This is a genomic window from Oligosphaera ethanolica, from assembly GCF_030814695.1.
Lineage (GTDB): Bacteria > Verrucomicrobiota > Lentisphaeria > Oligosphaerales > Oligosphaeraceae > Oligosphaera > Oligosphaera ethanolica.
Window position 1 is genome coordinate 2,882,674 of sequence record NZ_JAUSVL010000001.1, and the last position, 115,343, is coordinate 2,998,016.

The following is a 115,343-nucleotide window of genomic DNA, read 5'->3' on the forward strand; positions in this document are numbered from 1 at the left end:
CGTAACAAGGTAGCCGTTGGGGAACCAGCGGCTGGATCACCTCCTTTCTAAGGAAACGCAAGGATCGCAAGATCTGCGCGTGCCGGCGTGGCAATGTCAGTCATTATATTTCGCTGCTCAGCAGCCAAAGGATCAGCTCTTTGGTGCAACAAGAAAAAAATGGGCGGCTCGAGGCCGTTTTACTGGGGCCGTAGCTCAGTTGGTAGAGCGCCTGCTTTGCAAGCAGGATGCCGCGGGTTCGAGTCCCACCGGCTCCACCAGCTTTACTGGCGGTGTACCCGGAGACGCGTTCTCCAGGCCAGCCGGACCGGAACAATGTGGGCGCGTAGCTCAGTTGGTTAGAGCGCGTCTCTGATAAGGACGAAGTCCCTGGTTCGAGTCCAGGCGCGCCCACCATATTTTCCGCTGAAGCAACACGGTAAAGATCCGCGAGGGTCCAAGCCTGTTGCCTTGGTGTTGCTCTTTGAAAATCTGCAGTAGTGAAGAATCAGAAGAAGAAGAATGTTGAACCGCGCGTTCCACCCTGTCCATGTCGGGCCGGGGGATCAAGGAACGCGCAATGGAACCGGACAGTATCCGACCGCCAGTACCAATTTGGCGGCCAAGCTGTTCGGGCGCATGATGAATGCCTTGGCGACGGCAGGCGATGAAGGACGCGGCAAGCCGCGATAGTCCACGCAGAGGCGCAGGCAGCCTGTGAAGCGTGGGTTTCCGAATGGAGCAATCCGGTATCCGTCATGGGATATCATCTGTACATGAATACATAGTGTGCAGAGGCGACACCCGGGGAAGTGAAACATCTCAGTACCCGGAGGAAAAGAAATCAAATGAGATTCCGCAAGTAGTGGCGAGCGAACGCGGACGAGCCCAAACCACGGAGCGTGCTCTGTGGGGTTGCGGGACCCGGTCATGATGACCAGCCGATTAGCACAAGCCTTTGGAAAGAGGCGCCGCAGAGGGTGACAGCCCCGTGTGCGAAAATCCGCTGGAAGTCTACGGGTATCCCAAGTAGGACGGGACACGTGAAACCCTGTCTGAATCTGGGGGGCCCACCCTCCAAGGCTCAATACTAGCCGTCGACCGATAGTGAACCAGTACCGTGAGGGAAAGGTGAAAAGAACCCCGTCTAGGGGAGTGAAATAGACCCTGCAATCATGCGCCTCCAAACTGCGGGAGCCCTTTCGGGGGTGACCGCATGCCTTTTGCATAATGAGCCTGCGAGTTGTCGCGTCACGGCGAGGTTAAGCCGTTGGCGGAGCCGAAGCGAAAGCGAGTATGAACAGTGCGTTCAGTCGTGCGCGGCAGACCCGAAGCTAGGTGATCTATCCATGGCCAGGCTGAACCTCCGGTAACACGGAGTGGAGGGCCGAACTAGTTGGTGTTGAAAAACCTTTGGATGAGCTGTGGATAGGGGTGAAAGGCCAATCAAACCTAGTGATAGCTGGTTCTCTCCGAAATAGCTTTAGGGCTAGCCCCGTTCCATTACCATGCGGGGGTAGAGCGACCGAATGGCAGATGACCCCTACCGGGGTACTGACGCCAATCGAACTCCGAATACCGCATGGCGTACAACGGGAGTCAGACTGCGGGGGCTAAGCTCCGTAGTCGAAAGGGAAACAGCCCAGACCGCCGACTAAGGCCCCTAATCGCGCGCTGAGTGGATTGAAGGATGTGGGGTCGCACAGACAGCCAGGATGTTGGCTTAGAGGCAGCCATCATTTGAAGACCGCGTAATAGCCCACTGGCCGAGTGACCTTGCGCCGAAAATGATCGGGACTGAAGTGCGCAGCCGACGTCGCGGAGACGTTTCTTGTAAACGATCTGGTAGGAGAGCGCCGTATGGGGAGTGAAGGGTGTCCGTAAGGAAGCCTGGACCGCATACGGGAGACCATGCAGGCATGAGTAACGACAAGGCGGGTGTGAATCCCGCCCACCGTAAATCCAAGGTTTCCTGGGCCAGGTTCGTCCTCCCAGGGTCAGTCGGTTCCTAAGGCGAGGCCGAAAGGCGTAGCCGATGGGTGTCAGGCGAATATTCCTGAACCCGCGTGCCCGGTCAATGGGGTGACGCGGAAGGCAGAGCGGGCTTCCGATTGGAAGTGGAAGTCCAAGCGAGCAGGGTCGCGGTTGTTAAATGCACCGCATAGACCTGAGACGTGATGGGGAGCCAGCCAGCAATGGCCGGCGAAGCCGCTTGCGCCATGCCGCCAAGAAAAGCCTCTAGACGCTAACGGCACGCGGACCGTACCGCAAACCGACACAGGTGGATGGGTCGAATAGACCAAGGTGCGCGAGAGAAACCACGTTAAGGAACTCGGCAAAATAGTCCCGTAACTTCGGGAAAAGGGACGCTCCCGACGGTGAGGAAAGCAATTTGCTTGCTGTTGGGAGCCGCAGTTAAAAGGCCCAGGCGACTGTTTAGCAAAAACACAGCACTCTGCCAACTCGCAAGAGGATGTATAGGGTGTGACACGTGACCAATGCCGAAAGGTCAAACGGATGGGTCAGCCGCAAGGCGAAGCTCTGAAGTGAAGCCCCGGTGAATGTCGGCCGTAACTATAACGGTCCTAAGGTAGCGAAATTCCTTGTCGGGCAAGTTCCGACCTGCACGAATCGTGTAACGATCTGGGCGCTGTCTCAACGTGGATCTCGGTGAAGTTGTAGTTCCGGTGAAAATGCCGGATACCTGCGGAAGGACGGAAAGACCCCATGAACCTTCACTGTTGCCTGACATTGGCAATCGGTCACTCATGTGCAGCATAGGTGGGAGGCTGTGAGACGGCGGCGTCAGCCGCCGTGGAGCCATCGGTGAGATACCACCCTTGTGTGTCTGGTTGTCTAACCACGAACCCGTGAATCCGGGCGTGGGACCGTGTCAGGCGGTCAGTTTGACTGGGGCGGTTTCCTCCCAAAATGTAACGGAGGAGCTCGAAGGCCGGCTCAGCGCGGTTGGCAACCGTGCGTTGAGTGTAAGGGCATAAGCCGGCTTGACTGCGAGACCGACGGGTCGAGCAGCTGCGAAAGCAGGACCTAGTGATCCAGCGGTGGAATGTGGCATCGCCGTTGCTCATCGGACAAAAGGTACTCTGGGGATAACAGGCTGATCGCGCCCAAGCGTCCACAGCGACGGCGCGGTTTGGCACCTCGATGTCGGCTCATCACATCCTGGGGCTGAAGCAGGTCCCAAGGGTTCGGCTGTTCGCCGATTAAAGTGTTACGCGAGCTGGGTTCAGAACGTCGTGAGACAGTTCGGTCCTTATCCTCCGCAGGCGTAGGATGATTGACGGGAGCGCTCCTTAGTACGAGAGGACCGGGAGCGGGTGGCCTCTGGTGTTCCGGTTGTCCGGCCAACGGGCATTGCCGGGTAGCCACGCCACGAAGGGATAAGCGCTGAAAGCATCTAAGCGCCAAGCCCCCCCGAAGACGAGTCATCCCAGTGCGCAAGCACTCTCAAGGCCCCCGGAAGACGACCGGGTTGACAGGCTGGAGGCGCAAGACCCGCGAGGGTTTTACCTGACCAGTTCTGATAGGCCGTGAGGCTTGGCCGCCTTTCCCGCCGGCACCCCGCCCCTCAAACGGGCGGAGTCCCGGCGGGAAAAACAAAGGCGAATCGGATACCACCGCTCGAACGGCGGACGGTTCCAGACAACATGAGGCTTCTTCAAGCTCCACAACTACTGCAGGTTTTCTTCCATCTTGGACTGGTGGCTTTGGCGGGGATGTCACACCCGTTCCCATCTCGAACACGGCCGTTAAGCTCCCCAGTGGCGATGATACTACGCTCAAGAGCGTGGGAAAGTAGCGCGCTGCCAGTCCTTTTTTTAAGCCCGGGGCCCGTTGGTATACTACACCGACGGGCCCCGGGGCTTTTTTTTGCCTCACGGCAGTGCCGCGCCTCACGGCAATGCCGTGAGGCTACTGAGGCCGTCGCGCTTCCTTTTTTTCCTCACGCGAAGGCGCGAAGGCGCGAAGAAGACAAAGAAAAATGGCGGCCTGTCTTGCCGCTGCGCGGCAATTCACGCCGCCGATAAAAAGGCGCGAAGGCTGGCGGGGGGGCAGGGCGTTCAGTGCCTCACGGCATTGCCGTGAGGCTACCGAGGCCGTCGCGCTTCCTTTTTTTCCTCACGCGAAGGCGCGAAGGCGCGAAGAAGACAAAGAAAAATGGCGGCCTGTCTTGCCGCTGCGCGGCAATTCACGCCGCCGATAAAAAGGCGCGAAGGCTGGCGGGGTGGCAGGGCGTTCAGTGCCTCACGGCAATGCCGCGAGGCTGGCGGGTATGGGCAGGGCGTTCAGTGCCTCACGGCAATGCCGCGCGAGGCTAGCGGGTCTGGGGCGATGCGGGCGTTTTACCCGGCTTCGTTTTGGGCGGTGGTGTAGTGGCTGGTGTATTCGGCGAAGGCGAGTTGGTATCGCCGTGCTTCGTCGGGGGAGAAAATTGCCTGGCTTTTTTCGGAGCTGCCTTTGATGAGTGCCTGGCCGACGGCGAGGGTGCGCATGAAGGCCTGAAGGACGATTTGTTCGTTGCTTTCGAAGTCGTGGCAGGTCGAGGAGAGCATGGCGTAAGTATCTTGGTCGAGATGGTCGGCGAGGACTTCGGCTTCCTCCTTGACGACGGATGCGTGGCTGGCGAGGGCGACGAGGGTCTGAATAAGTTTCAGGAGCAGCCTCAGGAAATGGAGGACGGGTTTATTCCACAGGCCGAGTTTACTTTCCCGGCACATGTGGGATGCTTTTTCGGTGGTAGTGAGCGCATCTTGGATGAGCATGAGACAGAACTCATAGGCATGGGCGCGTTTCTGGCTGGATTGTTGCCACAGGCCCTTGAGGGCAAAACTGACCAGGCATTGGTATGCGGCGTCCCGCCGGGCGATGCCGACGCAGTGGTTCATTTCCACCAAGGTTTGAACGTGTATGCGCTGCGTTTTCAATGGCATAAAGTCGACCTCCCCGGAGAGCAAATGGTCTGGACGGTATCAGCGCTGGTCGCGAATGGCCATTATGGACTTCCATGCTGCAGAGATGCGGTTGGCGGCGGCCATTCGGCGGGCTCATAGCCGTGAATTACTCAAGAAGCAGTTTGTCGGCGTTGATGACCCACGGTGTTTGCACGGCTAGTACGGAAATGGTGAAGGTGCCGGCGCCGTGTATCCAGGCGCTGTGTTCGCCGCCGAGGCTGGTACTGGTTGAAACGACCTGCGTACCGGCCTGGTTGGTGACGGTGACGGCAAGTGCACCCGCCTGGAACTGTTCAAAGCGAAGTCGCCAGTGGCCGTCCGGGACGGTGACACTGATGTCAGCCTGGCCGCTATCACCGGACCAGGTGCCGAGTTTGCTGACTTTGATGGGCTTTTTTTGATCTTGGCGGAAGCGCCATTCGTCAATGGGGTCCAGGCGTTGTTCGATGGAAACAGTCCAGCTGTTACGGGGGGCCCGGATGATAAAATAGCCGGCATTGGTGCTGCCGTTGATGTTGACCCGGCCATTGATGACGAAGCCCTCGGCCTGATCAGCGACGGTTTGTTGGGTGCCATGCTGGGTGTCAATAAAAAGAATGGTGAAGGGACCGGGACCGGTGGGGGTGAATGCCACGCGGGATTTGTTGCCGTAAAGACTGAAGAATTCGGTTTCCATATTGCCACTGCCGCTCCATTGGTGGGTTTGCAGCCAGCGGTACTTGTTCACTTGGGCAAAAGCGCTGCTGATGCTCAGGGAGAGGACGGCAAGGAATATGAGTGTCGATGGGATCTTGGCGCTGTGCATGAGTTCGTTCCTTTATTTGCTGTTAAGATGAATAGCCAAAGTGATTCGCGCCTCGCCGGTGGTTGGGTGGTGCCTGGCGATGCTTGAAGATTTGCTGTTGAACGACTTCCTCGGGCAGTTCGGCCAGGAATCGGCTGGGTTCGCGCTGGTCGGAGCCGGTCCAGGTGAAGCGTCCGCGGGCAAAGAGAACCGTAACTTCTGCTTTGGCGCGTGTCAACCCGACGTAGAAGAGACGGCGTTCCTCCTCGATGCCATTGGCGGTGTTGACGCTGTGCTGGTGGGGGAGGTAGCCCTCTTCGACGCCGGTGATGAAGACGAAGGGGAACTCGAGCCCCTTAGCGCAGTGGAGAGTCATGAGCGAGACGTAGTCGGCTTCGCTGTCATAGGTATCGAGGTCAGAGATGAGCGAGACTTCCTGAAGGTAGTCAATGAGGGTGCAGTCGCCGTGGTTGGTGACGAAGCTCTTGACCTGGGCCAGGAGCTCGTGGATGTTTTCGACGCGGTCGTCGGCGTTGTCGTCCTTAGCGATGATATTTTGCATGAGTCCCGAGTGCTCGAGGACGGCAGCGATGACCTCGTCGACGGGCTGGTCGGGGAGGGCGCGCAGCGCGCGGCACCACTGGCAGAAGTGCTGCGCCCAAGCAGGATTTTTGCCGAAGAGCGCGGCGAAGTCGTCACGGCAGAGCAAATCGAATACGGGCATAGCATGTTGTTCGGCGGTGGCGACGAGGGCGGCGAGGTTTTTGGGGCCGACGCCGCAATTCAGGCAGGTGACGACGCGCTGGAGTGACACCAGATCTGCCGGGTTGCATTTGAGGCGGAGGAAGGCCAGGAGATCTTTGATTTCCTTGCGGTCGTAGAAGCGAAGATTGCCGACGACCTGGTAGGGAATGCCCATGCGCATAAAGCCATCTTCGAGACTGCGCGACTGGCCGTTGGTGCGATAGAATACGGCCATGTCGCGCAGGGAATGGCCTTCCGTACACAGCTCGCTGATGCGGCGGCAGAGCCACAGCGCCTCGCTGGCTTCGTCAGGAACGGAGATGACGCGGATCGGGCTGCCAATTTCGTTTTCGGTGAAGAGATCTTTATCGAGCCGGAAGGCATTCTGGTGGATGAGTTCATTGGCGGCGTGGATGATGCATTGGGTCGAGCGGTAATTTTGTTCGAGGCGGACGATTCTGGCATCAGGGAAATCGGAGGTGAAGTTCATGATATTCGTGTAATCAGCTCCTCGCCAGGAGTATATGCTTTGGTCTGGGTCGCCGGTGGCGTGGACGTTTTGTTCTTCGCCGCAGAGGAGTTTCATGAGGTCGTATTGCAGGTGGTTGGTGTCTTGATATTCGTCAATGAGTAGGTATTTGAAGCGCGTCTGGTACATTTCGCGGACGATGGGGTACTCGCTGAGGATTTTGGCGGTGAGGAGTAGCAGGTCGTCGAAGTCGACCGCATTTTGCTGGCGGAGGCGGGTTTCGTAGGCGATGGCGACTTTTTCGTAGGTATCGGCGTCATAGCGGCACTGGTTGTGGATGTACTCCACGATATCCTGTCGCTGGGTTTTGGCGCGGCTGATGACTTGGGCGACATCGTTGGGGCTGCAGTCGCTGCTGCGCAGATTAAGGTCTTTGAGACAGTGTTTGAGGAGGGTGTTTTGGTCGCTGCTGTCGTAGATGGTGTATTGGCGGTTGCGGCCGTCCTTGAGGCGTTCGATGTCCTGCCTGAGGAAGCGCGCGCAGCAGCTGTGGAAAGTGCCGACGTTGCGGGGGGCGATGCCGACCAGAGTGGCGACGCGTTCCTTCATTTCGTTGGCGGCCTTGTTGGTAAAGGTCATGGCCAGGATTTGATCGGGGCGAGTGCCTTGGGCGATGAGATAAGCGATGCGGCGGGTGACCACGCGGGTTTTACCCGAGCCGGCTCCGGCGACGACCAGCATGGGGCCCTGGCGGTGGGTTACGGCTTCAAGCTGAGCGTCGGTCAAGTCGCGGAGAATATCGGCAGAGATGGTCATGATGGCGTGGGTATCTCCCAAAGCGGGCTGCGTAGACAAGCATCGTAACAATAATGGCGCGGGGGGCTAAAAACAACGGCGACGGTGAAAAAGTCAAGGCTGAATCGGCGTGTCGTCCAAGCTGCGGCTTGGTGGTTATTTGCGGCTGCAGAAGCGCGCGTGGATGACTTGCCAGCGCAGGGATGTTTCGCGGCGTTTGGCAAGCCAGTTGCGGGCGTCGTCGTCGTTGCTGATGGCGGCGAGCGCGGTGATATCCTGATCGCTGCTGCGGAAGAGGACGGGCATGGCGTTGTCGCCGGCCAGTCGCGCACAGGTCTTCAGGGCCTTGTTGAAGAGTCGGCAGTAATAGCCGTGGCGGGCAGCGAGCCAGGCAACGACGGCAGCGAGCAGGGACCAAAAGGGCCAGATGGGCAGGCCTGGCATGAATTGCGTCCGGAGAATTTGCGCCGCCAGGAGGAGAAAGGTCACGCCGAGGAAGAGGAAGGAGTCCTGCTGGCGATGGAAGAGACCGCCAAGGAGGCGCCGGAATGGGCTTTGCGCTGTTTGGTAGGCGAAGCTTTCCTCGTAGGTCGTTGAGCCCAGGCCGATACGGGCGACGTGGCAGAGCTCGTGTGCGAGCAGCTCCTGCCGGCGGTAGATCAGCCAGCGGTCCTTCTGCTTGAAGCTGCGACGGATTATGAAGACGGCGAAGAAATCCGGATAGAAATAGAACGCACAGCCACCGAAGAGGAGACTGAAGGACGGATCGATGAAGAAGCCGGGCACCCAGTCGATACTGAATGCGTAGAGGCGTTCACAGGTCGCTTTGACCTCGTGGAAGAAGCGCGGCGCGATCATGTCGGCCTGGTTGAGCTTGAGGCCTTCAATGTCGTAGAAGCCGTTGTGCGCCAGCGCGTCGGACATTGTCGCTATATTTTTTTGCAGGGTGCGGAGGCGGTTGACGTAGGCGGTGCGGTCTTCGTCCTTGCCGCAGAGGAAGCCGCGGGCGTCCAGTTCGGCGAGGGCGTTTGGATCGTTATTTGTGGCGGCGTTGAGGAGCTCTTCGCTGAATATGGGCATGGTGAGGTCCGGGGCGAGGTGGGGGATGAACGCAAAAGAACAATGTAGCATCAAGGAGGGAGGACTCAAAGGAGAAGGCGAAAGGTAGGCACGGGCGGTGTGGACGGTGTGGACGGTGTGGACGGTGTGGACGGTGTGGACGGTGTGGACGGTGTGGACGGTGTGGACGGTGTGGACGGTGTGGACGGTGGCCCCCCTTGGAGATCGTGTCCATTGAGTCCATCAAGTCCATAGTGTCCATAGCAATGCCGTTTGCCCAACCGCGCTTGCGATTTGTGTGGGTGGCTGTGTCTTTGGCTCGGGGGCGAAGGTGGAAACGGGTGGTTTTCGGTGAAACCGGTTAGTGGGTTTATATTATCAACTTACCTGCGGTGGCGTTGCGGGTTATTTTGTGCTTGTGGCGACTAATAGGAGAAGACATGTTATCGGATCGGGATTACATGCGGCCGGGCGGGCCGCGTTATATGTCAGATGAAGGGTCCATATTGAAGCCGCTATTGTGGCTGAATGTGATTGTTTTTGTGGTTTGTCAGTTTGGCGACTTTGGGTCGCGTTTTCAGGACTTGCTGGTCTTGCATCCGTGGTACATTCGCCATGGCGAGATATGGCGTCTGGGCTCTTACATGTTTGCGCACGGCGGGCTATTTCACATCCTGTTCAACATGTGGGGGCTGTATTTATTTGGTCAGTTGGTGGAGCGGGCGCTGGGGCCGCGGCGGTTTTTGAATCTGTATTTATGCAGCGGGTTGCTTGGGGGGCTGGCGTGGATGGCCGCGAACTGGTCCGGCGAATTTTACGCCAAATGCCTGTTGAACAATGGCTACATCACCCGCATGCTGGGGCCGGTGACCGCCAACGAGCTGGGGGCGATTCTCCGTGAGGCTGATTTGACGGTGTATTCCGTCACCGGCGGTGTGGTCGGCGCCAGTGGGGCGGTGTTTGGGGTGATGGTGGCGGCGGCGATGACTTTTCCCAATGTGCAGATGGCGCTCTTGTTTCCGCCGGTGGTGATGAAGCTGCGGACCATGGTGATCTGCTATGCGGTGATTGAGGTCTGGCAGTCTTTCGATCAGAGCAGTTCCGTTGCGCATCTGGCCCATCTTGGCGGTGCTTTGGGCGGCTTTCTTTACATGCGTCGCCTGAGTCAGGGTGGTAGCAGGGGGCTGTGGCCGTCGCTGACGGCATGGCTGGGTAGGCTGCGCCGGCGCTGGCGCGCCAGGGGCTTCAAGGTGATTCCCGGCGGTGCCAGTGGTGTCGGCGATAGCAGCGTTCCCTATAGCGCGGCTGCGGTTGATCGCGTACTGGATAAGCTGTCGCGGGAAGGCTATGGCGCCTTGAATGACGAGGAGCAAGAAATCCTGCGTGCTGCTAGCGAACAGCTGAAAAACCGTCGTAGTCGCTAGGGCTTGGCGGGTGCCCGGTCGCGAGCGGTTCGGCCAGGGTCCGGAAAGTCTCTGGAGCCGTCGCGATTTTGATAGGTTATATTAGTGTAGCGTTACATTGACTGCGCAGCGTGGCTGCACGTGGCGTCGGCAATGGCGCGAAGACGATACGAAAGCAAGCAAAAGGCCTTGATGACATGAAGACAGCCTGGCGCATATTAGTCTTGAATGGTCCAAATCTGCAATTGCTGGGCCGGCGCGAGCCTGGTGTGTATGGCAGTGCGGGTTTGGCCGATGTCGAGGCACGTCTGGCGGCAGTGGCGGTCGAGATGGGTCTTGAGTTGACGTGTCGCCAAAGCAACCACGAGGGCATGTTGCTGGACTGGATTGGGGGGGTGCCGGGGCATTTTGACGGCCTGGTGATCAACGCGGGCGCCTATACCCACAGCAGCATAGCGCTACGTGATGCCATAGCGGGAGTGAAGGTGCCGGCATGCGAGGTCCACATCAGCAATGTTTTTGCGCGGGAATCTTTTCGGCATGTCTCGTATTTGTCGGCAGTCTGCGTCGGTCAGATGTGTGGATTTGGCACCGACACCTATGAGTGGGGGCTGCGGGCATTGGTCCGTTGGCTGGACACCCACGTAACGAAGTAAGGAGAAAAGAAGAACATGGATGTTAAAACGATATCGCGTTTGGCCGAAGTCATGACCCAGCACCAGCTGAGCGAGCTTGAAGTCGATGACGGCCAAGTGAAGCTGCGTCTGGCTCGGCAGTGCGCGTCGGCGATGGCGGTGACGGCAGAGGCTGCTGCGGCGCACGCCAGCAAGGAAAGCGCGGCAGCGAAGGCCAGTGCGGCCGCTGCTGAGACGGCGGCGGCGGATGCGGCGGCGGCCAAGCCGGTGGTGATCAGTTCGCCGCTGGTGGGTACGTTTTATTCGGCGCCGACGCCGGAAGCCGCGCATTTTGTGAGCGTGGGCAGCGTGGTTGGCCCTGATACCGTGGTGTGCATTGTCGAGGCCATGAAAGTCATGAATGAAATCAAGGCGGAGAAGAGCGGCACGATCACGAAAGTGCTGGTGAGCAATGGCGCGGCGGTTGAGTATGGCCAGCCGCTGTTTGAAATTAGTGTTGGCTGACAGGAGTGAGGCACATGGCCCCAAAGATATTGATAGCAAATCGGGGGGAGATTGCCTTACGGGTAGTTCGCGCCTGCCGCGAACTGGGGATAGCGAGTGTGGTAGTGTATTCCGAAGCCGACCGCGATTCGTTGGCGGTGCAGCTGGCCGACGAGGCGGTGTGCATTGGTCCGGCGCCGGCGGTGGAGAGTTATTTGAAGATCGACCGGATCATCGCTGCTGCCGAGTTGGTTGGAGCGACGGCGATACATCCTGGATATGGTTTCATGTCCGAGAACGCGCATTTTGCCGAGATTTGCGAGAAGTGCAATTTGACCTTCATTGGTCCATCACCGGCGGCGATTCGGGCGATGGGCAACAAGACGGCGGCGCGTGAGCGGATGAAAGCGGCGGGAGTGCCGGTGACGCCTGGCAGTGACGGTCCGGTGCGCGAGATCAGCGAGGCGATCCGCTGGGCGTCCGAAGTGGGCTACCCGGTGCTGTTGAAGGCATCGGCCGGCGGCGGTGGCAAGGGCATGCGGCTCGTGCTGAAAGAGTCGGACATGATCAACAATTTCTACGCGGCGCAGCATGAAGCGGAGCAGGCCTTTTCGTCGGGTGAATTGTATTTGGAGAAGTACTTGGCGAATCCGCGGCACGTGGAAGTGCAGATCATCGCGGACCGGCACGGGAATGTCGTGCAGCTGGGTGAGCGCGACTGCAGTTTGCAGCGTCGGCATCAGAAGCTGATAGAAGAGTCGCCCTGTCCGGTGCTGGATGATGAAACCCGTCGAGCGATGGGCGCGGCGGCAGTTGCGGCAGCGCGGTCCGTGCAGTATTCGAGTGTTGGGACGATTGAATTTCTGCTGGATGAGGACGGCAGTTTTTATTTCATGGAGATGAACACCCGCATTCAGGTGGAACATCCGGTGACCGAGTTGGTCACAGGCATAGATTTGGTTCAGGAGCAGATACGCGTCGGGCTTGGTGAGCGGTTGAGTTTCACCCAGGAGGACGTGACGATGCGTGGGCATGCCATTGAAGTGCGGATCAACGCCGAGGATGCGAAACGGAATTTTGCGCCCTGCCCGGGGAAGGTTGAGTTCTTTCTGGCCCCTGGTGGTCCTGGGGTTCGTTTGGACAGTCATCTGTATTCGGGCTATCGGGTGCCGTCGCACTACGACAGTTTGCTCGGCAAGTTGATTGTGTGGGCGCCGGACCGCCAGCAGGCGATCACCCGTTGCCGGCGGGCCTTGCAGGAGTTGATGGTGGTTGGGGTACCGACGACGGCGGCTTTCGCCGACGAGCTGTTGGCCACGGAGGCATTCCGCGATGGCCGTTATGCGACGAAGTTTGTGGAAAACTACATCGCCCAGGGCGGTGAATCCCTGCCTCTCTAGGGCGAATGGGCGTGCCGGCTGTTGACAATGGCGATGGACGGGTTACATGTAAAGAGTGGTGTCAGCCTGAAATAAACGACAATGCACTAGTCGCCGTGACGTTTCGGACCGCAGTTGAGGGAGGGTTCGGAGCGGGCCGGCGGCCATCATCAGAAGGAGAAAGGCCATGAGTCCAGAAAAAACCAAGCCCGAGCACAGCAGCCTGCAAGTTATCGACATCAGCCCGAACGATCAGAGTCAGGGCGGGCATATTCACATCACGAACAACGTTCTGGGAGCGATTGTCCGTCGCTACGCATTGAGTATCGACGGAGTGGTGCGTTTTCCGAGTCAGGGCATTATGGACAGCCTGGCTGACATACTGAGCAAGCGGAACTACGAGCGGAACATTCTGATTGAGCCGACTGGTGAGAATGATGGCGGGACGACCATTACCCTGTCGTTGATTCTGCGTTTTGGCGTTTCCGTGCCGGATGTGGCCTCGGCAGTGCAGAAGATCGTTGCCGAGAAGATTGAGGAGTTGACGAGTTGCACTGTTAGCAGTGTCAATGTGAACATTGTGGATTTGGAAGAAGTCGAGGACGGCGAAGCGGTTTCCGAGGCGGCTAGCGCCAAGACGTTCAGCGCTCTGCAGTCCTAAGCGAAGCTTGGTATGTACTGATTGGCGCCGTTGGCGCCCCGGAGGTCTATATGGACGGCTATTGGTTCGACGGGTTGTGTACGGCTGCGAGCAGCGAAGGCTTCTGGTACGGCGCGGCAGTCGGGTTTATCCTTGCCTTTTTGTTGTGGTGCCTGGCGAAGTTGATGTTCTGTCGTCGTAGTGGCTGCCAGTCGGTGCGGGTGGCGGATACGGAGGGCGGCAGTTTTGTGATTACCGCGCAAGCGGTGAAGTCTTTTGTGCAGTGGGTCGCGGCGGATTATCCCGAGCTGGATTTGCGTCTGACCAAGATCAAGACGCTGCGCGAAGGCATGGCGTTGGAGATCGTGTTCAACGTCGTCCCCGGTGCCGAGTTGGCGGAGATTCGGCAGCAGTTTCGCGAACGGCTGTTCAAGGAGATTGAGAAGCGCCTGGGCATAGTTGACCAAGTCAAGCAGATCAACATTGAAGTCGATGGTTACGATGCCCGGGTCGACCGGATAGCGAAGCATAATCGCGGCGTTAAGGGTACGGATTCCCGGCGTGATGATGACAGTCTGATCGACGCCTGACGACGCGGTCATTGGTCACTGCACGGGCGGCGCGTTGGGCTGACTAAGCGCAGCCACGGGAATAGCAGTCCAGGAATTACCCATTGCGAACACAAGAGCCGGCCCGGTTGCTGTACCGGGCCGGCTCTTATCATATCGGTTTTATGCTCAGCTGTTGTTGCTCGCTGGCTTCTCAGGCTTCGAAGTCTTCTTCGGCGTGTTTTTTGTTGAGGAAGTCAGCCCGTTCGAATTCCATGACGGCTTTGACGACGTCGGTTTTTTCTTTCGCCTTGAGGCATTCCTGAATAAAGTCGTGGTTGCCAAGCATACGAGCCATGCAGCCCATCATATGCAGATGCAGCTCGATGTTTTGGCTGCAGACGAGGAAGAAGAGTTTGACGGGTTTGCCATCGGCGGCCTTGAAGTCGACGCCTTTGCTGGAGCGGCCGACGATGACGCAGCCGGGGGCGCGCAGGGTGGGGATGGGGTCACGCGGGTGGGGGACGGCGATGCCGTTGCCGACGCCGGTGCTGAGGAGGGTCTCGCGGGCGAGGCACTTCTCCTTGAGGTCGTTGATATCAAGGACGAGGGTGCTGAAAACTTTTGGCATGACCAGCTCATTGATAACGTCGTCAACGCTGTTGCCTTGCAGGTCGAGATTGACCCGATCTTCGTTGAGCATACGGCTGACGGGGATGTCAATTTGCGATTGGGTGAGGGCGTTGAGGGGGACGTCTTCCTCGCCGAGGGGGGAGTTGGGGAAGAAGACCTTGTCGATCTGTCCACCATTGAAGCGCCATTGGCCGCCAATTTTTGCGCCTTGGATCTGGCCTGTTTTGAGCATGCGTAAAATCGTGCGTTCATTGACCCGCAGATACTCGGCCAACTCTTTCAGTGTCAGAATCATGATATATGTCCTTTCATGTGACAAATGGTGACAACGGTTACAGAAAATGTCATATTCATGATAATAATAGCAATTTCCCCCGTGTCAAATAAAAAGCCGTTTTTTTTGTGGATGAATGGAAATCGGTTAGTCATTGATACTGTATGCCAGTAATTCCTCTTTCTGGCGCGGTGGGACGCGACGTACCTGGCCAATGTGGCGCCCTCCGGGCGCAATTCTAGATTGCTGTCCTACCCCGGTTGCGGCGCCCTCCGGGCGCCTCACCCGGAGTTATGCATGGTGCGGCCCTCCGGGCCGAACTTGGCCGTTCAGACGACGTGATTTGTTCGATCCGGGCTGAATGCCGCCGGGACTGCGGCGCTCCCAGGAGTCCCTGTAGTCCGCCAAGCAGTCCCCGGCGTCCAATGCGTCATTCCCCACGGTCCAGAAAGTCCCCGGCGTCCAATCCATGGGGCCATGCCTCATGAGTCCGTGAGTCCTCGCCGCAGTGCGCGCCGCCGCCAAGGCGTCCCCACGGTCCAGAAAGTCCCCGGCGTCCAATCCATGGGGCCATGCCTCATGAGTCCGTGAGTCCTCGCCGCAGTGCGCGCCGCCGCCAAGGCGTCCCCATGGTCCCAAGGCGTCCCCATGGTCCCAATCGTCCCCATGGTCCCAAGCGTCCCCATGGTCCCAAGCGTCCCCATGGTCCCAAGCGTCCCCACGGTCTCTGGCGTCCTCGTGGTCCCGGCCAATATCCATCACTCCTATGAAACACGCTGCCGCAAAGGTCGGCGGAAATCAAGGTCGAATGGCTGGGCGGCGGCGGGCCGTGGGTTTCCTGCAAATTGTCCCAGCGAAGCGCCGGGGTGTACACTGGCCGATTACCGCCGGCCTTGGTGGTGGTTTTGGCAGTATTTTGCAAAGGGTGTATAAAAGAATATACTAATGCGCTTTTTTGGCCGTGCGGCCTGCCTGAGCGGGTGGACGTCGCAAAACGGTTGTTGATGAGGCAGGATGAGTTTTGTAACAGAAGGTCGAACATGATAGCACAGTCGGGTAATTGGCAGATTGAGTACAATGCACAGACCAGCCGCCTCAGTATGCAGCATGCGGCGAGTGGCGCGAGCATTTCGGGCTGCCTGGCGATGACGGTGTCCGGCGCGGACTGGCCGGTACAGGACTCCCGCGATGGCGTCGCCGATCGGCTGGCGATCGTGGACGGCAACAAGAATGTCCAGGGCTACATCGTGTTTGTGGGCGAAGGTTCGCATTTGGAGATGCGGGTTTTGCATCGTACGGCGCAATCTTTTGCGGGCAGTCTGCATTTCATGGGCGAGGCGAGCCTGGCGGGGGCGTATCCCTGTCGGACGCGGGTGCCGGCGGAGATCAAGATGGTGCAGCTGTCCACGGGGCCGGTGGACAGCCCGTTGAACGACTCGTTGTATGCCCCGGCCACAGATCGTTGCCTGCGCCTGCTGACGGCGGGGCCGCTGGCGCTGGCGCGGCGGGGCGACGGCGTCTGCGCCGTTGATTTCAGCCTGCGCATTGAGCAGGCCGGGCTGGCGGCCATTGAGTTTGCGGCTGAAAATGACTACTATCGCCGGCGCTACGTGCCTTATTTTGCGCCGATTGACCGCAAGCGTTGCCCGTCGCCGCCGACGGGATGGATGTCTTGGAACGTGTATTTTGACCAGGCTGGCGCCAAGGAGAATTTGGAAGAAGCGCGCGTTGGTGCCGAGAAGCTCAAGCCCTTTGGTCTGGAGTTCTGGTCGATTGAGTCCTGGCAGGCCGATTCGGACAAGCTGCCGGTGGCGAGTTTTGACAATCTCAGTCTGAAGGCGCACGCGACGCAGTTCCCGGAGGGCATGAAGCGTTTGGCGGCTGACATTCGCGAACTGGGCTTCCGTCCTGGTATTTGGACGGCGCCGTTTGCGACGGGCAGCAAGGCTTTTTACGAGGAACACCAGAGCTGGTTCCTGCACAATGAGGCGGGCGAGCCGATTCCGTGCTGGAATGGCAAGTACACGCTGGATCCGACGCAACCCGAGGTGATTGAATACCTGCGCGAGATACACCGGATCATGGCTGAAGAGTGGGGCTATGAATTCTTCAAGATTGACGGCATGTCCGGCCGTGGGCGCGGCTATTGCGCACATATGTTCGAGCATGACGACGTTCGCAAGGCCTTCAAGGACCCGGCGTGTCCGAATCCCTTCGAGCGTTGTGCGCAGGCGTTCCGGGACGGCATCGGGCCGGACCGGGTTTTCTTGGCCTGCCAGGGCCATTCCACGGGTCCGGAGGCGGCGTATGCGGATGCGTCGCGCATTGGTGGCGACATCGTTCATCCGAACAAGGCGTCGAACTGGCAGAACATCCTGAGCCAGGCGTCGGCAACGATGAATCAGTTGTTTACGCACGGCATTGTGTTTTTCATGGATCCCGACACTCTGCTGGTTGGCGACTACCGCACTTTGCATGAAGCGCAGGTAACCGCGACGATTGTGGCGCTGCCCGGCCAGATGATGTTCGCGGGCGACAAGCTGGCGACGTTGACGCCGGAGCGGATGCGGATGTTGCAGCAGGCCTTGCCGGTGTGTGACGTCATGCCCCTGGACCTCTATCCGATCTTTGATTTGCTGCCGGTTTGGGATCTGAAAGTGAATCGTCCTTATGGGCAGTGGGACGTGGTGGCGCTCTTCAACTGGTCTGACGACGAGGCTGAGATCTGCTGCAATTTCGCGGAGCTGGGGCTGTCTGCGGAGAAGTCCTACGCGGTGTATGAATTCTGGACACAGAGTTTTTGCGACATCTACGAGAATGAATGCAGCCTGATGGTACCGGCGCACGGAGTGCGGCTGTTGGCGATTCATGAAGAGAAGAACCGCCCGCAGTTCCTGTCGTCGAACCGCCACATCACGCAAGGGGCGGTGGATGTGCTGGATTTGCACTGGGACAGCGAAGAAGGCGAGCTCAAGGGCGTGGTGCGTCTGGTTGGCGGTTATCCGACCACGTTACGTTTTCTCATTCCCGAGCCGTACAGCGTCACGGACGTCACGGCTGAGGACGGCGTCACGACCTCGCAGCATGTTGACAGTGATGGCGTGCTGAGCGTGGTCTTCCGCACGCCGCAGAGTTGCGACGCGCCCTTCCGGGTTCACTGCAACTGGTAGTCGCGGCGCGGCGAAGCGCGAAAGGGTGCTGGCGGTTATATGAAGCAGGAACGTCCGAATGTCTTGATGATTGTGGCCGATCAGCACCGCTGGGACTGCCTTGGCGCCAGCGGTCATCCTTTTTTGCAGACGCCGCACTTGGATGGGCTGGCGGCGTCGGGGGTGATGTTCACGCATGCGTTCACGTCGTCGCCGATTTGTGGGCCGGCGCGGAACAGCCTGCTGCACGGCGTGTGGCCCTGTCGGCATCTGAGCATCGCCAATGGCGACACGGAGGCCTGTCGACCGGCGTTGCCACTGCCGTCTTTTCCGGAGCAGCTGTGCGCGGCGGGCTACCGCCTGAGTTTCCTCGGCAAATGGCTGGGCAAGAACGCGCGGACGCCGGAGGACTATGGTTTTGCGGACGTCGTGCCGGAGTCGGCCTACGGCGTTTGGCGGCGCGAGCAGGGCCTGCCACCGCGTCCGGGCGGGATGCCGTTTTTCGGTTATGATGAAGGCATCACGCCAGAGCAGAGTCGCCTGCACTGGGGTGCGGACCGGGTCATTGAGCGTTTGGCGCGCTATGGTGCTGGCGAGGAGCCTTTTTTGCTGCGCTGGGACCCCAGTGAGCCGCATTTGCCGAACGTGGTGCCGCAGCCTTACGCTGATATGTATCCGCCGGCGACAATTGCTCCCTGGCCGAGTTTTGGTGATACCTTTGCCGGCAAGCCGTATATTCAGGCGCAGCAGCTGCGGTCGTGGGGATTGGACGGCTGGGGCTGGGACCGCTGGGCGCCGCTGGTAGGGCGTTATCTGGGCGAGCTCAGCCTGCTGGATCACGAGATCGGTCGGGTTCTCGCGGCCCTGTCGGCTCATGGCCTGGCGGACAACACGGTGGTGATTTATACTTGCGATCACGGCGACATGTGCGGCGCACATGGCATGATCGACAAGCATTATGTGATGTATGAAGACGTGGTCCGGGTGCCCTTGCTGGTTCGCTGGCCGGGCGTGACGCCGGCTGGCCGCCGCTGTGACGACTTCGTGGTGCAGACGCTCGATCTGGCGCGGACACTGTGCGAGATCGCCGGCGCGCCGGTGCCGGCGGAATTCCAGGGCGAGAGCCTGCTGCCGGCGTTGTCGGGCCAGGGCGGCAATGGTCGCGAGGACGTGCTGAGCATGTACCACGGCAATCAGTTCGGGCTGTACAGCCAGCGCATGGTCCGTGACCGGGAATGGAAGTACGTCTGGAATGGCACGGCCGAAGACGAGCTCTATCACTTGCCTAGTGATCCCGGTGAGTTGCAGAACTTGGCGCGGCGACCAGAACAGCACGAGACCTTGGCGCGCCTGCGGCGGCGCCTGCATGAATGGATGGTCGCCGTCGGTGACCCACTCAATAACCAGTGGGTGCGGCGACAGCTGCTGGATAATTGCAAATGGTGAACACGGCCGGCAGCCGCAGCGGCGCTTGCCAGAGGAGAAGACAGCGATGAGCGAAGCAGCGCAACTCGGCACGGCGTTGATTTTTTCCGGCCCTAGTGGTGTCGGCAAATCGACGGTGTGCCGGTGTGTATTTGAGCAGTATCCGGGTTTGCGTTTTTCGGTGTCGTGCACGACGCGGTCGCCGCGGCCGGGCGAGGTCGATGGCGTCCACTATCATTTTTTGACGCGCGAGGCCTTCCTGGCGCATCTGGCGGCGGGCGATTTTCTTGAGCATGCCGAGGTGCATGGCAACTACTACGGGACATTGCAGTCGGAGCTGCTGCCGCACCTTCGCGGTGGTGTGGACGTGCTGCTGGACATTGACGTGCAGGGAATGCGGCAGGCCAGCGGGATATTGCGTGGCATGGCGGACATTGCCCCCAGTGTCGTGACGGTGTTTTTGGCGCCGCCGTCGCTGGCGGTGCTTGAGCAGCGCCTGCGCGGTCGTGGCACCGAGAGCGAAGAGACCATCCAGCGGCGCCTGGGCAATGCGCGGGCAGAGCTTTCATCCTGGCGCGAGTACGACTACATTGTGATCAGTGACATTGTCGAGCGTTCAGCGGCGGACATGCTGGCGATTATCCGCGCGGCGCGTTGTCGGACCGCCTCACAGCATAAGGAGCCGTGGCTATGAGCGAGGGTAGATGGCTGGAACCGCAGGGCAAGCCGGTGTTGGCGCTGGGTGTGACGGGGTCCATCGCGGCTTACAAGGCGGCGGATTTAACGAGCCGGCTGGTGAAGGCCGGGGTGGACGTGCGGGTGCTGATGACGGCTTCGGCGCTGCATCTGGTTGGCGAGCAGACTTTCATGACCCTGTCGCAGAACCCAGTGGTGTCTGATTTATGGGCGGTGCCGGATTGGCGGCCTGGGCATATTGAGCTGGCCTTGTGCGCGCGGGTGCTGGTGATTGCGCCGGCGACGGCGAACATCCTGGCGAAGATGGCCCACGGCATCGCAGATGACGCGCTGTCGACCTACTATCTGTCGCATACGGGCGCAGTGCTGGTGGCGCCGGCGATGAATCCGCGGATGTGGGCGCATGCGGCCGTGCAGGCGAATTGCCGGGTGCTGCGCGAGCGCGGCGTGATCTTTGTGGGGCCGGGGAGCGGTCCGGTGGCCTGCGGCGAAGGCGGCACGGGCCGGATGGCCGAGGTGCCGGAGATATTCGCTGCCGTGCAGGTGGCGATGGTGGCGCGCTGAGGCGGGCCGGGAGCGCGGTCACTCGCCAGGAGATCATCGGATTCCGCGCACCTCGTTGGCGTAGAGCACCTGAGCCGTGGTTCGGGGGACTGCCGCCGAACTCCGCATTGCCTTGTATGAACGGCAGGCCTCCCCATTTTCCGTTCATGCCGCCGGGGGCGGAGACTGCCCCATGAGCACGGTTGCGATGTCCGCAACTCAGTGTGTGGCGCTGTCCCTCATCCCTCCACCTCCTGGCGTTGTTGTTTGAGGAAGCTGGTGAGTTCTTCGGGGCTGGGAAGTGTGAGCTGGTAATTGGAGACAAAGAGGCGGCTGTCGAGCCCGGCGAGGGCGTACTCGACGAGGACTTGGTCCTTGGCGGTGCAGAGCAGGAGGCCGACGGGCGGGTTGTCGCCTTGGCTCATCATGTTGGCGCGGTACCAGCTCACGTAGGTATTGAGCTGACCGAGGTGTTCGTGGCTGAACGCGTCCGCCTTCAGCTCGATCAGAACGTGGCACTTGAGGATGCGGTGGTAGAAGACTAGGTCCACGAAACCGTAGGTGTCGCCGATGAGGATGCGTTTCTGGCGGGCTTCGAAACAGAATCCGTGCCCGAGTTCGAGAAGGAACGCCTGCAGTCGGTCGAGCAGTGCTTCCTCAAGGTCGGACTCGCGCAACACCTCCTGCGGCTTGAGCCCGAGGAACTCGAAGACATATGGGTCGCGAATGGTCAGGCGCGGTTCGGCCTTCTCCGCAGCGGCCTGGGCTAGTTCGGCCAGCTTGGCCTTGTCGCGGGAGAGGGCCGAGCGCTCGAAGTAGAGCGTGGCGATCTGGCGCTTGAGCTCACGCGTGGACCAGCCGCCGCGGACACACTCGATCTCATAGAAAGCCCGCTTCAGATCGTCGTCGAGATCCACAAGCATCTCGATATGGGTATAGGAAAGGCTCTCAAGTAGCTTTTTCGGCGATAGATGCAATTGTGGGGGCGCTGCACCCACAATCTGGCCATCCGTCGTCGACGTGGAAATCAAGCGGGTGAATTGTGCGGGCAGTGCACCCACAATCCAAGGGTAGGCCTGGTAGAAGCGCGTGTAGCGGTAGAGCTGGCGCCGGTTGCAATTGCTGACACCGCGTTGCGTCAGACTCTCGGCCAAGGCCGTGTAGATGCGCTCGCCGTAGTCGGCACGATCGCTTCCCTGTAACTCGAACTCGGCGATGTGCATGCCGATCAGCCAGTTGCGGGCCGTCAGGGCCAGGTTCACGGCCCGTCCCGCCTGCGAAGCCATCTCGTGGTGGACTTGCGTTACCGCTTCGACCAATTGCTGGAAGGTCATCTCATCACGGATTTTCATATTCCGAGATTCCCCCTAATTGATTGTCGAGAGGTCATCCGCATAATGTTTCTCACGCGCGAGCATAATGCGCGCGCAAGCACATAAATGCCGAATGATGCGGAACGCGAGCGAATTGAGCAAAGAAAGGTTGTCCGAACATAACAGCGCACGTTTGGGAAGGTACTTATCACTATACGAATTGCCAGTTGGGAACGACCATTGCCAAAGCGGTCAGAAGCTCAATTGCTGCTTTGCAGCGGCTCGAAGCGAATGGGGCGCTGGTCGCTGTAGCGGAGGTCGCTGCGATTGAGCATGGCGCTGAGCGCTGCGTTGCTCATGGCGGGTATTTCCATTTTGACCAGCACCGTGACGGCGATGTGGTCCTGCTCTTCGCGTATCCATCCCTGGCTCTGGATAACCGCCTGCTGGAAGGCAAGGCGGTCGGCCAGGGACATGGTCGGTGAGTTTCGCGTGACGGCCAGGGCGGCACGGAGGATATGCAGTTCGGGATCGCCGGGATACCAGAGCAGTGCCTGTGCCAGGGCGTCGTCCGCCTCATCAAGGCGATTCAGCAATAGCAGGACTTTTGCCAGGCGCTGGTGGGACGACGAACGGTGTGGCGCGCGGCGGACCAGCTCCTCGGCGCCATACAGGGCGACGTCGGGCATGCCGTATTGCATGCCGATGTCCATGAGGTAGCGTGCCGGCGCGGGGGCGTGGGAGAGATTGTCGGCGACGAGGCGAAAGCGCTTGGCGGCCAGGCGGGGATCTTTGCCGATGTCGTTGTGCGCCAGTTGCAGCAGCTTTTCACTGGAGATGCGCATGGCCGGGCCAGCGCCGGCGATGACGGCGACGGTGGCGGCGCTGATGCGCAGGGCGAGGCGCCAACGGCGGTCAGAAGGCGGGAGTGCGGACGTATCGGGCGTAATGCCGGTAGTGGCGCCAGCGCCCGTCGCGGTCACGGCGCCGTCGTCGTGTCGGGGCAATGCGAGCAGACCGAGGAGGGCCGCAGAGAAGATCGATGCGGGCACGAGGTCATTGAACTGGAAGAGCGCGTGGGTACCCCAGGCGGCGGCGGCGGCGATGGCGGCGATGCACTGCGCCTGCGGGGCTTTTTCCCAGTGTTGGCGGAGCCAGCCCATGGCGAGGGCGAAGGGCAGGCCGATGCAGGCGAGAGCGGCCAGGCCGCCGACGAAGCCGCATTGGCTGAGCATGGAGAGAAAGAAGTTGTGAGGATCGCGGGTTTCTTCCATGCCGATGGGCTTCAGGCGCATGTACCAGGGGAAGAACTCGCCGAGGCCGGCGCCGGTGAGGGGGAACTGCTTGAACATTTGCAGGGCGACGCGGTAGTACTCGACGCGGGTTGATGCCGAAGCGGCGCCGCGGCCGTGGTCGGTGAAGAAGAGCAGGGCGAGGAAGAGCGCCAAGACGGCGACGCCGGCAAGGACCATCGCCCAGCGCCAGCGCCGCAAGGCCGGCAGCAGCCAAGTCATCACGGCGAGGCCAACGATGGCGCCGATTGCCGCGCCGCGGCTGCCCGACCAGTAGAGCGCGCAGCTGAAGAGGAGTACGCCACCGCCGGTGAAGAGGACGCGACTGAGCCAGCGCGGTTCAAAGCGGCCTGCCCAGCGCAGGAGTGCTATCACCGCGATCGGCGCGGTGATGAGCATGTACGAGGCATAGACATTGGGGTCGATGAAGCTGCCGTAGATACGCGTTTGTTCCATTTTGGCGGCGAGGACGCCCTGGAGGTCGATGCCCTGTTCGACGGCGTGTTCTTGGGCGTAGAGTCGGGCGGCTTCCAGGCCGCCGAAGTGCTGACGCCAGCCATGGATGGCACAGAGAATGCCGGCGCTGGCGAGGGTGTTGCCAATGGCGGGCATGAGCTTCGCATCGCTGGCCCGCGCCCACCAGATGGCACTCACCAGGGAGGACACGCCCCAAAAATGCCAGGTCCACTGCAGAGCGTAATCCCATTCGCTGCAGCGAATCATGCCGACCAGGCCCGCCGCGAGTGGCAGGAGCCAGATGGCCGGCAGGACGGCATCGGCCCTGCGCGCGGGCGCCGGCCGGCTGCAGAACGCCCACAGGAGCGCCACAGCGCTGAGTATCGGCGCAAGAAAGCTGGGATAGCAGACAAAAAACAGCCATTCCCAGATGTTCAGTGGGTAGTTCGCCTGCTCGCCGCCGGCCACCAGACTGCCGAATTTGATGGGCAGCAGCAGCACCATGGCGCACAGATAGGCTCTGAGGATATCGCGATTGCGGCTGCCATTGCCAGCACTGCTGCTTTGTTCCATGTGGCGACCTTACTCGACTGTGGCCATGAGCCAGGGATGACGCGACGAAATCAGGACTGGTTGTCGGTCGGCGTCGGGTTCTGTGGTTCCGGCTGGGCAGGCTGCCTGGGTGCCGGGGCCCCGCCAGCGTCTTCGGCTGTCACTGGTGGCAAGGGCATCTTGTTGGGATTGCGGGGCGGCAGAGGCCGATTCGGGCGTTGCCGCCGCTGGTTTGGCGGGCGGTTGCTGCGATTGCCGTCGTTGCTGCGATTGCCGTCGTTGCTGCGATTGCCGTCGTTGCTGCGATTGCTGTCGTTGCTGCGATTGCCGTCGTTGCTGCGATTGCCGTCGTTGCTGCGATTGCCGTCGTTGCTGCGATTGCCGTCGTTGCTGCGATTGCCGTCGTTGCTGCGATTGCCGTCGTTGCGGCGGTTATTTCTGTTTGCCTGGGGTTGGCGCTGGTTATTGTTTTGGGCGGTGGGTTGGCGGCTGCTATTGTCGTTGTCACCGTCTGATTCACTCGGGTCGCCGTCGGTGTCGGGGGTCGTGCTGGCGGCACCCTGTTGTTGTGCTTTGAGTTCGGCGGCGGCTTGGCGGTAGCATTCGGCCTCGTACTGCAGGCAGCATTTGAGGCGGCCGCAGGCGCCGGAGATATTTTGCGGGTTGAGTGATAGGCCCTGTTGCTTGGCCATTTTCACATTGATGCTGTTGAAGCTGGGGAGAAAACTGGCGCAGCAGAAGGGCCTGCCGCAGGTGCCGATGCCGCCCAGAATGGCCGCTTCATCGCGGACGCCGACCTGCCGGAGTTCGACGCGAATGCGGAAGAGGCCGGAGAGATCCCGCAGGAGCTCGCGAAAATCCACCCGGCCCTCGGCGGAGAATTGGAAGAGGAGGAGCTTGCGGTCGAAGGCGTAATGGGTATGAATGAGCTTCATGTCCAGCTTGTGGGCCCGAATGCGTTCTTGGGTGCTGTTGTGGGCTTCCAGTGCTTTGGCGTTGTTTTCGACAGCCTGGGTTTTGTCTTCCGCCGTGGCCCTGCGGATAATCAGGGGAATTTTCTGTCCCTCGATGTGCCGGCCTTTGTTGAGCTGGGCGCGTTTTTTCTCAAAACTGGCTTCGTCCTCGATCGGCTCGCCGCTGACGGTGCAGATCGTACCGAAATCCAGGTAGCGTTCGCAGCGGACAATGACTTCATCGCCTATGGCGAAGGGAATTTCGGTGTCGCCGATGCATTCGTAGCAGATACCGGTGGCGACGTTAACTTTATAGAGTTGCTTCATGACGGAGCGGCCTTTGTGATCAATAGGTACGTGCTGAGCACGACGTTATCGGAGTAGATGCCGCGGCCTCAATGAGACCGGTTGGTAAAATGAGAAAGATAACGCCCAAGAGGCGATCGGTCAATATGCTGAGAACGCGAAGACAGGCGATTCGTAGCCGCTGATTCCGCAGACAACGCAGACAACGTAATTGGTTAGTAACCACCCCGGTGGGGAAAACACCGGGGACAATTTGCAGGAAACCCACGGCCAGTCGCCGCCCAGCCATTACACATGGGTGGCTAACCAGGCAGCGGATTTTATAGGAGCAATGCTCTTCACATAGCATGCGGCAATCGCCGGCGATGAGTCGATTGGTAACCATGCACAAGATCATTCGCCGAGGTTTTGAGCACCGAAGGTGCGCCCTAAGATAGCCCAGGGCAAGCGGCGCCGAAGGCGCGCGCCGCCCTGGGCTATCTTAGGCCGCGCTTTCAGCGCTTCTGCCGCTTCGCGGCGGAAATGCACGACGAGAAAAGGCTGCTTGGTTGAAACAACAAGTGCCATGGATACCGTTAAATGCAGAGCATCGGTTTCATAGGAGCGATTGATAACCAAAACTGTGGTGCCTCTACGAGGCACTGTCAGTTGGCAGGCTGCGTCCCCAGGCTAAAGCCTGGGGTTAAGCATGGTTAAGCGCCTACGGCGCAGAAACATGGACGTTGAATGATGGTGGTTTTCGGCCCGAACCGGACAAAGCAAGTCGTCAGATCGGCCAAGTTCGGCCCGGAGGGCCGTACCATGCATAACCCCGGGTGAGGCGCCCGGAGGGCGCCGCAACCCGGGGTAGGACAGCAAGTTAGAATTGCGCCCGGAGGGCGCCACATTGGCGAGGCACGCCGCGTCCCACGCGTCAGCGAGAGGCATGCCGTGCATCCGTTATCAATGCCTGACCGATTACGCAGATTAGAGCTGATTTCGTTTTTGGGAGTTGACAATTTGCGTGTCGCCATTAGCTTGAGAGTTTGCGTTGCTGTAAGGATAGGGGGATGGCCGTAGCGTAGCGTCGAGCACCATGAAGCACAAGCATTTATTGCCCATCACATTTTGTTCATTGCTGCTCAAGTTTCACCAGAGCGCGTTGCGGCATGCCGAGAATCTACGTTTCAAGATAGGTTTTTGGCTGGTGGCGATCAACTGTCCGTTTGGGTATATCGGCCTATTGGTTTCGAGCCTGATTGCGGGTGCGCGCAAGGATGTCCGCTGGTTGTATGGCGGCACCCTTTGTTACGGCTTTTCGTGGGCAATGCTTGGTGCGGGGACGGTGTTGCTTGGTCGGCAGGCCAAGCGAATGCTCGTGCACGATTTCCGGCGCAAGTATCTGGCCTGGTCGCGGCTGCGGCAGCGGCGCACGGCGTTGCGCGTGTCTGCGTGAGAGCCGTGCGCTTTTTGGGGGAGCACAGAAGCACGCCTTGCAGCTTTGGCGCGTTGGTCTTTTGTCATCCCCGCTCAGCCTGAAATAGCGCCATTGGTGGCGCTGCGACGGCAGCTATTTTTTCTCTTCGAGTGCGGCCAGTTTGGCTTTGAGCTCGCCGAGTTCGCGAGTCAGTTCCTTGATGCTGGCGGCGGTCTTGTCGAGTCGGCCGATGTACATATTTTGCTTGGCGAATTCGCGGCGGTCCATGGCTGGAGTGCCGAAGACCACAGCGCCTGGGGCGAGGTCTTTGGAGACGCCGGCCTGGGCCATGACGATGGCGCCATCGCCAAGCGTGAGGTGACCGGCCATGCCGGCCTGTCCGGCGAGGATAACGCCGCGGCCGAGGGTGCTGCTGCCGGAGATGCCGACCTGGGCGACGATGAGGCAGCCCGCGCCGACCTGGACATTGTGGCCGATCTGGACGAGATTGTCGATCTTCGTGCCCTGTTGGATCCAGGTGCGGCCGAAGCGCGCCCGGTCGATGCAGCTGTTGGCGCCGATTTCGACATCGTCGTCGATTTGCACGATGCCGACCTGGGGAACCTTCTCGTGGCCCTGCTGGGTCGAGTTGTAGCCAAAGCCGTCGGCACCGATGACTACGCCGGGGTGTAGGATAACGCGTTTGCCGATGCTGCAGCGTTCGCGGATGACCACGTTGGCATAGAGGAAGGTCTGTTCACCGATGCAGGTTTCCTGGCCGATGACGCAGCCGGCGCCAATGACGCAGTGCTCACCGATCTGCGCTTTGGCGCCGATGACGGCGCAGGGGCCGACATGGGCGCTGGCCGCGACGACGGCGTCGGCCGCGACGACGGCGCTGGGGTGGATGCCTGGCGCATAGCTGACTGGTGGCGGTGTAAAGAGGGTGACCAGCGTGCTGAAGGCCTGCGATGGGTCCGCACAGGTGATCCAGGCCCGGCCGGCCGGCGGTGGCACGTCGTAATTTTCCGGCACCAGCACGACACCGGCCCGTGAGGGCAGGACCTGCTCGCGGTATTTGTCATTGCCGAGGAAGGCAACGTCGCTGGGCATGGCCTCCTTGAGGGAGGCGACACCGCTGAGGCCCTGCGGGCAGCTGCCGCAGAGGCGGCCGTGGACCAGGGCGGCGATCTCCTCGCATGTTTTCTCAACGTACATGGCTTGACTCCTGAGTGGCCGCCGGCGCTTGCCGGCGGGCAACGCAAAGAACGCAACGCAACGCACTGCGCTGCGCTGGTGGCGCTTGCTTATTCGGCTTTCGGGGCGGCGTCGGCTGCCGGCGGCGCGGTGTCGCCGGCGCTTTCGGCGGGCTTATTGCGGTTGCGCAGGGCTTCGTAGCGGGCCTTGGCGTCAGCGAGTTCTTCTTCGTGGCCGGCGTTGGCGATATTGACGACGACGTCGGTTACGTCCTGGTCTTTGGGGTAGACCAACAGCACTGGCACGCGGTTGAGGGTGCGGCCGGACACTTCGTAGACGTGGCTGTAACCGCGTACTTCGGCGAATTTGCGGACCATAGTGAGGAGTTCTTCGACGAGTTCTTCCTCCTTGGTGCCGCGGATGCGCTGGAGCTTCTGCATGTTTTCCTGGCGGAAGCGTTCGAATTCCTCGTTTTTGCCGCGGAAGCGTTCGAGGCGCAGCTGGAATTTGCGGCGGGAGTCTTCGCGGACGGCCATGCTGAGTAGTTCGTTCTGGCTGTCTTCCTCGAATTTCTGGGTTTCCTTGGCGAGTGCTTCGAGTTCGCCGCGGAGCATCGTGACGCGTTCTTCGAAGTCTTGTTTCTGTTGTTCGAAGGCGATATTGGCGTTGACGGTTTTGTAGTACTCCTCGAAGATTTTTTCCATGTTGACGTAGGCCGTTTTATCCTGGGCGGTGGCGGTGATGGCCATGAAGAGGGCCGCGGCACAAAGGGCCAAGGACAGACTGAAAGCATTGCGCTTGTGCATGATCAATTACTCCGTGATGATGGGTTGCTGTTGGTCTCGTTTGCGATCATATCGACCACATTTTGGAATTTTGGTATATTAGCGGGATCGATGGCCATGAGTGCTTGATGGGCTTCGAGGATGATCTGGCTTTTGGCGGCCATGTTCTTGACTGCGCCAGCGGTGGCGGCGGCGAGAGTGGCCCAGGAAGGATTGGGTACTGGCGCGTCGACATATTTCCACACGCGGGAGACGCCGACGCCGTCGAGGAGTTCGTGGTGGCTGTCATCGGCGTTGACCACGAGCAGTGCCAGGCGGCCTTTGGCGCGGATGCCGATTTTGACCATGATGCCCATGAAGGTGCTGTCCATGCTGGTGCAGTTGGCCAAGTCAAGCATGACGCTCTTGATGTCGTCCCTGGCCAGCATGTCGTCGCAGTAGAGCGAAAATTCCTGACAGAGCTTGAGGGTGCCGCGGCCGTGGAGTTGGAAGAGGATCAGCGGGCCCTGTTCAGCCACCAGCAGTTGTGCGTTATCCATGTGCTTCACCTGATTGTTTTGAGCTGTGAACAGCTGACGGGCACGAATGGCGTTGGTGGGCAGGGTGAGTTTGTCCTCATGTTGCCCGCCAGTGGCGGGGGCATCCCCAGTGAAAACGAATAATATAGGCTGGCTATCGTATTTTTCACGGTCTGGAGGGGGGCGAAAACGCTCTGCCGTAATCGGTCAGCCATGGATAATGGCCTTTCCTGTAGTCTTTTGTTTTCAGCGCCGAAGGCGCGGCCTAAGATAGCCTAGGGCAAGCGCCCGCAGGGCGCGTCGCCCCGGGTAAAGGCCCCACCTGAAATGAGCCCTGTAAGGGCGACCTAAATGACCTGCGACGATGGGTCGCAGCGCAAAATTGCCGCAGCAATCAATGAGTTCCATTGCCTCTTTGATCCCAGTCAGCTTCGCCGACTGGGGTCAAAGAGGCCGAGGAACACGAGCAAAAATGGCGCTCTACCCAGGGCGGCGCTCCGCCTTCGGCGTCGCTTGCCCTGGGCTGGTATGCTTCGCGCTTTCAGCGCTCAAATGCCGCCGGGACGGCGGCGCTCCCAGGAGTCGAATCAGTCCCCAATCAGTCCAAGGCGTCGGGAGTCAATCCCCACGGTCCAATTCGTCCCCACAGTCCAATCCATGGGATCATGCCTCATGAGTCCGTGAGTCCTCGCCCCAGCGCACAGTCGCCAATTAGTCCCACCGGTCCCAAGCGTCACCATGGTCCTGGCTATTATCAATGACTGACCGATTACGCGCGCCCCTGGCTGTGCTGGGCAATTCGGGGCGATCGCGCGGCTGCCGGCGTGAAGATTTCAGTTGAGGATTTAAATTAAACTCTTTTTTGAGATAAGTCTGGTGCTTGGCAAAGAGAAGGTGACAGCGCAGATGAAAGAATTGATAGCGAAAGCCGACGTATTGTTGGAGGCCCTGCCGTATATTCAAGACTTTCATGGCAGTGTCGTGCTGGTGAAGTTCGGCGGTAGTGCCATGGAGGACCCCGAGGTTACGCGCGGGGTATTGCGCGATGTCGCCTTCATGGCTTCGGCGGGGATGCGGCCGGTGATTGTCCATGGCGGCGGCAAGGCCATCAGTGCCGAGTTGAAGGCTCAGGGCGTGCCGACGCAGTTTATCAACGGCCTGCGTTACACCTGCGAGAAGACCATCAAGGTCGTGGATCAGGTGTTGCACCAGGTGGTCAATGCCGATCTGCTGCGCATGCTCCGCGAGAGTGGCGCGGTGGCGGCGGCGGTGTCCGGCAAGAACGTCCTGCGTTGTGAGCGGACGACGACGGTGGACAAGGCGACTGGCGCGGCGATCGACCTGGGCTTTGTCGGCCGGGTCGTGAATGTGGACACGCCGCAGTTGAACTGGATCATGTCTCGGGGCGAAGTGCCGGTGATAACGCCGCTGGCCTGCGATATGAATGGCCAGGTGTATAATATCAATGCGGACATGGCCGCCTGTGTGATTGCGGCGATGCTGAAGGTGCGCAAGCTGGTATTTCTGAGCGACGTGCCGGGGGTGTTGCGTGACCCGGCTGACGAGGATAGCCTGATATCGACGATTCGCATGGGCGAGATTGACCAGCTGTCGCGGGACGGCGTCATTTCCGGCGGGATGCTGCCGAAGCTGCAGAGCGCCGCCGATGCCCTGCAGGCGGGCGTGGGCAAAGTCCACATGATTGACGGTCGGGTGCGACATTCGCTGTTGCTGGAGCTGTTCACCGACCAGGGCATTGGCACGCAGATCATACCATGAGACGACAGAACGATTGCGATAGGAGTGAGAATTATGAACATAGTACCGGCGTTAGGTTTACGGAACAAGTCGCTGCTGCGGCTGGCCGATATCAGTGACGAGCAGATGCTCGGTCTGGTGGATTTCGCCATTGCGCTAAAAGCGCGGAAACGGGCCGGCGAACACCTGCAGAATCCCCTGCTCAAAGGGCGCAATATCTGCCTGGTCTTTCAGAAATCATCGACCCGGACGCGTTGTGCGACGGTGGTCGCCGTGCGGGACGAGGGCGGCAATGCCGAGTATCTGGGTCAGAGCGACATTCATTTTGGCAAGAAGGAGTCGGTGAAGGATAGCGCCCGGGTGCTGGGCCGGCTCTTTGACGGCATTTTGTTCCGAGGCTTTGCTCACAGTATCGTCGAAGAGCTGGCGGAGAATGCTGGCGTGCCGGTGTGGAATGGCCTGACGGACGAGTGGCACCCCACCCAGATCCTGGCGGATTTGCAGACGATCAAGGAGCATTTCGGGATCCTCAAGGGCCTGAAACTGGCCTTTGTGGGCGACGGGCGGAACAACGTCTGCAACTCGTTGATGATCGGCTGTGCCAAGGCCGGCATTGACGTGGTGGACGTTTGCCCGCCGGAGTTGTCGCCTGACCCGGCAGTGCTGGCGATGGCCGAGGCGGCGGCGGCGCGGCATGGCTCGACGGTGAGCGTCAGCCACGATCCGGCGGCGGGCGTGCGGGGTGCGAACATTCTGTACACCGACGTGTGGGTGTCCATGGGCGAGGAAGCCGTATTCCAGGAAAGGCTGCAGCTGTTGCGGCCCTTCCAGGTGAACATGGATCTCGTGCGTGCGACGGGCAACCTCGACTCCGGCCGGGTGATGTTCCTGCACTGTCTGCCGGCCTTCCACGACAACAGCACAGATGTGAGCAAGACGACGGGCGCGCTGGAAGTGACCGACGATGTGTTCGAGGCGCCGTTTTCGAAGGTCTTTGACGAAGCGGAAAATCGTATGCATACCATCAAGGCGATGATCCTGTCCTCGCTTGCCTGAGTGCGGGTGGGTTTTGCGGACTGATGGGGTGCGTTGACCATGATAAGCCATGACCCAAATTTGGAGAGACAGCGATGCTAAAACGCAAGCGGCTTGATGAGATCAGCTGGGAACTGTTCAGCGCCCTCAGTCCGGACGAACGTGCGCCCTACTTGGTACAGTCCAGCGGTCGGCCCTATCACGCGCTGATTGCCCAGCAATTCGAGCGCGACAGCCTTGATCTGCTTTGCGACCTGGCCACGCGCATACGGCGCATCGCCAAGAGCCGCGACGGCATGAAATTTCTTTCGGATCTGCTTTGTCACAAGCGCGCGATGTTGTATTTCAGCCAGCCGAGCAGCCGGACTTTTCTGTCCTTCTATGCCGCCTGCCAGATTCTCGGCATGCGGGTGGCGGAAGTGCGCGACACGTCTATCTCCAGTGAGATGAAGGGCGAGACGCCGACGGATTCGGTGCGGACTTTCGGGTCCTATTTTGACATGATCATCATGCGGACGCCTTGGCAGGGCTTTGTTGAAGAGATGGCGTGGATGTTGTCCAACACCGAACGGCCCTTGCCGATCATCAATGCCGGCTCGGGGAAGGACCAGCATCCGACGCAGGCCTTGTTGGACATCTACACTTTGCAGCGCAGCTTTGAGAAGAATGGCGGTCTTGAGAACAAGCACGTGGTTTTCTGCGGCGATCTCAAGCGCGGGCGGACGGTGCGCTCGCTGTCGCGGCTATTGACCTACTATCCGAACATCCGCCAGACCTTTGCGGCGCCGGAGGCGCTGCAGATTGGTCAGGACATCCTCGACCAGCTTGATGCCGCCGGTGTGAACTACGATGTCACCACCGACTTCAAAGCGACCATCCCGGATGCGGATGCGATCTACATGACGCGGGTGCAGAGCGAGTGGGACAATCCGGATGGCGAGAAGCCCAAATACAACTGGGCGGACTACTCGTTTACGGCGGCGGACCTGCTGGTGCTCAAGCGCACGGGCGTGATCCTGCACCCGCTGCCGCGGCGGCAGGAACTGGACCCGGCCTGCGATAATGACCCCCGGGCGGTCTATTGGCGGCAGATGCGCAACGGCATGTGGATCCGCTGCGCGCTGATCGCAAATATCTTTGGCCGTGAGCAAGAAATCACCCATTACTACATGATGAACTTGAAGTGATTGCGCCGGGCTGCGGCCTGGTTCTGGAAAGACAGTGACGATGATATATGCAGAGGAACGGGAACAGGTCGCCTATTTCATGCGGCGGCTCTATCGACAGGGCCTGACGACCACGTCCGGCGGGAACATATCCTGTCGGGTGGGCGATGGCTGCGTGGCGATCACGGCGTCGAAGCTGGACAAGGCCGAGCTGGCGGCTTCCGGCGTGGGCGTGGTCGCGCTGGGTGGCGGCGGCAACCTCACACCCGAGCTCGGGCTGAGCATTGAAACCGGCATGCACCTGGCGCTATACCGGCGGCGGCCGGACGTGCAAGCGATCGTCCACGCCCATCCGGTGACGGCCAGCGCCTTCTGCGCTGTCCGCGGCGTGGAGCTGGACACGACGCTGACAGCGGAGGCCTACGCGCTGCTGGGGCGACCGGCATTCATACCTTACGCGCTGATGGGCACGGACGACCTGGCCACGCGGGCGGCCGCAGGCATGGGCGATAGCGTCTGTCTGCTGCTGGAAAACCATGGCGTGCTGGCCGTCGGCGACACGCTGCTGGCGGCCTTTGATCGCCTGGAGCTGCTGGAAGTCGCCGCGCGACATACGCTGATCGTGCGGCAGCTGGGCGGCGTGAGCCCGCTGGATGCGACGAAGATTCGGGAATTGGATCATTTTGTCGGTCGCGCACAGTCGTGAGTCTCCGGCAGGGCACGAACAACAAGAAAGCTGGACACGACATGGCGGACGACAAGACTACGGAAGCGCTGATACGGCAGCTGCTGCTCAACGTTGGCGAGGATCCCGATCGCGAAGGGTTGGTAAAGACGCCTGAGCGGGTCGCCAAGAGCTATGAGTTTTTGCTGCGCGGCTACCGGCAGCGGCCCGAAGACGCGATGGGCGACGCGATTTTTCATGAAGACTGCAATCACATGGTGATTGTGCGGGACATAGAGGTGTACAGTCTGTGCGAGCATCACCTGCTGCCGTTTTTCGGCCGCTGTCATATCGGCTACATCCCGCAGGGGCAGGTGTTTGGCGTGAGCAAGCTGGCGCGGCTGGTGGACTGTTACGCGAGCCGCCTGCAGCTGCAGGAACGCCTGACGCAGCAGATCGCCCGTTTCATCAAGGGCCACATCAATGCCGAAGGTGTCGGCGTGGTGATGGAATGCCACCATTTGTGCATGATGATGCGCGGGGTCGAAAAGCAGAATTCCTGCATGGTGACATCGGCGATGCTCGGCAGTTTTCACAATTCAGAAGCCACGCGCAACGAGTTTCTGCAGCTGATCCAGCGGCAGAACTGACGGCGCCGCCACGGCGGCGCCGACGGATGACGCGCGGCAAAGGGGACGCATGCTGCAAGAGAAAAAAACGACGACGGTGCCTGGTCGCTGGTCGTGGCTGGTGATCGTGCTGGCGGTCTATCTCGTCCGGGTGATGTCCTGGGCCATGGGCGAGTTGTGGTATGACGAAGTGCTGACGCTGACGCATTTTGTGCTTGGCGACGATGACGCGTCGTTCTGGCGGGTTTTCCGCGTGTATCCGATGGCGAACAACCACATGCTGTGTTCGGGGTTGTACTGGTGGTGGCTGCGCTTCCTGCACTTCAATTTGTCGGCAGAGCACCTGTTGCGGATGCCGTCGATCGCCTGCGGCGCTTTGAGCATTGCGCTGGTGGTCTGTCATTGGCGGCGCTGGCTGGGCGGCGCGCTGGCCAATGCAGGCGGGCTGATGCTGGCAATCAGCGTGGTTTTCACGGGCTTCGCCTATCAGCTGCGGGGGTACTCGCTGAGCATGCTTTTGGCGACGGCGGCCGTATCGGCGGCGATGGAGCTGACGCGGGACAAGCCCGCGCGCTGGTCACAGTGGCTGCTCTGCGCCTGCGGGCTGCTGTTGCCGCTGGCCATCCCGAGCAACGTGTTGGTGCTGGGCGCGCTGGCGTTGTTTTTGCTGGGGGCTCTGCATTGGCGTGGCGCCAGCTGGCGTCGCAGCGCCTGGCGGGTCGTGCCTTTTGCCCTGAGTGTGTGCCTGGGCGGCGGTTATTATTTTACGCTGTGGCCGGCCTTTGTGGCGGCGTCGCGGGAAGCCGGCGGCTGGGAGTCCAGCTGGTTGGTTGCGGGCCAGTTGTTGCTGGCCTTGCTGGCGCACGGCGGCGTCCTGGCGCTGGCGATCTTGCCGGTGGCCTGGACGCGAGTCAGACGCTGGTGGCTGGCGAAGAATGCGGAAAAAGAGCCACCGGAAGAGCTGCCGGCGGATGATGGCGACGACGACGCGTCCTTTATCAGCAGCTGGTTGTTCTTTTGCTGCGTCGTGCCAGTGCTGGTGCTGCTGATTGTGACGGGGCCGGGGCGGGCGCCATTTCCGCGGGTCTTCCTGGGCTTTGTGCCCTTGTGGACCTTCGCGGTCTTGCTGGCGGCGCGGGTGTGGCCGTGGTGTCGGCGTCTGGATTTTGCGGTGTTGGCCCTGCTGGTGCTGGGCAACGGCTTTCTGTGGGAGCGCGGTGCCGAGGCGCTGACCAGCAGCCAGCGGCAACGCGGCGAGTACCCGCAGAATCTCCTGCAGCAGTACTACCGCGGCGCCAATCAGCTGCGCGGGCTGGTGCAGATCATGCAGGACGAAGAGTGGCAGGGTGGTAGCATGGTGCTCGTCAATGAGTATGACGGGCCGACCTTTCGTTTCTATTGGGCGATTCTCGGCAATGACGGTCGGCAGGTGCAGTCATGGAACCACATTACGCCCGAGTTGTGGCGACAGGCCATCGCCGGCCAGCCCGGCCGACGGTTGTGGGCCGTGGCCCATAACCAGCAAGCCGCCGCTGATCTCTTCCGACGCGCCGGCGCCGACCCGGCGCTGCCTATGGAGCTCGTCGCCCGCCATGGCGACCGAGCGCTCTATGTGCTCCTGCAGCCGTCAATGCCCAAGCCCGTTCGCCGCAAGGCGCCACAACGCAATATGGTCTAGCCCGGTGGGGGGAGGGGCGTTGCGATAGGCTGGTGGACGGATCGTCCGAACAACATTTCCCTGGCCGCGAAGCGGCCGAAGCGCTGAAAGCGCGACGCATACCAGCCCAGGGCAAGCACGCTGAAAGCGTGCGCCGCCCTGGGTTAGGCGCCTTCTATGTTCGTGTTCCTCGGCCCCATTGGCCCCAGTCGGCGAAGCTGACTGGGGCCAATGGGGCAATGGAACTCACTTTTTTTGCTTGCTATGTCGCACCCCTTCAGGTGCATGGATACTGTTCCATGCTTTCAGTGGGCCTGGATATAGTTGTAAATGTAGGTAATGTGCGAAATCTTGTGATAGAAAGAGATACTTGACATGCGCCGTAGGCGCTTAACTATGCTTAACCCCAGGCTTTAGCCTGGGGAAAATGCTCTCCAGTCAATCGTGCCCCGTAGGGGCACAACTGGATGCCTGACAAACACATTCTGAACACGATTACAGACCATTTTCAACCAAGACTTCGGTGCTGTAGTGCCTCTACGAGGCACTGTTCGATAGGACACCTTACCCCAGGCTGAAGCCTGGGGTTAAGCATGGTCGTGCCCCTACGGGGCAAATTCATGCATAACTACCTAACAAGGAGTCTATTGTAAAAAATTCTTTCGCAAAAGAAGAGATTAGGTCGCATTGGCGCAAATACATGTGTTCATCACAAGATTTCGCACATTAACTAAATGTAATTGTCGCACAGCCTTTTAGCAGAAAGACATGTTTTTCATGAACAGCAGAATGATACTGTTTGATCTCGACGGCACGCTGGTGGACTCACGGGCGGATTTGACGACGGCGGTGAACCTGGTCCGCGCCGACTACGGCTTGCCGGCGCTGCCGCTGGCGACGATGACCAGCTTTGTCGGTGATGGGGTGCACAAGTTGCTGGAGCGGGCTTTGCAGGACGCCGCGGCCGGCTGGTCGATGGACGTGGCCGTGCAGCGTATGGCGCGCCACTACCACGACCATCTGCTTGACGAGACGTGCCTGTATCCCGGCGTGGCCGAAACGCTGCCATTGCTGGCGCGGGACTGGCGCCTGGGTGTCGTGACTAACAAGCCGCAGGCAGCTGCCTGCGCGGTTTGCGAAAAGCTGGGCATCGCCGCTGTGCTCGCCGTCGTGGTTGGCGGCGGTCGCTGCGCACAGCTCAAGCCGCGGCCGGAGCCGCTGCTGATGGCGCTGGAACTGGCCGGGGCGGGCGTTGAAGGCTCGTGGATGGTCGGCGACCACCGTACAGACCTCGGCGCCGCCAGCGCCGCCGGCCTCCGCGCCTGCTTTTGCGCCTACGGCTTCGGTCAGCAGGACGACCAGCGCGCGGACGCAGTCATCCAGCATTTTGCTCAGTTGCCCATGGTCCTGCGCGAGGCCGACCGGCGCGACTGACTAGGCGCGTCAAAGCGCGCCGTGGCGCACCGGCTCAGAACCGCAGCTGAGCGATGGCATCAGCACCGGCGATGTCGCCGAACTGGTTTTTGAGCCAGCGGTCGTCGAAATCGCGGATGCGGTCGCGGTCGGTCGGGGCGGCGAGGGTCTGTTGTGGCGCCTTGCTGGCGATATTGCCGATGAATGAATCCAGCGCGGTGATTTTTCCGGCGATGATGTCGTCTTCGCAAATGCGGCAAGTGACGATTTCCTTGCGGGCATTGCGGCCACCGCGATCATAGATGATATGGATGCCGCCATCGGGCGCCTGCACGGCGTCGGGATAGGACGATCCAGTGCTGTTTTCCAGGGTGAGCTGGTAGGGCCAGCTGCGGCCGTCGTCTTCCGAGAGCATCGCCGTCATGGCGACGCGCTGTTTGGCATCGAGATTGTTGATCAAGAGGACGCGGCCGGACTGTAGCCGTCTGAGGAAGAAGCGGGTGGACGGGTTGGGGATGTCGGTGGGCGCGCCGTCGGTCCAGGTGGCGCCGCCGTCGGTCGAGAGCGACTGGGCGATGCAGCCGGTTTTGCAGGTGCGGGCGAACATGAGCAGCGAGCCGTCGCGGCGTTCCAGTATCTGCGTTTCGTCGAAGAAGGCGTCGAGCTTTTTGCCACCTTGGCGACGGAGCCAAGTCCGGCCCTGGTCGCTGGATTCGGAGTAGCAATAGCGGTCGCAGGTCCAGTCGTAGGCGCAGGCGAGCCAGCGGCCGTCGTTGAGTACGGTTGGCTGGCAACGCAGGAAGCCGGTGAAGGCCAGGAAGGGCGCTGACCAGTGCAGGTCGGCGGCGTCGGGATCGTCGCAACGAATGGCCCAGGTGCTGACGTGGGCGGCGTCCTTGATGCCGCCGCACGAATAATCGCGCTGCACCCAGAAACACCACAGGCGCTGCAGGGGATCAAGCCAGAGCTCGATGTCCAGCAGCTGTTTGCGGGTCGCCGGTACGGTGGCGATGACCAGCACGGGATCCTGCCAGTTGATGCCGCCGTCGTCGCTGCGGGCGAGGATGTTGTAGTTCCAGTACGATGGCTCACGCGAACCACCCGAATACCAACCGCCAAAGAACCGGCCCTTGGGCGTGCGGCAGATGCTGGGGCAGCCCTGCCATTGGCGATATGCCGCCGAATACTGCGGGCCGGGCTGCGTGATAATGACGCCGGGAAATGCTGCTGCTGCGGTCATGCTGCGTGAGTCCTTCTGTTGCGGAGGGGTGAATGGAATGAGTGACTGCTGACCGCACTCTCCGCGGGGACGCGGTCAGCGACGGCATAAATGTAGCGCAAGTTTCTCCTGGGAGCGCCGCCGTCCCGGCGGCAATCATCCTGGGAGCGCCGCCGTCCCGGCGGCATTTGCGTGTTGTCTTTTTTCGCGGACGGATCGGACCGATCCGACGGATCCGACGGATCAGGTCATCCGATCAGTCCGATCAGTCCGATCAGTCCGATCAGTCCGATGATCCGTCGGAAGATCTGTCCTGGCAAAAATCCCTCCTCCATGGCGTTGTGCGCCACCGTTTTCCTGTAATCGGTCACCCATTGAGAATTGAACCATAGAGCTTCTGGCTGAGTCAAACGTGCCTGTTTCCCTGGCCGCGAAGCGGCAGAAGCGCTGAAAGCGCGAAACATACCAGCCCAGGGCAAGCACGCTGAAAGCGTGCGCCGCCCTGGGTACAACGGCGACCATGTTCGTGTTCCTCGGCCCCTTTTGCCCCAGTCGGCGAAGCTGACTGGGGCAAAAGGGGCAATGGAACTCACTTGCTTATCTGGGATTGACATCGGCGGCATGTTTGGCCGCCATTATCAATGGGTGACCGCTTACGTTTTCCCCGTGCGCATGCGCCGCATTGGCTTGCCGATTGGGTTCCGGCGGTTATCTTCATAAATCGCAACGTACCGGGAGGACGTGTTTTTTTCATAGGAGCAAGCGGACATGAGCAAGATCAAGATCGGGCAGATTGGCATATGTCATGAGCACGCATCGGGCAAGATTGACTCCGTACGGAAGTTGCCGGACATTTTTGAGGTCGTTGGCGTGGTCGATGACCGTTCGACGACGGCGGCGAAATACGCCGGTTCCAATCTGAAGCCCTATGAGGGCCTGCGCTGGCTGAGCGAGGACGAGCTGCTGAATTATCCGGGCTTGCAGGCCGTACTGGTGGAGGTACCGAACACGGATTTGGTGCCGGTGGCCATGCGCTGCATGGAACGCGGTCTGGCCATGCATATGGACAAGCCCGGCGGTGAGGACCTCGCGCTGTTCGGCAAGCTGGTTGCGGGCTGCAAAGCGAAGCAGTTGCCTTTCCAAATGGGCTACATGTTCCGTGGCAACCCGGCGATGCAGTGGTGCATCAAGGCCGCGCGCAATGGCTGGTTGGGTGACATCTATGAAATCCAGACCAGCATGAGCCACAATTACGGGGGCGATGACTACCAGGAGTACCTGGGCAATTACCGCGGTGGCATCATGTTTAATCTCTGCTGCCATTTCATTGATTTCGTGGTGGACATCCTTGGTCGGCCGACGGGCGTGACGTCGTTTCTCAAGAATGCGCCTGGGACTCGCCCGGGCATTGTCAACAACGCCCTGTCGATTCTGGACTACCCCGAGGCGACGGTGACGTTGCGGGCCTGCAGCAAGGAAGTCAACGGCTTGAATTGCCGGCGTTTGAAAATCTGCGGCACGAAGGGCACGGCGGACCTCTGCCCGGTGGAGCGTTTTGATGGCAAGCCGCTGACGATGGAATTGCACCTGAAGGAAGCCAATGCGGACTATCCCGCCGGCGAGCAGATTGTTGACTTCGGCATCAAGACCGACCGCTACATTGATCAGCTTACGGAGCTGGCGAAGATCATCAAGGGCGAATTGCCCAATCCCGACATTTACGATCACGACTGCCTGGTCCAGGAGATTCTCCTGGCTGCCTCCGGCTACACCCAATGGGAGAAATGACATGCGCGCAATACTGGTTAAAGAAGACAAGAGCCTCGTGTGGAGCGAAGTGCCCGAGCCGACGCCACGCGACGGCGAGATCATCATCGATATCCACGCCGCGGCTCTGAACCGCGCTGACCTGATGCAGCGCGCGGGCAATTACCCGCCGCCTCCCGGCTGGCCGGATTGGATGGGGCTGGAAGTATCAGGCGTGGTCTCGTGGGTGCCGGCGGGCTGCAAGTGGCGCGTTGGCGACCGGGTCTGCGCACTCTTGGGCGGCGGCGGCTACGCCGAACGCGTGGCGGTGCCGGCGGACATGGCCCTGCCCATTCCGGAAGGCATCAGCATGGTCGAGGCCGCGGCAATCCCGGAGGCCTTTGCGACGTCGTTCCTCAATCTGATCCTTGAGGGTCGCATGAAGAAGGGCGATACCGTCTTCATCCAAGGCGGCGCTAGCGGCCTGGGCATGGCCGCCGTGCAGCTGGCCAAGTACATGGGCGGCAAGGTCGTCACGACTGTCGGCAGCGACGATAAGGCGGCTTTCGTGCGCACGCTCGGCGCGGATGTCGTCATCAATCGCAAGAAAGAGGACATCGCTGCCGTGCTGGCACAGCATCCGGTGGACGTGGCGATGGACAGCGTGGCAGGCCCGCACCTGGGCGCCTGTCTGGCCACCATGGCCCGCGGCGGTCGTTGGATCATCATCTCCACCCTCGGCGGCGCGATGTGCGAGATTGACATCCGCGATTTCTTCCGCCGCGGCGTGTATCTGATCGGCAGCACCCTGCGCAGCCGTAGCTCCGAAATGAAGGCGCAGATATTGGACAGCCTGCGCGATCAGGTGTGGTCGGGCTTTACCTCGGGAAAGATCAAGGTCGTCATCCACCAGACCCTGCCCATCACCCAGGCTGAAAAAGCTCACGCTATCCTAGAGAAGCAGGAGAACCTCGGCAAGGTCGTGCTCGTCGTCAAAGAATGACGCGATCATTGGTTCTGGATCCGTTGTTGCGCCGTAGGCGCTAAACCATGCTTAACCCCAGGCTTTAGCCTGGGGAAAAGTACCCTCCTGCCAATCGTGCCCTGTAGGGGCACTACTGGATACCTGATAAACACAATCTGAAGACGATGCTCCGCAGAAACAAAAAAACCGCCTAACTCACTAGGAGTTAGGCGGTTGTATGTGGAGCGGGTGATGGGAATCGAACCCACATAGTCGGCTTGGAAGGCCGAAGCATTACCACTATGCTACACCCGCAGGTGCGACGAGCTATTTACTATAAGGGGAGTTCATTTCAATGCAAGATGCCGTGCCGGGAAATGCGCCGTGACGCTTAATCAGTCAGCCATTGATTTTGGATGCACGACATGCCTCCCTCTGGCGCGGTGGGTTGCGATCTCCCGGGCAAATGTGGCGCCCTCCGGGCGCAATCATTCATGTTCTTGTTCCCCCGGGTTGCGTCGCCCTCCGGGCGCCTCACCCGGGGTTATGCATGGTGCGGCCCTCCGGGCCGAACTTGGCCAATTTGCCATTTTATTGCCGCAAAGCGGCCGAAGCGCTTACAGCGCTCAAATGCCAACTGGACAAGGGTTTGCACTAGGGCGAACATAAAGGCCGCTGGGACAATAAATATCAATGACTGATCAATTATCATCAGACGCGCTCGGGGCTGTGTCCTTAACGCCGGTTGTGGGCGGCGCGTTCCCGGATGGGCTGTTGCAGCTGGACTACCGCAGTCCGGTGGACGGCCTGGCCGACTGGGCGATGCTGCTGCCGCCGCAGGCCGGGTCAACCTGGCTGGTGTGCATCCATGGCCACGGCGCGCGCGGCAACCAGCTTTACGTGCGTAATGACATCCGCAAGGCGTGGCTGCCGAGCTTTTTGCAGCGCGGCTACGGACTGCTGACGCCGACGCTGCGCGGCAACGCCTGGATGTGCCCGCCAGCCGTGGCCGACATGGACGCACTCATCGGCTACCTGCGCCGCGAATGGGGCGCCACCCGCTTTATTTTCGCCTCGGGGTCCATGGGCGGCAGTAGTAATTTGATGTACGCGAGTCTGCGGCCGGCAAACGTCCAGGCCGTGGCGGCGATGGGCGCGATCGCGGATTTGGCGGCCTACCACGGTTTTTGCCGGCAGGGCGCGTCGCGGCTGCCAATACTGGGCGAGATCGCGGATAGCCTGGAGGAGCATTACGGCGGCACGCCGGCGGCGCAGCCGGAGTTGTATCGCCGGCATTCGCCACTGTATCACTGCGAAGCCTTATTGGGCATGCCGCTGTTTTTGGCGCATGGCACGGCCGACGTGCTGATGCCGGTGGCGCAGTCGCGGCGACTGGCGGGCGCGCTGGCGGAACACGGGCACTTCTGGTATCACGAGATTGCCGGCGGCGGTCATGACGCGCCCCTGCACCTGGACCCCTGCGAATTTATCGCAGATAAGATGATGAATGCCTGAAAACAGGCGGAACTTGCCGCCGGCGCCAATGGCGCCGGCTAAGACTTAAGACTGGGACGGACGGTTACGTGGATAGTGAATTAATGAGCGATATTATTCGTCGACGCACGGCGGATTTGCGGCGAGAGTGGTGGCAGGTGATGCTGGCGTATTTCCGCGAGCACGAATGGCGGCGGGTACGCGAGCCAGTGATCAGCATCAACACGGACATGCGCGAGTGGGGGCGCTGGACCGGCGGCTATGTCCGCCAGATCGAGCTGAGCTGGCGCTTGTTGTGGGAACACCCGTGGTACGCGGTGACGGAGGTCTTCCGACACGAAATAGCCCACCAGCTGGCAGACGAATTCTACGGCATCGGCATGGAAGCGCCGCACGGGCCGATCTTCCGGCTGATCTGCGAGCGCATTGCGGCCAATCCGGCGGCGTCGGGCACCTATCCGTTGTTAGATCAGCGCTTGCAGGGCGATGACGAGGACAGCGAGGAGAACCGTATTCTGCAGAAGGTCCGCAAGCTGACGGCATTGGCCGACGGCACTAGCTTGCATGAAGCCGAGGCGGCCTTGCTCAAGGCCCGTGAGCTGATGCAGCGGCACGATGTCGATCCCGGACGAGTCGCCGCGACGTCGGAGATGATCGCGGTGTCGGTGGGGCCGGTCTTCCGGCGGCGCTTGAACCACCATCACATGCTGGCGCTGGTCCTGCAGGATTTTTACGCAGTAAACGTGATTTGGGTGCCATCGCCCCTGCCGGTCGAGGCCGCCGGTGGCAGTGAGGCTGCCGGGGGCAGTGGGTCTGCCGGGGGCGAGCCGGAGTGGGGGATGACCTTGGAGTTGTGCGGACGTGTCCGCGATGTGCGCCTGGCCGGCTATGCGCATGACTACATCACGCGTTACATCGAGCAGTCGTGGCAGGCCTTGCCGGCGGCCATGCGTCGCGGCCAGAATGGCCGACGGGATTTCGCCATGGGCGTGCTCGGGGGCTTTCGCGAGGCACTGGAGGGACAGAATCAACGGCCGGAATGCCGCGCGCTCGTCCGCCAGCAAGACCCCGAACTCAATGCCTTCTACGAACGACGCCATCCGCGCGTGAGTTCGCGCAGCGGCGGCCGCCTGCAACTCAATCACGATCTCGTCAACGCCGGCAAAGATGCCGGCCGGCAACTGCGCATCCGCCCCGGCGTCGACGGCAGCGGCGCCGCCGGCACCGGTGGCCGCCTGCTGCATGAGTGAGGCAAGGACGGGTCAACGGTCCTTTTTTCGCGGTCGGATCGGTCGGATCGGTCGGATCGGATAGGATAGGTGCGTCTGCCATCGGGCCGAACTTGGCCGACCAGACGGCGTGATGCGTCCAAACCAGCTGTGAACCGCAGGAACGCGGTAGTCCTTCAGATGATGGAAAAATAGTTAATGTGCGAAATCTTGTGATGAACACTTGTAATTGCTAACCAATGCTTCCAGGTGTAAATAAGAACTATTCTCTTCTTGTGGAGAAAACTTTTTACACTAACCTGCTCCCATGAAACCGATGCTCTTCACTTTACGGTATCCATGGCACTTGTTCAGCCAGGCAGCCTTTTCTCGTCGCGCATTTCCGCCGCGAAGCGGCCGAAGCGCTGAAAGCGCGACGCATACCAGCCCAGGGCAAGCGGCGCCGAAGGCGCGCGCCGCCCTGGGTGGCGCGCCATATTGGTCCGTGTTCCTCGGCCTCTTTGGCCCCAGTCGGCGCAGCTGACTGGGGCCAAAGAGGCAATGGAATTCATTGATTGCTGCTGCGGGCACGTTTGCGTGTGGCTGTTTGGAGGTCGGGTAAGGTCATGATCCCAGGCGACGGTGCGGGCGGGACGCCCGCACCACGGCCGGGAGACGGGCGCGCGACGCGTACCAGCCCAGGGATAGGGCCCATCCGAAAAGCATAGTTGGGTTTTGCGAGGGGGAGGAAAATACCCTTAAAACCAAACTATGCTTTTCGGACAGGCTCTAGTTAAGCGCCCACGGCGCAGACAAAGGGTTCGGAACTACTGTGTCAAGTCTCTCTTTCTATCACAAGATTTCGCACATTACCGATTGTGTTTGTCAGGCATCCAGTAGTGCCCCTGCGGGGCACGAGTGGCAGGAGAGCATTTTTCCCCAGGCTAAAGCCTGGGGTTAAGCATGGTTAAGCGCCTACGGCGCAGACAAGGGATTCAGAACCACTGCGCCACGTTTCTCTTTCTATCACAAGATTATGCACATTACCAATTTTGGGGTTCACTATACCCGCTACACGTGCTTTGGTGCAGAGTGCCATTACCGGTCGGGCCAGTTTACGAAAGCTGGAAGCCTGATCGGAGGTCGGCAAGGATCTGGTTGATTTCGGCGATGGTTGCTTCGTTGGGGGCGTTATCGGCGTCACCGACCTCAAGATGCACCTTGAAGGTGATGGGGCAGCCTGACTTGCTCTTGATGGCGAGCAGCTGCGGGATCACGTCCCCGAGGTCTTGGATTTCGGATGGTTCCAACATCGCTTCGGCCCACTTGACATTTACCTCGTGGACCTCGCCGCCGCCGCTGAAGCTGCCACGGCCGTAGCCAGCACCCTTGCCGTCGCTTGTTGCGACCTTCAGTTTGACGTTTTGGGCAGATGGATACTCGCATGGCCAGGCGCCTGAAGCCGGGTCCAGCTCCGTGAAACGGGCGTTCAGGGAGGCGGAAATAACGTCAAGGACGGTTTTCCACGGCAGTGTCTGCCCCGATTTCTGCGAAAGAGCCGTAGTCAAGGCCAGTGCAGTCGTTTCGCCGTCGGTCCAGGCGTGCGGCAGATTCTCCGGCAATATTTCCGCAGCGGCAATCATAGCTGGAGGGCGCTGCAACACAGCTTGTGCGGTTAGCACTCCAGTCGGAATCGCCTCGGCCAGGAGGCTAGCCGGGCCATTGGTCAGCCACAGTCGGCCTGCGGCCACGGCCTTGGTCACGGCGTCGTTGACGACTGCCGGTTCGGCCCTTGGAATTGCCAGCGGTTCCATATACCCGTTGTGCTGGTTCTGCACGACACGCCCGCCCTTGAAGTAATCCAGCACATTCTGCACTGTGATCTTGTCGCCAGCCCACAATTCGGGTAGGCGTGTAGGTTCGAGAATATCATGTGGGATCTCTTTGAGTTCGGCCGCCTCTGGCAGAACCAGCTCAAGCGCGGAGTCGGCCATGGCGGCCTCGTCGGGCCGCGCATGCCACCAGGTGCGCACAGAACCATCTGGCCGGGTGAGCTTTAACACAAAGGCGCCGGCCTCACAACCATCGACCAGCGTGTCTGCGATGGCCTGGGCCTTCAACATCTTGGGCAAGTGTGGCATCTGCGCAAAAGCGCCCGAGAGGTCCTTCACTCGTCGACAGGTCTCACCCTCACGCCAGAGATTGTAGGGGCCGTCCGGAAGCAAGGCTTCGGCGGCAATGGAACTGTCCTGTATCCTTGAACGCTTGTCGTTCTTGATGATCGTAAAATGCGGGTCATCGCTGACATTGATCTTGAATGCCTGGACGTCGTTCTTTTCGGAAACCGTGACCACTGTACAGAAGGCCTGCTTCACGGCCTCGGGGATGCGGCCACGCGCCTTGTCAATATTCATGGCGAGGGTTTGCATGCGGGCGATATCGACATTTCCTTCTTTGCCCTGATCCTTCAGGTCCTCGCGCACGACTTCCCATGCCAAATAGTCCCGCACACGGGCGAAAGCGATCTCCAGGCCATCACGCGAGGGCGCAAGGAGAATGACGGCATTGCGATAGACCCGCGGCTTGTCCTTAGTGGTCGTTTCGTCCAAGTAGCGTTGGGCCTCCGCGCTGGGCTTTCCGGAGTCGCTGGCGGCGCCGGGGCCAAGGACGCCGTAGTGGAACTGCCCGTCGTCCTCAATGTCACGGGGCCGCGTCGGCAGCAGATGAACTCGGACGCCGGCAGCGGATGCACCCGCTGTCAGTGCTTTACATTTACCGATCTCGTCCAGGAGTCGGGCGCGGACGCTCTCGTCGCTGATACGGCTTGCGGCCACGGCGTGCATCTGGATCAGGTTCGGCCGATTGCCCAATCGCCACGTATCAGGCAAGTGATTTTCTTCGACAGTCGCGTAACGGTCGTCGAGCCAGAAGCTCGTCTGTGCCCAGCGCGTCAAGCCCTTTTCCATCTCAATTCGGTCGGGGCGATTGGCGGCGATCAGCACCATCAGGTCTCGCGTCCGGGCGCTTTGCCCAATCGGCTGGGAGTGCAGAAAAGTCGCCACGACGGCCTGTTCGATCTCACGGCAATGGAGGCCAACGGAGTCCCGCTGGATGTCCCTGGCCCGGCCGGTTTCGTTCTCAACAATGCCAGTCCACGCCTGTTTCTTGCCTTCATGCTCTTCGGTATCGGCCACGGTCACCAGTTCGCGCATGGCCTCGGAAAGGCCATCATGCTTTGGGGCGGCCAGGAAGACGGCGGGACCCACCAGGGGGCTGTTGTCCCAGCGTTCGGCCTCGCGCAAAGCCAAGGCAAAGGTGCGCAACACACCACGCGTGCGCTGAAAACGGTTCAACTGCGTCCATTTCGCATAGAAGACTTCCGTGAGGTCAGGATGGAAGGGGTAACTTCTGAGGAAGCGTTCTTCGGCTTCCGCGCCTTGCTTCTTGGTCTGTTCGTCGATATCAAAGACGCCCTTCAGCGCCGCCTGCACATGGGCACGGAAAGCGTCCTTGTCCTTGATCGACTCGGGCGTGAAAAACCGGCGCCGCAGCACTTCGGCCACATCTTCCTTGACCACCGGCTCCACGGCCTCTTCGCGCTGACGTTGGAAGATGTCGTAGAGCTCGCCCTGCAGCTGCCGCCCGAAGCTGTCACTCTTCGCGGGGTCGCTGGCCAGCAGGGAGGCCACCACGCAGCAGCGATCGACCTTCGTCGCGGCCTGGGTCAGATACTGGAAGAAATTGACCATGCGGTCGCGCCATTTGCTATCAGCGGAGACTTTTTCCCGGACGTACATCAGGACTTCGTCAATCAGAATCAGTACGCCCAGCCCCTCCTTGACTGGCAATTCCAGCAATTCGGTCAGGACGTTTTCTGCCGGCGCGGTCTCCCGTTCGGCCGCCGACTTTCCGGCATTGAGCACGCGCAGCCCCGCTTCACCTGCCAGCTGCCAAGCCAGAATGCTCCACGGCTGGACGAGTCGCCTGGTGTTCCCCTGCGGATCGCGGGCATCCATGCCGGTCTCCACATCCAACTTATCAAAACACAGCCCGGCCACCCGCGCCTTCGGGGGCTGCTGGCCGACGGCTTCGCAAAACTCGTGGACAGCGGGCAAATCCGGGAGCCCATCGGGATCAACGACCAGATGTCGCAGCGTGATGAGCGTGTGGGTTTTGCCGCCGCCGTAGGTCAGCTCAAGCTGGCGCACTGCCTTGTCGTTCTTGCCCGCCACGCGCAGCACCACGTCCCGCACCAGCTGGCGCAGGTTGTAGGTCGGAAAGGTCAACGCAAAAAAATTCTTCGGGTCCTCATAGATCGGTCGCCGCCCGCCCTGCATCATGACTTCGTAGAGGTCCGCCGCGAACATGTGCAACGGCAACTCGCCGGACTTCAGATCGTCCCGCAAGGCGACCACTTCGTGCCAGCTCTTCCATGGATTTTTAGCCATTTTATTTGATCCTCTCTGCAAGTGCTTTTCGTGTGGCAACGACTTCTCGGCGAAGTGTTTCCGCATCTGGCAACTCGGTGAGATACTTTGAAGCAAAGACCTGGGTCTGGATTCCCGCCGTGGCATACTTTACAACTGTATCATCGCGGTCTCCGCAGAGAATGATGCCGATAGGGTCATTTTCGTCGGGCAGGGTGAGGTGTTCTTTCGCGTAGTTTAGGTAGAGATTCATCTGGCCGGCATCGGCGTGGGTAAAGGCGCCCCGTTTCAGATCAATCAGAACGAGGCAACGCAGAACTCGATGATACAGCAGCAGGTCGATTCGGTACCACGCGGAGCCAACGCGAATTCGTTTTTGCCGGGCCACAAAGGTGAAGTTCGGTCCCATTTCCAGGAGGAACCACTCCAGATGCCGGATCAGCGCCTCTTCCATTTCGTATTCGCTGTACTCGTCCTTGAGGTTCAGAAACTCCAACAGGTACGGGTCGCGAATCTCCTCGTCAACGCTTGTGGCATCTTCGGGGAGTGCCTTCTGACCGCGTGCCAACATGGCTTCCTGCCGTTTAGACTTGGCTGTGCGCTCGAAGAACTGCGTGCTGATCTGGCGGTCAAGCTGCCGAACCGACCAGCCGCCCCGTATGGCCTCACTTTCGTAGAAAACGCGGGCGACTGGCTTGTCAACGGACAACAAGCGCACATAGTGGGACCAAGAGAGCGGGAAAAGCGCCAAGGCGGAAATGGTGTTCGTATCCGGGACCACGGGGGAAGAATCAGATATTCCGGCCGTCGTCTGGAATATTTCTTCCGACGGGGTGCCGGAATTCAGACCCGCTCTCGCCCGCGCCGTCAATTTGCTCGACGGTGTTGAGCAAATCTCCCATTCGAGATAGAATGTCCGCATTCGCTGCAGACTGGGGCGCGAGAATCCACGGCCATAGTGAGCGGTCAGGTCTGCCGACAACTTGAGCATCAGCTCCTCGCCGTACTCCGCCCGCGCCTCGCCGCCTTGCTCGAACTCGACGATGCGGCGGCCGATCTCCCAGTATGTCGCCGTCAAGAGGCTATTGACGGCACGGACCGCCTGGCGTCGTGACTGCTCCAGCAGCGCGCCGATGCCATCGATGAGCGAACCATAGTCGCCGGAAGGGGGAATCTTGCTGATTTGATCCTTGCTCATTCGTCGTTCTCCCGGCCCCAGCTCTTGGCATTGGGCATGAACTCACCCTTCTGCGCGGTCGCGCCTTGCGCGCCGATGTGGTTGCTGAGGCTTTCGAGGAGTGCTCGTTCCTCGCTGCCGCGGTCAGCGAGCTCAATCAGGGACTGGAGGAGGCGGCGGAAGAGCTCATGGCGGCGCAGGCCATTGTCGTCGAGGTATTCATCGACCTTATGGACGTCACCGGCTCGCCAAAGCTGCATCAGCCGATGAACGCGGTCAATCAGCGGAACGGGGCGGCCACTGGGCGCGTCGTAGCCCATGGCCCGGCCTTTGCGCTGTGACCACGTCTTCAGCTTCATCTGACCACCGGAACTGCCCTCGTCCTCGCCGTCTGCAGTATCGTCGTCGTCATCAGCATCGCCGTCGTCATCGTCGGCCTGCTTGGCGCCGGCGTTCTTGGTGCTGATCAAGTCCCAGGTCGCCTCCAGGTCGTGGTCGGAAATGCCACAGGCAGTGGCGTAGAGAATGCAGGCTCCGGCGGGCGCGTCAGCCAACCCGAAGTCATGCCGGTGCAGCAGGTAGTAGGCAGTCGGGCCGTCCATGCGGTCCACTGCCGCCTGATCCGAAGCGTCATCCGTGCCCATCAAGACCTCGCCCACCACAAAATCCACCACCATGCGACGGACATGCACCAGGAATTCGCCAACCGTCATCACTTCACCAGGGTCATTCGCCTTCTTGACCACCGGGTGCTTGCTGTAGGCCTCCAACGCCGGACCCGTCGCCGCCCACACAAAGTCCGGCCCGCGGATCCCCGCGTCCCAAAAGGCCCGCAACTTCTCCGTGATATTCGACCGCATCTCCTCCATAACCCGGTTGTCCCACCCAGGCTTGGCAGTGGCAGGACGCTTCTTGCAGACTATCCACAGGGAGGACGCCAGGGCGGCGGAATTCATGGCGCGCTGACGCGTGCCCATTTCGGTCTTGATTGGCCAACTGCCATCAACGATGAAGCCCGCCCGGATGATCGCCGACACTAACGTGCCCCAGGCATCCGGATGCTTGTGGGCAAAGACGATCACCAGCCGACCATCGGGTTGCAGGCTCTTTTCGCAGGCCACAAAGGCCCGCGCCATCCCGTCCTCGTAGGTCGTTTTGGACTTTTCGGCGTCGCCGCCATGCCTGCTGGAGTCATCGATCAACTCGCCGTCATTGGCCTCGGAGTCCCATTTGGGCGACGTCGCTGCCGCGAAAACTGACGATGGGTCAAGCCGGGTGCCATGCACTATCCGCTTGATCCAAACATAGAAGAAATCCATGCAATCGGAATAGGGAATGGCATCGTAATACGGCGGGTCAGTGACGATCGCATCAAGCAACCGTTCATCCTGCGCCTGAGTCGCTGATTGGCGTGTAACGGTTGGAGCGGGGGAAGCGTTATAGGCAATCAGAGCCGTCTCAATATATCTGGTGACCCATTCGAGCTGAGCAAAAATAGAACCACCCACTTCATTAATCGTGGCTAGTTCCGCAATGTCCCAAGTAATCGGAAGAGCGAAACGAGCAAAAGTGTGACCAATAAGTTCGCGCCCATTGTGCCACGTACAGATTACTGAGCTATAGTCGGCGGTTTTATCGAAGAGCACCGTCAGAAAAGCCGCGACTGCCTCGCGCCATTCGGGTGGTAAAGCCGCATCGCTGGTGGCAGTGACGCCCCGTATCTGCCGCACCAGCGTCCCTAGTGCCAGCAGCTGCCGCGAGGTGTACAACTTTTGCCACTGGTCCAAACCGTAAATATGCACTGTGAATGGGGACCCGCCTCCGGCCCGGCTGCCACCAGCTGCGATGGGTTCTGTTGGCAGGCCGAAGGGGACATCTTTGAAGACGCGTTCCAGTTCGGCTTCGGCGCGCTTTGCGCAATCGATTTCGTGTTGTGTGGGCAGTCGGTAGGCCTTGCTGGTTTGGCTTTCAGTGACCACGGCCGTGGCGAGCATGCCCAGCCGGCCGGCCTTGCCCTCGAAGCGGATATCCTCCGTGGTCATAATGGTGTCGCAGCAGGGGCATTTGGCGCCGGCTTTGGACATGGTGCCGGCGCCGCTGCGCTTGTCATTTTCGCGGCGCTGGGCGGCATTGCCGCCCTGTAGCGGCACGTTGTCATCAATGCCGAACTCCACGCCGCTGCGGTCGCGATTGGGCTGCATGGTCAGCAGCACGCGTTTGCCGTCTTTTTTGCAGAGCCAGCGGGTCTTGAGCAAGGGCACGGTGGCCCGGCAGTTTTTGCAGGTGACGGTGCGCGCCCACAGGTAGGCCACGGTCGGCTTGGCCACCCAGCGCGGATTGCGCGGTTGGGCGAGGTACTCCGCGGAAAATTCCGCATTGAGCGCGTCGATATCCGGCGTGCCATCGGCCTTCAGTGGCACCAGGCGCATATCCTGCGGCTCGTAGGCCACCGGCGAAGCCATCAGCGTTTCGAAATCGGCGTAGGTCGGGTAGAAGGGCGCCAACTCCTTGCGCGCTTCGCTCAGCACCCAGCGCCCCCAGGCGCGCACATGCCAGGCCAAATCCGCCTTGGGCGCGCGGCCGGAGTCCGCCTTGTCCCAAAAACTGGGCTGGCGTGATTCCTCCGCCAGCTGCTTCTTGGTCTTCTTCGTGCGACCGACGAGGTGGGAATGGGCCTGATAAAAGTCGGCCATGAACGCCTCGTCCTTGAGGATGAAATCCGGCAACGGGTGCGTCTTGCCAGCCAGCTTCTGCGGATATTCAAGCGTGCACTTAAGGATGAACCAGGCGACCGGATTGATGTCCACCGCCGTCGCCTCACAGCCAAGCCGCATGGCCTCCAACGGTATCGCCCCGCCGCCCGCAAAGGGGTCCAACACCTTCGGCACCCGGCCACCATGGGCCTTGCGGATTTCATCCCGAAACCACTGCAGCTCCTTCTCACGCTGGGCGACGAGGTCACGGTGCTCTTGCAGTTTCTTCTTGCCACCGGATTTCGGCTCGGTGCCGATCCATTTCAAAATGCCGCCAGCGACATCATCCTCCACGACCTCGTGCATCTTGCCATCGGACTTTTTTTTGCGACTGGTCTTTTCCACCACTACGCCGCCGATGCGCTCGCATAACTCGCGGCGCAGCTCCGGCGTCCCCGGATCAGGCAACAAGGTCGCCAACAACGCCGCCCGACACGCCGCCAACGGCCGCCGCGCCGGCCAAATGTGCAGCGTCGATATATGACCATGCCGCACATTCTTCTCATGCACCGACGTCAACGACGCCTGCTTCAAGGGAAACGCCTGCTCAATAAGGCGAGGTGTGTCTGCCATGCTATGCAATCTCCCGGTCATCATTGGAATGTTTTGTCAGCCAATTGCATGGAATATATTGCCCGCAGATGACGCAGAAATAAATAATCTGCGAAAGCTGCGGATATGCCCATCCAAACGGCGCTAGTATGGCATGCGCGCCGGCATGACTGGCCGGTGTCGCGCGTTTTGCATCGTATGATCGCAGCCCATAAAGGGGTCGGGCCGAAAAAAGCAAGAGCCACCTCGTTGCCAAGGCGGCTCTGCGCCCGTTCGCCGAGGCTACTAGGGTTGGTATTGATGGCGTACTCTATAGCGTCCAGGCCAATTTGCCTGCACCGCGAGCCCATGAATGCCGAAAAACGTATAATCCTGAGCCTATTCATGTATCAGTCCTCCCCCGCCGCGTTTATCTGTTGTTCAGATATTCGCACCCCGCTGTTCTCAGCCGTGGCGGTGATCGTCCGGGTGACAGTCTGGCACTTGGTGAAGGGCCGGACGAGGAGTTTGGCAAAGGGGTCCTGCACGCGTACGAGTTGCGGGGTCGGCGTGGCGCAGTGGTAGGCCACGTAGAGCCAGTATTCGCCGCGCAGATTGCAGGCGCGGGCCCATTCGTTGTCGGTGACCTCAATTTCGCCGGTGGCGGCGCGGCCTTTGACCTCAATGCAGCGGCGTTCGTCGCCGGGGCGGAGCGACAGCACGTCAAAGCCCGGGTGTTCCGGCAGTCCGGCCGCGCGCGCGAGTTCCGGCGTGTGGACAAAACGCACTGTTGCTCCTGCGGTTTCTTCGCAGGCCTTGACCAGATTCATGGCGATCATCTCGACATTGGCGTCCAGTCGTTCCCGGTCGGCCTGGGCGCCTGACGGCACCACCAGAGCGTGGGCGATGTAATCAATGCTGCCGGGAACAATCAGTTCAGGCTCGCGGCGAATGACTGCCAGGGACCGGTCACGACGGGCGCGGAGCTCGCGCTGCTGCTCTTTGATCCGCGACAACTCGGCGGCGGCGCCCTGGTTGCCCTCGCGTGCTTTTGGGGTGAGTTTAGCGCGCGTGGCGGCCAACTCGGCCTCCTGATAATCGAAGCCGCGATCGACAAATGTTTCGCGGTCCGGCATAGCTGCCGTCATCCGCTCACGGCGGTCAACGGCCATGCTGCGGCAGACCCGCTCCATGAGATAGGCGCCAGCCTGGTCTTGCAATGCCCTGGCTGCCACTGCCAGGCGCTGCGCCTGAGCAGGCAGGCCTTCGCCGCCACGCAGGAGCAGCAGGTGCTCCACGGGGCACAGCGCAATATCCGCGCCTTCGGTCTGGCGCACGCCAACGAGCCGGCAGATGACGGTTTCCTCCTGGGCTAGTTCGCCGAGCTCCGGGTCGGCCTTGCGCACCACAGTCAGGCGGGCCACATGGAACAGGTAGGGCTTGTCAGTCGTGGGGTCGACGAAGACGGCGCCGCGCAGGGCATCACGCCCGAGCCGCACACGCACCAGCTCCCGGAAGCGCTCAAAAACCGGTTCGCCGGGATGCATCCAGATGCAAGACGCCCGGTCGGCCGGACGAAGGACCGAAAGGTGGCGCGGCATGTCGGCCGGATAGCTGTCCATCACCTCAAACAATGGGTCGGCAGCGCCTTTGCCAGCCGAGACGAAGTTGAAGGTCTCGCCCAGATCGCCATCGAGCCCGATGCCAAGCTGCGGGGCGGCGCCTTCGACAAAACGACGGACGTAGCCGGGGAGCAGGCGGAAGAATAGCTCGTGATCAAGGCCCTCGCGCAACCGCGGCAGCTCCTTCTTGACATCGCCGCCATCGCCGTAGAGTCGCCGCTCTGTCTCCTCAATGGCCTTCACCTGTTCTTTGCTGAGCTGTCCATCAAGCTCCTTGGCGACCGCATCCGCGCCGTCCGCGAGAGCGCGTTCCATGTACTGCTTGATGGATACGCCGGCAAAAATGCGGCCAATGCTATCAAAGACCTTGTCGGACTTCAGCTGTTTGCGGATTTTTTCAAGCTTGTCAAGCAGGGTCTTGAGTACCCGTCCCTCGCGGGTGGCCGGTGCCACGAGGTTGACGATGACGACGGGGTCGTGTTTTTGGCCATAGCGATGAATACGCCCCATGCGCTGTTCCAGCCGCGCGGGATTCCACGGAATGTCATAGTTCACCATGATCCAGCAGAACTGGAGGTTGACGCCCTCGGCGGCGGCATCGGTACACACCATCAGCCGGGCACCGCCTTTCTCGACGGGCATACGGAAGCGCTCAATTTGCTGCTGCCGATCCCGGTAATGCATGCCGCCATGAATGTGGGCGATGTGCTCCGCATAGCCCAGCCCGCCAAGACGACGCTCCAAAAAGACCATGGTGTCACGATGTTCGGTGAAGATGAGCATCTTCTCATGGGAATAGCGGCTGTCCGTAAGCAATTCGCGCAATTTGTCAAACTTGGACTCGACGCCGGCATTGTACACCTGCTGCGCCAGCTGGAGCAGGGCGACGACCTGCTCCCGCTCGGCGACCAATTCGGCCAGCGACTCGGCAATCACGCCGCCGAGCAGGATGTCCTCAGCGGCTTCGTTTTCTTCGCGGTCATTGCTTCCGCTTTCCTCGTCGGCCGCTTTTGCGTCAAAGACGTCGGCGTCGTCCTTGATGCGGCGTTGCAAGGTCAGCAGCTGTTCAATGCTCAGTCGGCCGGCTTGGATGTCAGCGATCACCAGGTCCAGTTTGGCGATGCGGCGTTCGAAGGAACAGAGCAGCGCGTAGGTGGAGCTGGCGAGACGGCGTTGGAATACGCCCATGGCCAGTCGCGCGGCGGACTGGTTGAGTACTTTCGCTTTATTGTACACATGGCGCAGGTACTCGGTGGTTTCGTCGTAGAGTCGTTGCTCGCCAATTTCGTCTGGCGACAGATCATAACCCAGGGTGTCGCACTGACGGACGGGATAGAGGGGCTGACCATCCAAGCGAAGCATTTCCTCCTTGGTGCGGCGTATGAAATAGTGTTTCTGGTGGTCGGCGGGAAAGTGTTCGAAGGCTTCCGGGGTACTCAGGACTTCTGGCTCCAGCAAACGCCATAGGGCGTAGTAGGGATAATCTTTGCCCATGTGCGGAGTGGCCGTCAGTAACAACAGGTGATGCGCGTGCCAGGGCAGCTGCCAGCCTTTGTCGCCCGTGTAGACACCCGCGATGGCTTCAGCAAGCTGGTAACGGCCGGTCTTGCGCACGCGCAAATCGGCACCTCGATCACATGACAGTTTGTGAGCCTCATCAAAAACCACCAGTTCGTAAGGCGCCACCGACTCCTCCGTCAGCCTGGCGAAGACGTTGTCGCCCGCCAAGGTGTCGACGCTGACGATAACCCTGTCGCTACCAGAACCGGTGAAGGGATTGCCGTTCTTGGCGTCCTGCCCACTGACGATGCGAAATGGCAGGTTGAAAAGCAGTTGCAGCTCCGTTTGCCAGTTGCCGACCAGCCCTGCTGGTGGCACGATCAGCACCCGAGACAGTAGGCGCCGAGAGAGCATCTCGCGCACATACAATCCGGTCATGATGGTCTTGCCCGCACCCGCGTCGTCAGCCAACAAAAAACGCAGCCGCGCCTGGGGCAACATGCGATCATACACCGCAATGCGCTGGTGCGGCAAGGGGTCAATACTGGATATCTCCGTGGCAAACGTCGGATTGGCCAGATGGCCAAAGGAAAGGCGCTCGCCCTCAACCAATACCCGGACCAACTCCGGCCTAGCTGTGAAATCCAGCAACGGCGCCTCGGCCGCGTAGGGCAGCGGTTCGGGCTCAGCAAGCTCAATGCCATGGCCAGCTTCGTCGATGCCGTATTCATTCTTACTGAGGTCCAGCAAGGCTTGCCAGGACAGTTGCGATGGCCGCGCCTTGCCGTTTTCCCAACGATTGACGGTGGGAAACGACACGCCTAGGCGCTCCGCCAGGCCGACTTGCGTCAGGCCCAGCCGGACACGGAGATTCTTGATCCGCTCCGGATAGTCTTCTGTCAGTCTTTCCGCCATCTCTTGCCGCCGCTGCCTCCTGTAAATCAAGCTGTTTGGAAAAGACTATATCATTTGCTATAATCGCTTGCAACTTGTCACCGTGGGCATGTCTCAAAAAAGAGCGGGGGCTAACTGGCAGTTCAGAAAGCAATTGATGACTGTAGGGCGCCTTGGTCGTGGTTATGCATGGTGCGGCTCTCCGGGCCGCATCTGGGCGATCGGGTGGCGTGGCATAGTGCACGTTTTACCCGCAGATAACGAGTGCGCCAGGTAGGGGCGGGCCTGTGTGTCCGCCCTTGTTTTTCTCACGCGAAGGCGCTCTTTTTGTCTCACGCGAAGGCGCGAAGGCGCGAAGAAGAATGGCGTCGTGTCTTACCGCTGGCGCGGCAAGTCACGCCGCCGATAGGAAGGCGCGAGGGGGATTTTTTCTCACGCGAAGGCGCTCTTTTTGTCTCACGCGAAGGCGCGAAGGCGCGAAGAAGAATGGCGTCGTGTCTTGCCGCTCGCGCGGCGTAAGCGTTCGCTCAGCCCATATTCCCGGGTGTGTTTCGCGTGATGTCATTGGCCCCTGAACGCGAAAAGCCCCGGTCCGCGTGAGGTCGTGCAGGGCGTGTCAATCGACGATACGGCGGAATGTGCTGGGAGCGTGTCAATCGACTATTTGGGCGGCGTCTTTGAAATTGATGAATTGTACGTCGTCGCTGACGGGTGTCATATCACCGCCATAGACGACAAAGCCGCCGGTGAATTTTGGCGATAGCTTGCGCAGTTTGCGGATATTGGCGGCGAAGTCCTTGTTCCAGGTCATTGCACCTTTGATTTCGGTGGGGATCAGCTGGTCGGGTGATTTTCGGAACAGGAGGTCGACTTCGGTGCCGGCGGAGTCGCGGAAGAAGTACAGATCGGGTTCTCTGCCGGCATTGTAGCGTGCTTTCAGCGCCTCGAGGACCACCATATTTTCGAACAGCCCGCCGAAGAGGGGGTCGCGGGCAACTTGCGTCGCTTCGCGGATGCCGAGAAGCCAGGCCACCAGGCCGATTTCGGTGAAGTAGAGCTTTTGGCTTTTGAGCAGGCGCTTGCCGAAATTTTCGTAGTAACACGGCAGGCGGAAAATGATGAAGCTGGCTTCCAGTACTGAAAGCCAGGCGGCGATCGTTGGTGAAGATACCCCGACGTCGTTTGCCAGGGAGTTGAGGTTCAGCAGTTGGCCGCAACGACCGGCCAGCAGTTTTATGAAGGTCTCAAACGCGCTGAGATTGTTCAGGTTGGCTATTTGCCTGACATCTTTGTCGACGTAAGTGGCGAAATAGTCGCTGTAGAGGGTGTGGGGTTCCAGCGCAGTACTGTAGGCGCGCGGCATGAAGCCCTTGAAGAGATATTCGTCGCGATCCAGGGTGATGCCGGCCATGTGCAGCTCTTGGATGGATAGTGGCAGCAAGCGCAATAGGCCGGTACGTCCGGCCAGTGACTGCGAGATGCCGGCGTTGAGTTGCGGCTGATGACTTCCGGTAAGCAGGTACTGGCCATTCTTGCCGGATTCATCGACAATGGTTTGTATGTAGCTCAACAGCTGCGGCACCCGCTGAATTTCGTCAAAGATGACTGGAGCTGGATAGGCCTGCAAAAACGCCCTGGCGTCGTTATCAGCAAGGGCGCGGAGATCGGGGCTTTCCAGGTTGACGTAGGGTAAATCCGGAAAAGTGGCCCGGGCCAAGGTGGTTTTTCCCGACTGGCGGGGGCCAGTGATGGTGACGACGGGATAACTCGCCCAGAGGCGCAAGAGTTGTTTTTGGATCAATCGTGGGATCATGTCGGGCCTCCATCATGCTTGACGGAGAAGAAGATAGGCTCCATTTTTACAAATTCAAGGCGGCACCTTAAATCTGTAAGAGCGAGAATGGGTGGGCAATGGCAGCGCCTAGATGGGGAGGGCGCTTGGCAGGCCGAAGGCGCTTTTTTTTCTCACGCGAAGGCGCGAAGGCACGAAGAAGACGGAAGACAAAGGCAAAGAAGAATGGCTGCGTGAAGTGCCACGTTGTGGCACTTCACGCAGCCGGTGGGTTGTTGGTAGGAATGGGGTTACTCTTGCCGGCCGGTGACATCGATTTCGTGGATGGACCAGTAGTAGGGGTCGACGGCGTCGGTGAGGGTGATTTTGAGCATGCGGGCTTTATTGGGTAGGAGCGGGATGGTGGTGATGGCGTTTTCGCCGTGGCCCATGCCGACGGGGCCGTCCCAGTTTTTGCCGTCGGTGGAGACATCGACGCGGAAGCCGCGCGGGAAGTCGTTGGCGGAGCGGGTGGCATTGAGGGTGATGCTGCGCAGTTGGTATTCGGCGCCGAGGTCGATGGCGAACCAGCAGCCGGGGCGTTGTGGTCCGGCGCTATCCCAGCGGGAATTGGTGTCGCCGTCGATGGCTTTAGCGAGGGCGCCGGGGTTTTTGTCAGCGGAGAGCTTCCAGGCGCTGCGGTCGAGATTACTGCTGGCGGCGAACTCGGGTACGCCATTGACTTGCAGGCGAGTGATGGACCAGAAGTAGTTGCGTTGGGCGGTTTGTTCGATACGGATGTAGCGGCCGTAGGCGTTGGTGGGTTTGATGGTGAGCTGTTTTTCGGTGCCTTTGCCGGAAGCGACGGGCTGGCCCCAGTCGCCTTCGGGGAGGAGCGAGGCGAAGACGCGGAATTCGGTGGGGTAGTCTTGGCCGGTGTCGCCGGCATCGAGGAAGATGGATTCGATGGCGGTTTCGTAGCCGAGGTCGATTTCGAGCCACTCGTCGCCTTTTTGGTGGGTGCCGGAGGTCCAGCGGGTGGCGCGGTTGCTGTCGAGGGCATTTTTGAGACTGTTGGTGCCGTGTGAGGCTTTGAGTTTCATGCTGGCGCCGCTGAGGCCGTTCATGATTTTGGTGGCGGCGATGACGGCTTCGTTGCTGAGATCGGGGTCTTTGCGGAAGTCGAGGGCCATTTTCATGGCATCGGGGTGAATGAGATCGCCGAGGCCTTTGAGGAGGGACTGTTTTTCCTGTGGGCCCTGAACGAGATCGAAAGCCTCGCGGTACATAGCGAGGGTATCGCGCATGGGGCGTTTGCTGGGCATAGCGAGCATACGTGCGTAGCCGCGGAGGGCGAGGACGCGGTGGGCCAGACTGGCCTGTTGGTCGCGGCTGAGGGTCTGGAGGTTCGCCAGCGGCGTGGTGTCTGGCCAGTCGCAGAGTGCGAGGATGGCGGCGCGCTTGACGCCGGCGTCGTCGGAGCGGGTGTCGGTGATGATGAGCGGCAGACTGTCGGCGTGGGCGAGCTTGCCCATCGCGTTGAGGAAGGCGATGCGCGTGGGCGCCGGGGGATTTTTGCCGAGGGCGGCAGCGAGTAGCGCCGGCGTGGCGGCCGGATCGGCAGCGCGGCGGTTGACGGCGACGAGGATGCCTTCCAGGCGGGTGCGGTCGGCGGCGCTGTCAACGGCGGCAATGAGATCGATGAGCGCAGTGCTGTCGGAGACGTTGGCGACAATGGCCAGCGCGGCGATGGCTTCTTTGCGGATGGCCTTGTTGTCGTCTTTGGCGGCCTGCAGGAGCATGGCGATGCTGGCGCGGTCGATACGGCTGCCCATGGCGCCGAAGAGCTCGGCGCGGACTTTTTCGGGCAGACTATTGTCGGCAGCGAGCGTGCGGATAGCGTCGTCGACGCCGGCGGCATTGAGGAAAGCGAGACTGCGACGAGCGCGGTTTTGTTTGGCGTCGCCGTTGCTGGCCAGGTCGGCGAGTGGGCGGACGGCCTTGGCGCTGCCGCAGGCGGCGACGGCGTCAATGGCGGCGTTGCTGATATCGTCGTTATCGTGGCTCATGGCTTGGATGACCAGGTCTTCGAGAGCGGTGGCGCGGGCTTTGGCGATGGCGCCGATGACGAGGGCGGCGGCGCCGGGTGGCAGATCGTTGAGTTGGGCGGCAGACGTGGCCAGTGCTTCCGGGAGGTCGACGAGGGCTTCGGCGGCGGCGCGTTGCAGACGCAGGTCGTCGCTGCGCAGGGCATTGTGGATGACGGGCAGGGCGGCATTGCCGCGGGCCTGGCTGAGGCCGATGATGGCGCTGCCGCGGAGGGACGGGGTGGCAGCCGGGTGGTCGAGGACGGCCTGGGCGACGGCGGCCTGTTCGTCGCCGCTGATGCTGTCGATGAGCTCAATCAGGCCCAGGAGGACGGGCAGGGGCGCGGCGCTGGGTGCGAGCGCGGCGATGAGGGCGCGAGCGGCGTCACTGCCGCCGATTTGGCCGAGGGCGGCCGCGGCTGCGGCCGCGTGTTCGGGTTCAGTGAGCAGCTTGCTGATGGCGGGCACGGCGGCGCGGGTTTGGCGGTAGCCCAGGACGGCGGCGACGGCGGCGCTTTGGGCGCCGGCTTTGGGCAGGGCGGCGATGAGCGCCTGGTCGGCGATGGCGCCGGGGAGGCGTTGCAGAGCGTAGAGGGCCATCGTGCTGCAGCTGCCGTGCTCGTCGTCGCCAGCGGCGTTGATTTGGCTGGCGATGGCGGGTATTTCGCTGTCGCCGCCGATGCGTGAGAGCTGGCGGAGGGCGATGCAGCGGAGATCGCTGCTGGATGCGGGCCGGAGCAGCGCGGCGAGGCGGGTGGCGAGATCGCGGGCGTCGCTGCGTTTGGCGGGGTCCATGGCTTCATTGACGAGCGCTTCGACCTGGCGGAGAGGGCGGTCGGCGGCGCCGTCGCGGTACTGACTGAGATCGGCGAAGATAGCATCGAGACCGCGGTTGCGGCCGGTGGCGGCGGACTGCTGGTAGTACGCGTCGTCGAGCTGGCTGCTGGGGCGGTCGTCGCAGACGACGTCGCCGGCGCAGTATTGCATGGCGTCGAGGAGCACCTGGAGGGTGGCGGGGTCCCAGAAAGTGTCATGGCGGTGGCCGAAGCTCAGGTAGAAGACACGGCCTTCGCCGTAGCGTTTGAGCCAGGCGAGGGCGAAGTCGCCGTCATCGCGGCGGATTTGGTCGCCTTTATTCATGTTGGTGTTAGCGGTGTCGAGGCGCATAAGGACGCGTTGGCGGTCGCGGGAGTAGGGTTCCTTGACCTGGTAGATTTCCTCGTTGATACGGAAATTGCGGCCGCGGTAGGCGCGCAGGAGGGGGTGGCCGGGGTCGACGAGTTCGGCGCCGACGCTTTCGCTCCAGGGGTGGAGATTGAAGTAGCCGCCGAGCAGGTCGCCGTATTCGGGCCATTTATAGAACGCGTCGATAGCGGCGTGGATAGCGAGAACGCCCTTGCCGTTGCGGGCGAAGTCGAGGAGGCCATTACGGAGACGCAGTTCGCGTTGTTGGGCGGCCTGGCGTTGAGGGCCTTCGGGGAGCGTTTCGGGGTCGACATTGCCGAGGGGTTCGCGGCCGGTATTGTTATTGAGGACGATGACGTCGAACTGCTTGAGGTTTTCGGGTTCGAAGACAGCCGGGTCGGTGCTGACGCTGGTGACGGTGAAAGCGCCGCTATGTTCGCCGAGGATGGTCAGTGCCTGGTTGGCGAAGGGGATGGACGTGTGGTAGAAGGTCTCGGTTTCGCAGTAGATCAGGACTTTTCGTGGCTGCGCGGGCTTGACGTAGAGATTGGCGGGCATGGCGGCGCGCATGCGGGCGATGTCGGCTTCGGTGGGCTGTGGGCGATTGTCTTGGGCGCAAAGCGTGGCGGCGGCCGCGAGGGCGGCGACGCAGCTGAAGATACGCAGAGAGTGTTTCATGACTAAATCCTATAGGGTAGTGCCGGGTACTGCCGGGGAGGTGACGTGTTTTGCCGAGTCCAACTTGTCGTTAATCAGACGATCCACGGTGCGCGGGCGGGCTTGTGGATGAGCCGGTCGGCTTCGGGGTCGTTGACGAAGTGTTCCTTGACGGGGTCCCAGTGCAGCGTGCGGTTCAGGCGGTAGCAGATGATGCCGAGGTGGCAGACCGTGGAGCTGCGGTGGCCGATTTCCGGCGTGCAGATGCAGTCCTGGCGGTTGCGGATGCAGGAGAACCAGTTATCGAAATGGCTGCGGCTCTCGTAGAGACGGATGTCATTGATGCCCCACTTGGTGCGGATGAGTTCTTCGGGTTCGGTGTAGAGATAGCCGCGGTTGACGCAGACGCGGCCTTTTTCGCCGATGATTTCGAGGCCGGCTTCGGCGGGCTGAGCGCCGCCGCGGACCATCTGGGTGCCATTGGCATAGACGTAGGTGAGGCGTTTGAACTCGGATTCGCGTGGGGGGATGATGGTGACGGGGCCGGAGTCGTCCATGCCGAGGGCCCACTGGGCGATATCGAAGTGGTGGGCGCCCCAGTCGGTCATGCCGCCGCCGTCGAAGTCGGAATAGCGGCGCCAGGCGGGGAAGACGGCCCAGTTATCGAAGGGGCAGAGTTCGGCGTGGTAGGGTCGCCATGGCGCGGGGCCGAGCCACATATCCCAGTCGATGCTGGGTGGCGTGGGCTGTGCGGGCAGATAGCAGGGGCCGGAGGGATCGGCGACGTTGTTGACGAAGATGGTCTTGACCTTGCCGATGCGGCCATTGCGGACGAGCTCGCAGGCCAGGCGGAATTTCTGGTCGGAGCGTTGTTGACTGCCATTTTGGTAGACGATGTGGTGATGGCGGGCGGCGCGGATGATTGCCTGGCCTTCGTGGATGGACAGGGTCATGGGCTTTTCGCAATAGACGTCCTTGCCGGCCTGGCAGGCCAGGACGCTCTGGGCGGCGTGCCAGTGGGTGGGGGTGGCGATGAGCACGGCGTCGATGTCATTGCGGTCGAGAATGCGGCGGAAATCGCCGTAGGTATCGCAGCCGCCGTAGTCTTTGCCGAGGCGGTCGCGATAGCGGTCGTCGACAATTTTATGGGCTTTGCCGAGGCGGATGGATTCGACATCGCAGAGGGCGCTGATGCGGACGTCGGGGCGGCCGAGGAGGCCATGGATGTGCCCCATGCACATTTTGCCGATGCCGATGACGCCGAGGTTGATGCGATTTGACGGCGCGCTGTGGGCGTTGTGGCAGCTAAGCAAGGCGGGGACGGCGGCGGCGCCGGCGAGAGCGCCACTGCTTTTGAGGAAATCACGGCGATTCAGATGCATGATGACCGGTCCTTTGTCTGCGTGTTTGGCGAATTCATCGGGCAAAAACTGGTATTACAGCTGCCGGTTGCGGAAGTGCGGCGACAGTGTGAGGATGGCGGCGCCGACGGCTGCCCAGCAGAGCGTAAGCAATGAGTTGATAACGGGTATGCTGCCGACGACATTGGCGGGCGTGGCGTCGAAGGCAGTAAAGAGCGCGGCGGTGACGGCGTCGCGCATGCCGATGCCGCCGGGCGTGAGGGGGATGAGTGCGGACACATTGCTGATCTGGGTGCTGAGGAGGTAGTGGATGAAGGCCATGTGCTCTTCGAGGCAGGCCCGGCCAATGCAGAACAGGGCCACGCCGAGGATGAAATGGACCACGACGGATATGCCCAGCGCATTCAGGAGGGCGATGGGCTGTGCGCGATAGAGGTCGAGGCCCGTGGCCAGTTTGCTGAAGATGGCGACGATGGCGGTGGGGAGGCGGCGCGCGGCCCAGCCCGTCAGTGCTGCGCAGGGCCGCCAGCGCATGAGCTGTGCGCGGAACAGCAGCACGGCGTAGAGCACGGCGAGGCCGACGGCGCCGGCGAAGATGATGACGATGGTCAAGGCCAGCAGTGGCTGGGCGAAGACGAGGGCGCGGTGTCTGACGAGCATATAGGCGCTGGCGGCAGTGCCGATGACGATCAGGCCGGCCAGGCCGAGAATGCGGTCGATGATGATGCTGAGGACGGCTTCGGTGCCGCGGCCCTGGCTGTATTTGAGGACGTAGCCCATCTTGAGCAGGTCGCCGCTAGCGGCGCCAGGGACGACCGAGCAGAAGAAATGGCCGACGATGGTGAGCTTGAGACTGAGGCCGTAGCCGATGTGGACGCCTTGCACGCGCAGGAGGGCGATCCAGCGGTAGGCGCCGAGAAAATGGGTCGCGCCCAGCAGAGCCAAGGCGATGAGCAGGGGCCAGGGGCTGGCGGAGCGGAGGACGCCGCTGAGGTCGGCGTCCGTACGGGATATGGTCAGGTACAAAAGCAACGCTGCGAGGGCGATGCCGCCGAGACGCAGGACCCAGCCGAGGGCGCGGCGGGTTGGCGACGGGCCAGCGTTGCCGGCAGTGCCGGGGGGGCGGCTGGCGGTGGCATTGCGGCTGGCGGCGGCGTCATTCATGGCCATGCCTTGGGCTGGGGGCTGCGGCCGCGGCGAGGAGTTGTCGCCGTGGCCTGTGGGGGTGTGGGGGTGTGGCGATTATTTATCGCCGTAGCCTTTGGGGTGTGCGCAGCGCCATTTCCAAGCGGAGGCGACGATGGACTCGATGTCTTCGAACTGTGGTTTCCAGCCCAGGGTGGCGCGGGCGGCGCTGGAGTCGCTAATGAGTCGGGCGGGGTCGCCGGGGCGGCGTTCGGCGTATTCGACCTTGAAGTCCTTGCCGGTGACGGCGCGGACGGTGTCGATGACGGCTTTGACGCTGTGGCCCTGACCGGAGCCAAGGTTGAAGGCGCCGGAGTCGTGATTTTCGAGGGCGAGGAGGTGCGCCTGGGCGAGGTCGAGGACGTGGATGTAGTCGCGGATGCAGGTGCCGTCGGGGGTATCGTAGTCGGTGCCGAAGACGCTGATTTTTTCGCGTTTGCCTTCAGCGGCCTGCATGATGAGTGGAATGAGGTGGGTTTCGGGGCTGTGGTCCTCGCCGTATTTCTCGGTGGCACCGGCGGCATTGAAGTAGCGCAGGGCGGTGTACTGGAGGCCTTTGAGAGCGTGGAACCAGCCGAGAATTTTTTCGAACATGAGTTTTGATTCGCCGTAGGCGTTGATGGGCTGTTTGACTTCGGCCTCGGTGATGGGGATGTTTTTGGGCATGCCATAGACGGCGGCGGTGCTGGAGAAGACGATTTTGCGCACGCCGTGTTTGACGGCGGCTTCGGCGAGATTGATGCCGTTGCCGACGTTGTTGGCGAAGTATTTGCCGGGCAGTTTCATGGACTCGCCGACTTCGATGAAGGCGGCGAAGTGGATGATGCCCTCGGGTTTGGCGGTGGCGATGGCGTCGTCGAGGGTCGTAGCGTCGGCGAGGTTGCCCTGGATGAAATGGGCGCGGGGGTCGACGGCGGTGCGATGGCCGTTGAGGAGGGCGTCGTAGACGGTGACTTCGTGGCCGTGGTTGAGGAGGTACTCGGTGGTGCAGCTGCCGATATAGCCGGCACCGCCGGCGACAAAGATACGCATGGCTCAGATTCCTTCGCGTGGTTGTTTTGGCCCGTTGTTGGCGTTGTGCTCGGGCAGACCAGCGCCAGCGGCGGTGGCCTGTGGGGAGTGGAAGACGAAGAGGGTGACTTCTGGCGGCGCGAGGAAGCGCAGTGGCGGACCCCAGACGCCGCTGCCGCGGCTGACGTAGAATCTCATGCCTTCGGCGAACTGATGCAAGCGGCCGGGGCGCCAGCGGTGGGCGAGATTGACGACGAAATTGAAGGGAACGATTTGGCCGCCGTGGCTGTGGCCGGAGAGCTGCAGATCGAAGAAAGTCCGGGCCTGAATGTCGGGTGCGGGCTGGTGTTTGAGGAGGACCTTGAAGATGCCTGGGGCGGTGGAGGCGTTGGCCAGGCCGGCATAGAGGTCGCCGGCTTGCAGGCCGTTGCGGCGATAGACGGCGGGGTCGTCGACGCCGTAGAGCCAGAGCCAGTCGTCAATGAGGGTGCCGTTCTGCCGGAGGAGAGTCATGTTGGCTTCTTGGTGGAAGCGAATGCTTTCGTCGAGGCCGTTGTAGGCTTCGTGGTTGCCGAGGACGGCGTAGCTGCCTTTGGCGGCGCTGGCGGCGCCGAGGGCGATGGCCATGCGGTGTTCGCGGGGGCCGCTGCCGTCAATGAGATCGCCGGTGCCGACCAGGACGTCCGGCTGGGCTTCGCGAGCGAGGCGGATAATGCGCTTGAGCATATAATCATCGAGGCTCGGGCCGATGTGGACATCGGAGATCTGCAGGAGCTTGAAGCCGTCGGCGGCGACGGGGACTTTGTCGCTGACGATGCTCACTTCCCTGATGCGGATGAGCCGTGCTTCGATGCTGCCCCAGATGGTGGCGAAGGCGACGAAGCCCAGGGCGCTGTAGGCGGCGGCGCGTGGCGAGAAGCAGTAGCGCATGATATCACGGGCGCTGTCAGTGCTGGCGGCGCGGTGCAGCCATAGGCGCCAGGTGAGCAGCGAGAGATCCCACAGGTCGGTGAGTAGGAAGGCGGCAGCCAGCCAAAAACTCCAGGCCAGCCAGAGCCAGGCGATGAGCTCCAGCGCGCGTGGGGCGTTGCTGTGGCCACGGAAGGCCAAGCGCATGAGCAGCGGCAACAGCGCCATGAATACCATGGCAAGCAGCAACGCCATGGCGGCACCGGGCTTGTGCTGCAGCAGGCCGTTGCGGAGTTTCCACCAGTCGTAGATATTCAGGCAGACGATGATGCTGAAAAAAAGTAGAAAACCCATTGTTTATCCGCAGATTGACGCAGATTTTTTTATCCGCAGATTACGCAGATTGACGCAGATTTTTATTGTTGGTGCAGCCAGTGGGGCGAATGTGGCGCCCTCCGGGCGCAGGTCTAGGTTGTTGTCTTACCCCGGGTTGCGGCGCCCTCCGGGCGCCTCACCCGGGGTTATGCATGGTGCGGCCCTCCGGGCCGAATTTGGGCTGAGCTTATCGGGGTGATTGGGAAGGCCGGTCAGGTCGTGTTTTTTTGGGGGCGTTTGGTGTGTGAACGACAATGTGAAAAGTGCCCAAAAGTGGCATTTGCCTGGCTCCGGCCTCGGATGCATTGGAAGAAGAGGAAGAAACGGCTTTTTATCCTCAGAGAGCCGAGAAGAAGAGGCCCCAAGGTGGGGCCAGACTAAATGTCGATAGTGGTACACTTTCAACTTGGCGTTGACATGGTGAATGTGGCGCCCTCCGGGCGCAGGTCTAGGTTGTTGTCTTACCCCGGGTTGCGGCGCCCTCCGGGCGCCTCCCCCGGGATTATGCATGGTGCGGCCCTCCGGGCCGAATGATGAATGTGGCGCCCTCCGGGCGCTGGTCTTTTTTTTCTTTCCACCCCGGGTTGCGGCGCCCTCCGGGCGCCTCCCCCGGGGTTATGCATGGTGCGGCCCTCCGGGCCGAATTTGGTTTTTTTTATCGCGGACTGATCGGACTGATCGGACTGATGATCATCTCGTTTACTGGTAGAATACCTCGATGTCGGGCCATTCGAAGTCATCCGGTTGTTTTTTTCGTGAGCGGTAGCTGCGGCGTTTAGCGAGGATGCGTAGCAGGTCATCGGGATTATCGGGTGGCATCTCATCGAGCATTTTGCGCAGGGTGAGGATGAGATCCTGGGTATGTTCGCCGAGTTCGGCGCAGATGGGCAGGATAATCGCGTTGGGTTCGGTATCGCGGAGGCGCTGGAGGTTATCGGCGGCGGGTTCGAGGTCCATTTTATTGGCGACGATGACGGCTGGTCGTTTGAGCAGCGCATCTTCGTATTTGCCGATTTCGTCGCGCAGGGATTGCAGGTCGGCGAGGGGATCGCGGCCATCGACGCCGCCCATATCGAGGGTGTAGCAGAGGATGCGGCAGCGTTCGATGTGGCGGAGGAAGGCGTGGCCGAGGCCGACATTTTCGGAGGCGCCGGCGATGAGTCCGGGGATATCGGCGACGGTGAGTCGGCGGTAGTCGTCGGTTTCGACGACGCCGACGTTGGGGCGGAGGGTGGTGAATGGGTACGGGGCGGTTTTGGGCTTGGCGGCGGAGATGGCGCGCAGGAGCGTGGATTTGCCGGCGTTGGGGTAACCGACCAGACCGACATCGGCGATGATCTTGAGTTCGAGATCGAGGGTTTTCTTTTCGCCTTCAGTGCCGGGTTCCGCGGTGCGCGGAGCGCGGTTGACGGAGGAGACGAAGCGGCTGTTGCCTTTGCCGCCCTTGCCGCCCTGGGCAATGAGGAATTCCTGGCCGTCTTCGCAAAGATCGACGATGAGCTCGTCGCTGTTCTCTGGAAAAACCAGTGTGCCGAGGGGGACGCTGACGACGCGGTCGATGCCGCGGGCGCCATGCAGACGCTGGCCCGCGCCGCCGCCGCCGCGTTCGGCAGCCCAATGTTGCTGGAATTTCAGATCGACGAGGCTCTGCTCGCTGGATGACGCGCGGAGGATGACGGAGCCGCCATCGCCGCCATCGCCGCCGTCAGGGCCGCCCATGGGGACAAATTTTTCGCGGCGGAAGCTGGCGCAGCCGTTACCGCCGTCGCCGGCGGCGACGAATATTTTCACTCGGTCAACAAACATGGTCTATCCTGCCTGGGTATGCGTGCGTGGGCGTGGCCGCTGTGGGGTCGTGGTCAGTTGTTGAACTGCTGGCGCAGTTCTTCTTTTTTGTGGTCGCGGCGTTCTTCGAGAGAGCGCACTTCGACCGTGAGGTCGTTTTGGATTTGTTCTTGTTGGGCGGGGTCGTTGCCGGCTTTTTTGAGCCGGTCGACGGCGGCGAATTTTGCCTGGGCGATTTTCGCGTCGTAGAGTTTATCAATATCTGCGAGCTGTTCCTTTTGCTCGTTTGAGTATTGTTTGGTGTCGCCGCCGAGGCGTTCCATGGCCAGTTCGAAAGCGCTTTTCATCGCTGGTCCTTTGCTGGTGATTTGCAACGGGTTGGTTCTTCTGACGAGCCTATACTATACAGCCAAAAAACGGTCGCATGTCCTTGAATGCCGGCCGCGACACCTTAACTTTTGTATTTTACTGCCGGCTTGCCGTGATGGCGCTGCGGCGATGCGAGCGGCGGGTTGTTGATGTTGCAGGCGTGAGTTTTTTTGTGTCGCTGGCGGCGGTATTGGCCGCGTGGCGTGAATGATATGCAACAGCGGATTGAGAAGCAGATGGCGAAGGCCCAACGGGATATATACACAGGTGTCGAGATTGGCACGGCGAGTACGAAAGTCCTCATGGGCGAGTACCACAGCGGCGGCGTGCTGTCGCTGTTGGGCTACGGCGAGGCGCCGTCGGTGCAGATGTGCAAAGGCGAGGCGATCGACACGGTTTTTGTGGTCGAACAGGTCAAGCGCGCGCTAGCCCAGGCCGAAGAAAATGCCGACGCGGAGATCAGCGGGCCGGTTTTTCTGGCGTTGTCCGGCAGTTACTTGCGGACCTTGAATCATGTGGGGCGGGTGGTGATTGAGCGTGCGGACACGCGGATTTCGGAGGAAGACATGGTCCGCGCGGCGCACATGGCCAACGAACTGCAGCCACCGGCGAACACTCTGTCCTTGCATAGTTATACGCGGGTACACCGGTTGGACGACGGTCGGGAGGTCCTCAATGCGGTCGGCCATTCGTCGCGCAGTTTGGAAGTAGAGCTGCAGCACGTCGTGGCCAATCAGGATCGCCTGAAGACCACCTGCGGGCTGTTGGCGGACGCGCTGGGGCGCGGCGCCTCGACGGCATTTTACACGCCTTTGGCGATTGGCTGCGCCTGCCTGCCGGCGAACTCGGTCAGTGGTGGTCAGCTGTTGATTGACATTGGCGCGGGGGTGACGTCCTACGCGGTATTTACCGACCTGGGTTGTTATCATTGCGGGCAATTGACGGTGGGTTGCGAACAGATTGCCAATGACTTGGCGATAGCGTTCAATGCGCATATCAGCGTGGGGCGGAAGATGTTGCGGGAATTATCAGCGATGCATTGTTCGGCGGTGGCGCTGCATGACGGGCGCAACCGCATGGTTACGACTGCGCTCAGCCGCGGCGGCAAAGGCCGGGCCATACCGGCTTCGAGCGTCGAGCTGGTCTTGGAATTGCGTCTTAGCGAGCTGTTTGACGTGATTCGGCAGGAGCTGACGGCGGCTGGCGCCTGGTCCTGGACGGGTGGGAGCGTACTGTTGTCCGGCGGTGGGGCGATGATACCGGGGATTTGCGAGCTTGCCCAAAATGTCCTGCAGTTGCCGGCGAAAATTGCCCGGCCTTATTCGACGAGTGGGCTGCCGGAGATCGTCAATTCGCCGCGAAATATCACCTTGATTGGGCTATTGCGGTCAGGCCAGCGCGATTTGGAGATACAGCGCGCCGGGCAGCCGCCGGCGGGGTCTCTGTCGGAAAGTCTACAGTTGTGCCGGAAAGTATTTAAAGCGCTGGTGAATTGGTGAATATGACAACGTCCATTGATAGCGCCACGACGAACACGATGTCTGCCAATGTTTCCGGGGTGCCCCGTTGTGTTCTACTGGGTTTGGGGCAGGGCGGTTGTGCGGCGGCCGAGTATGTGCATAAGCACTACGGGCAGGGCAATCTGCAGTTGTTGTTAGCTGACACGGCCGAGGCGACGGAACCGCCGGCGTCGGCATCGGCGGCATCGCGGCGCTTGCTTTTTGGCCGCGAGCTGGCAGGTGGCGAAGGCTGTCACGGCGACCGTGCATTGGCGGCGGCGGCGTTTCAGGCTGATCAGGTGTTGTTTGGGGAGCAACTGGGGGCGTGCCGGTTATTGCTGGTGACGGTGACCTTGGGCGGTGGCACGGGAACGGGAGTCTTGCTGCCTTTGGTCGAGTATGCCGCCGGCATGGGCTTGCCGGTGTTGGTGTTGGCCAGCACGCCCTATTCATTCGAGGGTGAAGATCGGGTGCAATTGTCAGACGCTGAACGGCGGCGTCTTCAGGAACTGTGCCGGGCCTTCGTGGTGTTGCCGGCCGATGCTTTGCAAGGGACGATGCCGGCGGTGCCGGCCGTCGACGTGGCCTTTGGGCGGTTGGCCCTATGGCTGGGCGAAGTCGCCGCGGGTATGTTGCAGCCCTACATCAATCCTCTGCCGGAGCCACCGCTGGCCAAAGACAGCGCATCGCCAGCAATCGCGACCAGCAAAGGCGTAGGAGCGAAAGGTAAGATGCTCAGCAGCAAAGCGCAGGAGCAGCTGTTTTTCTCCTTCAGCGAGCTGTCACTGGGCATTTTTTCGGCAACGGAGCCCACGCGCTACAACGGTCAGAACCTCGACGTGCCGACTTTTCAGCGCCGCGGCATCGGCATTGATCGCGGCGACGGCGCCGAGTAGTGACGCGCAACACGTGACGCACAACGCGCAATGCGTGACGCGCAACGCGTGAAATATCGGTGCGCGCCGGCTGCAAGCAGGGTTCAGCTCACGTTTTCAACGACCATGACGATCATGGCTGGATATAAGCAAAAAGGAAAAAAGTCATGCAAGAGAAACTGCAGAACATCGCCAAGCTGTCACAGCAATACGGCGCGGACCCGGATTTTGTGTTTTTGGGCGGCGGCAATACGTCGGTAAAAGACGCACGGACGCTCTACATCAAGCCCAGCGGCGTGGCGTTGGCGACGATCCGGCCTGAGCAATTTCTGGCGATGGACCGTCAGGCGATCCGGGCTTTGTTTACGACGGAACTGCCGGCGGATTTGTCTGGTCGCGAAGCGGCGGCAAAGGCCGTGATGGACGCGGCGGTGCGGCCGTTGGGTGCTGGCCGGCCATCGGTGGAAGCGCCGGTGCATGAAGTGATTGACTACAGCTATGTCGTGCACCTGCATCCGGCACTGGTGAATGGCATGACCTGCGCGGAAAAGGGCAAGGACACTTGCGCAAAGCTGTTTCCCGAGGCGCTGTGGCTGGACTATTGTGACCCGGGCTGCACCTTGGCCTTCGTGGTCAAGAAGGCGCTGGATGAGGCAAAGGCGGCAGCTGGTCGGCAGCCACAGGTGGTCTTTTTGCAGAATCACGGCGTCTTCGTCGGCGCGGATAGCGCCGAGGAGATCTGCCGGCTCTATGGGCATATCGTGGACACGCTGAAAGCCGCCTACGCGCAGGCCGGCGTGGCCTTGGGCGTGCCGGCGCTGGGTGAGCCGGAGCGGGACTGCCTGCTGGCCAGCGCGCCGGCGCTGCGGACGATTCTGGGCACGGCGGAGGCGCGGGCGATCGTGCATTGCGTCGGCACTGGCGAAGCGCAGGGTGGGCCGCTGACGCCCGATCACGTCGTGTACGCGAAGAGCTTCGCGTATCGCGGCACGGCGGACGCGGCGGGCATTGCGGCGTTTGTGGCCGAGCGGGGTTACCAGCCGAAGGTGGTGGAAGTGCCTGGCAAGGCGCTGTTCACGGTCGGTGACAGCTTGAAGGACGCTCGGGCCGTGGCGGTGGCGCTGGCCAATGCGCGGCAGGTGCAGGCGCTGGCGGCGGCTTTTGGTGGCGCGCATTTCTTGAACGAGCGCCAGTATAAGTTCATTGAGAACTGGGAAGTGGAGTCATACCGGCGCAAAGTCAGTTTGGCGGCGGGGGCGGCGAGCCGTCTGAGCAACCGCGTCAGCGTGGTGACCGGCGGCGCGCAGGGCTTCGGCCTGGGCATTGCGCAAAGCCTGGCTGCGAATGGCGCGCTGGTGGTGATTGCGGACATGAATGCCGACGGCGCGGCTGCGGCCGCGAAGGAACTGTGTGATGCTTATGGCGCGGACCGGGCGACGTCCGTCGCGGTGAATATCGCCGACGAGGATTCGGTGGCGGCGATGTTTGCGGCGGTGACGAAGGACTTCGGCGGCGTGGACTTGCTGGTGGCCAACGCCGGTGTGTTGCGGGCCGGGTCGGTGAAGGAGATGACGAAGAAAGACTGGGATTTTGTCACCAACATCAACTACACGGGCTATTTCCTGTGTGTGAAATACGCAGCGAAAGTGATGGCCGCGCAGATCGTCGATGGCAAGGGGCTGTGGTCGGACGTCGTTCAGGTCAACTCCAAGAGCGGTCTGGAAGGCAGCAACAAGAATGGCGCCTACGCCGGGTCCAAATTCGGCACGATTGGTCTGACGCAGAGCTTCGCGAAGGAGCTGGTGACGGACTGCATCAAGGTCAATAGCGTCTGCCCCGGCAATTACTACGACGGGCCGCTGTGGAGCGACCCGGAGCGCGGCCTCTTTGTCCAGTATCTCAATACCGGCAAGGTGCCTGGCGCCAAGACGATTGAGGACGTACGCCGTTTCTACGAGGACAAGGTGCCGATGCGTCGCGGCTGCCTGCCGGTCGATGTCGCGCGGGCCATTATGTACTGTGTCGAGCAGGCCTACGAGACCGGCCAGGCCATGCCCGTCACCGGCGGACAGGTGATGCTGCACTGAGTTTTTTTCTATCCGCAGATGGCGCAGATTTGCGCAAGGGATTTTTTTTATCCACAGATTCCGCAGATTAGCGCAGATTATGGCGGCCTGTCTTGCCGCTGCGCGGCAATTCAAGCCGCCGATATAAGGGGGGAAGGCGCGAGGGCTCATTTTTTCTCACGCGAAGGCGCGAAGGCGCGAAGAGAATTTTTATCCGCAGATTGCGCAGATTGCGCAGATTTTTTTGTGGGAGGCGGCCTGTCTTGCCGCTGCGCGGCAATTCAAGCCGCCGGTATAAGGGGGGAAGGCGCGACGGGCCGTTCCGTGGCGCCGCATTACGCGCATGGTCAGCTGCTGATGAGAAGTGCGAGGGCGGCGACGGCGCCGTTGCTGGTGTCGGCCGGTCGGTCGAACAATTCTGCCGGGGTGAAGGAAAAGAGATCCTGCTGGCCGGCTGGTGCGGGGGTGGCGGCGAGACGCACGGCGACGCCGCCGCTGAGGAGACTGCGGCCGTCGGGCAGTGCTGCCGGTACGGCTGATTCGTAGAAAGCGGTGAACATTTCGTCGGCGCTGCCGTCTTGTAGTCTGGCGATAGCGAAGGCGAGGGCTTCGTGCGGGTTTTGTCGGCCGTAGAAGACCATATGTGGTCCGGCGCAATTGAATTCAATGGCGGCGAGATTGCCGGCGGTGTTTGCGTAGCCGTGGGGGAAGATGAGCGGGCTGGCGAGTCGCGGCCCTTTTTCGGCCAGTTGGGTGAAGAAGGCGAAGGCCGAGCCGAGGGCGCCGTAGCGCGACAGCGAGCTGATGCCGCGGCGGGCCGGCGGGATATCGCCGGGGTCGCCGGCGCCGGCGAGGGTCATGGCGGCGAGGAGGAAAGCGCCGGCGGGATCGAGGTAGCCCTTGACGGAGCTAATGTAGGGCTTGGCGCTGAAATCGGCCAGGAGCTGATTGCGGCCGTCCTGCCATTGGAGCCACTCGGGATGTTCGAGGATTTCCCCGCCCTTGCCGATGTGCCCGGGCAGCACCCAGCCAATTTGCCGCACGTAGACGTTGCGCTGCGTGTCCAGTGCCGGCAGTGTGTCCGCTACGGGCAGGTTCGGGGAGCAGATGACCAATGCGGCGTTGTTGCCACCGATGCCGGCGGAGTTGGTGATGGCGGTCTTGAACTGCTTGGTGACGGCTTTGCGGGGCAGGCAGTTGACGGGTTCGCAGGCCGGGTCGATCTGTTCGTGGTTGATGGTCGGGGGAATGACGCCGTGCTGCATGGCCATGACGGTGATGATGGCTTCGGCCAGGCCGGCAGCGCCCATGAGATGGCCCAGCTGGGATTTGTGAGCGGCAGTCGTGAGAGTGGCGAAACGCGCGCCGAAGAGATTGCGCAGCGCGGCTGCTTCCGTGCTGTCGTTGGCGCTGGTGCTGGTGGCGTGCGCGCAGATGTGCTCGATGGCATCAGGCGTCATGCCGGCTGCGTGCAGGGCGGCTGCCATGACCAGCCGTGAGCCATCGGCGTCCTTGCTGGGCGCCGTCATGTGAAACGCGTTGTTGTTCGTGGCTATGCCCGGGAGCGACGCCAGCGCGGTTGTGCCAGGCGCAGTCGTGAGGACGACTGCTGCTGCGCCTTCGCTGAAAATCGTGCCCGAGCGGCGCTTGTCGAAAGGGCGCATGAGGTCGGTGGTGATGGTGCGCAGATTGCTGAGGCCGCACCAGCAGAATTCGCTGAGGGCGTCGTAGGCGACGACCAGGACGCGATCGGCGCGGCCTGCGGCAAGCATGTCCCGGGCGACGGCTAGTGCGGCGGCGCCGGAGGCGCAGGACATGGATATCTGTGCGTGTGGGCCGCTGCAGCCGAGGGCCGTGGCGGCGTTCTGGATGATGTCGTCGAAGGGCGCGAAGCTGGCGTCGTCCAGGCTTTGCGTGTCCAGGCGTTCGCGCCAGGCCCATTCGAGGCTTTCCATGGGACCGAAATTGGTGGCGAGGACGAGGCCGAGGCGGCGATCGGACTGGCCGGCCTTGGTGGTGCTGCCGGCTTGCGCGAGCGCCTGGGCGCCGGCGTATTTGATCATGGCGGCGGCGATGTCTTCGTCGGGAAAGTCTCCGCGGAGTTTTGCTTCGACATCTGGTGGGAGCTGCCCGGCCATTTTCTGTGCGTAGGGGGCGGGTTCGAAGCGGTCGATGAGCCGGAAGCCGGCGTCGCCGGCGCACATGTGTTGATAGACTTCATTGACGCTGCTGCCGAGGCAACAGACCAGGCCCATGCCGGAAATGCAGGCGTTATTCATAGCGGGCGTTCCTTCCCAATCATCAGCCCATAAAGAGACCGCCGTCGATGGATATCACCTGGCCGGTGATGTAGTCGACTGCAGGCGAACAGAGGAAGCAGACCAGTTCGGCGACCTCGCTGTCGCGGCCGAAGCGGCGAACGGGGATGTCTTTGGCGAGCTCCTGGCGTTTTTTGTCATTGATGGTTGCAGTCATGGCGCTGTCGATGAAGCCCGGGCTGACGGCGTTGACCCTGATGCCGAGACCGGCGAGTTCCCGTGCCGCTGAGCGGGTCAGGCCGACCAGTCCTTCTTTGGCGGCGGCGTAATTGGAACGATTGGCTGAGCCCAAGCGGCCAGCATCGGATGACATGTTGACGATGCGTCCCCAGCGCTGGCGGGCCATGGGCATGGCTACTGCGCGCATGAGCCGGAAGGGCGCCGACAGATTGATGTCCAGGCAGCTCTGCCATTGCTGGTCACTCATGAAAGACAGCGTGGCGTCAGCGAGCATGCCGGCGTTGTTGACGAGGATGTCGAGATGGCCAAAGTGGGCGATGACGTCATCGACCAGCTTTTTGGCACTGTCAGGCGCGGCGAGATCGGCTTGGAAGAGCGCGCAGGCCGCGCCGGCCGCAGTCAACTCTTCCTGCAGGCGGGTGGCGGCCTCGGCGCTGGCGTGGTAATGAATCGCGATGGCGGCGCCGGCGGCGGCCAAGCGTCGTGCCGTGGCCGAGCCAATGCCGCCACTGGCACCGGTGATCAAGGCGACCTTGCCTCGAAGAGGCGCAGCCGGGTCGACGACGACCGGCTGAGACACCGGCACCGGGGCGGCGGCAGGGGCGGGGGGGGCAGCGATAGCGGCAGCGGGTTGTTGCTGCTGTTTGATGAAATCTTCGACGTCTTTGCGGTGAATCATGTCGCGCTTGCAGAAAGCGGCGACGTCGGCGAGATCGACACCGGCCTGTTTGGCGTACATTTTGGCGGCAGGCGCCGCTTTGAAACTGGGTTTTTCTTCGGGAGCGGCTGCTGGGGTGGCCATCAGTGCGCTGACATCGACCTGCATGGCATTTTTGCTGAGGTGCGCGGCCATTCTTTGTTCGTTGGTGCTGGTCATATCCGGCGCGGCGGCTTGAGCCGGTCCGATGGCGCAGAGGATGTAGCCGAGCGGAACAGTGCTTTTTTCCTGCGCGTAGATGGCCAGGATGACGCCGTCCGCCGGTGCTTCGAATTCCACGACGGTTTTGTCGGTGATCAACTCGACGAGGACGTCGCCGGTCTTGACCGTTTCGCCAATGGCACTCAGCCAGGGGCCGATGGTGGCCTCGTCCATATTCTCATAGAGTTTCGGCAGTTCAACCAGGGTGATGTCGTTCGTCATAAAAGGACACTTTCGTTGCTGTTTGACATGGGCGCGAAGCCACGGCGATGATGCGCTGCATGAACAAGTAACGAACAAGTGTCAAGAGCCATTGGGCAAAGACGAAAAAAGAGGGCAGGGGCTTTTTGGAGGAGGGATCGGACGGATCGTCGGTCTGGTTATCGCGGACGGATCGGACGGATCGGACCGATCGGACCGATCAGGTCGATTGATCAGTCGGATCAGTCGGATCAGTCGGATCAGTCGGATCAGCTGGCTTTTATCGCGGACGGATCGGACGGATCGGACGGATCGGACCGATCAGACCGATCAGGTCGATTGATCAGTCGGATCAGTCGGATCAGTCGGATCAGTCGGATCAGCTGTCTTTTATCGCGGACGGATCGGACGGATTGGACGGATCGGACCGATCAGACCGATCAGGTCGATTGATCAGTCGGATCAGTCGGATCAGTCGGATCAGTCGGATCAGTCGGATCAGTGAAAAGGAGTGGCGGTGGGGTGGCTTGCGCCCTATTTTTTGAGTAGTGCGTCCATCCCGGGGTCTGGTTGGGCGCCGGCCTTGATGGCTTTCTGGTACCACTGGCGGGCCTCGTCGAGGCGTGGTGGCTGTGAGGTTGCCATGAGGACGGCGAGATTGTAGGCGGCGTCGCCGTCATTGGGCTGGAGGGTGACGGCGCGTTTGAGCTGGCTTTCGGCGGCGTCTCGCCAGCCGGCGCTGAGCAGCGCCATGCCGTAGGCGCGGACGGCGCCGGCGTTCTTGTTGTCGAGGGCGACGGCGCGGCTGAGCATAGATATGGCCAGGTCCGGTTTGGACTGGCGGACCATGGCGGTACCAAGAGCGAGGAGGGTGTCGGCGTCATCGGGATTTTGTTTGAAGGACTGTTCCAAGTACTTGATGGTTTCGGCGTCATTGCCGGAGGTTGCCGCGATGATGCCCAGGCGTTGCAGGGCCATGGTGTTCTGTGGTTCTTTAGCGAGTACCTGGCTGTAGAACTCCTTGGCGGAATTGGCGTTACCGGCCCGTTCTGCTTCCAGGCCCTGACGCAAGGTTTGATTGATGGCGACCTTCTGCTCGCGTTCTTTGGTGGCGCGGTCGGTTTCCTTGCGAATGAGATCGGCTTCGCTCTTGACGCGTTCCTGCTCGAGGCGGGTCAATTCAGCGGTAACCTGGATGAGCTTGGTTTCCATGTCGGCGAGGTCTTTGGCGCGCTGTTTTTCCTTGTCAGCGAGGGCTTTTTCCAGCTCCTGGCGTTGTTGTTGTTCCTGCTGGGCGCGTTTTCCGAGTTCGTCGAGTTGTTTCATCCAGGCGACTTTTTCCTGTTCGGATCCGGCCATGGCCTGGAGGAGCTGGTTTTTGGCCATCAAGTCGCGTTCCTTGGCCATGAGTTGTTTGTCTTGGTCGAGGAGTTGCTTGTCCTTGTCCTGGAGGCGTTGGTGCAGTGCCTTGACCTCGTCCTGCAGGGCGGTTGAGCCGGCGGTGGTCGCGGGGGCGATGCTTGTCGCTGCGGTTTCGTTGGTGACAGCGGGCTGGCCGGGGAATGCCGCCTTCATTTTTTCGGTGCGCAGTTCATCTTCGAGTTTGGCGACCTGTTGTTTGGCCATGCTCAGCTGCAGGTTTTGTTGTTCCCGTGCTTGGCGGAGCGCACTCAATTCCTGTTCGCGGATTTGTTTTTCCGACGCCAGTTCGCGCAGCTGCTGTTCGAGTTTGCCAGTGTCAGTTCTGGTCTTGGATGCTTCGGCCAATTCGCTTTCCTGGTTGCGGCGTTGTTGCAGCATGCCGGCGATGGCCCCTTCCAGCTGGATGCGCTGGGCGATTTCCTGCTGGAGCTTCTTATCGAGCTCATCGCGTTCGGCGCGGGCTTTCTTTTCGGCGGCTTCGGCGGCGGCGAGTTTGTCCTGCGCGTCCTGGAGCTGCTTGGTTTTGGCTTCGGCGGCGGCGAGTTTTGCCTGGTATGCGTCGCGTTCCTTTTCCAGGCGGGTGCGGGCTATCGCTTCTTGTTCGGCCTTGCTGCTGGTTGTTTTGATGGCCTCTTCGAGTTCGCCAATGCGTTTGGCCAGGGCTGAGCCTTGTTCGTCCTTGCTGCGGAGGGACTGGCTCAACTTTTCTTCGGCGAGAGCCTTGTTGGTCGATTGTGCTTCCAGGGTTTGGATTTTGGCAGAGAGTTCAGCGATGGTGTTTTTGTGCTGGTCGAGCAGGGCGAGTTGGGTTTGTTGGGTCTGTGTGCTGGCGTCGAGATCGGCCTTGGCGACGTTCAGGCTGGCCTGGACGGCCGCCAGTTCGCGTTTGGCGGCGGCATCGCTTTGGCTAAGACCTTCGAGGGGCTTGAGGGCCTTCTGGGCGGTCGCGAGCTGTTCTTCGAGAGCGCGCCGTTGTTCGGCGGCCAGGCGCTGCTGGTCCGCGAGTTGTTTTTCCAGGAGCTGTTTTTCCAGTTCGAGGCGATTGACGGCGGCGAGCTGGGTACTTTGCGTTTTGCCTTGGCTCTCGGCGGCGAGTTTTTGGTTTTCTAGTTGTTTGGCTAGTGCCAGCTGCTGTTGTTCGACGAGCGTCTTTTGCTCGGCGAGTTGCTGTTGCAGGCGTTCCTTTTGGTTTTCGGCGTCCTTGAGGACCTCCGCGAGGCGGGTTTGCAGAGCCTGTCGTTGTGCGAGTAGGTCATCGCGTTCGGCGGCGCGTTGTTGATCGCTCCGGCTGAGCGCGGCGAGTTTTTGCTGGCTGGTGGCGAGTTCCTGCGCGGTGGCCTGGTGCGTGGCCTCGAGTTTGGCGAGCTGGTCTTGGCTGCCGGCAAGTTTGTCGTTCAAATCTGCCAGTTGCTGTGTCAGGGCCTTTTTGCTATTTTCATTATCGGTGATGACCCTAGTCATTTCGGCGATGACGTTTTCCTGGCGGGTGGTGAGGGCGGTTTGCGCCAGCAGCTGTTGGGCCTGGGTGGCCATTTCCTTGCGCAGTGCGTCCCGCTGGGCGTTGCTGGCGGCGATTTGTTGGGCGAGGGCGCTGCTGCTGTCAGCGCTGTTGCGTTGTTGGACGGTGAGGGCGTTGACGTCGGCGACCAGCTTGAGGTTCTGTGCTTCGGCTTGAGCGAGTCGGCCCTTGGTGCGTTCGAGCTCGCCGAGGAGATTGGCGCGGGCTTCTTCGAGGGTGATGACTTTGGCGCGGTCACCTTCGAGCTGCTGCTGTCTCCCGGCCAGGTCGCTGGCCAGTTGTTGTGCTTGGGCTTTGGCTTCGGCCAGCTGAGTGTTGAGGGCGGCGACTTCGCCGCTGAGGGCCTGAATTTTCTTGCGGGCGGAATCGGCGCTGGCGCTTATGCTTTGTTTTTCGGCTTCGCGTTCGGCGATGACGCGGTCCTTGAATTGGCGGAGCTCGGCGAGTTCAGCGGCCATGGCGGCCTTTTCTTGCTGGAGGCCGCTGGTGGCCTGGGCCTGTTCGCGGCTGGTTTTCTCGGCGAGGGCCAGTTTGGCTTCCAGTGCGGCGAGCTGGATTGTTTGCTTGTTGATGGTTTCTGCTTGTGCGTCGAGAATTTCCTGGTTGGCTTTTGCGGCGGTATTCAGGCCGCCGAGCTGGGCGCGGGCATCGTCGAGTTGCCTGGTCAAATCGGCGACCTGGGCTTTACCGGTGGCGATGGCGTCAGCTTGTTGGGTGTTGGTGGTTCTGAGGGTGTTGATGTTTTCCTGAGCAACGCGCAACGCCTCTTCGGCGCGGGTGAGTTTGGACTGCAGCTCCGCGCCGGCGCTGAGTTTGGCCACCTGGTCGAGGGCCTCTTTGAGTCGCAAGTTGAGGCGGACGGCCTCGTCTTCCAGAGTTTTCTTTTCGGCGCTGAGGGTGGCGACGGCGGCTTCAAAGGCGCCGGATTTTTGCGCCGCGGTCTGCATGTTGCCCAGTGATTCGCTGAGGGTGCCGACGCGGGTTTTGAGTTCGTCGAGGGACGTCGTGAGCTGCTGGATTTGTTCGGCCTGGCGGGCGGTGAGGGCAATGAGGTCTTCCTTGGAAAGCTCGGAGGTATCGCTCTGGTACTTTGCCTCGAGTTTTTCGATTTGCTGCTGGCAGTAGGCAATACGGTATTTGAGCAGGGTCGGGTTCCAGTTGGGATATTTGTGCTGCACGTTTTCAAAAATGTCCAGCGCTTCCTTGTAGAGACCGGTGGCGACGACCACGTTGTTGCTGGCGACGGCCTTGTCGCCGGACTCGAGTTTGACATAGCCGGTCATCCATTCGGCACGGGCGCTGTCCTTTTCATCCGCAGTCAGCGATAGTGCCGACAAGGCCAGGAAGGCCGAAAGCAGAATGGCGTGGATACGGCGGGAAATGCGGGTGGTGTTGATTATTTTCATGGCATCCTCGTTGGCGTATGGCGCGATGATTAGTGACGCGTGGCTGACTGGTGGTTAACACCAACGCCCGGGTAGCGGGGGCGGTGGTGCGGTTTGCCGGGGTATATACGGCATATTCTGGGGTGCCGGAGACAATTAGGCTTCAAGTTAGTACGAAAATGTCGTCCCTGCAACAGGTGGCTAATCTTTTTCCGAAAAAGCGCGTAATCGGTCAGTGTACACCCCGGCGCTTCGCTGGGACAATTTGCAGGAAACCCACGGCCAGTCGCCGCCAGCCATTACCCATAGGTGGCTAACCAGGCAGTGGATTTCATAGGAGCAATGCTCTTCACATAGCATGCGGCAATCGCCGGCGATGAGTTGATTGGTAACCATGCACAAGATCATTCGCCGAGGTTTTGAGCACCGAAGGTGCGCCCTAAGATAGCCCAGGGCAAGCGCCCGCAGGGCGCGTCGCCCTGGGTAAGGTGCCCCATCCCAAAAGAGCCCTGAAGGGGCGGCCTAAAAGACCTGCGACGAAGGGTCACAGCGCAAAATTGCCGCCGCAATCAATGAGTTCCATTGCCTCTTTGGCTCCAGTCAGCTTCGCCGACTGAAGCCAAAGAGGCTGAGGAACACGGACCAATATGGCGCGCTACCCAGGGCGGCGCGTGCCTTCGGCGCTGCTTGCCCTGGGCTGGTATGCTTCGCGCTTTCAGCGCTTCTGCCGCTTCGCGGCGGAAATGCACGACGAGAAAAGGCTGCTTGGTTGAACAAGTGCCATGGATACCGTTAAATGAAGAGCATCGGTTTCATAGGAGTGATTGATAACCAAAACTGTGGTGCCTCTGCGAGGCACTGTCTGATGGCAGGCTGCGTCCCCAGGCTGAAGCCTGGGGTTAAGCATGGTTAAGCGCCTACGGCGCAAAAACATGGATATTGAATGATGGTGGTTTTCGGCCCGAACCTGACAACGCAAGTCGTCAGATCGGCCAAGTGCGGCCCTCCGGACCGAACTTGGCCGATCAGTCTGGTGGTTTGCGACGGGGCGGTCAAAAAGGCCGCAGGAAAACCTGGTATCAATAACTGAGGCATTACGGGGAGATATTGCCCCTGGCGGGTCTGAGCATAGACACTCTTGACATGTGGATTATATTGATTTTTTGCACATTGCCTTTAAGTCCCGAAAAGTCCCGGTTGCGGGGTGCAGCCGGCGTGGTCGGCGTGCGGTCGGGAATAGCGATAACACGGCGTGATTAGCCAGGAAAAGGCGGAGTGACGATGAAGGAAAGCGAAATTTTGCAGCATTTGGCGGATACTGGCGCGTTGCTGACGGGTCATTTTCAATTGCGCAGCGGTTTGCACAGCGACCGTTATTTTCAGGCGGCACAGGTGTTGCAGCAGACCGTGATTGCCGCCAAGCTGTGCGCGGCGATGGCCGATGGCTGGCGCGATGCCGGCGTGGAGACGGTGATATCACCGGCGATCGGGGGCATCATTGTCGGCCAGGAGATTGGTCGCAGCCTGGGCGTGAAGGCGATTTTTGCGGAGAAGGACGAGCAGTCCAACCTGTTGTTGCGACGCGGCTTCAGCCTCCGCGCTGGTGAGCGCGTGTTGGTTGCCGAGGATGTGATTACCAAGGGCGGTCGGGTGCAGCAGACGATTGACCTGGTGCGGCAGTTTGGGGCGGTGCCGGTAGGCGTGGCGACGATGGTCGACCGCAGTGACGGCAGCGTTGATTTCGGCATACCCCTGAAGAGCCTGATTCGACTGACGCTGGCGACCTACGAGCCAACGGCGTGCCCCATGTGCAAGCAGGGCCTGCCCATTGACAAGCCGGGCTCGAAATAAATGACTGCCGCGTGTGATAGCGTCCTATCTCAGGAGTTGACAAGTGGTAATTGAGTGGATTATGAAGAAGCTTTTCGGCAGCCGCAATGCGCGGGTGTTGAAGAGAATGCAGCCGTTGGTTGATCGCATCAACGGCCATTTTGCCTCCTACAGCAGTTTGAGCGACGTCGAGTTGCAGGCCAAGACGCAGGAATTTCGCGAACGGCTGCAGAAGGGCGAGACGCTGGACGACATTTTGTGCGAGGCCTATGCGGTGGTGAAGGACGCGTGCCGGCGTCTGCTGGGCACGAAGGTCGAGGTGACGGGGCATGTGCTGAGTTGGGACATGGTGCCTTTTGACGTGCAGCTGGTCGGCGCCATTGCCTTGCATCAGAACAACATCGCGGAAATGGCCACCGGTGAAGGCAAGACGTTGGTTGCGGTGATGCCGCTGTATTTGAATGCCCTGTCGGGGCGCAACGTGCAGCTGGTGACGGTCAATGACTACCTGGCGCGGCGCGACTCCGACTGGATGGGCCACGTGCTCAAATGGCTGGGCTTGACCGTCGGCTGCATCCAGAACGAAATGACGCCGGCGCAACGCCGCGAGCAGTACGCCTGCGACGTCACCTACGGCACCAACAGCGAATTCGGTTTTGACTACCTGCGCGACATGGGCATGGCCATGAGCCGTGACGAAATGGTGCAGCGTGATCACTTCTATGCGATCGTGGACGAAATTGACAGCATCCTTATTGACGAGGCGCGGACGCCACTGATCATTGCCGGGCCGGCGAAGGTCTCCACGCACATGTTTGACAAGCTCAAGCCGTCGGTATCCACGCTGTTTCGTCAGCAGAGCAAGCTGCTGAACGACCTGATGTCGGAAGCGCGGGACATATTGGCCAAGGAAGACGCCAGTCCGGAGGAGAAGGACCACGCCTACCTGCTGCTGGCCAAGGTCCAGCTGGGCATGCCCAAGCACAAACAGCTCATGCGCTTGATGGAAGAGCCGGCTATCCGTAAGGCCCTGGACAAAAAAGACGCTGAAATGCACAGTGACAACAACCGCGGCTTTCTCCAGGAAGTCAAGGAGACGCTCTATTTCAGCATTGACGAGAAGGGCCAGGAGGCCGAGTTGAGCGAGAAGGGCCGGCAGTTCTTGCGCCCCGGCGAGACCGACGCCTTCGTCATACCGGATTTGCCGACGATTTTCAGCGATATCGACAGCGACAACAGCCTGGATGACAATGCCAAGCTGGAGAAGCGCAAGCAGGCGCAAGCCGAGTATGACAACAAAGCCGAGATCATCCACAACATCTCGCAGCTGTTGCGGGCTTTCTGTCTGTTTGAGAAGGACGTGCAGTATGTGGTGCAGGACAACAAGGTGATTATCGTTGACGAGTTCACCGGCCGGCCGCAGCCGGGGCGGCGTTTCAGCGAGGGCCTGCACCAGGCGTTGGAGGCCAAGGAAGACGTCCAGATTGAGCGTGAGACGCAGACTCTGGCGTCGATCACCATCCAGAATTACTTCCGCATGTACGACAAGCTTGCGGGTATGACCGGCACAGCCGAGACCGAAGCCAACGAGTTCAAGGCGATTTACAATCTTGATGTGGTGGTGGTGCCGACGAATCGTCCCTGCATGCGCAAGGATTCTGACGACCGCATTTACAAGACGCAGCGTGAGAAGTATAAAGCGATCATCGAAGAGATTGCTGATTGCAACAAGCGCGGCCAGCCGGTGTTGGTGGGTACCATTTCGGTTGAAGTGTCCGAGCTGCTCAGCCGGATGCTGCAGCGCCGGAACATCGTGCACAACGTGTTGAATGCCAAGCATCACGAGAGCGAGGCCGAGATCGTCGCCCGGGCGGGCCAGCTTAGTGCGGTGACGATTGCGACGAACATGGCCGGCCGCGGTACGGACATCAAGCTGGGCGCGGGCGTAAAAGAGGCCGGCGGTTTGCATGTGATCGGCAGCGAACGGCATGACTCGCGGCGCATTGACCGGCAGCTGCGCGGGCGCTGTGCGCGCCAAGGCGATCCAGGGTCGTCGCGCTTCTATATTTCGCTGGAAGACAATTTGATGCGGCTTTTCGGGTCGGATCGCGTCGCGTCGATCATGGAGAAGATGGGCTTGCAGGAAGGCGAGGAGCTGTCGCATTCGCTGTTGAACCGCTCGATTGAGGGCGCGCAGCGGCGGGTCGAGCAGCAGCATTTTGCCATCCGGAAGCGCACGCTGGAGTACGACGACGTGATGAACAAGCAGCGGGTGACGATCTACGGCCTGCGCAAGAGCATCCTGCTGGCGGACGATCCGCGCGAGCTGCTGATGGACTTCATCTACACGGCGATATCCGAGAAGATTGATGAGGCCTATGCGGTGCGGATCAAGAATGAAGCGGTAGATTTCAGCGTCGTGCGTGAATGGCTGGCTCGGACCTTCCCCATCGGCTTTGGTGCGGACCTGTTTGACAGCAGTCGCGGGCAGGAAAGTATTGCCAAGGGCATAATGGCGCGCATTGAGGATGCCTACGCCATCAAAGTTCGCATGGAGAATCCCGACGCCCTGCATTGGTTGGAGCGCTACATCATGTTGAGCGCGATGGACGGGGTGTACCAGGAGCATCTGTACGCGATGGACGCGCTGCGCCAGGGCGTGCAGCTGCGGTCTTATGGCCAGCGCGACCCGTTGGTGGAGTACAAGCAGGAGGCCTACGAGATGTTCTCGCGGCTGATGGATACCGTCAAAGACGACATCTGCGCGAACGTGTTCCGTCTGAGCACCATTGCCATCGGCCCGGCAAAGCCCAAGCCGCAGACGGACATCCAGGAAGTCCACGAGGGCTTCAATCCCTTTGAGGGCGCCGGCAGCGGCGGCGCGACCGAGACGGCTGAGCCGCAGCGTGCGGCGATTACGGTGCGGCGCGCCCAGCCCAAGGTGGGGCGGAACGACCCCTGCCCATGCGGCAGCGGCAAGAAATACAAGGCCTGCTGCGGTCGCTGAACAGCGGTTGTGGTAAGGTGATGAATTATGTACCGGGGGAGGCGCTGTCCAGGCAGCGGCCTCCCCGTTTTTGTACCCCAGCAGAACGGTGAAAGAAGGGATGATTGGCCATGGACGAGAAGCCCGAGGGCGTCGAGATGAAGTTTGCGCAGGAGCAGCTGACGGTTGCGATCATTGGCGGTGGGCACGCGGCGGTGCGGGCGGCGGAAGTCGCACGGGAATACGGCCATCGCGTGGTCATCATTGATCGCCATGCGTATCTGGGCGGCAGTCTGGCGGCCTCGCGGCATTGCTGGCTGAAAAATGGCTCCTGCGAGAGCGACATACCGTTGCCGGAGGGCGCGCTGAAGCGCGAGTTGTACGTTCGGGCGCGCGATGCTGGCGCGACGCCGTTGTTGCAGACGGCCTGTGCGGGTGTGATATGTACTGGCATTGCGGTCTGCGGCGTGCTGTTGGTGAGCAAATTCGGGGTCAGGATGCTGCCGGTTGATGCGGTCATTGACGCCAGTGAAGACCAGACGGTAACCAACCACCTGCAAGGGCCGTTGGAGAAACGCGATGCATGCGCGGAATTAATCTTCGAGATCGACCAGGCGCAGGCCTGCACGGAGCGCACGCTGGAACTAAAAACGTGGCCAAACTTGTCTGTGCATCGGACCTTGCGCGAGGGCACGCTGGCGGTGTCGATGTCATTTCGGACGGATTACTACGCTCAGGACCACACCACGACCGACTTGGCGATGCAGATGCGCCAGGCTGCGGTGCAGGTCTTTGCGGACATGCGTGCGACATACCCATGTTTTGAGCAGTCGCGCATCTTGAGCTGCGGCGATGTCCGGCTGACCATGATGCGGCGCGAGGCTGCGCTACGGATGAATTTGGAGACGGTGCCGGGCAATGTCGATTGGGTGCCGACGACGGCCTATATTCGCGAGCTGGAACGCTCGGTTGAGCCGGTGGTGTCGGAGCTGTGCAGTACGCTGGAAAGGCCGATTGTGGCTAGTGGTATCACCGTCTTCAGCTTTGGCAAGCAGCTTGATTACTGCGACGTGCGTGAGGACTTTGACGAGCAGCTCGGGCTGCGTTTTCTGGCGTGCCGGGTACGGCCGCCGGAGAGCTTCAAGACATCGGTGTTGGTTGCTGGCGGCGGCACGGGCGGTGGCATGGCTGTGGCGGCTCTGCATGAGGAAGGCACGGACGCGGTGGTCGTTGATATGAATATGAGTCTTGGCGGGACCTCGACCGTCGGCTTGGTCACGGGCGCCTGGCATGGCTACCAGGATGGCGCCTGGGCCAAGCGCAACGCTGCCATTCGAGCGCTGGCCGAAAAGGAGCACACGGCCTTCCATTTTGCGGCCGCGCGTTACTGGGACAACATCTTTCTGCAGGACGGCCAGCGCCAGCGTTTCTATGGCGGCAGCATGGTTTGTGGCGCCTTCCAGGACAAGGGCCGCGTGGAGCACGTCACAATCTACGGCGAGGCCGGCTTCCGGGGGGGCTCGGCGGAGGTATTCATAGACGCCACGGCTGATGCGGACCTGTGCTATCACGCCGGCATTGCCTACGAACTGGGCGATCCCGACACGGGCTTTGTGCAGAGCAGCAGCCAGTGGGGCAGCGATCCGTGGACGACAAAGAATTTTCAGCACAAGCACTATTTGGCCGACTTGGACGTTGTCCATCCCGACAGCTATGCGGACTGCCTGCGGGGGCTGGGCTTGTCTTACCGCGATAACAGCGACTACCACATTGCGGATATGTTCACTCCGCGCGAGTCCCGGCGCGTGGTGGGCGAGTACGGGCTAAATTTGCGTGACATCGCCTGTCGGCGGCAGTTTAAGGACGTCATTGCCGTGGCGCTCTGTCTTTGCGACAATCACGGTCGCATGAGCGACGATTTGGTGACGGCTGGGCTGCTGGGCAGCGATTTGTATGACGACAAAGAGATACGCGTGCGCATACCGCTGCGCGCATTCATTCCCAAGGGCGTCAGGAACGTCCTGGTTGGCGCGAAGGCATTGGCGGGCGAACGGGACGCGACCTGTTTGTGCCGGATGAATCCGGATATCAGCAACGCCGGCTACGCACTGGGAATGGTGGCGGCCGCCGCCGTGGCCGCCGGCCGCGCGCCCGGCGTGCTGCCGTTGCGGCCCATCCAGGCGAAGTTGCGCGCAAAGAAGGTGCTGCCGGCCTGGGCAGATGACGGCGCGCCCGCGTGGACCACGGATTTCGCCTTCAAGCGCCTGCGCGAAAACAGCAGCGACGGCTATTTCCCGGCGATGGTGTTGGCGGACAAGGCCCTGCTCGATCGCTGCGAACGGCTGCTGCCTGAGGGCGGGCGGGTAGCCGAGCAGGCCGCGATGGCCTTGGCCTGGCATGGCCGGCCAGCCGCGTACGCCGTTCTGGCGGATATGCTGGCGCGGGAGCTGCCCAAAGACGCCGCGTGGGTGGAGGACAAGGGGGCGGCCGGGTGGACTCTGCGCAGTGTCGCCGGCGAGGAATTCAGCAGCAATGAGCGGACCAACTACGGCAAACCGCAGTTGGCGCTGTGTCCGAGCTGGCAGTCCCACGGGCTCATCAACAGCCTGGTGTTTCTGCTGGCGAAAGCGGGCGATGCCCGCGCCGTGGATCTGTTGCTGCCCATCCTGGAGCGGGCCGATGCCGGCAGCGACGAGCTTTCACGCGGTACGACGCCGTACAGCCGCCAGCGCCTCGATGTGCATCGTACGTATTTCCATGAACGCCTGTGGGCACTCGCTCAAGCCTGGCGCATTATGCCGGATAAGCGTGCCGTGACCGGGCTCACTGCGCTGCTGGGCAAGAAATGGCTCGGCGGTTTCACGGTGACGGACGACTGGTGCGACGTGCCGCCCTTCCAGCTCAGCTACCTGGAAGTGATGCTTGCGGCCGCGCTGGCGGCCTGCGGTGGCGATCTCGGCCGCGAACGACTCGCTGCGTATAGCAAGGACGCGCGGGCAATTTACCGCAATATGGCCCGGCGACTGCTGGCCAAGTACGCCGGGTGAAGGGCGTACTTGCCGGAAGTGTTTCCGGTAATCCCCCACTCATTGATATCGGCTTATTCCTGCGGTCTTTTGTTTTCAGCGTCAAAGATCAATTACTCCTATGAAACCGATGCTCTTCATTTAACGGTATCCATGGCACTTGTTCAACCAAGCAACCTTTTCTCGTCGTGCATTTCCGCCGCGAAGCGGCAGAAGCGCTGAAAGCGCGAAACATACCAGCCCAGGGCAAGCGGCGCCGAAGGCGCGCGCCGCCCTGGGTAGCGCGCCCTCTACGCTCGTGTTCCTCGGCCCCTTTGGCACCAGTCGGCGAAGCTGACTGGAGCCAAAGGGGCAATGGAACTCACTGGCTTGCCTGGGGTTGACGTCGGCGGCATGTCGGGCATCCAATATCAATGACTCCTATGAAACCCGCTGCCGCAAAGGTCGGCGGAAATCAAGGTCGGATGGTTGGGCGGCGGCGGGCCGTGGGTTTCCTGCAAATTGTCCCCGGCGAAGCGCCGGGGTGTACACTGACCGACTACCAGCCGGCGGGTAATCGGTCACCCATTGAGAATGGATGCACACCTTGCCTCTCTGGCGCGGTGGGACGAGACGTGCCAAGCCAATGTGGCGCCCTCCAGGCGCAATTCTAACTTGTTATCATACCCCGGGTTGCGGCGCCCTCCGGGCGCCTCACCCGGGGCTATGCATGGTACGGCCCTCCGGGCCGAACTTGGCCGACCTGACGACGTGACTTGTCCGATCCGAGCCGAAAGTCACCATCATTCAATGGTTATGTTTTTGCGCCGTAGGCGCTTAACTATGCTTAACCCCAGGCTTTAGCCCATGAGCGTTAAGTAGTTTCCAGAAGTCTTAATGTTGCCTTCCAAAATTCTGATTTTTTGTTAATGTGCGAAATCTTGTGATGAACACTTGTAGTTGCCAACCAATGATTCCAGGTGTAAATAAGAACTATTCTCTTCTTATGGAGAAAACTTTTTACACTAACCTGCTCCCATGAAACCGATGCTCTTCACTTTACGGTATCCATGGCACTTGTTCAGCCAGACAGCCTTTTCTCGTCGCGCATTTCCGCCGCGAAGCGGCAGAAGCGCTGAAAGCGCGACGCATACCAGCCCAGGGCAAGCGGCGCCGAAGGCGCGCGCCGCCCTGGGTGGCGCGCCATATTGGTCCGTGTTCCTCGGCCTCTTTGGCCCCAGTCGGCGCAGCTGACTGGGGCCAAAGAGGCAATGGAACTCATTGATTGCTGCTGCGGGCACGTTTGCGTGTGGCTGTTTGGAGGTCGGCTAAGGTCATATCCCAGGCGACGGTGCGGGCGGGACGCCCGCACCACGGCCGGGAGACGGGCGCACGACGTACATGCCTTTTTCAGGAACCTCCGCAACGGAGGGGCGGGACGCCCGCACCACGGCCGGGAGACGGGCGCACGACGCATACCAGCCCAGGGATAGAGCCCACGGCGCAGACAAAGGGTTCGGAACTACTGTGTCAAGTCTCTCTTTCTATCACAAGATTTCGCACATTACCAAAAAAAATGAACTGCTTAACGCTTATGGGCTTTAGCCTGGGGACGCAGCCTGCCAACAGACAGTGCCTCGTAGAGGCACTACAGTTTTGATTATCAATGGCTGGTCGATTCAGCACCCGCGGCCTTTATGGCGGCGTGGGCGATGGCCAAACACGCTGGGCGGGGTATACTTATGCGGAGCGGGCTCAGTGCCTGCCTGCCACCGCTGCGCTGGTCGTGTCGAGCTGCCGGCGGCGAAATGCGAGAATCATGCCAACACTGAGGTGCAGACGATGACTACGGCGCGCGTAGAAGATTACCATGGCTATCCGGCGATCATGATTGATGGCCGGCCTTATCCGCCAATGATGGCGACCATCCGTACCAACCTGCGCAGCCATCTGGTGATTGACAAGGAGTACTTCCGCGAGCTCGGCGCCGCTGGCGTGAAGTTGTTTTTTCTGATTTGCGACACCGAGTGGCTCAAGCCCGGCGCTTTCGCGCAGTTTCGCGAGGAGGCCGAGGCGTTGCTGGAAGCCGTGCCTGACGCGTACATTATTCCGCGCATCGGCCTGCATCCACCGCTGTCGTGGTTTGCGGAGAATCCCGACGAGCTGGTGACCTACAGCGACGGCAAGCACTACCCGACGCTGCTCTACACCGAGTCCTACGAAGCGATGCTGCCCGCGATGTATTCGCTGTCTTCCCAGCAATGGCGTGAGGACGCCGGCCGGGCTCTGTCGGAGACCTACGACGCCATCGAAAGACTGCCCTATGCCGACCGTGTGGTCGGCTACTTCCTGGCGGCGGGCAATACCTCCGAGTGGTACTACACCGGCGTGGACCCAACTGCCGATGGCGCCTACAGCGATTTCAGCGCGGCTTTCCGCCAGGAATTCGGCAGCTATCTGCGGGAAAAATACGGCACGGAGGAGCGGCTGCGGGCGCGTTGGCGTGATCCGTCGGCGTCTTTTGCGGCGCCGACGGTGCCGGCGCCGGCGACGCGCTACTTCGCCTACGGCGTCGAGAGCGCTTTGGCGAATCCGCCGCGGTTGTATTCGACGTCGCCGGCGCCCGAGCCGCCGAGCAACGGCACGAACATCGGCGTGTTTCTGGACGTCGACCGGCACCAGGCCACGGCGGATTACTACCGCGCCTGGCACCTTGGCACGGCAAAAAGCGTGGTGCACTTTGCGCGCATCATCAAGGCGAAGTCGACGGACAAATTGGTCGGGGCTTTTTACGGCTCTTATGGCTGCACCAATCTCATTGACGGCGGCACCGCCGGCGGCGTGCTGCATATCCTCGATTCCGGCGTGGTGGACTTCCTGGCGGCGCCCGGCGTGTACGAGAACCGCCAGCCCGGCGGCTTCACCGGCCAGCGCGAAATGAACGACTCGTTCCGCTTGCGCAATACGATGTTCATTGTCGAGGAAGACACGCGCACGCATTTCGAGAACCGCCATTACCAGAATTTGATCGAGATGTTCGACATGACGGACACCTATGGCATCATGAAGCGTGATTTCGGGCGCAATATCTGCGAGGACCTGCAGGCGTGGTGGTTCGATCAGCATGTGGGCGGCGGCCGCTACAAACACCCGGATATCTACGCGCTGATCGCCCGCCAGCAGGAGATCGCGCGTTTTGCCTACAGCCTTGACCGTCGCAAGGGCAGCGAAATCGCTTTTATATACGACGAAGAGAGCATCCACGTCACCGCGCACTGGGCCAGTCTGGACAGCATTGAAATGACTCGCAATTACGAAATCGCGCACATTGGCGCGCCGGTGGATCAGTACTATCACAACGACATGGCCAACCCGGCCATGCCCACGTATAAATTGTACGTGTTTTTCAATGTCTACTCGCTGACCGACCAGGAACGGCGGGACATCTTGGCCAAGATCAAGCGCGACCACGCGGTGGCGCTGTGGCTATACGCGCCGGGCGTCATCAACCCTGATCGCGAGCAGCAGTTCTCCCACGAATACCTCAGCGATCTCACCGGCATGCGCAGCGCGATGCTGCTGGAAAACTGGAGCAGCAAATTCAAGATCAACGGCGACGCCCATCCGGCTTTTGCCAAGCTGGACAAGGGGCAGATCTTCGGCGCACTCGACCGGCGCATGCCCAACAATGTGCGGCCGGGCGTCCGCAGCCGCGAAACCAGCAGCTACCCGGTTTTCTACATGGACGACCCAAGCGCGCTCACCGCCGCGCGCTTCCTGGGCAATCGTCTGCCGGCGCTGAGTGTGAAGGCCATGGACGGGTGGACCTCGGTGTACTGCGGCGCCAAATACGTCCGCGCGGAGCTCTATCGCGCCGTGGCGCGCTATGCCGGTTGCCATATCTACTCCGACGATGGCGACTGCCTCTACGCCAGCCGCAATTTCGTCACCGTCCACGCAGCCACCTCCGGCGAAAAATGCCTGCGCCTGCCCGTCGTCTGCAGCCCCTATGAGCTCTATGAACGGCAGACCTACGGCGAAGAAACCCGCGAAATCCGCTTCAGTATGCTGCGCGGCGAAACCAAGATGTTCTCCCTCGTTGGCAAAGACTAGAGAGGCGGACGCGACGGCGGCTTTTTCTATCCGCTGATTGCGTGGATTCAAGCAGATAGTGGGGGAGGTGGATGCGGGCATTTATCCGCATGCGCCTTTGGAGGGAGCCTACTGCGCGCGTTTCAGGCGATGCGGGACACTGGGATTTCGGGCAAATATTCGTTCCACGTCGTCAGGTTGAAAACCGCACATCCGGCAACGATGTTTCGTATCCAAGTTCCTGATGGTGGCCCAGACAGCGGTAGTTTTCTCTTGAGGGCGTCGGTGCGCACGAGCAGATCGGCATCGGTCAGCGTATCCAAGGCGATCAGCACGTAAAAGAAGATTGGTTTTTCAGCGCGCTGGCACGCCCACTCGTAGAGCAACGAGTCGCGATATTTGTACTTGAGGTCTTCGTCGATGGCTCCTTGCCCGAGCTTCTCGATGAATTCGTCCCTGTCTGTTTGTTGTGCCTTTGGGTGCTGAGGGTCTTTGAATTCGATGAAGAGGTAGCGGTCGTCGAGTTCCGCAATAAAATCCACGGCCTTCATGCAATTGAGCCGGCCATGTTGGCGGGCAGTATCGAATTTTCGCACTTGCACATCTGTGGGGAATTGTATCCGGAGGTTCCCTTCAGTGAATTCGCTCATTTGCGTATCCCCCCCATGGAACGCCTCACCTCTCGGTCGTAGAGATCAGAAAAGGTTTCTGCTATAGCATTGGGACTGATGTCAAGATACTGCGCTGTACTCTGACACTGGACATCCCCAGCTTCGTCATGATACAGTGAATGATACAGCACCTTGTCGTGGTCACCCCTGCGCAGGTCCAACTCTTTGAGTATCACGTAGTCATGAGTGGCAAGAAAGACTTGTATCCCGGCCTGCTGCAGAGCAAGGATAATCTGCACCAGAGCGCCATACAGCTTTGGATTCAAGTTTGTCTCAGGCTCATCCCAAAAAAGCACTGAGCCCTCCAGCAGAGTGCCGTTCTGAATCAGGGTCCAGAGCAGTCCAAGCTTGCGGATGCCCTCGGCCAGTAGGGTGAATTCGAGATTGCCCTGTTTGTTTCTGAGGAAGAACTCTTCGTTGTTCACCACGACTTTGCCGTCAATGACCTTCTGTAGGCTGGTTAACAAGTCCTTTCGTGCCTTGTCCGTCGGTCCACGCAGGGGGGGGCGATAGGCGCGATCAAGGATGTCCGCGTAGATTTCTTCAAAATGGATTTCCCGTTGGTTATACAGGGAGCGAAAACCGGGGCCATTGGAGAGCATTTCTTTGACGGGGATGAAGACACTCTCGAGTGGCTTGGCCATCCATTTTGTCTGCCCAGTTACTTTTGCCAGCTCCGGCTTGTCGGTGTGATTCGAGAATGATGCCTGCAGGCTTTCTTTTTCGCGTTCAACCCTTACCATCGCGCGCGAACTGGCCTGTTGCCGTTTGACCAGACGGCCTATGGATCGGCCCGAGGGCAGGAAGACCCGGCACAGCTTCTCCGGAAAGCTCATCTTGCTTTTGGTGATGTCGCAGGCGGCATAGGCGATTTTCATCAAGTGGGTCTTGCCAGTGCCGTTGGCGCCGATGAAGACATTGATCCCCTTGGAGAAATCTACTGTAAGTTGGTCAAACGCGGTGAAGCGCTCGCAGTGCAATCTGGTCAATTTCATAGTGCGTCTCCTTTGCGCGTGATGACTTGGTCACACTATCTGAGGAGCCTGGGGGCTTCCTGGAGCTGTTGTCGCGTGCGCATGGCAGTAAATATATCATTTGTCAGTCTTTGCGTCGGGCATAGTGTTGTCGTTCGGGGCTTCCGGGGTAGTCGGGAGGTCGTCTCGTATATCTGTGTCGTTGCCCAGAGCCAGTAAAACAGATTTTATGCGCTCAATAATCTCAGGTTTTGCATCCGGGTTATCACAGTATTTTTGCAGGACATTCCGCAGACTCCTGAGATCATCTTGGCTGGGGTTGAGTTGATTGAGAAATTCGAGACTAAATGGATTTTCTTTCGGAGTTTTCGAGGCATGTTCGAGAACGGTAGCGATGAGATGAACGAGATGTGGAACGACAATAAGCGGAGTCTGTTCAGCAGACGAAATGATGTGTGATAAGCATTCACTAAACCTCGTGGCTGTATATTTAGACAGAAATATCAAGTGCCACAACATTGTTTGGTCCTCTGGATTGAGAACGCGTCCTAAATAATCCGGATCATTCCGTAATCTTTCCCAAAAAAGATTCATATAATAGTGAAGTAAGTCTTTTTGTCCTTTATGTAAAATACTACTGAAAGAAATATACAGATCATATGCCATTCTAAGAGAGTAGTCTATTGCTTGCTTGATGCGTTCTCGTATCCATATTGAGTATTCGTTTCCACCACCTATTACATCGTTAAAAAAATCATTGATAAACTTGGTATCTATCGATTTTTTATTTGCATTTCTCCCGAATATATGCAAGGCTTTGGTGATGTAGTCGGTGCACAAATCCAATTCGCGTTGCATGCGATTGTGTTCATCATCTGAAAGAAACGTCCTGAACTGAAAGACTTTTTCCGCCACGAGGCCTTTATTGTCATTGAATAAACTGTCCAATAAAGCGGCCTTGTTTCCACTCTTCCATTCACTAATCCAACGCAATATGGTCTGGTCACGAAGACCTTTTTGGTCAATTGAAATGGTCATAATGCGGGTAAAATACGTCGATCCATACTGTGGACTAAAAATAGATTGTGGGCATTTCATCGTTACCGAGATTGTTTGTTTTCGTCCTTCATTGTCCAGATCGACTAAATTGATGCCTATTATTTTCAAAAGTAATTGACATGCAGTTGAGTTGTCGACTTTTTGGGTAGTTCTGTGCCAGTCATCGACAAGATCGCTGACAAGCTTATTGGCTGCGTCTTGGTCTGGTTGGTCAATGCTGCGCAACTTGTCGATATTACGAACAATGAACTCCCATGCTTCTGGCGCTACGCAACGCAGGATATTAAGCCAGATCAACTCATCGAGATCCACTTCGCCATGTAGTTTTTCCCAAGCTACGCATATGTTTCTCAAACCGTGTTTAAAAACTCTCGGTGTTCCCAGTAGTTTGGTGATTTCACGTTGTGAATCTGTGCTGCATAACTCTGCTTCCATGCTATGCGTGCGTGGCAACTCAATTGTTTTTTCCGTGTTTCGGTCATGGCAGGCATCATTTTTGCCTGTTTGAGAAGAGTATTCCGTCGTTCTTTTTGTGGAAAAATCACTACAAGCCTTGCGAAATTCAAGCAGCCATCTCTTAGTATCTTGATATGGCATAGTTGGCATACGTTCGATGTAGTCGCAGATACGGCTGAGATCGATGCGTTCATGTGTATTTTCATTGGCTTCAACGATGAAAGTGACATTTGGCATAGTGCGGAATCTGTCCAGCAAACCTGCCAATTCCTGGAGTGATTTCCTGCTGCCATTTCGTTCGGCATCCTGGATGCAGACAACCAGGAAAATCCCTAAGGCTTCGAGGACGTGCTGGCATTTGGCGAGAACATCGTTGGGGCTACTGGTCGGGGCGCAGAACAGTTCTGCGAGCGTACCCGCTTTGTCGTTGACAACCTTGATGGCGGCAAGATAGTGAGTGGGGATACCTCGGATTGCGAGGCAGTCAATGCCAAGTTCTTCCAGCTTACTGACCATGCGTTGAAGAACAAATCCGGTCAGGCCATGCTCGGCAATGCCCCATGCGGGAACAAGGACAAAATGAATGTCCTTACGTTTTTGATGGGTTAGGGTTTCAACCGAGTGGGTGGTGGAGGTTTTTCCCGAGCCATAGGGTCCGACAAGGCCGATAGTCGTGGGTGGGGCGTTCCCGTCAATGTGCGATATGGTGTCCGCAAGGCGGGTATACGTCGGTATGAAATTGAACTTGTCATCACCATCATCAGGAACCGGTGTTTCATTGAGTATCCACTGCAAATCTTTGGGGAGCCAATCATGATGAGCTTTTTCGTTTTTGGTAGGTTTTGTCTTTTGCCGGCGGTAATGGTATAGACGTAGAGCAAAGTCCTTGATAATGATCCCAACAATGAAGCTAATAAGGGGGGCTAGAACGGCGACAAGTGATGAGATGAAGACAGGAGTTGCCAAGTGGAAAATGATGTCTTGGTCAAATACCGATGCACCAAGGAAAATCGCGATAATGGCGAAGTAGGCCAACAGCACAGTCCCAAGGCATGAGGGATATCGGATTCGGGCAAACTGCCGGCATGAAAACGTTGTTCTCAAGCAATCAGCCGATAGAAGCAAGGCCCATCCCAGTGCTTGTATGGCACATCTTATCCATTCGTTAGCGAAAATGCCTTCATTCCATGTCAGCCATTCAAGCTGGTTGCCGGCGCTGATCTCGGCCATAATGCCAACAAAAGCCCCCCCGAAGATTGCATAGAGGACGATATCAAGCCAGCGCTTGGCAATAGCCCCCGGCCTTCGGCATGAACCCGCTTTCGGATATTTGCTTATGCTATCTGTCATTGCAGGAATTGCCTTCTTTCATCCCCGTATTCATCTGAAATGGTCTTCATAGGTGCTTCTTGCCTCACCCTTCCATGACGATTCGCACCTTGGCTGGTTCGCGTCCTCTGGTGAGGCTGTCGATGTACTCATTGAAGCGTCGTTTCAGTCCTGCGGGGTTGGCGGGGCCGTCATTGGAGCGGAGGGCGTTGCGGATATCCTGCGTGGAGACGCTGATCTTCACCAGGCCGGAGAGCACATCCTGGAGTGCTTTGACCAAGTTGTCGTCAAGAGGCGTTGGGAGATCGAGGGCGGCGATGACGGTGGCGATGGCCTGGCGGCCGTTGCGCATGAGAAACTGGCTGGTGTTGGTCAAGCCACGCGCGGTTTTGTCATTTTGCATTTCGGTGAGGCAAGATGCAGTCCCTCTGCCAGCTTCCCGGCGGTACGCAAGCGTGGATGCGACTTCGGGTTTTGACGCATACCGACCTTGGGCTTGTCTGGCCCGGGTTATGGCTTCTCCCGGCAAACTGGCCCAATTGTCGATGCGGCTCATGAATGGTCCCCTTCGTGCCCGTATCCTTAAGTTACTCCATGTACGGTCTCATAGTGTAACCTGCGGCGTGCTCATTTCAATAACAAACAGAAAGTGGCGAAATGGACGTGGTCCCCTGAGTTTGTGTATGGCAAAGGGGATTTTTCACGGACGGCGGGCGCAGGGTGATTGTTCTATCCGCTGATTGCGCAGATGGGCGCAGATTTTTGGTGAATGTGGCGCCCTTCGGGCGCAATTCTAGGTTGCTGTCATACCCCGGGTTGCGGCGCCCTCCGGGCGCCTCACCCGGAGTTATGCATGGTGCGGCCCTCCGGGCCGAATCTGGGAGGTCGGGCAGAGCGGTTTTCTGCTGCTTTTGTCTTCTGTCGCGGACGGATCGGACGGATCGGACGGATCGGACCGATCAGGTCGATTGATCAGTCGGATCAGTCGGATCGGTCGGATCGTCGTTTTGGTCATCGGACGGATCGGACGGATCGGACGGATCAGGTCGATTGATCAGTCGGATCAGTCGGATCAGTCGGATCAGTCGGATCATCGTTATGGTCATCGGACTGATCGGTCGGATCATCGTTTTGGTCATCGGTCGGATCGTCGTTGTCATCGGCGGTTTTTTTGCTCGCAAAATGGGCTGGCAGGTTTACCTTAGCCTGTTGTTTTTTGTGGGCGATTTTGCCGTGACAATCACCACCAACGAGGATAGGAATGATGCGTGCTATGACTGCTTTTTTGCTGACTCAGCTGACGGGCCTTGCCCTTGCCGCCAAAACGCCATCGCGTGAGATCACGCCAGCCGATCCGGCGGTGTACGGGCCGGCATTGGCGTATGAGAAAGTCGAGAACACGTCGGGTTGTGCGGCGATGGTGGTCGGCGGGGACATCCTTTACAGCATTGGCCGTGGAGCCTTGACGACCTACGACGTCAGCACACCAGCGGCGCCGAAGGCGCTGGGGACGCTGCCGGGGCTGGGCAGCGTGCGCCAGCTGGCGGTGCAGAATGGCATCGCGTACGTGACGGCGCGAGACAGCGGTCTGTGGCTGGTCGATGTGAAAGACCCTGCGGCGCCGAAGCTGCTCAGCCGCTACGACACGGTTGAATTGGCGACGGGTATTGACGTCGCCGGCGACGTCGCCTTTGTGGCACTGCGCGTGTACGGCGTGGAGTTGGTCGACGTGAGCAATCCGGCGCGCCCCGAGCATCTCTGCGTGTTCAAGACTCGCGAGGCGCAGTCGGTGAAGTATCACAACCAGAAGATGTACATCGGCGACTGGAATTCCGGTGAGATCACCATTGCCGACGTGAGCAATCCGCGCATGCCCAAGCTGGTGTCGCTGACCCAGCTGGACGGCTATGGCGATGGCATTGACCTGCGGGACAATATCTGCTTCGCGGCCACTGGCCATCACGCCAAAAACGACCCCACCAACGACGGTTACGGCCGCGGCCACGGCGTGGAAATCTACGACATCAGCGATGTGGCCAAGCCCCGCAAGATCGCCGGGGTGAAATTTCCGCAGCTCTACAATGGCTACCGTGATTTTTGGACGCCGCGGGCGACGGCGTCGCATTTGTTTGTGGCTGACACGCACAACGGCGTGTTTGCGCTGGACATCAGCACCTTGTCCGCGCCGCGTTTCATTGGCCATTTGCGGTTGCCGTTGGCCCCGGCTACCTACGCTTACAGGCAGACGACCCAGTTGCCGGATGCGGTTGCGGGCATCGCCGTGGGTGATGGCGTGCTTTATGTCGCTGGTAGTCAGACGGGTCTCTATGTGGTGCCGATGCCGGGCGTGGCCGTGCCGCTGCCGCCGTTGCGGTCGGCGCCGCCGCAGATCGCGCCCGCGCCGGTGCAGGCGCCGGACGCACGTTTTCACAGCTATCGGCCTGATGGTCAGGTCCGTGGCGCGCTGATTGACGGCGATTTGGCCTGGGTGGCCTGTGGTCGCGCGGGGCTGCATCTGCTCAAGCTTCGCGAGGACGGCATGGACGTGCAGCGGGTGTGGCCGCTGGGCGAGGTCTTCGGCGTGGCGGCTCATGGCGACATGCTGGCGGTGGCCGAAGGCGGCGCCGGCCTGGCGTTGTATCGCCGTGCGGAAGGCTCTGAGCTGCGCCTGTTGGGGCGGTTGCAGCCCCCCGCGTCGGGCGCGCTGGTTCAGCGCGTGTGGATACCCGGCGACGGCCGTTTTGCGGTGTATTCCACGGCCACCAGCCAGCTGTATTTTGCGGACATTAGCGACCCGCAGGCCCCGCGGCAGGTCCTGCGGCACGGCCAGAGCGGCCTGCTCTACAGCGATCTGGTCTGCCACCGGGCGTTGGCGGGCCGCTATGTCGGCGTGAACTGGCACAGCGGCGGCCTGGCCTGGTACGACCTCGGCGGCGACAAGCCCGTGGTCGCCAAGCAAGTCGTGGAGCGCCTAGCGAGCCACCTCGACGGCGTGGTCGCGGTGCCGGGGCAGGACCGCATGCTGTATGTGATCCATGGCACCTACGGCCTGCTGTCCGCGCTCGCGGAAGGGCCCAGCAACGAATGGCCGCGCTATCGTCTGCCGGATAATCAGCGCATGAACGGCATTCCGACCATCGACGGCGACGTTTTGGCGCTCAGTGAGCGGGCCGGCAAGCGCGTCAGCGTGGTTGATATCAGCGACATCACGGCGCCCAAGCCGGTCGCCGAGCGCCAGTATAAACTGGAGGGCAATCCCGACACGGTGGTGTTCTGGCGGGGACGAATGCTTATTCCGTGTGGCTACCAGGGCCTGCTCCTGGAACGCCGCGGCGGCGAGTGAGCGCAAAGGGCGACAGTGGACTTCAGTCAACGTGGGATGCATGCAAACAAAAAAAGGCACAAGGAGTGATCTATGGGCAATTTGATATCGGCGATTGTTGGTGGCATGCTGGTCTTGTCGGCAACGGCAGCGGACAAGTCGCAACTGACTTTTCAGTTCAATGCCGGGGCTGAGCTGCGGGTTGGCGGCCAGCGCCTGGCGCGGATCGCACCGGGGTATTTCAGCGCCGGGTGGAGCCATGGTGGTTTCGCATCGGATTTCAAGGACGTGCCGGAAGGCGCGCCTCTGCGGGCGTCGGCGACGCGCAATGGCGTGGTGATTGACTTGGTGGTTCGCGATCTCAGCGTGGACGGTTCGTCGGCCAGCATGGTGTACGAAATGACGCCGCAGAAGGACATCAGCCTCAACGCGTTGTTCGTCGGCGTGGTCTTTGATGTGGACGACCTGGTGGGGCGGCCGGTCCAGATTGACGACAGTGCGCCGGTGATTTTCCCGGCCGAGCGCGGCGAAACGCAGGTGCTGACGAAGAAGGCGCAGAAGGTTATTTTTGACACCGCGAAGGGCGCGCTCGCGCTGGTTCTTGCCGAGCCCACGAGCGTGATGCTGCAAGATGACCGCGCCTGGGGGCCGACGGCCACGCTGCGCATCGGCTTGAATCAAGACCCGCCGGCGACCTGGGAGGGTGGTAAGACCCTACGCGTCGCTATGACGCTGACGGCGCCGTTGCCGATCGTCTGCAAGCGGCCGGGCGCGGTGGTGCTCACGGCCAATGACGAGTGGCTGCCCCTGCAGGCGTCGCTGGGCGTGGAGCCGGGATCAGCCGTTGATTTTTCGGTGTTCGGGCTGGCTGACGGCCCCGCCGGCAAATACGGCAAGGTCGTGCGAAATGGCCGGCATTTTGAGTTTGAGCGGCAGCCGGGCAAGGCCCAGCGTTTTTATGGCGTCAATCTGTGCTTTATGGCGCAGTATCTGGAGGATGACCAGGCCGTCGAGCTCGCCGAACGGCTGTACCGCCTCGGCTATAATACCGTGCGCTTCCATCATCACGAGTCCAATTTGCAGGACCGCAGCCAGGGCGATTCGGTCAGCATCAACCCCGTGCGCCAGGCGCAGTTCGACCGGCTCTTCGCCGAGCTGAAGAAGCGCGGCATCTACATGACCACGGACACCTACGTGTCGCGGAAGGTATTCGCCAAGGAAATCTGGCCCGATGCGACGGGCGACGTGAGCATGAACGACATGAAGATGCTCCTGCCGGTCAATGACGCGGCCTTTGCCAACTGGGTGGCTTTCACGCGCAATTTCCTCGGGCATGTCAATCCGCATACCGGCCTGACGCTGGCGCAGGATCCGGCGCTGGCGTGGATATCGCTGATCAACGAAGGCAACTTCGGCAATTTCATCGGGGCGCTGTCGGGGCGGGTCAAGGACGAGTGGCTGCGCGCCTGGAATGACTGGCTCGGCAAGCGTTACGCGAGTGTCGCCGCGCGTAATCAGGCGTGGGGTCGCGAGGCCGACGCGGTTCTTGCCGACCTGCCCACTGGCGGGCGGGGGACGGTCGCCGAGCGGCGTGATTTTGACCGCTTCCAGCTCGACGTGGCCACGGCCATGTACCGCAAGATGACGGCGTTTTTGCGCGACGAGCTCGGTTGCCAGGCGTTGTTCACGGATATGAACAGCTGGACGTCGCATGCGTGGACGCAGCTGTACCGTTCGGAATTCGACTATGTGGACGAGCATTTCTACGTGGATCACCCGGTGTTTTTGCAGAAGTCGTGGCAGCTGCCGTCGACCTGTGGCAACGCCAGTCCGGTGAAGCGCGGCGAGCCTGGCGGCGGCCATACGGCCTACTTGCGGCTGCTGGATCGCCCCTTCGCAATCTCCGAGTATAACTACTCTGGGCCGGGGCGCTATCGCGGCGTGGGCGGCATCCTGACGGGCTGTATGGCGGCTTTGCAGGACTGGGCGGCAATCTGGCGTTTCGCCTACAGCCACGGCGGTAACATGTTCGAGATGGGTTTTGCTGGCTATTTCGACATGGCGTCGGATCCGCTGAACCAAGCAGCCGAGCGCGCCACTCTCTGTCTGTTCATGCGCGGTGATATGTCCCCTGCAAGCCGGACCATTGCCATCTCGCTGGCCAAGGATCACTACGACAGCGACGACGTGCCGCCCGCGGCCGGCGTGGTGCCCAGTTGGAGCAGCATGAACACCGTCGCCATCGTCGGTAGCCATGTCGGCCCGGCGGGCAGCGCGGCGCCAGCGGATGTGAGCGTCGCCTGGACGGACGCGGCGCCGAAGGCGCCCATAGCGTTGCCCAGCGGCAATCCCGGCAGCGGCGAAACGCGCGCGGCCCTGCAGGAGCTCTTCCGCGAGCGCGGCTGGCTGCCGGCCGAGAACAGCACGGATTTCGGCGCGCGCATCAGCCAGTCCACTAACGGCGAATTTACCATGAATGGGCGCGATGACATCATGGTGCTCGACACGCTGATGACCGCCGGCGGTTTTGCGCCGGCCGGCAAGCGCATCAACACGCGCGCTGTGGACATCGCTATTCTGGACACCGACGCGACGGTGTGGGTGTCCAGTTTGGACAAAGAGCCCATCAGCCGCAGCCGGCGCCTGCTGGTGACGCACCTCACCGACCTGCAGAACGAAGGGCGGCGCTTCGCCGAAGAAGAGCGGCGGACGGTGCTGTCGTGGGGCAAGATGCCCTACCTCGTGCGTGCCGGCCGCGCAGAACTGCTGGTCAAAATGACCGAGCCCGAAAAGGCGACCGTCTGGCGCATCGCCACCAACGGCAAACGCATTGATCAGCTCAAGGCCACCGTGACGCCGGAGGGGCTGCTCCTGCCGCTCGACGTCAAAGGCCCGCAGGGCGCCCAAATGATGTACGAAATCGTCAAATAAAGCGGGGGTCGCGGACGGCGGGACACGGACTTAGTTGGCAGTCGCAGGCAGTCGATCGAGGCGAGAAAAGGAGGGGCGACCGGCCGGTCGCCCCCAGTCGCAGGCAGTCGAGAGCAGTCACAGGCGTCGGAACGCACCAAAACCGAATTGTCTCACCACAAATGTTTTTCACGCTAGCCGTTCTATAGTAAACACTGCGTTGGCGGCTAGTACTGCGCCGGCGCACCCACGTTCCCTGTGGGGGCGTATACTGGACCCCAGAAATTGGACAAGGACATAATCGTAGAACCCACATTTCTCACACAAAACCGCGAAAAAATCGTCTATTTTCGGTTCTTCCCGGTTTTATGAAAAATGGAATGTTTCAGTCACGGAATGCACGGAGTGGGTATCGGCAGGGTTGCTCTGGCGTGTCGCCGTACTGCGTGAATGTCCTCCGGCAAGGTGCCGTCGCGGCATAAACGGTTTCCCCCCGCTGTCGCGGGGCCCCCCATTTATACGCGACGTTCCTTGCCTCCGGCCATTCCCTCAGTGCAAGCCGGTCATGGTCGTCCTTATGAAAGCAAATGACACATTTGCTTTCATAGTACGATCCATGACGTTACCGGCGAAAGCAGTCGAAGCTGGTCTGCATCGGCCTTATGTTATTGGTTCCTCAAAAACTAATTAACAAGGAGGCTTTCAGGATGCAGACCAGCGACATCTACCATACCCAGGGAATCAGGTCCTTCAAGCTCAAATCAACTCATTACGGCGACGGCAAGTGTGTCTTGAACATCGTAGCCAAGGAGCATCGTTGTCCGCTTTGCGCATCTGGGAAAGTCTCGGTCTACCCCGAGCGAGAACGAGAAATCCAGGGGCAGAGCTGTGGAGCGAAAAGAGTTTATTTCAAGGTGTGGGTACATCGCATCTATTGCCACAAGTGTCGGCGTCAGAGCTATGAGCAACTCAACTTTCTGCCGTATTCCAAGGCCCGTGTCTCCCGCTCCCTGGCGCAAACGCTCATTGAGCTTCGCAGGCATATGCCGTTGAGCGCCATCAGCGAACACTATCACGTCGATTATGATAAGCTCAAAGCACTTGAAATAAATTACTTGGAGAAAAAATACAGTCGCATTTGCCTCAAGGATGTACGGGTCATCGGCGTCGATGAAATCCACGTCGGCCATGAATGGGTGGATGGAAAACGCCGGCAGAAATACCTGACCATTGTCCCCGCGACCTGAATAGCGGCAAGGTCCTGTTCGTCGGCGACGGCAAGGGTTGCGATGCTCTGCTCCCCTTCAATCGCAAGATGAGACAGTTTCGAGGCAACATCAAGGCGGTTTGCATGGACATGAGCAACGCGTATGCAAAATGGGCTCGCGAGCAGTTCCCTGCCACGGGTCGCTTCATACTGAGCCACTCATGGCTCGCATCTTCCCTTGCCACCTGACAACCGTACAACCCGCGTTTGGGATTGCAACGACAATGTTCCTTTTTTGTTGATATTGTGGATGTTGTGTTCGTTCATTTCTGCCTTTTTCTCTGTTTGGCGGCCTCCTTTCCATTTTGAAACTGAGCCACCCGCTTTGGCGTCCCCCCGTGGGTCGCATTGGCTCAGTTTGCCCCGTGGGTCGCATGATTCAAACTGAGCCACTTCAAAGTGAGCCACCCTCGGCATGATCCAGTCGGGCTGCGGCCGCCGCGTCGAGGAGGGCGTCGTTTGCTGTCGGCCGCGCCTGCCCTTGGCGTCCGAAGTGGGGGCGTCCGGTTTTCCCCTTGAAGGGTATGAGCCGTGCCTGTTGCAGGAAGCGATCCAGAATAGCTCCGGCCGTTGGCACATCCCCAATCAGCTTGCCCCAGTCGTCCAGCGGTCGATTGCTGGTCATGATGGTTGACTTGAGCTCATGGCGGCGGAAGATGATCTCGAACAGCAGTTCGCCAGCTTTTTCCGGAAGCTGCTTGAGCCCCATGTCGTCAATGATGAGCAGGTCGGCCTTCAGGTAGCGTTCGAACTCGGGATTGCGGTCGCTGAGGGCGTTGAAGCGTTGCAGATGGCTGACGATGTCAAAGATGGACCGATAGATGACGGTGAAGCCGAGCTTGATGGCCTCAAAACCGATGGCCTGAGCCAGACAGGTCTTTCCAGTGCCTGAAGGCCCGACCATCAGGATGTTTTGAGCCTGGCGGATGAACTCCCTAAACTTTTCATGTTTTTTGAAAAAACAAAGTAACTACAAGCTTTTTGAGCTCAGTTTTGAAAAACCTGTAGTTATCATCATTGTTTATTAAAAGTCACTACAGCAATTCCTGTCAAGAAGCTTGAACACTTCGACCTTGAACTTAAAAACGGAGCATTGGCTGTCTGGAGCCGGGCAATGATGTAGTTACCTCGTAAAACGTGAAAAGTTTAGGGAACTCGCCGCCTGCCAGCTCGTAGAAGAGTTTGCGTTCCAGATTCGGGTTGAACTGCCAGTCGAAGTCAGTCAGCGGCTTGAGGTTGCGGAAGCCGGCCGCCTTCAGGGCGGATCTGATTTTGTTACCGGCGCGATGGAGAAGCTCGTCCTGCAGGAGAAGCTCGAGAAAATCGCCGTGTTCGAGGCTGTTGCAGCGCGCTTCGCTCAGCCGCAGGTCAAGCTTGACGCCGGCCCCCGGCATGCGCAGATTTTTGAGTTGTTCACGAATGCGGTTTATGCTCATGGGAAGATGTCCTTGTAGTCAATAAGGTGATTGTATTCTTTCAGCGGCCGGATGAGCTCGTGCTCGCTTTGGAAGGGCAAGGCGGGCTGCCTCTTGTCGCCTCGTTCTTCAAGCAGGGCCTTAAGCGCCTGATAGCAGGTTTCACCGCGGGTGATGGCCAGATTGCAGACGAACTCGATGGTGGCGGCCGCGTGTGCCTTTCGCAGGTGAAGCAGTCCATGAAGCACCTTGGGGGCCGCCGCCTGCCGGCTGAGGACCACGGTTTCGCCCCATGCCCGGGCGCCGGGACCGATGCTTTTTTCGATCTGTTCGAGCAGCCAGTGCGAACCGCGTTCGGGAAGATAGACTTTCACTGGCGGAACATGGCCGGCGGCGGTCGAGGTCCGTCCCCGTTCCTGTCGCGCGTGCAGGGCGAGCTCTTTCAGGTCCTTTGACATGATGCGCACGTGGCGGCCGTCATGGCAGGCCCAGACTTCCTGAGACGTGTATTCCGGCGGAACCGAGTAGTAGGCGCCCTGGACCTCGACGTGGCCATCGCTGTGGACCTTGCGCATCTCCTCGCTGAAGGCGGGGAAAATGGACGCCGGAAGCGGCTGAAGCGACGCCTTCTCCTCCTGGTACATGTCGATCACATGGCGCTTTTCCGTGCCGTGGAAACGATGGTCTGACACCTTGTCCTGCCAGGTCCACAGAAAGGTGTTCTGTGCGTTCACGGACGGAAAAGTGCGCCCTGCAAGCGCGTTGTTCTGCACGTAGCCCACGACGTTCTCAACGCGTCCCTTGTGCCAGGGAATGCGGGGGCGGCAAGGAAGGATGCACGTGCCGTAATGCATGGCGAAATCATGACATTTGGGGTTGAGAACGGGATCGAAATTGCAGGGCCGGATGACACCTGCCTTGAGGTTGTCGATGACGACGGTCGCGGTCACTCCGCAAAAATGTCTGAACGCATTCTCCATGCCGCGGATGAAACTCTCGCTGTCCTGACGGTAGCTGACTTCGCAATAGATGCGGCGGCTAAAGGACAGGACGCAGCACAGAAGATGGGTCTTGCGACGGCGGCCACGCTCATCGCGAACCCAGGCACCCTGGCCGTAGTCAACCTGCATTTCCTGCCCTGCCAGCTTGATCAGCCGGCGAAATGGCACTGGCGGCGACGTCTCGCGGTTGCGCTGCAAAAAGCGCTTCACGCTGGCATAGCTGCCTGTAAAACCCGCGTCACCCAGATCCTGGTAGATACGCCGTCCAGAGAGGCCCTGGGCATGCGCGGCGAGTATCTCGGAGGCATACTGAGCACAGCCTGAACGCTTGTCCACAACCGGAGGGCGGCTGGCCGGCGCAACTGCAGACCCGTGGGTCGCTTCAGGCTCGGCGGAGACCGATTCAAACTGAGCCGCCCCGTGGGTCGCTTCAGGTTCGGCGGAGACCGTTTCAAACTGAGCCACCCCGTGGGTCGCTTCGTCTGACAAAACCGGACAGGTTGTTCCTTTTTCCTTGGTTGCAGCTTGCGTGGAGTGGCACCCTGTCTGACCCGGGGGCTCCGGGTTTGAAGCCAGATATCGCGCCACGGTATTGCGACTGACACCCAGTTCTGTCGCGATGGCACGCTGGCTTCTCCCTTGTCGGTAAAGTTGTTGTATTCTGTCTATCACGTTCACCTGCTTGTAGTTGGCCATGTTCTATCTCCTTGTTTTCCGATGGGAAAAAAGGAGATAACATAGGGCTGCTTTGTCTCGCAGGTGGCTCAGTTTGGATGCGACCCATCACTGGCTCAGTTTATGCGACCCGTGACAGTTCCCCCTGGCGGAGGTGGTCTACGACCATTTCCACGTGATCAAACTGGTCAACGACGCAATTGATGACATACGCCGCAGCGTGCAAAACGATCTGGACAAGGAAAATGCCAAGTATCTCAAGGGAAAACGCTACCTTCCCCTGCGCAACCAGGAGGACCTCAACAATGCGGAGAAGACCGAGCTGGCCGAACTGCTGGTGGTTTCAGAAGAACTTCATGCCGCTTGGCGGATAAAAGAACTGCTGCGTGGTATCTATGAGCTGGCCGATGACCCAGACGAGGCCAGAGACATGCTGACAGCTTGGGCCGACATCTGCCTGTCCTCGGCAAGTCCCGAGCTGGAGAAGCTGGGGCGAACCGTGCAGCGCCACCTGGACGGCATCTGCGCCTATTGGTCCTGCGGCCGGATCAGCAACGCCGCCATGGAGGGGTTCAACAATAAAGTGCGCCATATGATAGCGCAGGCCTACGGCTTTCATGACTATGAGTACATGAAACTGAAGATTTATGAATTGCCTTCAATGGTGCTACGAAAGCAGCTGCTCAGATCCTGCGCATAATGGCCACTGTTTTTCATAAAACCGGGAAGATGCCCATTCCCCATCCACTAACTGCCTGCGAATGGACTTGTTTTGAAAAATAACTATTTTTTTGTTCGTGTCATCGTGACCATTTATATTCACTGGGGACTCTTTCATTTTGTGCCTTTCTCAATAAATATGACTCAGTTGACTACAATTTGTAGTCAACTCGCTTTCTTCCTTCCTTCTTGAGGTGCGGTTTCAGCACGCTCTCCAGTATTGGCGATGTTTGGCTTGAGCAGAACCGCGGTTCATGCGGTTTTTCCTTCAAATATTTTTATCGCTTTGCTTTTCGTCATATTGCACAATCCTTTATCTCATCAACGCGACTACTGCTCATTACGCCTAACATATTGAATGTTTTTCTCATTTTTTTACCTGAAGTTCGGCCGCAATAATTATCTCGCTGTTTTTGTAGTTCAGGCGTGTTTTCAGGTTGACCAGATAAAAGTCCCCCAGTGTTTCCCGAAGAGACTCTACAGCGTCAAGAAATTTTGAGACTTTATCTGGATCCTTCGATAAATCGTGTTGTGCCAACTTGCGCAAGGTATAATCAGGCAATGAACCATATTGCCGGATATCTTCCAATATCGTACGCAAAAAATGCAAAATGTCATACCGATTCTCTTTTTCGCAGAACGTGATTGCGGCAACAACATTATTACGAGCCTTGGTCTCAAGCGACTGCGCATTTTTAGTTCCGCCGGAAAATGTTTCCTGATACTTACCGGCGAGATCATATGCCTTCCAGAAAACATTCCCTAATTCAAGCCGGGGTTCTTCAAATGGACAACGGAGCTTTTGCAAAGCATCTTCCACCGGAATCTGCGATGTCTTCATGTTCCCGCTTGCATCGACTTGAAGACTGAATAATCCCAGACCTTTGCGTTTGAATAGAATCAACTCGTTGGCAGATGCGGCCTTGGCTGTCTTAATGCGAAACGGAAGATGTGTTATTCGCTCAAATATTTCCGGATGAGTTCGCTTGGCTTCCGCAAGTTCTTTTTTTACAAAGGTAAGAAAGCTTTCTGTCTCAGCCTCTTCGGGGCTTTGCTGGAGTTTATGATACAGGCTCGACGCTGTGGGTGTTTCATCGATATCGAAGATTTGGGCGTCTTCGCCGATGGAATTGTGGATCATAAACATCTTTGCCGCTGCGATTTCACGGCTTTTTGCAATTGTAGCGCCCACCTCAGTCGGGAAAAAATTAAAAATATACAACTGTTGAAACACTTTTTTCCCAATTCGATTGATACGGCCAACTCGCTGAATCACGCGTGTTGGATTCCACGGAATATCATAATTGATAACAAGCCCGGCACGATTCAGATTATGTCCTTCGGACATTTTATCTGTTGCCAGAAGAATTTGATAATCATCTTTTTGTTCACCCTTAAATGATGCATCAAAATTCTTTTCAATATCTGATATTGCTTTCGCAGATATGGAACCGACTGCAGTTATAATCTTTCCAGGCAGTTTTGCTTCCAGATAATTGCTCAGGTGACGAATTGTGTCGGCATATTCGGAAAAGACTATTACCTTACGTGCAGGTTCCCCTGATCCGGCAACCAATGATTCATGAGTTCCAGTTATAACGGAGAATAAGGATCGTGCCAGACATGCGGCCTTAGGATCTTTCGTCGCAAGAGTTAAGATTTTCATCCGTTCAATTAATTCTTCAAACAACAGGATATCGGATTCAATATCGGCGATAAAATCATTCTTTCTGGAAAAAGAGTCAACCTGATAGACTTTGTTGTTTTTAGGAAGAACTTTTGTTTCGAGCATTTCCTCATAACGGTTCAATTCTTCCTCAATCAGATCGTCATCCGCTTCATAAATCTTTTCCAGAAGATTACGATCCAGGATAAATTTACCGGTTTTACGGATAAACGTCTCTGCCTTTCGATGAACGGCAAGGAAATTTTCAATGCTCTGCGCAAATGCGCCAAAGGAACTTTCAAAACGTCGTACCAGTAACCGGCGCATGAAGTCATATAAGTTCGTCTGCTGGTTCAGTTCGCGATTGCTTTCAGCGTCAAGTTCCCCGGAAACAGATTGTTCATAAACGAATGGACGGTAAATTGCGCCATTGAATCGCCCCTCTTCACCAAAGTACTCATTTAAAACTTCATCGTAAAATTTTGATTGTTCCGGACTTAAATCCCACATTTCTCACACAAAACCGTGAAAAAAACGTCTATTTTCTCGCGGTTTTTTTATTTGCCCACTTGCATGTCGCATATTATATACGACATTATAGGCATGTCAAACGCCACTCACCAACAACTGCTTGCTGAACGCTCCGCCCTATTGGCGGAACTTGCCCGCCTTCCACACGTGGTCCATGGTTCCATCGTTGAGCGGTACACCGTCTGTTCACGGGCGAACTGCAAATGCCACCAGGGGCGGAAGCATGGTCCGGTCATGTGCATCGTGGTCAATGAGAACGGGAAGCAGCGGCAGAAGTACATCCCCAAGGAGATGCGGGAGCTGGCCGTGCAGTATGTGGATGAATACAAACGCGCGCTGACGCTTTTGGACCGCATCAGCGCCATCAACGTGCAACTTCTTCAGGAGAAAAACAATGGCTGACACCACGTTGTCCCCGGAGCTTCTTGCCGCCATTCGCAGCATGGAGGTGCGTGGCGTTGACCATCTTCCGGTTGTGGCGGCGTTCTGCAACGCGATTCATCTGCAGGACATCGTCAATGGCTTCGTGGACACCAGGATGGACGTAAGGCCCGGGGCCATTGTCCAGGCGATGGTGCTGGACACCCTCAGCGGTCGCTCCCCTCTCTACCACTTGGAGTCATTCATGGAGGAGCAGGATAGTGAACTGCTGCTTGGTGAGAAGCACGACGCCCACAATTTTTCCGATACCAACATTGGCCGCGCTCTTGACGCCATCTTCGCGGCGGGGTCCTCGAATATGTTGACGCAGATAGCCATCTCGGCCTGCAAGACCTTCCACATCAACTGTTCCCGTCTGAGCTTCGACACGACGTCCATAAGCGTGTGGGGCGAATACGCCAACTATGACAAGAGCGACGATGCGCCTGCCGACGACGGAACGCCCAGAGCCCCCTGTGTCACCTACGGTCACAGCAAGGACCACAACCCCGACTTGAAGCAGGTGATGGCTGAACTTCTCTGCGTCGAGCGTGGCGTGCCGATTTTCGGCAGGTGCATAGACGGCAACGCCTCCGATAAGACGAACAACAACAAGATGCTGACGAAAATCTCCTCGCTGATGGCCAAACATGGACTTAGCCAGGGCGCCTTCACCTATGTGGCCGACTCCGCGCTGGTCACCGAGCCCAACCTGGAGCTTCTTTCGTCGACGCCCTTTGTCACTCGTCTTCCAGGCGTATACCGGGAATGCGACCGGGTCGTCGGCGAGGCTGTCGACGCGGGGAAATGGGTTGAGCTTGGCACCTTGTCCGAGCTGCCGTCACCCGTAAGCAGGCCTTGTTCCGACTATCGCGTGGCCGAAAGCCACGTCACTCTTTACGGGATGAAATACCGCGCCGTCATCGTCCATTCCGACTCGCATGATCGCAGAATGCAGAAGCGCCTGGAGAAAGCTGTCAATGCCTCGCGGCAGAATCTGGAGAAGCAGCTCAAGAAGCAGGAACGTGAGTTTTTCTGCCAGGCCGACGCTGAGAAAGCGGCCGAAGCGTTGCGCAAAACATCGGACCCCATGCATGCCTTGGATGTTGAAGTCATACAGACTGAGGCGAATAAGCGCGGGCGTCCACCGAAGAACGGAAACATTCAGACTCGCCCCAAATACACGCTCAAGACGACCATCCGAAAAAAAGAGGAGGGAGTGAAACGCGAGGAAGAACGTGCCGGCTGCTTCGTCCTGTTGACGAACATCCCATTGGCAGGAGATGGAGCGATGGACGCGAAAAGCCTGTTCCTTGCCTACAAGGGACAATATGGCGTGGAAAACAACTTTGCCTTCCTGAAAGACCCGCTTATCGTCAACGACATGTTCTTGAAGAAGGCCGAACGCATCGACGTGCTCGGAATCATCCTCATTCTATCACTGCTGATCTGGCGCTTGATCGAGCGTTCCATGCGCAATCACTTGGCAAATACCGGTGGCACCCTCGTGGGACTCAACCAGCAACTAACCAAAAGGCCAACGGCCTACGCAATGTCAACCAAGTTCAGAGGGCTACAGATCATGCTCGTGCAAGGAACGCGAATGCTGGCGCGGGACTTGAGCGATGACGTCACCGCCTACCTGGAAGCATTGGGCCTTACGATGGAAGTGTTTACGACGCCAGGCTATGCGTGCAAACCAGTTCTGAAAGAGCGATCGTGAGAAGGGAAAAATGCGTGGTTTCGGTGCATGAAAAAGTGAGAAATGTGGGTTAAATCATAGAATTGCTCTACCGGTGGCATCATGTCAGACAGTTCGGTGACCTCATTTTTGTAATCAGGATCATTTCGCAGGTCAATGCGATTCCTCCGAATGATAACCGGTTCCAGAATATGCCTGATTTCGCGGGCCAAGATTTGAGACCATTCCTTAATCAGCCGCAGATCTATCGGCATATCCCCGTCAGGCGCGACTCCGGTAAAGTATTTCGACAATTGATGGAATGCTTGCTCTGCTTTTTTTACTTTTTGCGGGTCTGTGCTACGGTGGTGTTTCTGAACATCTCCTAACAGGCGAAACATGCGGTCATAATGGGCAAACCGGTTTGCCAGATGGTTGTCCAAGGTAATTTTCGAGCGATTCGGAATAATGAACAATTTCAGCAGGGAGAAAATATCTGCCGGACGGTTGTTGAACGGCGTGGCCGTCAGCATTATCACCTGGCGACCGCGGCAAATATTGCAAAGCGTTTCATAGTCCTGTGTGTCCTGGTTCTTGAAACGGTGCGCTTCGTCGATGATCACCACATCAATATCACCATCCCGATTGACGTAGTCCAACGCCGCTTCCAGAAGACCGCAGGAAAAGACTTCCCAACCGTCAAGCTTAAATTGCGACTTGTAGTCGCGCCAGCCGCCTTTTGCCTTACTTTCGTTTCCGATTAATCCCGGAGGCGCGATGATAATTCCGCGTTTGTATGTTCCACGGGCGACCATGCTGGCAATTACGGATTTTCCCAACCCCACGACGTCGGCAATAATGACGCCGTTGTATTCTTTAAGAATCGTTAAGGCCTGATTGACGGCATCCAACTGGTATTTGTATTTCTTGTATCCGTTTTGCTCCAACAGTTTTTCCAGGCGTTCAGAAACATTGACTTGAGTTTGGATGTCCAAATAATTTTTCAGCGCCAAAATAT

General features: G+C 59.8%; 77 protein-coding genes, 3 tRNA genes and 3 rRNA genes (2 of these 83 only partly in view). 43 read left to right on the top strand and 40 right to left on the bottom strand.

Annotation, left to right across the window (positions count from 1 at the left end; genetic code table 11):
- From J3R75_RS09955 to rrf, 5 genes are all read left to right on the top strand, one after another.
- Positions 1-47, top strand: a 16S ribosomal RNA gene (locus J3R75_RS09955) (it extends 1,465 nt beyond the left edge of the window).
- Between the two features lie 137 nt (positions 48-184).
- A tRNA-Ala gene (locus J3R75_RS09960) sits at positions 185-260 on the top strand.
- A 59-nt stretch (positions 261-319) separates the two neighbouring features.
- Positions 320-396: transfer RNA gene (locus tag J3R75_RS09965), tRNA-Ile, on the top strand.
- 203 nt (positions 397-599) lie between these two features.
- Positions 600-3,545: ribosomal RNA gene (locus tag J3R75_RS09970) — 23S ribosomal RNA — on the top strand.
- Positions 3,546-3,697: 152 nt separating this feature from the next.
- Positions 3,698-3,812, top strand: a 5S ribosomal RNA gene (gene rrf, locus J3R75_RS09975).
- Together the 16S, 23S and 5S rRNA genes with 2 tRNA genes alongside form the textbook arrangement of a ribosomal RNA operon.
- A gap of 531 nt (positions 3,813-4,343) precedes the next feature.
- Here rrf and J3R75_RS09980 read toward each other — a convergent pair.
- From J3R75_RS09980 to J3R75_RS09995, 4 genes are all read right to left on the bottom strand, one after another.
- On the bottom strand, positions 4,344-4,931 hold the full coding sequence (locus tag J3R75_RS09980) for a hypothetical protein (protein ID WP_307261379.1): 588 nt from the start codon (positions 4,929-4,931) through the stop codon (positions 4,344-4,346).
- Between the two features lie 127 nt (positions 4,932-5,058).
- Positions 5,059-5,757 carry a hypothetical protein gene (locus tag J3R75_RS09985; RefSeq protein WP_307261380.1) on the bottom strand — a complete coding sequence of 233 codons (699 nt, stop codon included), beginning with the start codon at positions 5,755-5,757 and terminating at the stop codon, positions 5,059-5,061.
- Between the two features lie 22 nt (positions 5,758-5,779).
- Positions 5,780-7,786, bottom strand: a complete 2,007-nt coding sequence (locus tag J3R75_RS09990; RefSeq protein WP_307261381.1) for an ATP-dependent helicase — start codon at positions 7,784-7,786, stop codon at positions 5,780-5,782.
- Between the two features lie 114 nt (positions 7,787-7,900).
- Positions 7,901-8,824: a hypothetical protein gene (locus J3R75_RS09995; protein WP_307261382.1), complete on the bottom strand. Its 924-nt coding sequence runs from the start codon at positions 8,822-8,824 to the stop codon at positions 7,901-7,903.
- Positions 8,825-9,288: 464 nt separating this feature from the next.
- Between J3R75_RS09995 and J3R75_RS10000 the strand changes: the two genes are divergently transcribed.
- The 6 genes from J3R75_RS10000 to J3R75_RS10025 all read left to right on the top strand — a co-directional run bounded on the left by J3R75_RS10000 (position 9,289) and on the right by J3R75_RS10025 (position 13,933).
- Entirely contained in the window at positions 9,289-10,227 is a 939-nt protein-coding gene (locus J3R75_RS10000; protein WP_307265517.1) for a rhomboid family intramembrane serine protease, read from the top strand.
- Positions 10,228-10,403: 176 nt separating this feature from the next.
- Positions 10,404-10,862 (top strand): type II 3-dehydroquinate dehydratase, encoded by a 459-nt coding sequence (aroQ, locus tag J3R75_RS10005; RefSeq protein ID WP_307261383.1) that lies wholly within the window; start codon positions 10,404-10,406, stop codon positions 10,860-10,862.
- A gap of 15 nt (positions 10,863-10,877) precedes the next feature.
- Positions 10,878-11,345, top strand: coding sequence for an acetyl-CoA carboxylase biotin carboxyl carrier protein (gene accB, locus J3R75_RS10010; RefSeq protein ID WP_307261384.1), 468 nt, complete (start codon positions 10,878-10,880; stop codon positions 11,343-11,345).
- Between the two features lie 14 nt (positions 11,346-11,359).
- Positions 11,360-12,724 (top strand): acetyl-CoA carboxylase biotin carboxylase subunit, encoded by a 1,365-nt coding sequence (gene accC, locus J3R75_RS10015; RefSeq protein ID WP_307261385.1) that lies wholly within the window; start codon positions 11,360-11,362, stop codon positions 12,722-12,724.
- A gap of 166 nt (positions 12,725-12,890) precedes the next feature.
- Positions 12,891-13,364, top strand: coding sequence for an Asp23/Gls24 family envelope stress response protein (locus tag J3R75_RS10020; RefSeq protein WP_307261386.1), 474 nt, complete (start codon positions 12,891-12,893; stop codon positions 13,362-13,364).
- A gap of 50 nt (positions 13,365-13,414) precedes the next feature.
- Positions 13,415-13,933 (top strand): Asp23/Gls24 family envelope stress response protein, encoded by a 519-nt coding sequence (locus J3R75_RS10025; RefSeq protein WP_307261387.1) that lies wholly within the window; start codon positions 13,415-13,417, stop codon positions 13,931-13,933.
- A gap of 172 nt (positions 13,934-14,105) precedes the next feature.
- On the opposite strand, the gene J3R75_RS10030 is transcribed toward J3R75_RS10025, so the two are convergent.
- A complete protein-coding gene (locus tag J3R75_RS10030) occupies positions 14,106-14,819 on the bottom strand; it encodes a PTS sugar transporter subunit IIA (protein ID WP_307261388.1) in 714 nt (237 codons plus the stop codon).
- A 1,019-nt stretch (positions 14,820-15,838) separates the two neighbouring features.
- Between J3R75_RS10030 and J3R75_RS10035 the strand changes: the two genes are divergently transcribed.
- Genes J3R75_RS10035 through J3R75_RS10050 form a run of 4 tightly spaced genes read left to right on the top strand, consistent with a single transcriptional unit; the run spans position 15,839 to position 20,632 of the window.
- Positions 15,839-17,968 (top strand): alpha-galactosidase, encoded by a 2,130-nt coding sequence (locus J3R75_RS10035; RefSeq protein ID WP_307261389.1) that lies wholly within the window; start codon positions 15,839-15,841, stop codon positions 17,966-17,968.
- Between the two features lie 39 nt (positions 17,969-18,007).
- Entirely contained in the window at positions 18,008-19,393 is a 1,386-nt protein-coding gene (locus tag J3R75_RS10040; RefSeq protein WP_307261390.1) for a sulfatase family protein, read from the top strand.
- A 46-nt stretch (positions 19,394-19,439) separates the two neighbouring features.
- A complete protein-coding gene (gene gmk / locus J3R75_RS10045) occupies positions 19,440-20,066 on the top strand; it encodes a guanylate kinase (RefSeq protein ID WP_307261391.1) in 627 nt (208 codons plus the stop codon).
- Positions 20,063-20,632: a flavoprotein gene (locus J3R75_RS10050; protein ID WP_307261392.1), complete on the top strand. Its 570-nt coding sequence runs from the start codon at positions 20,063-20,065 to the stop codon at positions 20,630-20,632. Before gmk ends, J3R75_RS10050 begins: the two co-directional genes overlap by 4 nt.
- A gap of 218 nt (positions 20,633-20,850) precedes the next feature.
- Here J3R75_RS10050 and J3R75_RS10055 read toward each other — a convergent pair whose 3' ends face one another.
- The 4 genes from J3R75_RS10055 to J3R75_RS10070 all read right to left on the bottom strand — a co-directional run bounded on the left by J3R75_RS10055 (position 20,851) and on the right by J3R75_RS10070 (position 26,101).
- Entirely contained in the window at positions 20,851-21,963 is a 1,113-nt protein-coding gene (locus J3R75_RS10055) for a PDDEXK nuclease domain-containing protein (protein WP_307261393.1), read from the bottom strand.
- A gap of 221 nt (positions 21,964-22,184) precedes the next feature.
- Positions 22,185-24,245: an O-antigen ligase family protein gene (locus J3R75_RS10060; RefSeq protein WP_307261394.1), complete on the bottom strand. Its 2,061-nt coding sequence runs from the start codon at positions 24,243-24,245 to the stop codon at positions 22,185-22,187.
- Positions 24,246-24,295: 50 nt separating this feature from the next.
- On the bottom strand, positions 24,296-25,504 hold the full coding sequence (locus tag J3R75_RS10065; protein ID WP_307261395.1) for a PSP1 domain-containing protein: 1,209 nt from the start codon (positions 25,502-25,504) through the stop codon (positions 24,296-24,298).
- A gap of 372 nt (positions 25,505-25,876) precedes the next feature.
- Positions 25,877-26,101: a hypothetical protein gene (locus tag J3R75_RS10070; protein WP_307261396.1), complete on the bottom strand. Its 225-nt coding sequence runs from the start codon at positions 26,099-26,101 to the stop codon at positions 25,877-25,879.
- A gap of 457 nt (positions 26,102-26,558) precedes the next feature.
- Here J3R75_RS10070 and J3R75_RS10075 point away from each other — a divergent pair, with 457 nt between their 5' ends.
- Positions 26,559-26,918, top strand: a complete 360-nt coding sequence (locus J3R75_RS10075; RefSeq protein ID WP_307261397.1) for a hypothetical protein — start codon at positions 26,559-26,561, stop codon at positions 26,916-26,918.
- Positions 26,919-27,032: 114 nt separating this feature from the next.
- On the opposite strand, the gene lpxD is transcribed toward J3R75_RS10075, so the two are convergent.
- The 3 genes from lpxD to J3R75_RS10090 all read right to left on the bottom strand — a co-directional run bounded on the left by lpxD (position 27,033) and on the right by J3R75_RS10090 (position 29,400).
- Positions 27,033-28,097, bottom strand: coding sequence for a UDP-3-O-(3-hydroxymyristoyl)glucosamine N-acyltransferase (gene lpxD / locus J3R75_RS10080; RefSeq protein ID WP_307261398.1), 1,065 nt, complete (start codon positions 28,095-28,097; stop codon positions 27,033-27,035).
- Between the two features lie 89 nt (positions 28,098-28,186).
- The gene (locus J3R75_RS10085; RefSeq protein WP_307261399.1) at positions 28,187-28,882 is read right to left on the bottom strand and encodes an OmpH/Skp family outer membrane protein; all 696 of its coding nucleotides are present in this window, start codon (positions 28,880-28,882) and stop codon (positions 28,187-28,189) included.
- Between the two features lie 2 nt (positions 28,883-28,884).
- Complete coding sequence (locus J3R75_RS10090; RefSeq protein WP_307261400.1) at positions 28,885-29,400, bottom strand: STAS domain-containing protein; 516 nt, start codon at positions 29,398-29,400, stop codon at positions 28,885-28,887.
- A gap of 885 nt (positions 29,401-30,285) precedes the next feature.
- Here J3R75_RS10090 and argB point away from each other — a divergent pair.
- The 7 genes from argB (at position 30,286) to J3R75_RS10125 (ending at position 37,722) form a co-directional block, all read left to right on the top strand.
- On the top strand, positions 30,286-31,158 hold the full coding sequence (argB, locus tag J3R75_RS10095; protein ID WP_307261401.1) for an acetylglutamate kinase: 873 nt from the start codon (positions 30,286-30,288) through the stop codon (positions 31,156-31,158).
- A 39-nt stretch (positions 31,159-31,197) separates the two neighbouring features.
- Positions 31,198-32,193 (top strand): ornithine carbamoyltransferase, encoded by a 996-nt coding sequence (gene argF, locus J3R75_RS10100; protein ID WP_370882393.1) that lies wholly within the window; start codon positions 31,198-31,200, stop codon positions 32,191-32,193.
- Positions 32,194-32,267: 74 nt separating this feature from the next.
- A complete protein-coding gene (locus J3R75_RS10105; RefSeq protein ID WP_307261403.1) occupies positions 32,268-33,359 on the top strand; it encodes an aspartate/ornithine carbamoyltransferase family protein in 1,092 nt (363 codons plus the stop codon).
- Between the two features lie 40 nt (positions 33,360-33,399).
- Positions 33,400-34,044, top strand: coding sequence for a class II aldolase/adducin family protein (locus J3R75_RS10110; protein WP_307261404.1), 645 nt, complete (start codon positions 33,400-33,402; stop codon positions 34,042-34,044).
- A 41-nt stretch (positions 34,045-34,085) separates the two neighbouring features.
- Complete coding sequence (folE, locus tag J3R75_RS10115; protein ID WP_307261405.1) at positions 34,086-34,652, top strand: GTP cyclohydrolase I FolE; 567 nt, start codon at positions 34,086-34,088, stop codon at positions 34,650-34,652.
- A 49-nt stretch (positions 34,653-34,701) separates the two neighbouring features.
- Positions 34,702-36,309 carry a glycosyltransferase family protein gene (locus J3R75_RS10120; RefSeq protein ID WP_307261406.1) on the top strand — a complete coding sequence of 536 codons (1,608 nt, stop codon included), beginning with the start codon at positions 34,702-34,704 and terminating at the stop codon, positions 36,307-36,309.
- A 756-nt stretch (positions 36,310-37,065) separates the two neighbouring features.
- A complete protein-coding gene (locus tag J3R75_RS10125; protein WP_307261407.1) occupies positions 37,066-37,722 on the top strand; it encodes an HAD family hydrolase in 657 nt (218 codons plus the stop codon).
- 34 nt (positions 37,723-37,756) lie between these two features.
- Here J3R75_RS10125 and J3R75_RS10130 read toward each other — a convergent pair whose 3' ends face one another.
- Positions 37,757-38,941, bottom strand: a complete 1,185-nt coding sequence (locus J3R75_RS10130; RefSeq protein WP_307261408.1) for a sialidase family protein — start codon at positions 38,939-38,941, stop codon at positions 37,757-37,759.
- Positions 38,942-39,688: 747 nt separating this feature from the next.
- On the opposite strand from J3R75_RS10130, the gene J3R75_RS10135 reads away from it, so the two are divergent.
- Together J3R75_RS10135 and J3R75_RS10140 are read left to right on the top strand one after the other, a co-directional pair.
- Positions 39,689-40,708, top strand: a complete 1,020-nt coding sequence (locus J3R75_RS10135; protein ID WP_307261409.1) for a Gfo/Idh/MocA family protein — start codon at positions 39,689-39,691, stop codon at positions 40,706-40,708.
- Between the two features lies 1 nt (position 40,709).
- Positions 40,710-41,669 carry an NAD(P)H-quinone oxidoreductase gene (locus J3R75_RS10140; protein ID WP_307261410.1) on the top strand — a complete coding sequence of 320 codons (960 nt, stop codon included), beginning with the start codon at positions 40,710-40,712 and terminating at the stop codon, positions 41,667-41,669.
- A 202-nt stretch (positions 41,670-41,871) separates the two neighbouring features.
- Here J3R75_RS10140 and J3R75_RS10145 read toward each other — a convergent pair.
- Positions 41,872-41,945: transfer RNA gene (locus tag J3R75_RS10145), tRNA-Gly, on the bottom strand.
- A 378-nt stretch (positions 41,946-42,323) separates the two neighbouring features.
- Here J3R75_RS10145 and J3R75_RS10150 point away from each other — a divergent pair.
- Complete coding sequence (locus tag J3R75_RS10150; RefSeq protein WP_307261411.1) at positions 42,324-43,145, top strand: alpha/beta hydrolase family protein; 822 nt, start codon at positions 42,324-42,326, stop codon at positions 43,143-43,145.
- A 68-nt stretch (positions 43,146-43,213) separates the two neighbouring features.
- Entirely contained in the window at positions 43,214-44,374 is a 1,161-nt protein-coding gene (locus J3R75_RS10155; protein WP_307261412.1) for a DUF2786 domain-containing protein, read from the top strand.
- A 1,073-nt stretch (positions 44,375-45,447) separates the two neighbouring features.
- Here the strand turns inward: J3R75_RS10155 and J3R75_RS10160 are convergent.
- The 12 genes from J3R75_RS10160 to J3R75_RS10215 form a co-directional block, all read right to left on the bottom strand.
- Positions 45,448-48,780 carry a DUF499 family protein gene (locus J3R75_RS10160; protein ID WP_307261413.1) on the bottom strand — a complete coding sequence of 1,111 codons (3,333 nt, stop codon included), beginning with the start codon at positions 48,778-48,780 and terminating at the stop codon, positions 45,448-45,450.
- A 1-nt stretch (position 48,781) separates the two neighbouring features.
- The gene (locus J3R75_RS10165) at positions 48,782-49,957 is read right to left on the bottom strand and encodes a PDDEXK nuclease domain-containing protein (RefSeq protein WP_307261414.1); all 1,176 of its coding nucleotides are present in this window, start codon (positions 49,955-49,957) and stop codon (positions 48,782-48,784) included.
- Entirely contained in the window at positions 49,954-53,262 is a 3,309-nt protein-coding gene (locus J3R75_RS10170) for a DUF1156 domain-containing protein (protein ID WP_307261415.1), read from the bottom strand. The genes J3R75_RS10165 and J3R75_RS10170 overlap by 4 nt, the downstream gene beginning before the upstream one ends.
- Positions 53,263-53,630: 368 nt before the next feature.
- Complete coding sequence (locus J3R75_RS10175) at positions 53,631-57,257, bottom strand: helicase-related protein (protein WP_307261416.1); 3,627 nt, start codon at positions 57,255-57,257, stop codon at positions 53,631-53,633.
- Between the two features lie 631 nt (positions 57,258-57,888).
- Positions 57,889-59,049 (bottom strand): ATP-binding protein, encoded by a 1,161-nt coding sequence (locus J3R75_RS10180; RefSeq protein WP_307261417.1) that lies wholly within the window; start codon positions 59,047-59,049, stop codon positions 57,889-57,891.
- 269 nt (positions 59,050-59,318) lie between these two features.
- Complete coding sequence (locus J3R75_RS10185; RefSeq protein ID WP_307261418.1) at positions 59,319-62,957, bottom strand: ThuA domain-containing protein; 3,639 nt, start codon at positions 62,955-62,957, stop codon at positions 59,319-59,321.
- A 74-nt stretch (positions 62,958-63,031) separates the two neighbouring features.
- On the bottom strand, positions 63,032-64,318 hold the full coding sequence (locus tag J3R75_RS10190; protein WP_307261419.1) for a Gfo/Idh/MocA family protein: 1,287 nt from the start codon (positions 64,316-64,318) through the stop codon (positions 63,032-63,034).
- A gap of 54 nt (positions 64,319-64,372) precedes the next feature.
- Positions 64,373-65,461, bottom strand: a complete 1,089-nt coding sequence (locus J3R75_RS10195) for a lysylphosphatidylglycerol synthase transmembrane domain-containing protein (RefSeq protein WP_307261420.1) — start codon at positions 65,459-65,461, stop codon at positions 64,373-64,375.
- Between the two features lie 78 nt (positions 65,462-65,539).
- A complete protein-coding gene (gene galE / locus J3R75_RS10200; protein WP_307261421.1) occupies positions 65,540-66,514 on the bottom strand; it encodes a UDP-glucose 4-epimerase GalE in 975 nt (324 codons plus the stop codon).
- A gap of 3 nt (positions 66,515-66,517) precedes the next feature.
- The gene (locus J3R75_RS10205; RefSeq protein ID WP_307261422.1) at positions 66,518-67,756 is read right to left on the bottom strand and encodes a metallophosphoesterase; all 1,239 of its coding nucleotides are present in this window, start codon (positions 67,754-67,756) and stop codon (positions 66,518-66,520) included.
- Positions 67,757-68,476: 720 nt separating this feature from the next.
- A complete protein-coding gene (gene obgE, locus J3R75_RS10210) occupies positions 68,477-69,583 on the bottom strand; it encodes a GTPase ObgE (RefSeq protein WP_307261423.1) in 1,107 nt (368 codons plus the stop codon).
- 53 nt (positions 69,584-69,636) lie between these two features.
- The gene (locus tag J3R75_RS10215; protein ID WP_307261424.1) at positions 69,637-69,909 is read right to left on the bottom strand and encodes a hypothetical protein; all 273 of its coding nucleotides are present in this window, start codon (positions 69,907-69,909) and stop codon (positions 69,637-69,639) included.
- 77 nt (positions 69,910-69,986) lie between these two features.
- Here J3R75_RS10215 and J3R75_RS10220 point away from each other — a divergent pair, with 77 nt between their 5' ends.
- The 4 genes from J3R75_RS10220 (at position 69,987) to J3R75_RS10235 (ending at position 74,392) form a co-directional block, all read left to right on the top strand.
- A complete protein-coding gene (locus J3R75_RS10220; protein ID WP_307261425.1) occupies positions 69,987-70,142 on the top strand; it encodes a hypothetical protein in 156 nt (51 codons plus the stop codon).
- Position 70,143: 1 nt separating this feature from the next.
- On the top strand, positions 70,144-71,430 hold the full coding sequence (gene ftsA / locus J3R75_RS10225; RefSeq protein WP_307261426.1) for a cell division protein FtsA: 1,287 nt from the start codon (positions 70,144-70,146) through the stop codon (positions 71,428-71,430).
- Between the two features lie 2 nt (positions 71,431-71,432).
- Positions 71,433-72,326 carry a hypothetical protein gene (locus tag J3R75_RS10230; protein ID WP_307261427.1) on the top strand — a complete coding sequence of 298 codons (894 nt, stop codon included), beginning with the start codon at positions 71,433-71,435 and terminating at the stop codon, positions 72,324-72,326.
- Positions 72,327-72,472: 146 nt separating this feature from the next.
- Positions 72,473-74,392: an SDR family NAD(P)-dependent oxidoreductase gene (locus J3R75_RS10235; protein WP_307261428.1), complete on the top strand. Its 1,920-nt coding sequence runs from the start codon at positions 72,473-72,475 to the stop codon at positions 74,390-74,392.
- 326 nt (positions 74,393-74,718) lie between these two features.
- On the opposite strand, the gene J3R75_RS10240 is transcribed toward J3R75_RS10235, so the two are convergent.
- The 4 genes from J3R75_RS10240 to J3R75_RS10255 all read right to left on the bottom strand — a co-directional run bounded on the left by J3R75_RS10240 (position 74,719) and on the right by J3R75_RS10255 (position 82,711).
- The gene (locus J3R75_RS10240; RefSeq protein ID WP_307261429.1) at positions 74,719-76,650 is read right to left on the bottom strand and encodes a beta-ketoacyl synthase N-terminal-like domain-containing protein; all 1,932 of its coding nucleotides are present in this window, start codon (positions 76,648-76,650) and stop codon (positions 74,719-74,721) included.
- A 22-nt stretch (positions 76,651-76,672) separates the two neighbouring features.
- Complete coding sequence (gene fabG / locus J3R75_RS10245) at positions 76,673-78,010, bottom strand: 3-oxoacyl-ACP reductase FabG (protein WP_307261430.1); 1,338 nt, start codon at positions 78,008-78,010, stop codon at positions 76,673-76,675.
- 513 nt (positions 78,011-78,523) lie between these two features.
- Positions 78,524-82,336 carry a hypothetical protein gene (locus J3R75_RS10250; protein ID WP_307261431.1) on the bottom strand — a complete coding sequence of 1,271 codons (3,813 nt, stop codon included), beginning with the start codon at positions 82,334-82,336 and terminating at the stop codon, positions 78,524-78,526.
- A 180-nt stretch (positions 82,337-82,516) separates the two neighbouring features.
- A complete protein-coding gene (locus tag J3R75_RS10255; RefSeq protein ID WP_307261432.1) occupies positions 82,517-82,711 on the bottom strand; it encodes a hypothetical protein in 195 nt (64 codons plus the stop codon).
- 251 nt (positions 82,712-82,962) lie between these two features.
- On the opposite strand from J3R75_RS10255, the gene J3R75_RS10260 reads away from it, so the two are divergent.
- The 5 genes from J3R75_RS10260 (at position 82,963) to J3R75_RS10280 (ending at position 94,249) form a co-directional block, all read left to right on the top strand.
- Positions 82,963-83,088, top strand: a complete 126-nt coding sequence (locus J3R75_RS10260; RefSeq protein WP_307261433.1) for a hypothetical protein — start codon at positions 82,963-82,965, stop codon at positions 83,086-83,088.
- A gap of 508 nt (positions 83,089-83,596) precedes the next feature.
- Complete coding sequence (pyrE, locus tag J3R75_RS10265) at positions 83,597-84,166, top strand: orotate phosphoribosyltransferase (protein WP_307261434.1); 570 nt, start codon at positions 83,597-83,599, stop codon at positions 84,164-84,166.
- 61 nt (positions 84,167-84,227) lie between these two features.
- Positions 84,228-87,152: a preprotein translocase subunit SecA gene (gene secA, locus J3R75_RS10270; RefSeq protein WP_307261435.1), complete on the top strand. Its 2,925-nt coding sequence runs from the start codon at positions 84,228-84,230 to the stop codon at positions 87,150-87,152.
- Between the two features lie 110 nt (positions 87,153-87,262).
- Complete coding sequence (locus J3R75_RS10275) at positions 87,263-90,178, top strand: FAD-dependent oxidoreductase (RefSeq protein WP_307261436.1); 2,916 nt, start codon at positions 87,263-87,265, stop codon at positions 90,176-90,178.
- Between the two features lie 1,800 nt (positions 90,179-91,978).
- Positions 91,979-94,249, top strand: a complete 2,271-nt coding sequence (locus tag J3R75_RS10280; RefSeq protein ID WP_307261437.1) for a hypothetical protein — start codon at positions 91,979-91,981, stop codon at positions 94,247-94,249.
- Between the two features lie 122 nt (positions 94,250-94,371).
- On the opposite strand, the gene J3R75_RS10285 is transcribed toward J3R75_RS10280, so the two are convergent.
- From J3R75_RS10285 to J3R75_RS10305, 5 genes are all read right to left on the bottom strand, one after another.
- Complete coding sequence (locus J3R75_RS10285; RefSeq protein WP_307261438.1) at positions 94,372-94,878, bottom strand: hypothetical protein; 507 nt, start codon at positions 94,876-94,878, stop codon at positions 94,372-94,374.
- Entirely contained in the window at positions 94,875-95,894 is a 1,020-nt protein-coding gene (locus J3R75_RS10290; RefSeq protein ID WP_307261439.1) for an AAA family ATPase, read from the bottom strand. The genes J3R75_RS10285 and J3R75_RS10290 overlap by 4 nt, the downstream gene beginning before the upstream one ends.
- Positions 95,895-95,990: 96 nt before the next feature.
- Entirely contained in the window at positions 95,991-98,738 is a 2,748-nt protein-coding gene (locus J3R75_RS10295) for a P-loop NTPase fold protein (RefSeq protein ID WP_307261440.1), read from the bottom strand.
- 64 nt (positions 98,739-98,802) lie between these two features.
- Complete coding sequence (locus J3R75_RS10300; protein ID WP_307261441.1) at positions 98,803-99,120, bottom strand: DUF6079 family protein; 318 nt, start codon at positions 99,118-99,120, stop codon at positions 98,803-98,805.
- 556 nt (positions 99,121-99,676) lie between these two features.
- Entirely contained in the window at positions 99,677-99,856 is a 180-nt protein-coding gene (locus J3R75_RS10305) for a hypothetical protein (protein ID WP_307261442.1), read from the bottom strand.
- A 134-nt stretch (positions 99,857-99,990) separates the two neighbouring features.
- Between J3R75_RS10305 and J3R75_RS10310 the strand changes: the two genes are divergently transcribed.
- From J3R75_RS10310 to J3R75_RS19855, 4 genes are all read left to right on the top strand, one after another.
- A complete protein-coding gene (locus J3R75_RS10310; RefSeq protein WP_307261443.1) occupies positions 99,991-102,060 on the top strand; it encodes an LVIVD repeat-containing protein in 2,070 nt (689 codons plus the stop codon).
- A 72-nt stretch (positions 102,061-102,132) separates the two neighbouring features.
- Positions 102,133-104,970 (top strand): hypothetical protein, encoded by a 2,838-nt coding sequence (locus tag J3R75_RS10315; protein WP_307261444.1) that lies wholly within the window; start codon positions 102,133-102,135, stop codon positions 104,968-104,970.
- 686 nt (positions 104,971-105,656) lie between these two features.
- Positions 105,657-106,196 carry a hypothetical protein gene (locus tag J3R75_RS10320; RefSeq protein ID WP_307261445.1) on the top strand — a complete coding sequence of 180 codons (540 nt, stop codon included), beginning with the start codon at positions 105,657-105,659 and terminating at the stop codon, positions 106,194-106,196.
- Positions 106,142-106,405 carry a transposase gene (locus J3R75_RS19855; RefSeq protein ID WP_370882367.1) on the top strand — a complete coding sequence of 88 codons (264 nt, stop codon included), beginning with the start codon at positions 106,142-106,144 and terminating at the stop codon, positions 106,403-106,405. The genes J3R75_RS10320 and J3R75_RS19855 overlap by 55 nt, the downstream gene beginning before the upstream one ends.
- 205 nt (positions 106,406-106,610) lie before the next feature.
- Here J3R75_RS19855 and J3R75_RS10325 read toward each other — a convergent pair whose 3' ends face one another.
- The 3 genes from J3R75_RS10325 to istA form a co-directional block, all read right to left on the bottom strand.
- Positions 106,611-107,144 (bottom strand): ATP-binding protein, encoded by a 534-nt coding sequence (locus J3R75_RS10325; RefSeq protein WP_307265519.1) that lies wholly within the window; start codon positions 107,142-107,144, stop codon positions 106,611-106,613.
- Positions 107,145-107,295: 151 nt separating this feature from the next.
- Positions 107,296-107,652, bottom strand: a complete 357-nt coding sequence (locus J3R75_RS10330; protein ID WP_307261446.1) for an ATP-binding protein — start codon at positions 107,650-107,652, stop codon at positions 107,296-107,298.
- Positions 107,649-109,328: an IS21 family transposase gene (gene istA / locus J3R75_RS10335; RefSeq protein WP_307261447.1), complete on the bottom strand. Its 1,680-nt coding sequence runs from the start codon at positions 109,326-109,328 to the stop codon at positions 107,649-107,651. Before istA ends, J3R75_RS10330 begins: the two co-directional genes overlap by 4 nt.
- Positions 109,329-109,452: 124 nt before the next feature.
- On the opposite strand from istA, the gene J3R75_RS10340 reads away from it, so the two are divergent.
- Positions 109,453-110,007, top strand: coding sequence for a transposase (locus J3R75_RS10340; RefSeq protein ID WP_307265521.1), 555 nt, complete (start codon positions 109,453-109,455; stop codon positions 110,005-110,007).
- 387 nt (positions 110,008-110,394) lie between these two features.
- Here J3R75_RS10340 and J3R75_RS10345 read toward each other — a convergent pair whose 3' ends face one another.
- Positions 110,395-112,203: a helicase-related protein gene (locus J3R75_RS10345; protein ID WP_307261448.1), complete on the bottom strand. Its 1,809-nt coding sequence runs from the start codon at positions 112,201-112,203 to the stop codon at positions 110,395-110,397.
- 93 nt (positions 112,204-112,296) lie between these two features.
- Between J3R75_RS10345 and J3R75_RS10350 the strand changes: the two genes are divergently transcribed.
- The gene (locus J3R75_RS10350) at positions 112,297-112,626 is read left to right on the top strand and encodes a DUF6788 family protein (RefSeq protein ID WP_307261449.1); all 330 of its coding nucleotides are present in this window, start codon (positions 112,297-112,299) and stop codon (positions 112,624-112,626) included.
- On the top strand, positions 112,619-114,367 hold the full coding sequence (locus J3R75_RS10355; RefSeq protein WP_307261450.1) for an IS1634 family transposase: 1,749 nt from the start codon (positions 112,619-112,621) through the stop codon (positions 114,365-114,367). The genes J3R75_RS10350 and J3R75_RS10355 overlap by 8 nt, the downstream gene beginning before the upstream one ends.
- Here J3R75_RS10355 and J3R75_RS10360 read toward each other — a convergent pair.
- Positions 114,331-115,343, bottom strand: partial view of an SNF2-related protein gene (locus J3R75_RS10360; RefSeq protein ID WP_307261451.1) — the 3' portion only. It continues 694 nt past the right edge of the window; only the last 1,013 of its 1,707 coding nucleotides appear in the window; its start codon lies off the right edge, out of view — the gene reads right to left on this strand; its stop codon occupies positions 114,331-114,333. The genes J3R75_RS10355 and J3R75_RS10360 overlap by 37 nt on opposite strands.

Coding starts and splice junctions, on each gene's coding strand:
- J3R75_RS09980 (WP_307261379.1), bottom strand. CDS start 4,931: ATGCCATTGAAAACGCAGCGCATACACGTTCAAACCTTGGTGGAAATG.
- J3R75_RS09985 (WP_307261380.1), bottom strand. CDS start 5,757: ATGCACAGCGCCAAGATCCCATCGACACTCATATTCCTTGCCGTCCTC.
- J3R75_RS09995 (WP_307261382.1), bottom strand. CDS start 8,824: ATGCCCATATTCAGCGAAGAGCTCCTCAACGCCGCCACAAATAACGAT.
- J3R75_RS10000 (WP_307265517.1), top strand. CDS start 9,289: ATGTCAGATGAAGGGTCCATATTGAAGCCGCTATTGTGGCTGAATGTG.
- aroQ (WP_307261383.1), top strand. CDS start 10,404: ATGAAGACAGCCTGGCGCATATTAGTCTTGAATGGTCCAAATCTGCAA.
- accB (WP_307261384.1), top strand. CDS start 10,878: ATGGATGTTAAAACGATATCGCGTTTGGCCGAAGTCATGACCCAGCAC.
- accC (WP_307261385.1), top strand. CDS start 11,360: ATGGCCCCAAAGATATTGATAGCAAATCGGGGGGAGATTGCCTTACGG.
- J3R75_RS10020 (WP_307261386.1), top strand. CDS start 12,891: ATGAGTCCAGAAAAAACCAAGCCCGAGCACAGCAGCCTGCAAGTTATC.
- J3R75_RS10025 (WP_307261387.1), top strand. CDS start 13,415: ATGGACGGCTATTGGTTCGACGGGTTGTGTACGGCTGCGAGCAGCGAA.
- J3R75_RS10030 (WP_307261388.1), bottom strand. CDS start 14,819: ATGATTCTGACACTGAAAGAGTTGGCCGAGTATCTGCGGGTCAATGAA.
- J3R75_RS10035 (WP_307261389.1), top strand. CDS start 15,839: ATGATAGCACAGTCGGGTAATTGGCAGATTGAGTACAATGCACAGACC.
- J3R75_RS10040 (WP_307261390.1), top strand. CDS start 18,008: ATGAAGCAGGAACGTCCGAATGTCTTGATGATTGTGGCCGATCAGCAC.
- gmk (WP_307261391.1), top strand. CDS start 19,440: ATGAGCGAAGCAGCGCAACTCGGCACGGCGTTGATTTTTTCCGGCCCT.
- J3R75_RS10050 (WP_307261392.1), top strand. CDS start 20,063: ATGAGCGAGGGTAGATGGCTGGAACCGCAGGGCAAGCCGGTGTTGGCG.
- J3R75_RS10055 (WP_307261393.1), bottom strand. CDS start 21,963: ATGAAAATCCGTGATGAGATGACCTTCCAGCAATTGGTCGAAGCGGTA.
- J3R75_RS10060 (WP_307261394.1), bottom strand. CDS start 24,245: ATGGAACAAAGCAGCAGTGCTGGCAATGGCAGCCGCAATCGCGATATC.
- J3R75_RS10065 (WP_307261395.1), bottom strand. CDS start 25,504: ATGAAGCAACTCTATAAAGTTAACGTCGCCACCGGTATCTGCTACGAA.
- J3R75_RS10075 (WP_307261397.1), top strand. CDS start 26,559: ATGAAGCACAAGCATTTATTGCCCATCACATTTTGTTCATTGCTGCTC.
- lpxD (WP_307261398.1), bottom strand. CDS start 28,097: ATGTACGTTGAGAAAACATGCGAGGAGATCGCCGCCCTGGTCCACGGC.
- J3R75_RS10085 (WP_307261399.1), bottom strand. CDS start 28,882: ATGCACAAGCGCAATGCTTTCAGTCTGTCCTTGGCCCTTTGTGCCGCG.
- J3R75_RS10090 (WP_307261400.1), bottom strand. CDS start 29,400: ATGGATAACGCACAACTGCTGGTGGCTGAACAGGGCCCGCTGATCCTC.
- argB (WP_307261401.1), top strand. CDS start 30,286: ATGAAAGAATTGATAGCGAAAGCCGACGTATTGTTGGAGGCCCTGCCG.
- J3R75_RS10105 (WP_307261403.1), top strand. CDS start 32,268: ATGCTAAAACGCAAGCGGCTTGATGAGATCAGCTGGGAACTGTTCAGC.
- J3R75_RS10110 (WP_307261404.1), top strand. CDS start 33,400: ATGATATATGCAGAGGAACGGGAACAGGTCGCCTATTTCATGCGGCGG.
- folE (WP_307261405.1), top strand. CDS start 34,086: ATGGCGGACGACAAGACTACGGAAGCGCTGATACGGCAGCTGCTGCTC.
- J3R75_RS10120 (WP_307261406.1), top strand. CDS start 34,702: ATGCTGCAAGAGAAAAAAACGACGACGGTGCCTGGTCGCTGGTCGTGG.
- J3R75_RS10125 (WP_307261407.1), top strand. CDS start 37,066: ATGAACAGCAGAATGATACTGTTTGATCTCGACGGCACGCTGGTGGAC.
- J3R75_RS10130 (WP_307261408.1), bottom strand. CDS start 38,941: ATGACCGCAGCAGCAGCATTTCCCGGCGTCATTATCACGCAGCCCGGC.
- J3R75_RS10135 (WP_307261409.1), top strand. CDS start 39,689: ATGAGCAAGATCAAGATCGGGCAGATTGGCATATGTCATGAGCACGCA.
- J3R75_RS10140 (WP_307261410.1), top strand. CDS start 40,710: ATGCGCGCAATACTGGTTAAAGAAGACAAGAGCCTCGTGTGGAGCGAA.
- J3R75_RS10150 (WP_307261411.1), top strand. CDS start 42,324: ATGACTGATCAATTATCATCAGACGCGCTCGGGGCTGTGTCCTTAACG.
- J3R75_RS10160 (WP_307261413.1), bottom strand. CDS start 48,780: ATGGCTAAAAATCCATGGAAGAGCTGGCACGAAGTGGTCGCCTTGCGG.
- J3R75_RS10165 (WP_307261414.1), bottom strand. CDS start 49,957: ATGAGCAAGGATCAAATCAGCAAGATTCCCCCTTCCGGCGACTATGGT.
- J3R75_RS10170 (WP_307261415.1), bottom strand. CDS start 53,262: ATGGCAGACACACCTCGCCTTATTGAGCAGGCGTTTCCCTTGAAGCAG.
- J3R75_RS10175 (WP_307261416.1), bottom strand. CDS start 57,257: ATGGCGGAAAGACTGACAGAAGACTATCCGGAGCGGATCAAGAATCTC.
- J3R75_RS10180 (WP_307261417.1), bottom strand. CDS start 59,049: ATGATCCCACGATTGATCCAAAAACAACTCTTGCGCCTCTGGGCGAGT.
- J3R75_RS10185 (WP_307261418.1), bottom strand. CDS start 62,957: ATGAAACACTCTCTGCGTATCTTCAGCTGCGTCGCCGCCCTCGCGGCC.
- J3R75_RS10190 (WP_307261419.1), bottom strand. CDS start 64,318: ATGCATCTGAATCGCCGTGATTTCCTCAAAAGCAGTGGCGCTCTCGCC.
- J3R75_RS10195 (WP_307261420.1), bottom strand. CDS start 65,461: ATGAATGACGCCGCCGCCAGCCGCAATGCCACCGCCAGCCGCCCCCCC.
- galE (WP_307261421.1), bottom strand. CDS start 66,514: ATGCGTATCTTTGTCGCCGGCGGTGCCGGCTATATCGGCAGCTGCACC.
- J3R75_RS10205 (WP_307261422.1), bottom strand. CDS start 67,756: ATGGGTTTTCTACTTTTTTTCAGCATCATCGTCTGCCTGAATATCTAC.
- obgE (WP_307261423.1), bottom strand. CDS start 69,583: ATGTTTGTTGACCGAGTGAAAATATTCGTCGCCGCCGGCGACGGCGGT.
- J3R75_RS10215 (WP_307261424.1), bottom strand. CDS start 69,909: ATGAAAAGCGCTTTCGAACTGGCCATGGAACGCCTCGGCGGCGACACC.
- J3R75_RS10220 (WP_307261425.1), top strand. CDS start 69,987: ATGTCCTTGAATGCCGGCCGCGACACCTTAACTTTTGTATTTTACTGC.
- ftsA (WP_307261426.1), top strand. CDS start 70,144: ATGCAACAGCGGATTGAGAAGCAGATGGCGAAGGCCCAACGGGATATA.
- J3R75_RS10230 (WP_307261427.1), top strand. CDS start 71,433: ATGACAACGTCCATTGATAGCGCCACGACGAACACGATGTCTGCCAAT.
- J3R75_RS10235 (WP_307261428.1), top strand. CDS start 72,473: ATGCAAGAGAAACTGCAGAACATCGCCAAGCTGTCACAGCAATACGGC.
- J3R75_RS10240 (WP_307261429.1), bottom strand. CDS start 76,650: ATGAATAACGCCTGCATTTCCGGCATGGGCCTGGTCTGTTGCCTCGGC.
- fabG (WP_307261430.1), bottom strand. CDS start 78,010: ATGACGAACGACATCACCCTGGTTGAACTGCCGAAACTCTATGAGAAT.
- J3R75_RS10250 (WP_307261431.1), bottom strand. CDS start 82,336: ATGAAAATAATCAACACCACCCGCATTTCCCGCCGTATCCACGCCATT.
- J3R75_RS10255 (WP_307261432.1), bottom strand. CDS start 82,711: ATGGTTACCAATCAACTCATCGCCGGCGATTGCCGCATGCTATGTGAA.
- J3R75_RS10260 (WP_307261433.1), top strand. CDS start 82,963: ATGGCGCGCTACCCAGGGCGGCGCGTGCCTTCGGCGCTGCTTGCCCTG.
- pyrE (WP_307261434.1), top strand. CDS start 83,597: ATGAAGGAAAGCGAAATTTTGCAGCATTTGGCGGATACTGGCGCGTTG.
- secA (WP_307261435.1), top strand. CDS start 84,228: ATGAAGAAGCTTTTCGGCAGCCGCAATGCGCGGGTGTTGAAGAGAATG.
- J3R75_RS10275 (WP_307261436.1), top strand. CDS start 87,263: ATGGACGAGAAGCCCGAGGGCGTCGAGATGAAGTTTGCGCAGGAGCAG.
- J3R75_RS10280 (WP_307261437.1), top strand. CDS start 91,979: ATGACTACGGCGCGCGTAGAAGATTACCATGGCTATCCGGCGATCATG.
- J3R75_RS10285 (WP_307261438.1), bottom strand. CDS start 94,878: ATGAGCGAATTCACTGAAGGGAACCTCCGGATACAATTCCCCACAGAT.
- J3R75_RS10290 (WP_307261439.1), bottom strand. CDS start 95,894: ATGAAATTGACCAGATTGCACTGCGAGCGCTTCACCGCGTTTGACCAA.
- J3R75_RS10295 (WP_307261440.1), bottom strand. CDS start 98,738: ATGACAGATAGCATAAGCAAATATCCGAAAGCGGGTTCATGCCGAAGG.
- J3R75_RS10300 (WP_307261441.1), bottom strand. CDS start 99,120: ATGCAAAATGACAAAACCGCGCGTGGCTTGACCAACACCAGCCAGTTT.
- J3R75_RS10305 (WP_307261442.1), bottom strand. CDS start 99,856: ATGACCAAAACGATGATCCGACCGATCAGTCCGATGACCATAACGATG.
- J3R75_RS10310 (WP_307261443.1), top strand. CDS start 99,991: ATGACTGCTTTTTTGCTGACTCAGCTGACGGGCCTTGCCCTTGCCGCC.
- J3R75_RS10315 (WP_307261444.1), top strand. CDS start 102,133: ATGGGCAATTTGATATCGGCGATTGTTGGTGGCATGCTGGTCTTGTCG.
- J3R75_RS10320 (WP_307261445.1), top strand. CDS start 105,657: ATGCAGACCAGCGACATCTACCATACCCAGGGAATCAGGTCCTTCAAG.
- J3R75_RS19855 (WP_370882367.1), top strand. CDS start 106,142: ATGGGTGGATGGAAAACGCCGGCAGAAATACCTGACCATTGTCCCCGC.
- J3R75_RS10330 (WP_307261446.1), bottom strand. CDS start 107,652: ATGAGCATAAACCGCATTCGTGAACAACTCAAAAATCTGCGCATGCCG.
- istA (WP_307261447.1), bottom strand. CDS start 109,328: ATGGCCAACTACAAGCAGGTGAACGTGATAGACAGAATACAACAACTT.
- J3R75_RS10345 (WP_307261448.1), bottom strand. CDS start 112,203: ATGTGGGATTTAAGTCCGGAACAATCAAAATTTTACGATGAAGTTTTA.
- J3R75_RS10350 (WP_307261449.1), top strand. CDS start 112,297: ATGTCAAACGCCACTCACCAACAACTGCTTGCTGAACGCTCCGCCCTA.
- J3R75_RS10355 (WP_307261450.1), top strand. CDS start 112,619: ATGGCTGACACCACGTTGTCCCCGGAGCTTCTTGCCGCCATTCGCAGC.